Consider the following 115343-nt stretch of genomic DNA (forward strand, 5'->3'; position numbering starts at 1 on the left):
GTTATAAAATCGAAATTACTGATTTACCGGGTGCTTATTCTTTAAATGACTATACACTAGAAGAAAAAGTTACAAAAGAGTTTTTGGATAATTCTCCTTATGACATAATATTAAATGTATTAGACTCAACAAATCTAGAAAGAAATCTTTACTTAACATCAGAATTATTAGCATTAGATAAAAAAATGATTATTGCATTAAATATGATTGATGAAGCACAAAAAGAATCAATACAAATTGATGAGAAGCAATTAGGTAAAATTCTTGGAAAACCTTGTTTTAAAACTAGTGCTGCAAAGAATATTGGTATTAATGAACTAGTTGAAGCAATTGTAAAAAAGTTTGAAGATCAAAAACTTCCAACAAAATTAATATTTTCAGATGTAATTGAAGAAGAAATTGAAAATATTTCAAATTTATTTAAAGATACTGGATTTAAAACACATTGTACTTTTAGAGAACTAGCACTCAAACTTTTAAAAGAAGATAAGCAAACCTATAAAATGTTCCATGATGAACCAATATGGGTTAAGTTACAACCTATTTTAAATCATGCTTTTGAACATATGTATATTCACTATAATACTAAAAATATAGAAGATATATTTAATGATGAAAAATTTGCTTTTGCAAAAGGTGCAGTTACAGAAACAACTAAGCAAAAAATTTCAACTGCAAAAACACTAACTGAAAAAATTGATTCAATTTTAATTCATAAAATATTTGGTATTCCAATTTTTCTTTTCCTAATGTGGGGAATATTTCAATTAACTTTTGTACTTGGAAATATTCCTATGGATATGATTGACTCATTTTTTGCAAGTTTAATTGATGCAACAAAACAAGTCCTAGGAGATAATCAAATTTCATCCATGATTGCAGATGGTGCAATAGCAGGTGTAGGTGCAGTTATTTTATTTGTGCCAAATATTGTGATTTTATTCTTTGGTATTACCTTGCTTGAAACAACTGGATATATGAGTAGAGTAGCCTTTTTATTAGATGGATTTTTCCATAAATTTGGACTTCATGGAAAGTCATTTATTCCTTTAGTTACAGGTTTTGGATGTTCAGTTCCAGCTTACATGGCAGCACGTACTTTAAAAAATGAAAAAGATAGATTACTTACATTATTTATTATTGGATTTATGTCTTGTGGTGCAAGATTACCTATTTATGTACTTTTTACTGGTGCTTTTTTCTCACCTGAAAATGCTGGAAATATAATATTTCTAATATATATTTCTGGTGCAATTTTAGGATTAATTGCAGCTAAGGTATTAAAAATTGTAGTATTTAAAAGTGAAGATGAACCTTTTGTAATGGAAATGCCAAAATATAGAATGCCTTCAACAAAACTAATATGGCATACCGTTTCAAACCAAGCTTATATGTATTTAAAGAAAGCTGGAACATATATTTTAGCAGCTTCAATATTAATCTGGTTTGCTTCAAACTATCCTAAATATCCATTAATTGAAGATGAATATTCAGTAAAAATCGAGCAAGCTGTAAGTGAAGAAGAACAGCAATATTTATCAGATAAACTTGCTTTATATAATTTAGAGAATTCATATTTAGGTATTATTGGTAAATTTTCAGAGCCACTTTTTGCACCTTTAGGATATGATTGGAAAATGACGATAGCCTTAGAAACTGGTCTTGCTGCAAAAGAAATCGTTGTTTCTACGCTAGGTATCTTATATGGTTTAGGGGAAGAAAATGATGAAAATTCAAAAGGACTTATTGAGAAGATAAGAAATAATATACCTTTTGCATCAGCAGTATCATTTATAGTATTTGTAATGATTTACTTACCTTGTTTAGCTGCATCAATGGTATTTGCGAAAGAAGCTGGAGGATGGAAATATTTAGTTTATTTATTCGTATTTACAACTATAACAGCTTGGGTATTAGCATTTGTAGCATATAATATTACGAAGTTAATTGTATAAGATTTAATCTTATACAATTAATTATTTTAGTTCAAATTTAGATTCAAATACTTTTTCATTTTCAATAACTCTAAAAACCCAATCTCCAGAAAGTCTTCCATTTATATATCTAAAATCATAAATTGAACCATGTCCCGCAGGAACTATCATATTTCTACTTCTAGAAATATCCCCTTGTGGGTCAATCCATTGAACAACAATTTCTTGATCTACATTTATTCTATTTCTTTCAAATTTACAAATAATAGAATTCTCATCTTGTAAAATCAAACAATCAACAGAAGGTTCGATTTTAAGTTCATTTGAATAATCTATAGGTTCATTATCTATTAATTCATCATCTTGTGTATTAATATTTTCAGCATTAAGTATTGTTATTAAAAATAAAAAAGGAAACAAGTATTTAATCATTTTTATTCTCACTTTCATCTTCTTCTACATCCATATATTTAATTAATAGATGTTTTATTGGTGCGTAAAATGTTGTCATTGACACAATTGCTATAATTAATTGGGTTACTTTAAAAAGTCCACTCTTTTCATCTAATACTAGTAAAGCTCCATAATAACTCAATAAAAGAGATAGTATAGCACAAATAACAATACTTATGATTACTACAACATTATAATTCATATTTTTCCCAAATTGTTTCTTCATCTAAACTAGGTCTATTTACTAATACTTCAAAAGGTGTATATGCTTCTTTATATCCCATAGAATAATGATCTTTAATCCAATAACCTAAATAAATATAAGGAACATTCATCTCTTTTGCAATTTTAATTTGTGCCAAAATAGAAAACTTTCCTAATGATAAATCTGCATAATCATGGTCATAATAACAATAAATTGAAGAAATAGCATTAGGTAGCATATCAACTAATGCAACACCAATAAGTTTATTATCTCTCATATATAAAAACTCTTTTGCATACTCTTCTTTAGATTCAACATAAGATTTTGAATATTCATTAGGTTCAATAGGAGAATAAGGCCAATCTTTTTTTCTATTCATAAATTCATGATACTTATCATATAAATCCAAATGCTCCATAGTCATAGAAGGAGGTCTTATATAAAGTTTTGTATCTTTATTTTTATTAATTACCCTATTTTCAGATTTAGAGAATTTATAATTTTTTACATCAATTCGCATAGAAACACATTTTGTACATGTATTACATTCAGGTACAAAATGCATTCTTCCAAATCTTCTCCAACCACGTTCTAGCATAGCTTGATATGAATTTGGAGAGCATGAATACATATATTTATATCTAATATCTGATATATTATCTTCAAAATAAGAGCAAGATCTTTGCTCTTCAACAAATTCAATATCTTTATTTAAAATATGCATGATTATTCGTTTATTTTTTCTTTTATCTCTTTTGCAATTGCAGAGATTTTAGTAATTTTTTCATTATAAGATAAAGAATCATCAATTATATGTTTAACAAAAGTACTTCCAACAATTACTCCATCTACACCTTGTGATTTTTCTTTACATGTATTTTCATCCACACCAAAACCGATATATAAAGGTGTATTTGTATATTTTCTTACATTTGAAATAATAGTACTTAAATCTTCACTTTGTCCACTTCCTGTAATTCCTGCGTAAGCAACCATATAAATAAACTTTTTACTATCAGTAATAATTTCTTTTATACGTTCATCACTATCTGTTGGTGCTACAAATGATATATTTGCCTTATTATATTTTTCATATAAAGGTGTTAAACTGCCTGCCATTTCAAAAGGTAAATCAGGAATAATAGTTCCAGTAATCCCATATTCATCTGCTTTTTGTAAGAATTTTTCAATTCCATATCTATAAAAAGGATTCATATATCCCATCCATAAAGTATCCATATGTGGTGCTATTTTTGAAGAAACTTCAAAAAGGTCATTTAATTTAAACCCATTATTTAGTGCTAGTAAATTTGCTTTTTCAATCACAGGACCATCTGCAACTGGATCTGAAAATGGAATTCCCAATTCTAAGGAATCAACACCAGCTTCTTTCATACTTAATGCTAAATCAACTGTAAAGTTGTTTTCTGGGTATGAAGCTGTAATATATCCTACAAGTTTTTTATCAATATTTTCATTCATTTAACTATATCCTATTCAATTATTAACATATATATTATCTAAAATCAAGTTTATTCTCTCTTTAAAAAACTCTTGAAAGTTTTATTTATTTATTAGAAAGATTTTTTTGCTAAAATATCTATTATATTAATAAATGGGAAAATACAAAATGAGTATTATAAAAAATGATTTTGAAAAAATGAATATTACAAAAATTATAAATTATAAAAATAATAAAAAACTTACAATGATAACAGCATATGATGCACTATTTGCAAAACTTTTTGAAGAAATAGCAGATATGATTTTAGTAGGTGATAGTTTAAATATGAGTTTTGCAGGAAAACCTGATACTCTTTCAGCAACGTTAGAGCAAATGATTTATCATACAAATGCAGTATGTGCTGGTGCTTCTAAGGCTTTTGTCATTTTAGATATGCCTTTTGGAACATACATAAATGAAAATCAAGCTTTACAAAACGCTGTAAAAGTTTACCAACAAACTAACGCAAGCGCTGTTAAAATTGAAGGTGGCGAAGACAGAGCACATATAATTAAACACTTAACTTCAAATTCAATTGCAGTAATGGGACATATTGGCTTAATGCCACAATATGTAAGAAGTGAAGGTGGCTATAAAGTTAGAGGAAAAACAAAAGAAGATGAAGAACAACTAATAAAAGATGCTATTGCAATAGAAAAAGCAGGAGCTTTTTCTATTGTAGTTGAAGGTGTTCTAAGCCATGTTGCAAAAAAAATAACTGATGCTGTTTCTATTCCTGTAATTGGAATTGGAGCAGGAAATGTAACAGATGGACAAGTATTAGTTTGGTCTGATATGTTAGGCTTTTTTGAAGATTTTAAACCAAAGTTTGTAAGACATTATTTAGATGGAGCACAATTAGTAAAAAATTCCGTAAATCAGTATAGAAGTGATGTTCAAGATTCAACTTTCCCTTCTAAAGATGAAGAATACTAAGTATGGAAAGAATTGTAGAGGTTGAATCAGTATCTTTTGAAGAGGATAATAATGAAGTTAATTTAAGACCTTCTTCTTGGGATGATTATATTGGTCAAGAAAAAATAAAAAGAAATTTAAAAGTATTTATTGAAGCTTCAAGAAAAAGAAATGAAGCCTTAGATCATATACTTTTTTATGGACCTCCGGGACTTGGGAAAACAACAATCTCGTATTTAATTTCAAATGAAATGGATACAAATATAAAAATTACAGCAGGTCCAATGATTGAAAAATCAGGTGATTTAGCTGCGATTTTAACAAACCTTGAAGAAGGTGATATTTTATTTATTGATGAAATCCATAGACTCTCACCTGCTGTTGAAGAGATTTTATATCCAGCAATGGAAGATTATAGACTTGATATTATAATTGGCTCAGGACCTGCTGCACAAACTGTTAAAATTGATTTACCAAGATTTACACTAATTGGAGCGACAACAAGGGCAGGAATGCTTTCAAATCCTTTAAGAGAAAGATTTGGAATGCATTTTAGAATGCAATTTTATAATCATGAAGAATTAGCAAAAATTATTCAAATAGCCTCTACAAAATTAAATAAATATTGTCAAAATGATGCAGCAGAAGAAATTTCAAGAAGAAGTAGAGGAACTCCAAGAGTTGCTTTACGATTATTAAGACGTGTACGTGATTTTGCTGAAGTTGAAAATGAAGACGAGATACACCTAAAAAGATGTAAATATGCCTTAGATGAATTAGGTGTTAATGAAAGTGGTTTTGATGAAATGGATATTAATTTACTTGAATTATTAGTATCAAATAAAGGTAAACCAATGGGTCTTTCTACAATGGCCGCAGCACTTAGTGAAGATGAGGGTACAATTGAAGATGCAATTGAACCATATTTACTAGCAAACGGCTTTATAGAAAGAACAGCAAGAGGAAGAATTGCAAGTATAAAAACATATGAAATGTTTAGACTTTCATATCCTAATAGTGGCAAATTAGATGACGAAGGTAGTCTGTTTTGAAGCCCGTTTATTTCTTAATATTTATAGCTGCTATTACAATATTTTTTATGGTAGAGCTATTTAGTCCATTTTTAAAAGCATTATTTGTAGCCCTACTTCTAGCAGTTGCTACTAATTCTTTAACACTATACTTAGAAAATAGATTAAACAGTAGAGTTATAGCAACAGTTACGATGACTCTTACACTTGCTGGAATATTTTTTATTCCTGTAATGTATTGTATTTTTGCATTCGCTAATTACTTTAATGACCTTAATCAACAAACTTTAATAAAAGAGTTTTCAAATTTAAAATTTTGGGTACAAAACCTTTCAGATGACTTCTTATTTATAAAAGAACAACTAAGTTTTATTCTTACAAAAATAGATGTAGGTCAAATTGCACAAAAAACACTAGCAGTAGGTGGTTCTATTGGTAAAAACTCTGCAGGGTTTATGATGGATATGGTTTTGATTTTAATTTTCTATTTCTTCTTTACTTTATATTCAACAACTATATCTACTTTTGTAAAAGAGTTATTACCAATTAAAAAAGATGATTCAATTACACTTTTTTATGAATCCTCAAATGTAATGACAGTTGTTTTATATTCTGTAATAATTACAGCAATTTTTGAAGGGTTTTTATTTGGGTTTTTTCTAACATTTTATAGATATGACGGTTTATTATTAGGAGTTTTATATGGTTTTGCATCATTAATTCCCGTAATTGGAGGAGTTATTATGTGGCTTCCTTTGGTAATCTATGAAGCAATAACAGGTTCAATTACAAATGCAATTGTAATTGCAGTGTATTCAATTCTTATGATTTCAGTATTTGCTGATACTTTTGCTAAACCTGTAATTATAAAATATATAAATCAAAAAGTTGTAAAAACACCTACAAAAGTACATGAAATATTAATATTCTTTTCTATTGTAGCTGGACTTTCAACATTTGGTTTTTGGGGAATGATTATAGGACCTGCAATGGTTACATTCTTTATTTCAATAATGCATTTACTAAAAAAATATTCAGAAGAATCAAAAGAGGATGTATCCTAAAAAAAGGATACATCTTATAAATAAAGAGTCTTACTCTTCTCCACTTAGTGTTTCACCTTGGAATGAAGATATTCCATAATCTAAGTTAGCAACACTTTTATAGCCTAAATCAAGCATAATTCTTTGACAATAAGCTGATCTACTACCACTTAAACAATATACAACTACAGGAGTATTTTTTTGGTCATCAACTCTTTCAAGTGCTTGATAAAATGAAGTAGTTGGAACTAAATAATCTGTACCTTTAATTCTTCTTCCAACCCATTCCATCCATTCTCTTGTATCAATTAAATTAAATTTTACAAAACCTAATTCTCTAGCTTCAAGTAAAGATTCTAATTCACTTGAATTTACTTCTTCTTTTAAAAGTAAATCTGCACACTCTTCTTTAGTTAAACCTCTTGAATGAGTTGCAATAGCATCATGTAATTCTTCTTCTTTAGCACTTGTTTGTGCAAATTCTGGTGTACAGAAAATCCCACAGTGACAATTACCTTTTTGCGGAATCTCTTCTTTTAATGCAGGTTTACATGGACATAATCGGTTATCGGCAGCTTTTTGTTCTTCTTTTGTTTCACCAATAACCATAAAACAGGGACAATATCTTTTACCATAAATCATTTTATTTCGTGCAAGTCCCATTTGAATTGATTCATTCACTTCATCATTTGGATTATATGCAAATTTAAAGTTTTCAACTACTTTATCTGTGAATTGTTTAGTAAGTTCTAATTCTGTCTGAAACTCTTCACTATTTGTATCTATTTTTTTTATCATTATATAAAATTCCTCTCAATTTAAAAATGTATCTTAGTATAATATACTTTAGTTTTTACAATATTCTATGATTTAAACGTCTTAATATACAAGTTTTCGACCTTCGTTCTTGCCCATGGAGTTTTTCTTAAAAACTTTAAACTTGATTTAATTGAAGGGTTATTATAAAAACAATTAATTTTTATTCTTCTATCTAATTCTTCCCAACCAAATTCATCAACAAGTTCATTTAATATCATTTCTAATTTAATTCCATGTAATGGATTATTCTCATTATTCCCAGCCATTTTATTCCTTATCATTTTATATATTATAGCAGTTTAACTTTTTATTTTATTTAGGTTTTAATCCCTTTTTTTATATAATAATTACTTAAAGAATTATTATTTAAGAATAATATACAAATAAGAAAGGACAAAATGTTTAATCAAAAACAAACATATTTTACAATACTTTTTTTATTAGTCTTTTCTGGATGTTCAGCAATAAACCCTAGTAAAAATATTGAAGTTGAAGCTAAAAATATTGAGAAAGCAATTGTAAAAAATGAGATTAAAAAAGAAACAAAAAAAACTCCTATAAAAAAAGCTGTAATAAAAAAGAAAACTCAAAGTTATAAATATTGTAATAAACATAGAAAAATCATGGATCATGCTTCTTTATATATCAAAAAAGAGTTCAATAAAGGGTATTTTATTCAAAAAGATATACTTGGTGCAGAAGCTCAATTATTTTTAATAGAAAGTAATTCTCAAAGTATCTTTGCTAAAAATATAAATAATGCATTAAAATCTTATAATCGTGAATATACTATAGCAAAAAGAAATAGATGTAATCTAAGTAAATATAAGACTTCGCCAATAAACAAAGTGAAATTAGAAATTAAAAGATTAAAAAAAGAAGCAAAATGATACTAAAAAAAACAATTATAATATATTTATTATCTCTTACAACTTTTGCATTTGCACAGAATAAAGAAGTTAATAAATTATTAGAAAAAGTTAATCAAGCGCCAACAGCTGAAGTGAAAAAAGAACTAATTGAAGAATTAAAAGATAAATTAGCATCTGAAAATAAAAAAGCTCAACAAGAAGCAGATGCAATTATAAAAGCAAAGAAAAAAATTCCTCAAAAACTTTACAAGCAAAATACCTTATCAAAATGATTAAGCAAGCTAAAATCTTACTCTTAGAAGATGATGAAATACTAGCTCAAACAATGCTTCAAATTCTAAAAGATGAAAACTATGATGTAACACTTGTTAATGATGGAGAAGAAGTCCTTGAGTACACTTATGAAAATAAATATGATTTATATTTATTTGATATTAATGTTCCTTTATTATCAGGACTTGATACTTTAAAACTTTTAAGACAAGCTGATGATTTAACACCAACTTTTTTTATTACTGCAAAAAGAGATATAACAACTACACTAGAAGGTTTTGATTGTGGTTGTGATGATTATATAAAAAAACCATTTGATTTAGATGAATTACTTGCACGTGTTAAAGCTATTTTAAAAAGGAAAAACCCAATTATTAAATATTCTGATATAACTTTTGATTTACTTGAAAACAGAGTATTTAAGAATAATGAAGAAGTAGCCTTAGGCTTAGTAGAAAAAGAAATATTTTCACTCTTAATTAGAAATATAAATATGACTGTAAATAAATCAACATTTTTTGATTACATGAATAGACCAAGTGATAGTGCGCTTCGTGTTTTAATAAGTAAATTGAAAAAAGTACTAGATATTAATATCTCAAATACAAAAGGTATAGGATATAAACTTGAAGAATTATGAAAAAAAATCATTTTTTACAACCTTATATCTATTTTTTATTCCTTTATTATTACTTTCTTCTGTAGTTTTATATATGTATCACCAAGATAAAGTAAATGATATTGAGCAAAATATACTTTATCAAATGAAAGATTATACCTTTGATTTTAAGGGAGAAAAATTTACATTAGATATTATTGAAAATGATAAAAAAAAACAGTTATTTAAGATATATCATTGCAAAGAAGGTTTATGTGCATATTTCCAAACAGCATCAACTGGACCTTATTTATTAAAAGTTATATATGATAAAAATAAATATAAAAAAGTTTATAATGAATTCTTAACAGATATATTTAAATTTAGTTTTATTATATTGTTTTTACTTTTCTTACTCTCAATTGCATTTGCAATATATTCATTAAAACCTATGAAAGAAGCACTTTATCTCTTAGAAAACTTTTTAAAAGATATTATTCATGATTTAAATACTCCTGCAACCTCAATTTTATTAAATTCTAAACTATTAAGAAAACGTGGAGATTTTGATGAAATAGAAAGAATAGAATTAAGTGCTAAAAGTATTGCATCATTATATAAAAACTTAGAATATATGACACCTAATAGTATTAATAAAGATGAAAATATTTCCATAGAAGAAATAATCAATGAAAAAGTAGAAGTTCTACAAAAAATATATCCTAAGATAAAATTTATTAAAGACTTAAATCCATTAATAGTTCAAAGTAATAAAAATGGTATAGATAGAATTATAGACAATCTAATGACTAATGCATGTAAATATAATAAGAAAAATGGTCAAGTATCGATTAAAATACGTGAAAATCAAGTAATAATTGAAGATACAGGAATTGGAATAAAAGATACAAAAAAAGTATTTCAACGATACTATAAAGAAACTGATGCCGGACTAGGAATTGGAATGAGTATTGTAAAACAACTATGTGAGGTTTTAAATATAAATATTTATATAAAAAGTGAAATAAAAAAAGGAACACAAGTTATACTTGTATTCCCATAAATTTGACCTAATAAAATTAGAATTATTTTTTTAATTTTGTATCAATAATTTCTTTTGCTTGACTAAGATCTTTTTTATCAATAACAGAAAGTTCAATTTCTAACTTTTTCATTAAAACTTGTTTCTCTTTTGCATCACTTGTTTTGTTGATTTCTTCAACTAAAGCTGAAACATTACTAATTCCATTTGCGAATAGACTTGTACTTGCAGCGATTGCTATAGCTGCTATTAATTTTGTTACTTTCATTTTCATTCTCCTTAATTTGAATGTATGGAAGTATAAGATAAGAGTGTAAGTTAAGTGTTAGTTTTAAATAAGTTTAAAAAGTTTTACAATTATGAGAAGATTCTTTTACAAGATTTAAAAACTCTTTTCTAGCAATTGTTTTTGCACCTAAAGATTGTAAATGATTACTAGGTATCTGACAATCAATCATTTTAAAGTCATTTTCTTTAAGTCTTTGAACTAAATGAAAAAAAGCAACTTTAGAAGCATCTGTTTTTTTAGCAAACATAGATTCACCACAGAAGATATTACCAATATTTACACCATATCCTCCACCAACTAATTCACCTTCATAATAAGCTTCAAAAGAGTGTGCAAATCCTATTTCATGAAGTTTAGTATAGGCATCAATAATTTCATTTGAAATCCATGTACCTTTTTTATCTATTCCTTCGCGTATTTTTTTACATTCAATCATTATATTTCTAAAGTTTGTATCGAATTTAATTTCAAAAATATTTTTATTAATAGTCTTTTTTAAACTTTTAGATATTTTAAGTTCATCTAATTGCAGAATACATCTAGGATTTGGGCTCCACCAAAGAATTGGGTCAGATTCATTATACCAAGGGAAAATACCATTTAAGTAAGCAGTCATAATCCTATTAGGGTTTAAATCACCACCATAAGCTACGATACCTTTATCATTTGCATAATTTGGGTCTGGAAAGATATATGAGTTTTTATCCAAAGGATAGATATTCAAATATAAGCCTTATTTTTTAAGATTATATCTAAAAAGAAGTTTATATAAAGAAGGGATGTCCCTTCTTTATATTTAAAATATTATAAGTTAGAAATAAATCCAGCTAAAGCATCAATTTCAGCATCACTTTTAGTAGCTACTTGACCTTTCATTACGCCTTTCATAACTCCACCGTAAGAACCATCTTTATAACCATTTAATGCAGCAATTGTTTTAGCTTTATCCCAACCTTTAATAATTTGAGATTTACCTAATGCAGCTTTTTCACCATTTTGACCATGACAAGCAGCACACGCACCAAATAATGCTTTAGCATTAATAGAAGGTTTTGCATCTGCAACTTTTGCAACTGCTTCAGTTTTAACAGCTTCAACTTTTTCAGCTGTTGCTTCTTTTGTTGCAGTTGCAGCTGCAACTGTAGTTGAAACGGCACTTGAAACTTTTTCGCTAACTGCATTTGTAGCATCTGATGCTACAGCTTTAGCTTTTTCAACTGTTTGAGATACTGCAGTTGTTGCTGTATCACTAGCTTTTGTCATTGTTTCAGCAACAACTTCTTTTGCTGCATCTTTAGCAACAACTGCTTTTTCACTTACAGTTGCAACTGCAGTTGCTGCCATTTCTTTAGTATCAGTTGAACCATTAGCCATTGCTTCTTTAGCAGTATCTACAACATTTTGTGTTGTTTCTTTAACTACAGCAGTAGTATTATCAACAACTTTAGTTGTTGCATCTGTAACTGTAGTTTTTAATTCAGTTGCTGCTTTAGTAACAGTTTCTTTAACTTCTTTTGCTGCTTCACTAACAGTACTAGTTGCAGATTCAGTTGCTTTTGCTACTTCTGTAGTAACCTTTTTATCTTCACCACACCCTGTTAATAATAATACTGCTACAGCAGAACTAATTAAAATTTTTTTCATTTGCTTCGATCCTTTTAAAATAATTTTGAATTTTACTTTCTTTATCTTAAAGAAGTAATTAAATATGAATAATAATAAATTAAAATTGTATAAAAAATGTGTTTTACACAAGATATTCAAATACAAATTCATCTTTGTAATCAATATTTACAATTCCACCTTTTTTAAGTTTTCCAAATAAAATCTCATCTGTTAACACATCTTTGATTTTATCAGAAATAACTCTATTAAGTGGTCTTGCACCCATAGCTTTGTCATAACCAATACTTGCAAGTTCTTTTTTAGCTTTGCTAGTAATATTAATTTTGATATGCTTATCGCTTAATTGTTCTTCTAAATCAGTAATAAATTTAGCAACAACTTTACTTACAACATCGATTGATAAACTATCAAATGAAACAACACTATCAAGTCTATTTCTAAACTCAGGTGCAAAGAATTTACTAATAGCTTTGTTTTCATTTAAGTTATCATTTTTAGCAAATCCCATAACATTTGCTTCTGTTGCTCCTAAATTTGAAGTCATTACTAGTATTACATTTTGGAAATCAGCTTTATTTCCTGCATTATCTGTAAGTTCGGCATTATCCATAACTTGTAATAAAACTGACATTAAATCAGGATGTGCTTTTTCAATTTCATCAAGAAGTAATACTGTATGAGGATGCTTTCTAATAGCTTCTGTTAATAATCCACCTTGCTCAAAACCAACATAACCAGCAGGAGCTCCAATTAGTCTTGAAATTGTATGAGCTTCCATGTATTCACTCATATCAAATCTTTCAAAGTGAATACCTAATTGTAATGATAATTCTTTTGCAACTTCAGTTTTACCAACACCTGTAGGTCCTGTAAAAAGAAAAGAGCCAATTGGTTTTTTATCAAGACCTAATCCTGCTTTATTTCTTTTAATTGATTGAACAATTGTTGTAATTGCTTTATCTTGACCATAAACTCTTTTTTGCATATTCTTTTCTAAAGACTTTAATAAAGTCAAATCAGATTTTGTAGCAGATTTAGCAGGAATATGTGCCATTTTTGCAATTGTATTTTCAACATCAACTTGAGAAATAGTTACATTCTTCTTTGATTTTGTTTTAAGTGTAGATACTAAAGAAATCTTCTTCGAAGCTCCAACCTCATCAATAACATCAATTGCACAATCAGGTAGGAATCTATCAGTAATATATTTTTTACTTAACTCAACTGCGCTTCTAATTGCAGTTTTTGAATATTTAATTCCATGGAACTCTTCATATTTTGATTTTAAACCTTCTAAAATTAATATTGAATCTTCAATTGAAGGTTCTTCCACATCAACTTTTGCAAATCTTCTAGAAAGTGCTTTATCTTTTGAAAAATCATTTCTATACTCTGCAAATGTAGTTGCACCTATACATCTTAGTTTTCCATTTGAAAGCATTGGTTTTAAAATATTTGAAGCATCCATTGCTGAACCACCAACACTTCCTGCTCCTACAATTGTATGAATTTCATCAATAAATAAAATGGCATTTGGAACTTTTACTACTTCTTGTAAAAGTGATTTTAATTTTTTCTCAAAATCACCTCTATATTTTGTTCCTGCAATCATAGAACCCATGTCAAGTGAAAAAACTTTTGCATCATGTAAAAATTCAGGAACATTTTCTTGAGCAATTTCTAAGGCTAATCCTTCAGCAATTGCAGTTTTACCAACTCCTGGTTCTCCTACTAAAATTGGATTATTCTTTTTTCTTCTACTTAAAATCTCAATTACTCTTGAAATTTCTTTTTCTCTTCCAATTACAGGATCAATTTCACCTTTTTTTGCAACACTTACAAGTTCAGAAGAATTTTTATCTAAAACTTTATTAGATTTTTCTTCACCCTCTTCTTGCTGTGATGTTTCATCAACTTCTTTATGAGATATCTCTTCTAAAATATCAATTCTTTCAATTCCTAAAGATTTTAATAAATATAAAGCATAAGACTTTTCATCTTTTAAAATTGCAACAAACATATCTTCTACATTTGCATTTCCTCTACCACTTGTTTGTGTATGTGCAACCATATATTCAATTGTGGAAGTTAAAGAAATTGTTTCAATTGGTTCATCATCAATTCCTTCTGGTAACTTAGGTGTATTTTCTTCTATATATTTTTTTGTATCTTCAAATAATTTATTATTATCAACACCTAAATCTATAAACAAATTCTCAATTGATTCATCATGTAATAACATTAAAAAAATATGTTCAATAGTTAAATATTCATGATTACTAGTTTTTGCATAACTAACTGCTTGTGAAAAAATACTTCTTAATTCTTTACTTATCATTTTATTCTTCTTCCATGACAGCTTTTAAAGGAAAACCTTTTTCTCTTGCCATTGTTTTAACTTGCCCTACTTTAGTAGCAGCTATTTCATGTGTATAAACTCCACATACTTCACGTCCATTATTATGTATGTTTAACATAATATTTGATGATTCATCTAAACTTTTTCTAAATACTTTTACTAATACATCAATAACAAAATCCATTGTTGAATAATCGTCATTTAATAAAAAAACTTTATATTTTTTTGGTTCTTGTAAATCTAAATCATCTTCTAATTCTATTTCAATCTCGTTACTCACTTCAAACCTTTTTTATGATAAAATACCATTCTAATTTTTAAAAAAATATTATACCAAAAAAGAAATTATATGAATAAAGACATTAACTACTATAAAAATAAATCCATTTTCATTACTGCTACAAATACAGATGTAGGAAAAACTTATGCAAGTGAAAAGTTTTTAAGATACTTTTCAAGAAAAGGCTTAAAAGTAGGTTACTTCAAACCTTGTGAAACAGGTGTTATCACACAACCAATAGATGGTTCAAAGATGTTAAATCTAACAAAAGAGCTAAACAAAGATTTTAAAGCCAATATAAACGATGTAGTACCTTATCAATTTAAACTCCCAGCAGCACCTTATGTTGCAAAAGAAGATACAAGAATATCTTTAGAAGTATTAAAACAAAAGCAAGCTTATTTACAATCAATGTGTGATGTACTTATTATTGAAGGTGCGGGAGGATTAATGGTTCCACTTGAAGCTAATTTATTTATTATTGATTTAATAAAAGAGTTTGAGAGTCAAACGATTTTAATTACACCTTCTAAACTTGGATGTATAAATGATACCCTACTTTCAATTGAAGCACTTAAAAATAGAAATATTGATTTTGAATTTTTTATTAATTTATATCAAGATAAAGATAGCTTCAAAAAAGTTTCCGAACCATTTTTAAAAGACCATTTTAAAACACTTCAATTTTTAGATGATTTATAGAAATATTGTAAATTTGCAAAAGAATTTGTAAATTTGCAATATTTTATTCTTTATTATTCTTAAATTTACATCACTTTTCCTAGTGTTTTTGCATATTTTTCCCTTCTCTTTAAGTTTTCTTTCCCTTAGTCATGGTATTTGTTCTAGTTTTTTGAATTTAAACTTAAGTAAAAACACTATTTTTTTTTACATAAAAACAATTCATTTTAAATAATGTATAACTTTCACATCAGTTTTATTCTATATACTAATAGAGTTAAAAACAGTAAGAAAAGAAAATTCAACATACAAAGAAAGGTAGATAAAAAATGACTTCTGCAATAGATTTATCAAAATTAACAGCAAACGATGATTTGACACCAGTTTTAGGTGGATACTGGCCTGGTATTCAGATTTATTACCCACCAATTAAATTCAACCCACTTGATGGTACATATGAAAGTATGGAGCAAGCTAAATTAAGATTACAAAAACATGCTTATAAAACAAAAGCACATACTGTATTATTCGATTTAGAAGATGGTTGTAGACAAAAAGCTATGTCAAGAGAATTATTAATTCAAGAACTTCCAAAGTTCCCTGAAAGAAATTTCCAAATAGCTGTTAGAATTAACCCATTTAGAACAGATGAGTATGAAGAAGATTTAAAAATGTTAAAACAAATTCATCAATATATTGATGTAATTGTATTAGCAAAAGCTGGAGAAGTTTATGGATCTGCTGAAATTAGAGATTTATCTTCTTGGTTAGTATCTATTGGAAGTAATTTAACAATTCAACCAATTATTGAGCATCCAAAGTCACTTCAAATTGCTGATAGATTAATGGATCACTCAACAGTTAAACATGTTGTTTTTGGTATTCACGATTTCTCTAAAGCAATGGCTTATAAAATCACACCAGAAGGTTGGATTAATGAGTTAGAAACATTCTTTAATATGCTTACAATGGAAGCTAGAGTTAAAGGTGCTGGAGTTATTGGTGGAGTTGAAGTTATGCTTACACCACACTCACTACCTGATCACTGTGTTGAGAAAAAAGATATTAGAAGATGGTTAGATTTACATGGTGATGATGCATCTAGACATGTTTATGCACATGCACAAAGAGAAAATGCAATGGGATTAACTGGTAAACAAGTTATTACACCAAATCATATTAATGTTTGTAAAGTTGCATTTACACCAAGCCCAAAAGAGCTTGAGCATGATATTACTGTATTAAAACTAGCAATTGAGACTGATGCTTTATTAAGTGGAGCAATAAGATATAAAGGTGAAATGTTAGATCCACCAATGTTTGGTAAGGCTTTACAAAATATTTTAAGAGCATACGCACTTAGAAGTTTAAATAAAGAAGATGAGATATTTGCATTATCGGTATTAAATAGAATGCCTATACATACATTTAAAGAAAACTGGCCTTACGGTCAAATTTAATAAGGAGTTATAATAATGAGTTCAAATGTAACAATTGAAGTACCAGAATACTTAAATATTGGAGTTGCTTGTACATCTAAACATGTAGGAACAGCTAAAGAAAATAGTACTGCTATGATTATTGAAGATGATAAGCTTGGTACTGATGAAATAACATATAAAGATTTAGCTACTAAATCAGATCAAATTTGTAACTTCTTAACTGGATTAGGATTTGAGCCTAGAGATAGAGTTTTAGTTTGTTTAAAAAACTCACTTGCTTACCCTATTTCATTTTTTGGAGCTATTAAAGCAGGTATTATTGCAGTACCAACTTCAACACTTTTATCAGGTTCTGAAGTTAAATATTTAGCAGAAGATTCACAAGCAAGTGCTATTGTATTATCTGCAACAATGTATGATAATTTATTACCTTACTTAGAAAACCTTGATAACTTAAAAACAATTATCGTTGCAGGTGTTGATTCAACTGAAGGTTTAAATATTCCTAAGGGAATGAATGTTTACTCTTTTTCTGAGATTTTAAAAACTGCAGATAAAAAAGCAAATCACTATAAATCAAAATCAGGTGAGCCTGCTTATTTAGTATATACTTCAGGAACAACTGGTTATCCAAAAGGTGTATTACACTCACATAGATCACTTGTAGGAAGAACTCCTGCTACTGAATACTGGTTTGATTTTAAAGAAAATGACAGAATCATGCACTCTGGTAAATTTAACTGGACTTATGTTTTAGGTTCTGCACTTATGGATCCATTATTTAATGGTCATACAGTTATTGCTTACGAAGGTGGTAATGATGCTGGAACTTGGATTGAATTAATTAAAAAACATAAATGTACTATCTTTATTGGAGTACCTACAATTTATAGACAAATTATTCAAAAAACTGAATTTACAGCGGCTGATTGTCCATCTTTAAGATATTGTATGTCTGCTGGTGAGCATTTATCTGATGAAATGATTGGTTTATGGAGAGATAGATTCAAGCAAGATATTTTTGAAGCAATTGGAATGAGTGAGTGTTCTTACTATATTTCACATTCAAAAAACAATCCAATTAGACCTGGTTCTGCAGGATTTGTACAACCAGGACATACTGTAAAATTACTTGACCCTGATACACTAGAAGAAGTTCCAGATGGTGAAGAAGGTATGATTTCTATTGGTGAAGATGATCCAGGTTTATTCTTAGAGTACTGGCAATTAGAAGAAGAGACTAGAAAAGCTAAGCATAATGGTTACTTCTTTACAGGTGATTACGCTAAAAGAGATGAAGATGGTTACATCTGGTTCATTGGTAGAAAAGATGATATTATTAATACATTTGGATTTAGAGTATCTCCACACGAAATTGAAAGAGTTGTAAAAACTCATGATTTAGTAGCTGATTGTGTTGCTTTTGGTTTAGAAATTGGAAAAGATAAAGTAATTGTAGCAATTGCTGTAATTGGACATGAAGAATTAACAGCAGAACAAGAAGCAGAAGTATTAGCATTCTCACAAGCAAATCTTGCTAAATACAAAGCTCCTAAAACAATTTTTGGAATGAAAGATTATCCAAGAACTAAAAATGGAAAAGTATTAAGAAAGCAACTTGTTAAAAATTTACATGATGTTTATCATGCAAAAGAAACAGGTGAAGAGATTAAAGAATACAAAGCAAGAAGATCAATGTTATTTGTTCCTGCTTACAACAAACATAATGTTGAAAAAGCAAAAACAGTATTAGCTGATTCTGTAATCTTTGATTTAGAAGCAATTTTATCTGAGCAAAGAGAACCAGCTAGAGATACAATTAAATCAGTTTATAAAGAAAGTGGTTCAAAATTTGGTGAGTCTGAAAGAATTCTAAGAATTAACAACTTAGGAAGTGAAGATATTGCAAAAGATTTAGCTTTAGCAAAAGAAATTGAAATCGATGGTTTATTATTCTCAAAAATTGAAACAGCTGAACAAGTTTTAGAAGCTGTTAAACTAATTGAAGAAGTTAATCCAGATTTATCTTTAATGATTATGATTGAAACTCCATTATCAGTTTTAAATATCCAACAAATTTGTGCAGCATCACCTAGAGTTGAAGTTGTAGTTGTTGGTTCTAATAAACTTGCTAATAGACTTCAAATTGATATCAAAAAAGGTTCAAAAGCAATGTTTAACTATTTATCACAAATTGCACTTGCTGCAAAAGCATATGGTCAAACTGTTATTGATGGACCTCATTTTGATGTTCATGATGAATTTGCTTGTGAAGATTCAACAAAAGATGCATTTAACTTAGGATTTGATGGTAAGTCTTTAATCCATCCAATTCAAATTGAATACATAAATGATATCTTTACTCCAAAACAAACTGAAGTTGAAGATTATGAAGTTATGATTAATAAATATGACGCAGCTAAAAAAGAAGGTAAAGAAGTAATTTATCATAATGATAGATTAGTTGATGGTTCTAGAATTAAATGGGCTAAGAAAATGATTACATTATATGAAACATATAAATCATTAGGTCAAAACCTATTTAATAAATAAGGAGAAATAATTGTCTAAAATTAACAATAAAATCAATATGGGAAATTTCTTTGAAGATTTCTCTATTGGTCAAAAAATAATTCATCCCCTTCCTAGAACAATTAGTGAAGGTGACGTATCTTTATACATAGCATTTACGGGTTCTAGATTTGCATTACATTCATCAAATGAAGTAGCAAAGCAAATGGGTTATGATAAAAGACCTATTGATGATACTTTAATGTTCCACTTAACATTTGGAAAATCTGTTCAAGATGTATCTTTAAATGCTATTGCAAATTTAGGTTATGCAGAAATTGCCTTCCCTAATCCTGTTTATATTGGAGATACAGTTTCAATGACATCTGATGTTATTGGATTAAAAGAAAACTCAAATGGAAAATCTGGAGTTGTTTATGTTCACTCAATTGGTGTAAACCAAAATGGTGATGAAGTATTAAACTTCAAAAGATGGGTTATGGTTCATAAAAAAGATAAGGAAACTTCATCAGGTATTAATGAAGTTCCAACTTTTGCAAAAACTACTCCTATTTTAGATAAAATTAATCTTCCAGAAATCAAGTGTGTAGACACTGATTCTACTGGCGGAAAATTCTTCTTTGAAGACTATGAAGCAGGTGAAAGATTAAATCATCCAGATGGTATTACAGTTGATAATAGTGATCATACACTAGCAACTAAGTTGTACCAAAATAATGCAAAAGTTCACTTCAATGACCATATGATGAAAAGTTCACCAATGGGTCAAAGATTAATGTATGGTGGAATTGTTATTTCAATGGCAAGAACATTATCATTTAATGGTTTACAAAATGCGCAAAATATTTATTCTATAAACTCTGGAGCACATGCAAATCCTACTTATGCAGGAGATACAATTTATGCTTATACAGAAGTTTTAGAAACAATTGACCATAAAAGAGAAGACTTAGGATTATTAAGATTAAGAACGATTGCAGTTACAAACCAAAAATCTTCGGAAATTGAAAATCCAAAAGGTGAAGATGGAAAGTACTTAAAAAATGTAGTACTTGATTTAGATTACACAGTTGTTATTCCCAAGAAAAAGACAAAAAAGTAGAAAACAGCTAAGTAATAAACAAAAAATTAAATTTAATAAAAGGAAAATAATATGACACACCCTAATGAAGCACTATTCGGTTCTGGAGACAATTTACCAATTATCCCATCTTGTGAGCACTTTGCTGGTAGCGAAAAGCTAATCTTAAAAGGTTTTGAGATGCAAAAGAAACTTGGACCTGTTTTTGATATTACTTGTGATTGTGAAGATGGAGCTGAAACTGGTAAAGAAGTTGAGCATGCAGAAATGATTGTTAGAGTAGTTAACTCTGATGCTAACCCATATGCAATGGCTGGTACTAGAATTCATGATTTTGATCATCCAGATTGGAGACAAGATATTGATATTTTAGTACCTGGTGCTGGTGAAAAATTAGCATACATTACTATCCCAAAATCAACTTCATATGAAGATGCTAAAACTCAAGTTGAGTATATTCAAGAAGCAGCTAAAAAAGCTGGAATTTCTAGAGAGATTCCAATTCACGTTTTAATTGAAACACATGGTGCATTACAAGATGTAGAAAAAACTGCAACTTTACCATGGGTACAAGTTTTAGACTTTGGATTAATGGACTTTGTTTCTGGTTACCAAGGTGCAATTCCAGCTTCAAATATGAGAAGCCCTGGTCAATTTGATCATAGATTAATTGGTGCTGCTAAAGCAAAAGTTGTTCAAGCTGCTTTACAAAACCACATTATTCCTTGTCACAATGTTACACTTGATTTAAAAAACCCATACCAAACTTATAAAGATGCTGAAAAAGCAAGAAATGAGTTCGGATTCTTAAGAATGTGGTCAATTTATCCAACACAAGTTCAAGCAATTGTTGATGCAATGAAACCAGACTTTACAGAATTAGAAGCTGCGCAAAATATTTTAATTGCTGCACAAGATGCTGAGTGGGGACCAATCCAGTATGACGGTGAGTTACACGATAGAGCAACTTACAGATATTTCTGGGAATTAGTTCAAAGAGCAAACTTCTCTGGAACAAAATTACAAGATAGAGTTCAAGACAGATTCTTCTCTTAATCTTTATACAACTTAAGACTTTAGGTCTTAAGTTGACCTATTTAACCTATTCATAATCAATAATTCAAATTTCTTAAAACTATATCAAGAAGGTGTTAAAACACAACACTTTTAAAAATAAACTAAATGTAAACTAATAAAAAAGAATTTTTTCATTAGCGCATTGGTATAATAATAAAATTTCAAAAGCAAAAAGGAAAACAATGAGCGCAATAAAAGAACAAGATATTATAGATAGTATTGCTGATGCATGTCAATATATTTCATATTTTCACCCAGAAGATTTTGTAAAATCTATAGTTGAAGCTTATGAAAACGAACAATCTGAAGCTGCTAAAAATGCACTAGGACAAATTTTAATTAACTCTAAAATGTGTGCTTTAGGTCATAGACCTTTATGTCAAGATACAGGAAGTGTTAATATTTTTGTAAGAGTTGGATTAAAAGCTGACTTAGAAATCACTAAAGAACTAGTAGATGTATTAAATGAAGGTGTTGCAAAAGGTTATACTAATCCTGATAATACATTAAGATACTCTGTAGTTTCTGATCCAGCAGGTGCTAGAACTAATACTAAAGATAATACACCAGCTGTTATTCATGTAAGTGTTGATAACTCTGATGAAATAGATATTACTGTTGCTGCTAAAGGTGGTGGTTCTGAAAATAAATCTAAATTTGCAGTATTAAACCCATCTGATAGTGTTTATGATTGGGTTATGGCAAATGTAAGAGAAATGGGTGCTGGTTGGTGTCCTCCAGGAATTTTAGGTATTGGTATTGGTGGAAACCCAGAAAAATCAATGCTTCTTGCAAAAGAATCTTTAATGGGTCACGTTGATATTCATGAACTACAAGCAAGAGGTCCACAAAATGCTTTAGAAGAGTTAAGATTAAGACTTTATACTGATATTAATAAAATTGGTATTGGAGCACAAGGTCTTGGTGGTTTAACTACTGTTGTTGATGTTAAGATTTTAGATTACCCTTGTCATGCTGCATCTTTACCTGTTGCTATGATTCCTAACTGTGCAGCTACACGGCATATTCACTTTAAATTAAAAGGTGGAGAAGGTGCTGCTAAATTTGCTAAACCAGATTTAAGTATATGGCCAGATATTGAATTACCATTAGATTCTATTAAAAAAGTAAATATTGAAGATTTAACAAAAGAGAACTTATCTCAATTTAAATCAGGAGATACTTTATTATTAACAGGAAAAATTTTAACAGCAAGAGATGCTGCTCACAAAAAAATTGTTGAGTATAAAAATGCTGGTAAGCCACTTCCAAATGGAGTAGATTTAAAAGATAGATTTATTTACTATGTTGGACCAGTTGATCCTGTTAGAGATGAAAAAGTAGGACCTGCGGGACCAACAACATCTACTAGAATGGATAAATTTACTAAAGACATGATGGAAATTGGAATCATGGGTATGATTGGTAAAGCTGAGAGAAAGCAACCAACTATTGATTTAATTAAAGAATACAAATCTATGTATTTAATTGCAACAGGAGGAGCTGCTTATTTAATTTCTCAATCAATTAAAGATGCAAAAGTTCTTGCATTTGAAGAGATGGGAATGGAAGCTATTTATGAATTTGATGTAGTTGATATGCCTGTTACTGTTGCTGTTGATACAGAGGGTGTTTCTATACACACTACTGGTCCTGCTAAATGGAGAACAATTTAATACAATAAAATATAAAGACGCTACGTCTTTATATTTATTACCCTTGAAAAAACTAATCTCTACTAAATTACTTACTATAAAATACTCCTTAGAGTAAAAAACTATGTTTCATTTTTGACGTTAAGAAAAAATGATTAATGTTATATTTCATTATAAATAATAATACAGGAAAATTATAAATGTTATTAGAAGATTTAAAAGACTATTTATGTTTTGGAGTTGCAGGAAACTTTGCTAATCATTTAGGTGAAGCTGGAGAAGCTGATGAGTTTGCACAAATTAAAACAGACGAAAAAGATGCCCCTAAAGGAATGTTTCCTTTTTATATAAAAGGACATGATTCTTTTTTAGGAACATATCCAATATGTGACGAAATTATAAAGACACATGGAAGAGAAGCTGATAATATGCAAGTTGAAGCTGAAGTTGCTTTAATATGTGACTTTGTATATGAAAATGATAAGATAGTAGATATCACTCCTAAATATTTTTCAGCCTTTAACGACTGTTCACTTAGATTCCAAGATGGAAATAAACTAAGTACAAAAAAGAATTGGGGAACAAATACTAAAGGTATCTCTCAAGAAGTTATAGAGATTGATAACTTCACGGAAGAAGGTATTTTAAAAAGATATCATATTGCCTCATTTGTTAAAAGAGACGGTATAGTTCATGATTATGGAACAACATCTTCTGTAAAATCATATTCATACTTTTTTGGGCAATTAAAAGAGTGGATGATAGAAAAACTAAATTCTCAAGAAGATTGTGGTCCTTTAGAAGAATTAACACAATTTACTAAATATGCAAAAGATTCAAAAGGTATTTTAATAGCAGCAGGAGCTACAGCTTATGCTGAGTTCGGAAAGAATCACTTCTTACAAAAAGGCGATGAGATCTTTGTATATATTTATGACGCACATTTCCATTCATTTGATGATATGTACAATGATATGTGTGGAATGGATACTTTCTTAAGTAAATGTTCTAAACTTCATCAAATATTAGAATAAATAAAAAAATATATTTAATATTAATCTTATTATAAGACTTCTTAAATATAATCACAAAAATTATGTTTAAGGAACTTATATGTTAAAAGAATTCAAAGAATTTCTAATTAAAGGGAATATGGTTGATATGGCTGTTGGATTTATTTTTGGAGCAGCTTTTGCTACATTAATTAAATCACTTGTTGCAAATGTTATTATGCCACCTGTTGGAATGTTACTTGGAAATGTAGACTTCTCTCAATTATTTATTGCACTTGATGGTAAAACTTATGAAACAATGGCTAAATTAACAGAAGCAGGAGCACCTGCTATTAAAATTGGTTTATTTATGAATGACACAATTTCTTTTGTAATCTTAGGATTTGTGATGTTTATGTTTATTAAAACTTACAATAAAATGAAGAAAAAAGAAGAGGAAGTTGTAGAAGAACCAACTACAAAAACATGTAGTGAGTGTGCAATGGATATTCCAATTGCTGCTAAAAAATGTGCTCACTGTGGAAACACTGAAGTATAATAAAAATTAAAATTAAAAGGTCTAAACCTTTTAATTTTTTAATCTAAATCTACTAAAGCTTTAAATGTAGCTCCACATCTACCAATATTTTCAACATTTACATGTGACTTTTCATCTAATCTTCCCTCTTCCAAATATTGATGTTTAATCTCTAATATAATTGGCGTTGTAACACCTGGAATATCAACTGTAGAATAATATTCACATAGTAATGCACTTTGAGAAGAGCTTATCATTGGAGGAAAACTTTCCATAACTTCGTTAACATCAATTTCAAATTTTTGAATCTCACTATCTTCTTTTGGAAGTGGTATTGCACATTTTTTAACTTGGTTTGCATTATCTTTATTAACAAAACAAATAGTAGCTTTCTTATGCTTTAAAATATTTGCTAGTGTATCTTTTGGAACTCCATCTTCTTTTTCGCCAATTGCTACAATTACTAATGCAGGATTAGTAGAAATTGGAATAAAATAAGAAAAAGGGGCTGCATTTAATACACCCTCATCTTCTGTAACAATCCAAGCTATTGGTCTTGGAATTACTGTATCTGACATTATTTTATATCTGTTTAAATCGTTAATATCTTTATAGTCTAAAATCATTAATGTTCCTTACTTTATCTTTAAAATATAGCAAAATTATAGCAAAATTTATACACTTATAAAAGAATAAAAAATCATTTATTATATAAATTTAATTTATGTTTCTAAAAGTTAGTTTGAGGGAAAAACCAGAGGAAAAACTAGTTTGAAACATGCACCAAAATGAGTTTTATTTTCAATGTAAAATTTCTCATTTGATACAAAAATCTCACCCTTCATACTATTATTAATAATTTCTTTTGTCATATGAAGACCAATTCCAGTACCAATACTTTGATCCTTTGTTGAAAAGTATGGTTCAAAAATTTTATTTTCAATAGATTTAGGAATCCCTCCACCACTATCTTTTATAATTAAATAAGCATTCTTTTCATCTTGGAAAATATCTATAATAATGTATCTTTGTTTTTCCTCTTTTAATAATAAAATATCTTTTGCATTATTTATTATATTTATTGTAGCTTGTAAAAGTTCATTTTTAACACCATAAATTTTAACAGAAGAAAAATTCTGTATAACTTTTATATAGTTATTTTGTAAAGTAGAACCAACTAAGATTAAATTTTTGTCAATTAGTTCTCGTAAATCAAACTCTTCTATCTTTTTATTTTCCATAAAAAAGTTTCTAAAATCTTCAATTGTATCTGATAAGTGTTTTGTGCATTCTACAATTTTAGTAAAATCATTTTTCATATCATTGTTATTTATAAAGTCAAAATCAATCTTAACACAGTTACCACTAGCTATTGTAGAAATTGTACTTAAAGGTTGTCTCCATTGATGTGCAATATTACCTATCATTTCTCCCATTGAAGCCATCTTAGATTGTACTTGTAATAATTCATCTTTATGTCTGTTTTTTTGAACTTCTGAGTCAAATTTTTGTTTTAATTTATTATTTAATACTTCTAATTCTTTTGTTTTTTCCTCTACTTTTACTTCAAGGGTTGCATTGATATTTCTAAGTGCACTTTTTTGGTTTTCAATACTTTCTTTGTATTGATTTAACATATTAGTAATTTTAATAGAAATAAAATATGATAGAAAACTTGAAATAAAAATAAAAATTAATGCAGTTTTTATTGAATATTCAATAATTTCATTTCTTTTTGATTCATTTATTCCAATAATCCCTTCTATACTTTTATCGATATTTTTAATATTAATATTAATACCAATTAACCAATCCCAAGTATCTATATAACTAAAGACATCAAGAGTGTAATTATTCTTATCAATTTTATTCCAGAAATATTTATACTCATCTTCTATTAAATCAATTTTAGATAATTTTGCATAATCAAATAATGATGAAATCATATTTTTATTTGTTTGAATAGTTTCATAAGAAATATTTTTAAAATTATTTGAAGTGTCTTGTATCACATTTAGTTTATCATCAAGTGTAAAAATAAAACTATTTTTTTGTAGTTTCATCAAGTTTAATCTCTTCAAAATTTCTTTTTTAGTATCAACTTCAAAATCTTCTAAATACTCAGAATATCCTAATACTAAATTTAAAGATTCAAACTTCTTTAAATATGAAATTTTATTTAATTCTACAAGCTTTTTATCTCTTAATACAGTCTCTTTATTAAAAATAAAACTTGTATTCTTCTTATGTAATACTTCATCTATTTGAACATGAAAATCTTTATTTATATTATCTTTTAAAGATATATTTTTTGAATTAAAAGAATTACGATTTTTTGAATATCCATATAAAAAATACTTTCCCTTATCTTTCGAATTTAATTGACTAAGAGATGATAATATATTTATTTGAATTGCTTCTGAGGATTCAATTCCTATTGAGTTATTATATGATTCAGTAAGTATTGTATTTGCAAAATCTATTTTATCTTTTACTTTATCTTTTAATATATTTAATGAAGTTAATTTTTTATATTTAACATATGAATTTATTGAATCTAGAATAGTTACTAAACGTTCTTTTTCTTCATTTAAAAAAGTTTTTTCTAATTTTTTTGAGTCATTTTTAAATTTGCTATCTGCTTGTTTTATATGTATAAATGTAATAATTGATGCTGTTAGTATTATAAATAATATCGGAACAACAATTATTGTTTTTGATAAGTTTTCTTCTTTAAACATTTATATTTTAAATTCAGCTTCAACTTCTTTAGCAATAAGATTGCCTTTTAATGTGAGTAGACCATCTGTGATATATTCTTCAGTCTTTAACTTTTTTAAAAGTTTTTTTCCTTCTTTAAGTGAAAATAGTTGCGTATTTTCTAGAGTTACTACAATATCCATAAGTGTTTCATCATCTTTTTTCTTTAATATTGCTAACAATAATATTTTTTCGTTTATATCCATTTTAAAATCCTAGTATAGTAATAGGCAAATATAATAAATGCAAAGCCTAATAAGACAGTAATTATAGCAAGCGAAGTTAAACTTGCCATTAATCCAATAAATAGTGTAGTTATAATGCATGAAATCATGAAAAACATGTCATTATATGATATTACTCTACCTAAATATTTTTCCTCACATTTGTCTTGTAGTAATGCATAAGTTAGTGACCAAAGAACAGTTGTAAATAATCCTACGAAAAACATTGAAATAAGTGAGATATAAAAATTAAACTGTGTTAATCCCCAGATAATTATTGTAATTCCTTGAAAAATTAATAAATAATGTAAATTATCTTTATTAACATATTTTGAAATAAATATAGGTCCAATCATCAAAGCAACAGCTCTAGTTGCATTTGATATACCAATTGCAAGAGGAACTGAAATAACATATTTATACTCGCTTTTTGCAAGTAAAGTAATCAAGGTATCAAAAGATGTTAAACCTACACTAGCATGTAAAAGGATTAAGTGCATTATGATTTTATTTTCTTTTATATAAATAAATCCATCTTTTATTAATGTAAATATTTTATCTTGTACAACACTTGCCTTTACAACAAAATCAATTCTTACAAAAACAAAAAAAGCAGCTACAAAAAATAGTGAGTCAACAATAAAAGCAGCTTTAATTCCAATATAATTTACAATTAAAGCAGAAACTGCCATTCCAGCTGCATAACAAAAAGACCAAATAATTGAGTGTATTTCATTTGCTTTTTGTAAGGCTTCACCTTTTAAAAGTTTTGCGAGCAGGGACATTTCAGTTGAGAAAAAAATTGAAGCAGCAGACATTCTAATAAATATAAAAATCATTAAAAGCCATATTTGACTTTGATTTTCTATTGTTAAAAATAGCAATGTCATAATAAACTCTATTGCAAGTAAAGAAAGCATTAAAGGTTTTATTTTAAATCTATCTATAATTGCACCTGAAAAAGGTGCGATTAAAACAGCAGGTAAAAAGTGCATAGCTGTAACTGTTGCAATTGCTAATTCAGATGAACCAAAGTTAACAAGCATTGTATAAATAGCAACATTTGAAAACCATGCTCCAAAATATGCTATAAATTGAACAAGAGATAAATCTCTTATTATTTTATGTTCCCTAAAGAGTGCTAGATAATTCAATTTCTATTAATACTTCTTGAAACATAGCAGAAAAAGATTCTTCATCTTCTTTGTTAGGTGTTAAATAGTTTACTTTTTTATTTCCTGCATAAAAAAATGCACATTCACTTTTTATGTCTTCACTTAATTTAACTGTAAAATTAGCTTCTCCAAAAGATGAAGAAATTTTAACTGCATCATTATTTTTAAAACCACTTGATTCATTTAAGTAAACATGATTATCAATTGTAAATTGAGAATTCAATGAGTTTTTACTCTTTGCAGTTATTAAATAGAAATTTGTTGAATTCTTATGTTTATATAAAGGCTCAACATCTACTTCTTCAATAAATTCAAAAGTCTCAAACTCTTCATATTCAACAGTTTTATTTGTATAATAATCTAAGATTTCTTCTTCACTTTTTAAAGCTTCGAATCCAAATTTTTCAATTAAAACACTTGCTAATTTATATTCACTTATTGTGTTTTCTTTTGGGTTTTCAATAGCATTTGAAATAGCTTTATATTCATGTCCATAAGACAATCTTACATCAGCTTTTGATAAAAAAGAAGAAGCAGGAATTATTAAATCTGCATACTCACAAGTATCGTTGTATGTTGTTGTAAAACAAACTACAAAGCTATTTTTTAAACCTTCGATTACAGCTTTAGTATTTGGTGCAGAAACAACAGGATTAGCTCCTTGAATGAAAACTAAATCATAAGAAGAAAAATCAACTTGCGCAACTGATACTTTTTTATTTTTTATAGAGCTTTTAACTTTAAATTGATTTTCATATCCATGTGAAGAGTTACTTAAATACCAAACACCACCTGCTTGCTTTTTATGAACACCTAAGTATGCAGCTAGTGAGTCAATACATCTCATAATCTGTGCACCTTCAAAGTACTTTTGAACTCCAAGTCCTACAACAAATGATACTTTTTTGTTTTCAATTAATTCAAAAAACTGGTTTACTAAAGCTAAGGATACTCCTGTTGTTGCTTCATAAGAAACTACAGGTCTATTTCTAGTAATATCAAAAAACCACTCTGCGCCTTCGCTGTGTTCTTCTAAGAATTCTTCATCTTCAATATCTTGCATATTTGCAAAACGAGTTAATAAAAGTGCTAACTCGTAATCAGTTTTTGGATTAATCTGCATATGTATGTCAGATTTCTTTGCAATATCAGTTTTAATTGGATCAATTGTTATAAATGTTTTATCTTTTACAAGATTATACATATGAGATGAAGTAACAGAAAAGTTTCTTCCCCAAACAACAATCACATCAGAGTCAATAAGCTTTTGAATTGGAGGGTTTACTATACTTCCTCTTCCTTGTTCAATTCCTAAGCCACCTCCTCCATCACACAAACTTCCTTTTGTTAAAGTTGAACCATATTGTGTGAAAAAGTTTTTAACAGCAGCTTGCATTTTTCCTAAGTTACCACTTCCTTCATAAAAAAGTGTTTTAGATGCATCATTATCTTTTAATTTTGCACTTAAAACTTCAAGAGATTCTTCTAATGAAATATCTTCATTATTAAACTTAGGACTTTGATGATAATCTTCTTTTAATAGCTGTGCAAAGTTAACACATAACTTTGAATTAGTAGTAAAGTGTTCTTTTGAACCTTTGATATTCTCATCAATAATTTCAGCTTGACAGGCATCATAACAATCTAATGGACATGCTACTTTTTTATTTGAATTCAATTTTTACTAACCTTGAAAAAGTATCAATATTAGATACTAGTAATTGTATTTTATATGAAGAGATATGTTGTGAATCTGCAATAGTATAAATCTTATTTATTTTTACATCTGATTTTTTTCCATCAAGATAAATAGCTTTTTCTTTTAAGTTTTCAACTTCATTTATTGGAACATAAAATTCTAATTTTGCTTTTGATAAATCTTTTGATTCATATAATAAAGTTCCAGGAGTTACATAATCACCTTGTTTTACTGCTATATTTGAAATATAATTTGACTTTTCAATTAATTTTTTATTTTTAATTGTATCTTTTAAATTCTCTATTTGTATAGTCATATCAGCTTTTGAAGATTTCAAGTTTATAACTTTTAATTTTTGAGTATCTTTTTCAAAAGCAGACTTTGAAGAAACTTTATTTAATCTTTTATAATTATTATTTTCAATTGCAATCATATCATTTATGTATTTTAATTTATTTCTAGATTGAGATAAATCCATCTTATTAACTTTTGAATCAATTTCTATAATTACAGAATTATTTGCTTTTGAACCTTCAATTTTTGTATTTGAAAAAACAACTTTTCCTGAAACTGCAGATTTAACTGTGTAACTTTCAATTGGCTCTAATTTTGCATAATATTCACCTGCAATTAAACTATTAACTAATATAAAACAAAATATAAATATTTTCATGTACTTTTTCCTTATAATTTCAATTCTTTTAATTTTTTGATAATCTCTTTTTTAATTATCTTAATATCTTTTTGTTCTTCTAATTTAAAGATTAACTCATCTAAAGAAGAATTTATCTTTATATAAACTGCTAATATTTTTAATAATTCATCTTTGGTATTTGAGCTTTTTACTTTTTTTATTAAAGATGTTTCATTAGATTTATTTATTCGTTTATAATTTATAACATAGAAATATAAACCTAGTATTAACATTCCTACAATAATACCCAAAGTGAAGAAAATTATTCTATCTTTTTGTGAAGTTTTTTCTACTATTTTTATTACTTGTTTTTCTTTTACTTCTTTTTTAGCTTTTTGTAATAGTTCTACTTTTTTAATTTCATTATTTTTTTCTACTACAATATTTATTTCATCACTATATTTCGAAATAACTTGCTCTAAATCTTTATCAAAGTATTCTATTTTAATTTTAGGAATTGTTATAGAATCATTTGGAATAATTGAAAAAACTTTTGTATAAGTGCCTTTGTATTTACCATCTTCATATTTAGCTTTAATTTTGGGTTTATTATCATAAATTGTAGTATTTTTGATATTTAACTTTATATCTTTAATATCTTCAATATTACCATTTCCAGTAATTACTAACTTATATGATATAGCTTCACCTTGTTTTACTTTACTTTTATCAACACTAGCTTTTATATCAAACTTACCAATTAAATTTGTATTTGATGGTAATTTCTTTACATTAAACTCTAATTCATTAGAATATATTTTTATATTTGAGCTAGTATTTGAAAATAATGAATAGGAATTACTTGCATCAATTATTTGTGCATTAATTTTTAAAGGATTTACTTTTAAGATTCCTTCTTTTAAAGGAAATAACAAGAAGTTTAATTCTTGAACAATAAATCCATTCTCTTCATATTGTTTTGTGTTTGGTAATTGTTTGTACCAAAAATTATCAAAGTTTGGTTTTTCAAAAGATAAATCAACAATATTTGAATTCTTTTTATATTTAAAAACAACAGTTAAAACAAAGTTTTCACTTACATATAAATCTTTGTTATTTGTCTTTAAGCTCAAGTCAAATATTGGTGAAACAGTTTTTTGTGAATTTTTTAAAGTGATTTTTTGACTTTTAGTAAAAAATTCTTTTCCATCAATAATAAACTTTAAACTTGGAAATTCAAAATCTTTTGAAGGATATAATGAATATATTTTTCTAATACTTCTTGTAATTTTATTGTTAATTATATTCGTAGAAGTAGATGAAGATATCTCTTGAACACTATATGAATTTATAGTATCTAGTTTTGGCATTTTTATATCATTTGCACTTATTGTTAATGAAAAAACTAAAGGCTCACCTTTTATTACTTCTTTTGGCAAACTTAACTCAACATTAGAAAACAGTGAAATGATAAATATTGATGATAAAAACAAAAATCTAATTATTAACATGGCTAAAAGTCTAGTGTTCCTTCAATTGCAAAGTTAGCTTTTGAATCAAGTTCAGCATGAGATAATACTGTAATTTGTAAGCCAAATTTTTCATATATTTCGGAAATTCTTTTTCTTAATACTGGATCTACAACCATAGTAACTTTTGAGAAACCTTTTACTTCAATTTGGTCTACTAGTTCTTTTGTTTTAGTAACAAGATTATTAATTTCAGCAATTGAAAGTAAAAGTTGAGAAACTCCATGTTGTTCTTGTAATTTACCAATAAATTGCTGTTCAAGTTCTGGTTTTATAGTAATAATATGTAAAACTCCATCAGCATCTTTAAACTTATCTGTAATTAATCTAAACAGTTTTGATCTTACATGTTCTAGCAATACATCTGGTGCTTTTGTAAATTCTGCGATATCAGCAATTGCTTCAACAATTGTAAGCATATCAACAATTGGAATTTTCTCATGTAATAAGTCTTTACAAACTTTTAATAAAGCACCATAAGAAGTAACTTTCATAGCTTCTTCTATTACTATAGGGAAGTCTTTTTTAAGTCCATCTATAATATTAACGATATCTTGTCTTGTAATAATATCTTCAGCATGTTTTTTAATTATTTCAGAAATATGCGTTGAAATAATTGTAGGTGCATCAACAACTGTGAAACCTTTCATTAAAGCTTCTTCTTTTAAACTAGGACTAATCCATGTGGCTTCTAAATTAAATACAGGTTCTTTTACCTTTAAACCTTGTAATTTTTCATTTCCTAAACCACCCATTGCAAGAAGCTTTTCTATTTCAACTTTTCCACTTACAAGTGGTATTCTTTTTAAGAATAATCTATATTCATTTGGTGCTAGTGTTGCATCATCTGAAATTCTAATTTGTGGAATTACAAAACCTAACTCAGTAGCAATTGTTTTTCTAATTGCTTTAATTTTATCTAATAATTCTGAGTTACCTTGAACTAATTGTAAAAGCCTAATTCCAAGTTTTAATTCTAAAACTTCAAGTTTCATTATTGTTTCAATAGTTTGCTCTTCATTAGGAACAGCAGCTTTTTTCTTTCTATCTTTTAATACGTCAATATTATCATCAACTTTTGCTTTTGCATTTTCAGGTTTGAAAAATCTAGTTACAGCATTATCTTTTTCATTATTTATCATATCAATTGTGTACCCAATAAATACTAATAATAATCCCATAACAATCAAAATCCCAGAAGGAAAACCAGGTATTAATGAGAATAAAACCATTCCAATACCAACTAAAATTAAAGACTTACTATCTTTGATTAATTGATTAATTGATTGATTTGCAAACTTATCTTCATCCATATTTGAACGAGTAATAATAATAGCTGTTGCAGTTGAAAGAATAAGTGCAGGAATTTGAGCAACTAATCCATCACCAATTGTTAAAATTGTATAAATTTCACCACTTTGTGCAGCTGTCATATCATGTTGAAATAATCCAATTAGCAAACCACCAACAAGGTTTACTAAAGTAATTATAATACCAGCAACAGCATCACCTTTTACGAACTTAGAAGACCCATCCATAGCTCCATAAAAGTTAGCTTCAGAAATTAGCTCTTTTCTTCTTTGCTGTGCTTGTTTATCATCTATAAATCCTGCATTTAAATCAGCATCAATAGCCATTTGCTTACCAGGCATAGAATCAAGTGTAAATCTAGCAGTTACCTCAGCAACCCTTGTAGCACCTTTTGTAACAACCATAAAGTTAATAAGTACAAGAATAATAAAAATAATAACACCAATAACCATATTTCCACCAACAACAAAATCCCCAAAGGCCGAAATAATGGAACTAACTGCATCAGGACCATTATGCCCTTCGCTTAAAATGGACCTTGTAGTTGCAATATTTAAAGAAAGCCTAAATAACGCTAATATTAAAATAATGGTAGGAAAAGTAGTAAGGTCTGCAGGTTTTTGTATATATAAAGAAATAAGTAAAATTAACAATGATAAAGACAAAGAGATTATTAGAAAAAAATCTAATATTCCCTTTGATAAAGGAACAATAATAATTGTTAAAATTGCTACAAATAATGCAACAATGAATAAATCTTTACTTAAAAACTTTCTTAAATTCATATACTATTTTTGTCTAACTAGTTAAGAAAGTTTGTCAAAGATAATTCATTTGTTCTTTGTATTGTAGAATATAAAGATGTATATGTTAATTCTAAAGCAGCTGATTCAATAGCTAATTTAGTTAAATCAGCTGCTCCAACTTCTTGAGATAATATTGTATATTGTGTTAATTTAGAAGTAACTCTCTCAAGAGAAATTTCAAACATTTGATTTTTTGAACCAAGTTCTGAATGAGCAAGATTTAATGCATCATAAGATTCAGAAAATTTTTCTTGATTTTCAGATAATAAAGCATCTCTAGTATCATCATCAATTGCATTTCCATCTGAATCAACTTTGTTTAATGTATTTACTAAATCATCTATTAAATCAAAGATATTTGAACGTGCTTCAAATTTTGTTCCAGAATCAGAGCCTATATCATTTATAGTATAAGTAGGAGGAGTTAATCCATCATTACTATCTACTGCTTTTGAAGCAACTGAAGTATCAACAGTGCCATCTTTTTTCAACATTTCTATGTCAGTTTTAGCTGCATTTAACTTCCAAATATCACCATTTTCATCAATAATTGTATCTGCTTCTTTAAAATTTAAAGTTTCTCCAGATAGTGCTGTGCTTGAAGGATAAGTCATTACGTCATAGCCATTTACACCACGTTCTCTATATGAACCATCATCAACTGAAATTTTTCTTGCTATATTATTACCTTCATATGTAACATTACCATCAGAATCTTTTGTAAACGGAATCACTGATGAGTCTGAACCAGCAAATAAATATTCACCTTCAACTTGTGTATTAGCTAAATCAAAAAGATTTTCTTTTATACCAGCTAAATTTAGAGCAATCGCTTTTTTACCTTCATCACTTGTTGTATCAGTATTAGCTTTTATTATTTCTGTTTTAGCCAACTCAAAAAGTGCTTTCATTTCACCTATTGTTGAATCTGAAACATTATTTTGAGCAGTTGTTCTTTCTATTTGAGTTTGAATACCTTCGTATGTTCTAATTCTATCATCTATATATATTTCTCTAGAATATAAAGATGAATCTTCACTACCCTTGTCTATTACTTTTCCTGTAGACAGTTGATATGATATTCTAGTTTGTTCTGCGTTTAAATTAGATAATCTATATAGTGTTTGTTCTGTTTGATTAATCATTGTAAAACCTTTCTAAACATTGATACGATTTCATTAAAATCATATTTTTCATCAGTTCCCTGAATTAAAAATTCTCTTATTTGTTCTTTTTTAGCCATTGCATTATCAAGTTCAGGATCCATTCCCGCTTTATATGCTCCAACACGAACTAAAACTTCGTTTTCTTTTATTAACGATAATACTCTTTTTAACTTTAAAAAGTCATTATAATGCTCTTTATCAACTACTTTGTCCATTACTCTTGATGCAGATTTAAGTAAATTAATAGGAGGATAAAATCCTTGTTCTGTTAATTCTCTAGTTAATACAATGTGCCCATCAAGAATAGATCTACTTTGATCTGCAATTGGATCATTCATATCATCACCATCAACTAAAACAGTAAAAAATGCTGTAATTGAGCCTTTTTGATTATTCCCTGCTCTTTCCATTAATTGAGGTAATAAAGAAAATACTGAAGGTGGATAACCACGACTTACAGGAGGTTCACCAGTACTTAGTCCTATTTCTCTTTGAGCCATTGCAAATCTTGTAACTGAATCCATCATAAGTAATACATCATGACCTTTATCTCTAAAAAACTCTGCAACTGCCATAGCTGTAAAAGCTCCATATTTTCTCATTAATGCTGATTCATCAGAAGTTGCTGCAATTATTACAGTGTTTTCTAATTTATTGTCCAAGTTATAATGTATAAACTCAGGAATTTCTCTTCCTCTTTCCCCAATTAGTGCAACAACTTTTATTTGTGCCTCACAACCTTTTACAATCATTCCCATTAATGTAGATTTACCAACACCAGAACCTGCAAAAATACCAACTTTTTGACCTTTTCCAGAAGTTAGCATTGAATCAATTGATTTAACTCCTGTTGAAAATCTATCACCTATTATTCCACGTTCAAGGGGAGGCATTGATAGTTTATTAATTGCAGAAGTTTCTTCTAAATCTTTAATTTTCCCACCGTTATCAATAGGTTCACCTAAAGCATTTACAACCCTACCTAAAAGTCCATAACCACACTTAATAGATAGACCTTCTTTTTGTAAATACACTTTGTCATATATTCTAAACCCTTCAATAAAAGAAAAAGGAACAATAGTAAAATCATCATTAGAAATTGATGCCACCATTCCTAAAACTGTGTAAAGATGCTGAACAGATTCAATTTTTACAATATCACCAACAGCTACTTCTAATCCTGTTGCTGTAATTGTAGTTGTGGAAATATTTTTTATTCTTCCAAATGCAATTGAAAGATTTGTTGAATCAATATTATTAATTAAATTTTCAATATCCATTACATCTCATCACACATTTTTTTATAAAGACTTTCATTTGTATCTTTTACATCTTTACACTTAATAATATACTCATCTTGTTTTATTTTATTTCCTAATGCTTCGTATAATTTTAGAATATCATAATAAATTTTAACTTCATCATTTGGCTTTAATCTTCTTGTATTATCTTTACCTTCTAATAAATAATTAATCGATTCTTGTAATTGATTAGTATCTTTTGAAATTTTTGATAACTCCATTTCAACAAAAGGAGAATAAATATTTGCTTTTAATTCTTTTTGTTTTAAATATAATTTATTTAAAATTTCTTTTGCTTTATTTGTATCATCTTTCTTTAGTAAATATAAATAATAATCATAATAAAAATCTACAATTATTGGATTATTTTTATTTAATTCAATAAAATTTATGTTTCTATTTGCGTAAGAAAAGAACTTATCTAAAGATAAACCATCACCTTTTGATTTAAGTATTTGATATCTATATAAAAATTCTTTTGCTAAAACATCTTGATTATCAACCATTTCAACTTTTGCAGAATAATCAAGTGCTTCATCACTTAAACCTAAAGAATAAGCCATTCTTTCTAAATATAAGTATATATTTGGATCTCTACTTGTGTTAAAAGTATCTTTAACCTGTAAATATCCTCTTTCATAAGGTACTTCAATAAGACATTCAAAAAATTTATATTTTATAGTTTCATCTTCTATTAATTTTTCTAAAGTTTCATTTCTTGAAGTTTTTAATGCTTTATTTAATTCAAAACATTTCCCCGTATTTAAAAAATTTTTAATCATTTCAATATTTACTTCATCAAATATTGATTCAATTGATTTATACCCAAATCTTTTTGCTATTGTATTTGAAATTTTATTATAAACTTTTTTTGAACGCATTATAAGTTTATATTTTTTGTCTTCCTTATCATTTATAAGCTCTTGGAGTAATGCTTTTTGTTGCATAGCTTCAGATGATTTATATTTAGCCGCAATTACAGAAGGTTTAACTCTTCCTTGCCTCATAAGAATTTCATCAATAAACATTTTAGATCTTTTGGCATAAGCACCCTGTGCATAATCATTTATAATATCTTTATATAACTCTTTTGCTTTTTCCAAATAAAAATTTGTTCTATCATACATAAGCATATAAGTATTTGCTAACTTATATTTAAAGTCTTCAATAGATTCTTCTTTAGAAGTTTTATTTAATAACTCTTTTAAAATTTCAACTGCATGTTCTGGCATATCTGATTTTATTAATTTAGTGATTTTTTGGTTTGCTAAATATGAATCGTTAGCATAGTATTCAATATTGCTTTTTAAAACATTAGAAATCAAGTTATTTGCTTTCTCAAAATCTTTATTATCAATATAGACATCAAAAAGTTCATCTGCAACAATTGTAGCAATTAACTTATCATTAGTTTTTGCCAAAATAGAATATAATATTTTTATTGACCTATCATAAGCTCTTTGATATTTATATACTTTTGCTAATTGAATTTTTCCATAAGTCTTTGTAATTTCATCTTCAAAGTTATTTATAATTATTTGCGCAAAATATTTAGCATCTTTAGTTTTATTAATCTTTAATTTTAATTCAACTAAAAGCATATATGCTTTTGCTAAATCAAATTGATTTAATGAAGATGTGTTTATTGCATTTTCAAGCAGTTTTGAAGCTTCAAGTGAAAATCTTTTTGATTCTTTTTTTAATGACAATTCAGAATAAAGAATTATTAAGTCAGAACTTAAAACATTAATTTTATTTTTTTCTTTATAATCTTTTATAAGTGAATAAGCTTCATCAATTTTACCATCACGAGCAAGTAGTTTAGCATTTTCTATTATATCAAAGCCATCACTAATTGTTTGCTTTCTTTTTTCAGAAATTTGAGCACCAGAAGAATTTATAAAACTATAATAGAAATCTTTTTTGGCATAAAGAGTATTTAATAATATAAATAAAAGTATAAAAATTCTCAAACTCTACCTCTTCTTTTTTAATTCATACACATAAGAAAATATTTCAGCTAAAGCCTTATAAAATCCACTTGGTATTTCTTGTTCTAATTCTATTTGTTCATGTAATGCACGAGCAAGTGCTGGGTTTTCTATAATTGGTATATTATTTTCTTTTGCAATATCTTTTATTTTTACCGCAATAAAATCAATACCTTTTGCAATCATTTTAGGTGCAGAATCAACTTCATTATCATATTTTAAAGCAATTGCATAATGTGTTGGGTTAGTGATTACTACATCTGCATCAGGGACATCTGCCATCATTCTTTTACGTGACATTTCCATTTGTATTCTTCTAATACGACCTTTTACTTGAGGATCTCCATCCATATTTTTAAATTCATCTTTAATATCTTGCTTACTCATACGTAAAGATTTCATATAATAATGTCTTGTAAAATAAAAATCCATTATAGCAAAAATTATTATAATAAGTAGTATTGCTGCTAAAAAGAAAAATATTACCTCAATCATAGAAGCTATTGAAGCTGAAGTTTCTTGATCCATCATTGCAAGAAATTTTTTGTGTGTTAAAATAAATAATATAAACATTACAACAACAATAATTGTAAGTTTTGCGGTAAGTTTTAAAGCCTCAATTCCTTTTTTCAAACCAAAAATATTTCCAAAACCTTTTATTGGATCTAATTTCTGCAAATCAATTTTTAAAGGAGTAGTAATAAAACCAAACTGCATCCAATTTGTAGCAAAAACTAATACCATTATTAAAGCAAATAAGGGAAGTAATGCTGATAAAAAAGTCATTACTGTAGTATATGTAATTGCATAATATACGCTACCGTCCATATCTTGACCAATAAAGCTATAAGAGAACATCATCATTTTTTTAATTTCACTCATTGAATAAGAAGAGAAAAACAATAAATACATTGATCCTAAAGTTAAAATTGCAGCACCTGTAACTTCTGCAGATTTATTTACGTTACCTTCTTTTTTTGCATCTTCAATTTTCTTGTCGGTGGGTTCTTCGGTTTTTTCATCTTCATCAGCCATATTAAACCTCCCTACTCAAATTTTGTTATAAAGTAATTTGTAAAAGCTTCTGTAAAAACTTCCATACCAAGAATTAGAAAAACAAAAATCAATGCAAACTTCAATTGAAAAGTAATAACAAATGGAGAAAAAGAAGGCATTGATTTTGTTCCATAGCCATAATAGACATCCATAATAAAACCAATAAAAAATAATGGTAAAGCAAATGCAAATGCAAATGCAAACATTCTTTTTATTTCATCAATTGCTATTTGAATTCCATCATAGGAAAAGATATCAAAGGTTCCTAAATTAACCATAGAAAAACTTTTAATAAGTATTACTAAAGTAACTTCATACATTCCTGTTTGAAAGAACAATACTATAGCAATCCAATAAAGTAGTCTTGAGACTAATCCTTCCTGTGAACCAGTTGCTGGATCGAACATTGTAGCCATAGATAAAGCAGTTGCAAAACCAACAAACTCACCAATAATCCTAACAGACGCAAATATAATATTTACAAACATTGAAGCAACTAAACCTAAAGTAATTTCTGAAATCAAACCAAGAATAAATGTATCTTCTGTAATAGGAGTAGTGATTTCAACTAAAGGGAATACAAAAATAGTTATGTAAAAAGCAAAAGCTATTCTAATTCTTGTACTAACTGCTGTGTGTCCAAATACAGGCATAAAAGCCACAAAAGAGACAATACGAGCTAATAAAAGTAGAAATTGATATACAATATCTTCATTTAATAAAGATAAAAATGCTTCCATTACATATAGTCTAAGTTTCTATCTTCTGATTCTAAGTTTTTCTCTCTTGATTCTAAAATAGTTTGTGTATCAGATTCATTTGTAAATTGATTTTTAGAATCTTCTTGATTATTTGAATTATTATTATCTTGTTCGCTTGAATTAAAATCTAAATTAAATACTGTATTTTCATCAAATGTTTTATTTAAAGCACTTCTTAAACTATTTTGTCCATCAACAAAAGCATCTAAAGTTGCAGAGTTTGAAATATTTAAACTAATATTTATTCCATTATCTTTATCACTTTTCATAACAATTGCAATATTACCAAGTGCAGCTGGATTTAAATTTATTCTTAATGCAGTAACTGGTGGCTTGTAGTTTTCATACATTCTTCTTGCAATATCTGACATCATTGTTGACATTTGTTGTCTTGCTGCAATAATTCTTGTTTCAATATTTTGAGCTAAGGTAGCACTTACATTTACTGAAACCTCATTATCAGTATTTAGAGTATCATTGTTCAAAATAGCCTTACTAGCTTCTACTGAACTTGTTACTAAATTAGTCATTTCATTGTGTCTTGCATTATTATTTAATGCTAATTTATCTAAGCTATTTCTTCTATCTAATAAATTAAGACTATTATTGTTAATTTCATTTGTTTTAGTTTCTACCTTGATATCTTTAACATTTAATTCTAATTTATTGGCATTAACTTCTACTTCATCAATTGTTGTTGCATCTTTTACTGCATTTATTGCTTGAGATTTATTTGATAAAGCACTATTATTTATACTATTTTGTTGAGAGCTTAAATATATATTGCTTATTACGCTTTTTGAGTTAAATTCTTTGCTTGAAGTATCATTGTTTTTTAATATTGTTGTTTCATTTTCATCTAATGTAGTTTGATTCTTAATATTATTAGATTTTTCAATTAAACTGTCCATTAATGATTTTGGTTCATTTTTCTGTTTTAAAGGTAGTGATTCTATTTCATCTTTTGTAATGTTTATTTTCTCATTTTTAAGAGCATTACTACTTAATTCATTTAAATCTTTTGCTAATTTAGAGTTTTTATTCTCTACTTGCTCTTCACTAATAGAATTAGTATCTTTACTAGTTGTAACATTCTCAGACAACTTACTTCTATTTATTTCTTTGTCTGTATTATTTTGAATAGCTTGTAATTTTTCTGATACTTCATTTTTTACTGCGTTTGTGTCTTTATTTAAAAGTACAGATTGGTCAATATTTTCATCAATTAAATTAATAGTTTTTACTGTTTGAGTTGTTTCAATTTTTTCTGATATTTCTTTTTCTATACTACTATTTTTAGGCAAATCACTATTTAAACTAGAATCTATTTTTGTTTCAGTTTTAGTGTCTTTTACTTCTTTATTCTTATTATCTAAATCAATTACTTTTTCTACAGATTTTTCACTTATTTCATTTGTTTTTACTATTTCTGTAGTCTTAGCATTTTCTGATATTTCTTTTTCTACACTATTATTTTTAGGCAAATCACTATTTAAGCTAGAATCTATTTTTGATTCAATTTTATTATCTATTTTTGATTCAATTTTATTATCTATTTTTATTTCAGTTTTAGTGTCTTTTACTTCTTTATTCTTAGTATCTAAATCAATTACTTTTTCTACAGTTTTCTCTACAGATTTTTCACTTATTTCATTTGTTTTTACTATTTCTGTAGTTTTAGCATTTTCTGATATTTCTTTTTCTACACTATTATTTTGTGTGTTCTTTTTTGCTTCTAAGACTAATCTATCAAGTAAAGATGAACTATTACTACTTTTAGAAATATTTTTATCTAAAGGTTGATTATCAGACTTTTTTTCATCTTCTTTTGAAGATGTTAAATTAGAATCTAATTTTTTAGTATCTAAATCAATTACTTTTTCTACATTTTTTTCTACAGATTTTTCACTTATTTCATTTGTTTTTACTATTTCTGTAGTCTTAGCATTTTCTGATATTTCTTTTTCTACACTATTATTTTTAGGCAAATCACTATTTAAGCTAGAATCTATTTTTGATTCAATTTTATTATCTATTTTTATTTCAGTTTTAGTGTCTTTTACTTCTTTATTCTTAGTATCTAAATCAATTACTTTTTCTACAGTTTTCTCTACAGATTTTTCACTTATTTCATTTGTTTTTACTATTTCTGTAGTTTTAGCATTTTCTGATATTTCTTTTTCTACACTATTATTTTGTGTGTTCTTTTTTGCTTCTAAGACTAATCTATCAAGTAAAGATGAACTATTACTACTTTTAGAAATATTTTTATCTAAAGGTTGATTATCAGACTTTTTTTCATCTTCTTTTGAAGATGTTAAATTAGAATCTAATTTTTTAGTATCAGCAAAAGTTTTTTTGTTTTCAGTAAGTTTTTCATTTGAATCAATATTTTTATTATCAAGCTTTGGATTATTTGCTAATAATTTATCAAATAAAGAAGCTTCTTGTTTTACTTCTTTATTTCCACCAGATGTACTTTTTAAATTTTTAGCATCATTTGTATTAGTTAATAATATATCTACTTGCTTTGTCATAATCTATACCTCTAAGATACCTAATGTTTTAGAATCTATATTTTTATGAGTATTAAAAGCTGCAACATTAGCCTCATAAGATCTCATAGCCTCAATTAAATCTACCATTTCAACAACAGGATTAATATCTGGATAAGCTACATATCCTTCTTCATTTGCATCAGGATGATTTGGTTCAAATCTCAATACTGGACTTGCTTGTGAATCTAGTATTGATTTAACTCCAACTCCACGTAATTCATTTGCTGAATTTCTATTATTGTTAGTTTCAATATCATTATTATTTGTTTTGTTTGTTTGATTGACTAAAACATCTTCGAAAACAACTTGTTGTTTTTTATAAGGACCACCTTCATCAGTGTGCGTTGTTTTAGCATTTGCAATATTTGCACTTACAACATTTATTCGTGTTCTTTGTGCACTCATTCCTGAAGTAGATACGTTGTAACCATCAAAAAAACCCATAATTTATCCTTATATTTGCATATTCATAATTTCTTTATATGCACTAACTGCTTTGTTTTTAGTTTCAAGTGCAAGTTTCATAGAAAGCTCAGCTTCTTCAATTTGTTGAACAGCTTCTTGCAAGTTAGTAACCTTACCTGTAGCAATTCCTTCCATCGCTTTATAACCTTCTATTTGTTCATTATTCACTTCACCAATTGCATCATTTAGCATATTTTGAAATGACTTATTATCATTAATTTTTTGTTCACTGTTGTTTAAAGTAAGTGGACTTATTGAATTACTTATAGAAGATATATTCATACTTTATTCCTTAATTAGTGCTCTTAGTTTTTTTATTTGAAGCTAATACATCTTGAATATTTAACTCACTGAGCATTGCATCAATTTTTTCTTCGTTATATTTAAAATTTAATTCATTTTTTTTATTATCTAAACTAAAAAATGAAATAATCATCGAAAGCATAATATTAGATATGCCCTTTAGTATAATTGTTACTCCAATTATACCAAAAATCATTTCAATAGGTGTAAAAAAGTCAGCATTAACAACAAAGAATATTACTGTAGCAAAAAAACCAGAAGCAATAAATAAACGGAATATTCCACTATTTATTACATTTTGAGAAAAACGTTCAACAACCATGAATCTCAACTTTTAATAACAGTAATAAAGCATTAGTTACATAAAATGCCTGCACTTTAGCCATACCTTAATAAATATTTTTTAGTAAATAATTTATTACGTCCTGCAATTGTTTAGTTGAATCATCATCAAGAAACTCTTTAGTAAACAGCTTTCTTAACCTTCCGGTTGTAGAAATATTAGCAGACGTAGAAACGTTACCTATATATTCTACCATAAAATCTTGGTTTAGCCTATTTTTTTTTGCTAAATTAACTAAAGAGTTAGCTATTGTTTCTCCAATTTTATAATTTTTCGTATGATTAAAGCATAACATTAATTTATCTTTATCTATAGAGAGCATTTTTATTAAGGAGTAAACATCAGTTAAAGCACTAGGATCTGTAGTTGTAAGAGCAATAATATTATCAGAAATACTCAAAAATTCCTTTACAAAATCATTCAATCCAGCACCTGTATCAACTAATAAAATATCAAACTTATTCAAAGAAATAATATCTTCAACTACCCTTGTAAATACAAAAGAATTAGAGTGATTTGAATATTGATATCCACTTTTTCCAGCTAATAAAGAAATATTTTCATAAGAAGTTTGACTTATAACATCATTTATAGATTTATTACCATCTATGTAATCGAAAAATGTATATTTAGGCTTAATATCAAATAGAACTTGCATATTTGCCAAGCCTATATCTGCATCTAGTACTGCTATTTTTAAACCTCTTTGTGCTAATAAAAATGCGATATTTGCAGTAAATGTTGATTTTCCAACACCACCTTTTCCAGAGGTAATTGTAATTAGTTTTGTTTTAGAATCAACATTTCTTTTTCTACGTGTTGTGAGATTAATTAGCTTACTTGCTTGCGATGAAATACTATTAAACAATAATTATTTCCTAGTACATTTATTATTCATAAAGCAATCAATTAAAAAAGAAGAATCAGAAACAATCAAATCATCAGGTACATTTTGACCAATAGAAAAATATGTTATTGATTTTTTTGTTTTATGAGAAAAAGATATTAAATTTCCGAAACTTTTTGTCTCATCTAATTTTGTAAAAGTCAAATAATCAATATTTAATCTAGAATAATTTGCATAAATATCAATTAGATCACTTTGTTTTACATTTGCAGGAAGTACTAATATCTTTTCAATTGGCAACTCTTCTACTTTTTTCTGATATTCATTAATTAGCTCAATTTTATCAACATCGTATTGACTTGAACCTGCTGTATCTATAAATATATAATTACAATCTTTTAATCTAAAAAGAGCTTCAGCTAAATCTTCTGGTTTTTTCACTATTTCAAGAGGTAGTCTCATAATATTAGTATATGCTTGTAATTGCTCTATGGCTCCAACTCTAAATGAATCTAAAGTAACTATACCAACTTTATAGTTTTGTCCTAATTTATATGCATATCTTGCTGCAAGTTTTGAAATAGTAGTTGTTTTTCCAACTCCGGTTGGTCCCACCATCATAATAATTTTTCTTTGATGTTTTCGCAATGGAACTTCAAATTTAATTGGAATAATTCTTCTTAGAACTAATTTAAAGAAATCATTAATTTTTTGAGGATTAGACTTTAAAGAAACAGGCAATTGTTTAATTGTCTTTTTCATAATTGTATATGTCATTTCTTGATCAAATTCATTTTTTTCAAATAATGTATACATATCAATAAACTCATGAGGAATAGTCAAATCATATAATTGACTTTTAGGTTCCCAAATTGATTGCTTAACTTGCTCTAATGCTTTTTGCATTTTAAGAATTTCTTCTCTAAAATCATAAACATTAGCTTGTATTGGTTTGTTAGAAGTATTAGGTTTAGATATAGTTTGTTTTGTATGAGTAAGGCTATTTTTCTTTGTATCTTCTTCTATTGCTACAACAACTTCATACATATCTTGCCCACTATCATTTGCATTAGATATTTTTTTTGTTGAAATTACAATCGCTTCTTCACCACACTCTTCTTGAGCTAAACGTAAAGCAATTGTTGGCGTTTCTCCTAAAAAAGAGAGCATATTCATTTTAAACGTCCATCTTTGTATATTTTTTCTATCGTTCCGTCTTCTTTTTTTATACGAATAAACTCATCATTTTCAAAAACAATCTTTCCTTTTTTTTCAATCTCTAGTCCACCAAATTTAAAAACTACAGATTGTTTAGTATATGTTTTAACATCTTTTTGACAAATTATTGAATTTTTATTTATATAATGAGTTGTGATATATTTATTATTTTGAACTTGCTTTAATGTCAATGGTATACATGCTTTTTTTAATTCTGGTACACTCATTAATCTTAATTTTGAAGCTTTTAAAACTTGTTCAAAGCCAATTGATTGCTTTGAAACTAAAACACTTATTGAAAACGCATTAGTTGTAAGAAGAAAAAGAAATAAACTAAGCTTTAACATCAAAAATATTTCCTCCATTAGCTGCAGCAATATCATCAACTAATTCTTTATACATTTGCTGAACTGGTAATACAATTGATGCAAGTTTTTTATTTAATTCATAGAGTTCTTTTAATTCTTCTTCTAAAGAATCAACCTTTTGTCTATACATATTAACATCAACACCTTCTTCTATTTTCAAAATAAGTTCTTGATTTAATTTTGTTTTTAATTGAGTAATTTCATTAATTATATTATGTTTTTCATCATTTCTATTTAAAAGTGATTCATGCTTTGCTTTTTTTATATCAATGATATCAAGTTCTATAGAGCTTTGTAAACTCTTAACAAGTTCAGACATTCTTTGAATTATTTCATCTACCATAAGATTCCTTTTACTTATTATTTTTACTTAAAAACTCATACAACATATTACTAATACCAAAACTACCTGCTGAGTTATCAGCAATATTTTGTAAATACATACTTTTTATAATATCAGAACCAGGACCTTCTCCAGCAATGTTATTTGACTTTAATGAAACATCCATTATTTGATTTAAGAAAAATGATTCAAAAGAGTTTGCAACTTCTCTAAGTTCTTTATTTTCTAAATTTTCAGTATTTAAATTCTTAAAATCTTTATTTTGTAAAGTAGAGATATCTACTAAATTGTTACTATTTATTTCCATTATTCCAACCTATCAAAAAAACTTTCTTCATCTAATATATCATCTTGATTATCCTGAGCAAAAAATCTCATTTCAACTCTTCTATTATCAGCAGAATTATCACTTTTAGGATGATATGAACCATACGCTGATACTTTTAATACTGCTGGGTCAATTTTATTTTTTATTAACTCTTTAACAACTGATATTGAACGTAAAGCAGATATATCCCAAGCATCTCTAGGTATTGTAGTATTTTTAATTCTATTTGTGTCCGTATGTCCAATTATTTCTATATTAAAAGTTTGAGGCATTGTTCTAATTACTCTTGCTATTTTTGAAATAAACACTTTTGCAGCAGGATTACTTAGTTTATACTCTCCATCATCAAACATGATAGTTGAAGGTATATCAAGGGTAAATTCATTTTTACCTTTTTCAATACTAACTTCTTCGCTTTCATTTAAACTATTTGAGTTAACTTCTGCAATTAATTCTGATACTTCTTGAGCAGCTTCTTCAGCTGTAGTTTCAGCATCATCTTCGTCATCTGAATCTGAACTACTATCATCTGTTGAGTTTTTTTCTGTTTGTTCTTCTACTGAGGTATTTTTATCAAGAAAACCCATTGCTTTTCGCATAACTTCGAAATACTCTTCAACTTTCTTTTTATCCATAACGGCCATTGATAATAAAAGAATAAAAAATGTTAGAAGTAATGACATTAAATCACCAAATTGTACTAGCCAACCTGGTAAACATTTTTCACATTCTGGACACTTATCTTTTGCCATAATTAAGTACTTCTATTCTTCAACATCAGTTAAAATTGAATTTAACTGCATTTTAATATTACCTATAGATTCTTCTGCTGCAATCATAGATGCTCCTAAAATAATTACTTCACAAGCAACAATTTCTTTATCATTTTTTTGTGCTAATTTACTTTCAACAATTCCAGCAAATAAAGTACCTACTAAAGCTCCATACATTGTAGTTAATAAAGCAACAGCCATTGCAGGACCAACAGCAGCTGGATCAGAAAGGTTTGCAAGCATTGCAACAAGACCTACAAGAGTACCAATCATACCCATAGCTCCTGCTGTTCCACCAATATTTCCAAACATAGCAATCATTCTTCCATGTCTTTTACCCATATGTTCAAGTTTTGTTTCAAGTAAAGGAGTTAGTGTTTCTGCTTTTGTTCCATCAACTAAAAGTTGAAAAGCTTCTTTGAAGAAAGGATTAGTTTCAGCCATTACCTTTTGTTCAATTTGCATCACACCATGTTTTTTGATTTCAGTAGCATAAAAGGTAATCTTTTCGACTAGTTCAGGTAAAGGTTCAACCTTTACCTCATTAAAGGCTACTTTTAATGCAGGAGTAAATCTTTTTAAATCAGAAGCTTCAAATTGTCCTGCTGTAACTGCTGTTGTACCACCAACAACAATAATAACAGAAGGAATATCAATATATGGTCCAAAACCAACACCACCTAAAATAATAGCTAGGGCAACTAGTCCCCAACCTGCTCCCAATCCACCTGCTGTACTCTTATCCATAAATTATAATCCTACTTGGTTTAATTTAAATTTCTCATTACCGATACTTTTAATTTTAAGACCGAACTTACCTTCAACAATAACAGCTTCGCCTTCACCTATTTTAATTCCATTTACTAAGATTTCTAAAGGTTCATTAACCATTTGTTCTAATTCAATTATTTCACCAACATCCCATCTTAAAATATCTTTTAATAGAACTATTTTAGTTCCTAACCTAACACTAAGTTTTAATTTCACATTATATAAAAGTTCTAAGTTTTTTGGTGTTTGAACGCTTGCTGTATTATTTGAAATTGAAGAAGAAGGTTCAACATGTGCTGGTGTTAAAGAGTTGTTAGTATTTTGAACAACTTCTTTTCCTGTAATTGAAGAGATAAAAGGTAATATTATCTCATCAAAACATATAATAACAGGTAGTTTATCTTCATCTAATGAAACAGTAAATTCAAATAAATTACTTTTAGAAGATAATATTTCACCTTCTAAAATTGTAGAACTTTTAACTTCAGATTTAATTGATGAAACATCAGGAAAACCTTGTGCATTTACAGATGTACAAAAACTACCACTAATATTAGAAACTATTTCATTAACCGCATCAGTAATTTCATCATCAATATGTTCTTTAAGATCACCCAAACCTCCAAGCATCAAATATTCAAATTTTGTTGCACTAATAGTTGGAATATAAAAAATCCAAGTTGATGAAATATCTTTAAAGTCAAATGCTACAGTTGCTTCAATTACTTGTGAAGAAATATAGTTTTCGACATTAAGACTGTTTACTGTTTCAACCTGAGAGCTTTTTGATAATAGTTGCTCTAATGTATTAGATAACTCATCTTTAAAGATGTTAGATAAATCTGATGCCAATTACTTAAACCTTAATTTCTATTTTCTAATTCTTGTAAAATGAATGCTTTTACCTTCATCATATCCTCTGTTGGATATTTATATTCAGCTTCAGCTCTTGTAATTTTCACAAAAAAATCTTTTGAGTTTTTATTGTAACCAAAACGTACGTTATCCAAAATAACTTCATTTTTATCTACAATTTGCTCTTTTCCTAATGTTTTTTTATATTCATCATCAGCTACTATTTTGTTCTTATCATCAACATTGTTGATTTTTTGAACTTTCTCAATATTATTTGTTTGAGCATTATCAATGTCTGCTACTCTACTTATTTCCATAATATCTCCTTTTAGAAAAGTCACTATTTACATATATTATAGCACAAAATAAATAAATATTTAAAGAGATTCTAGATATTGGTCAAAACCTACAAGTTTAAAATCAATTAATGAATCTAAATAAGGTTCTTTAAGATATTGTTTTGCTGTTGATATTTTTAGTTCCTGAATTAACTGAACAGCTGTTAAGAAATCAGCTCCATCATCATTTAAAATAGCTCTTATTAATGATATTTGAACAGAAGCATCATTGTATCGACCTGCTTCTAATAAAGCTGCCACCATTAGATACATAGAGTACTTATCTTCTAAATTATATTCTAAACGAAGATAATCTAATATTTTAATTGTCTCATCCGAAGCATTAAAGTGTAAATCAGTTAAAGCTTTTGTTCTTAAATAAGAAGGTGAATGTTTAGTTGGCATTCTAAAATCTGCTTTTTTAAATAACCCTAAAGCTTTTAAAATATCTACATAATATTTTGTTACTATTAAAGGACCTTCTAAAAAGTTATTATTTAAAGTTAAGGGAATATTATCTTGAAGACGAGAATAATACGAAAGATCATTTTCATTTTTATCTCTTTGAACTAATCGAATTAAATATATTAAAGGATCTTTTCCATACTCTTTTAATAAAGGCTCAGATGATATATCTTTACCATCATTTAATTTTTGTAAAAAACTTATGGCTTTAAAGAAAATAGTATTTGAGTAAGAAAGTAATTCGTACGATGTTTTATATTCTGGGTTTATAAATAGCTTATAAATTTCTTTCCCAAAATAATTATATAAACCACCATCAGCTTTTATTATTTTTTCAACATATTCTTTATCTTTTATTTTAATTTTTAAAGTTTTTGCTGTAATTAAACTCATACTAGCATACAATTTATTACCAGGATTTAGCTTGAACGCTTTTTCAAAGTATTTGTAAGCATTGTGAAAATCATTAATCTGAGCATATGATAAACCTAAATTATAGTATACATAAGATTTAGTATCTTTATTTAAAAGTTTTTTTAATTTCACTACACGTAAAATTGGGTCTTCTTTTACTATATCCAAGAACTTTGCATTATATTCTACCATTTTGCTCAAGGAGTTAATATTTTCATCTGAATTAAAAATAAACCCTTTAGTTGAATCATAAATAACTTCTTTTGTATCTGAAAAAATAAATGGTGCGAAGTAAAATACAAATTCTTCTTTTCGATCACTCTTAAAATTCACAACTGAACTTAAGTATTCAGCAGGAGTATATTTGTTTTGATTAAAATATATTTCTAATGGAAATTCTAAATTAGCCTTAAAATTATTTCTTTTTTCATTTATCAATTCAAGATCGTCTTTTAATTGTTCTAATTTATTTGACTTTAAATTCGTAAAAACACTAAACCATAAAACTTTATTTAATCTATTAGGGTTTACAGTTAGATCTTTTGCTTTTGATAAAAGGATTGAAGCTTTATTATAGTTTTTTAGTTTCAAATATAATAATGCTTTTTTTAAATCTAAGGCATAGTCCATAGATTCTAAAACTTTTAATGACTTTTCATACTCTTTTAAAATTATATAAGTATCAGCTAGCATTCTTTTTGAATGCTCAGAAAGGTTCTTAAACTTTTTTGTTACTTTGATAATTATGTCTAAATATTTATTATCTTTTGATATTTGATATAAATAATAACATGAAGAAATATAAGAAAAAGTATGATCATTTGCATTAATCTCATTTTCATATATTTTATTTAAATATACAATTGCATTATCAATTGAATTTAATTTATAATAAGCAATTCCAATATTCAAAAAAGATGGAACTTCTAGTATTTTTGCAGTTTCTTTAAAAATTTCTATTGATTTTTCGTATTCATTTTTACTTAAAAGCAAAACTGCTTTATTAAAATCAACTTGTAATTTTAAGTTTTCTTGTGATTTTTTTAATTTATCAAATTGAAATATTATTTCAGGTTGAGATTCAATTAAATCTTTTTTAGCATATAAAGTACTATATAAAAAAACTAAAGCTAATATTATTTTATATACTAAACTACTTTTCAATTTAATTTTCCTAAACCATTGTATTTACTTGAGCGTAAAGTTCTTCATTTCTTTTTTCTAATTCTTCAATTTGATGTTTTTGATTCATATTTTCAAGTCTTAACTCTTGTAAATCATCTCTTGCTACTTGTAGATTATCATGATTAGTTTTTAATGTACTAGCACCTGTTTTTACTTGTTTTTCATATTTAGAAATAATACTTTCTAATTTTGTTAATTCTAATTCTAGTAAGTTTTTTTCTTCATTTACTTTTTTGTAAAGAGACTTATAAACATTTGCACTTGAAAAGAAGTAAAGTAATAAAACACCAATAATTATCAATAATAAAAAATTTTCCAAATCTATCCTATTTTTATATTAAATAAAGTAAGATAATTCTTACTTTATTTATGTTTAATTTCTATCTTTTAAGACCAATTAGCGTTGTTAATATTTCATCAGCAGTTGTAATTGATTTTGCATTTGCTTCAAAAGCTCTTTGGAATACCATAAGATTTACTAAACTTTCACTTAAATCAGCAGTACTAAGCTCTAATGTTTGACCTTCAACAGTAGCTGCTTTGTCATTATTTAAGTTATAAATTGGATCACCTGAATCTGTAGTTTTTGCAAGTAAATTATCACCTCTTGCTTCTAATCCAATATTGTTATTAAATAATGCAATTGATGCTTGTCCAATTGCAAATTCTGCTCCATCTTGAGTCATAGTAATTAGTCCTGAACTATCTACAGAAAACTCTCCAAAGGCTGAATCTGAAATACCTAAAGTATCAAGTCTTAATTGAAGTGAATCTTGAGATGAAGTTTGATTAACTGTATTAACCATTTCTATAAACTCAGCACCTGCTCCTGCTCTTCCACTTAAGTCATTATCTTTTTCAAGAGGATCTGTACCTATTTTTAAACTTGTACTAAAATCTACTTCATAATTTGCATCTTTAGTTCTAATTACTAATGAATCATTTATATTAACTGCTTCTAAGTAATCAGTTAAAGGAGGAGTTAATGGTGTACCAGTCGCAGTACCATCATCTGTACCGAAATTAAAACCTTCAATAAATTCGTCAATAGTACTTGCCACAATAGTGATAGGATCAGCTGTTTTAATTGCAGTCCCAGTATATGGAATTGGTATTGTATCTCCTATCTCTTTATCAAATATTGAAAAATCTAAAGTATAAGTTTTCGATGTCCCATCCATCTCTAAGTTAGTTTCTTTATAAACATCTTGTTGCTTACCAGTAATTAACTTAGCTAATGCATCTCTTGAAGACTCTAAAGCACCAGTTCCACTACCAGCACTTGCTGTTACACTAGTTCTTTTATCACCTTGAATAGTTGAATTTCCTGATATTTCACCAACTTCTGAAATCGTAAATTCTTCACCAGGTATTAAAGCTTTAATTTGAATCATACCTTTATACATATCTTCAACTTCTGTAGATAAAGAATAACTATCTGTTTCTTCTAAAGAATCATTTGTTATTCCTCCTGATTCTTTTGCCATATAAGCAACTAACCCAGGAATTTCAGATATTTTGTCTGCTAGAGCTTTATACGTAGCAATTTTACTTGCTTGTTTATCATATAATGCTGTTTGAGTTTCAGTTAGTGTTCCGGAAGAAGGGTCTCCATAAATAGCTTGATCAGCTGTACTTAATGCATTATCATATAAATCTTGTTGAAATGTTAAATCAGATGCTGTAGATATATAATTTTGAGATATTTTATTTCCATCTATATATACATAGATTTGATCACCTTCTTTGCTAATAATAGATTCAGCGTCAGATGTTTTAAAATTAATTTCAGACATTTGAGTTACTGATGAAGCTGATGACCCATCGGGTGTTTCTTTTAACTTTTGTAACCAGTTTGAATAATCAGATATTGCAGCTTCTACATCAGAAATTTTGGCAGATTTAGTCTTTAATCCTGCTCCTGAAAATACTGATTCAGAATCAGACATTGCAGATGCTGCATAATCTGTTGCTTTTGCTGTAATTGTTTCTACATAAGTTGAATGCTCAACTATTTTTGAAGTTAAAAGTTTTGTATAATCATTTGTAAAAATACTTACATTTGGATTTGTTGAAGTTACATCATTATCAGAATCAATTGCTGACATTGGCCAACCTTGAACTTCATTTCCTGCTGCATCTTGTAATGTTCCATTATCTCCCATCCTGAAGTTACCAGCCCGAGTATAATAGTTTTCAGATGTTCCACTAGCACTCTTATCAGCAACAGTAAAAAAACCATCACCACTAAGTGCCATATCATAATCTACACCTGTTAAATTTAAGTTACCTTGAGTATATAATTTTTCTGCATCTAATACAGTAGAACCTTTACCAATACTATCTTGGTACATTTGATCTGCGAATGAAATTCTAGATGCTTTATAACCTACTGTATTTACGTTTGCAATATTATTTGACTCATTGTCTAAAGCTGTTTGTTGTGACGATAATCCTGAGATTCCTGTCCAAAGTGCTCCAATCATGATTTATCCTTTTTGAATAAAATAGTGAACTTAATGTTCACATATTAATATTTGAATCCAAATACTAATATGTAAACACAGCTATTTAACTAAATCCATAGCTGTACTTAACATTTCATCTGAAGTTGTAATTGATTTTGAATTAGCTTCATATGCTCTTTGATAGACCAATAAACTAGTAAGTGAAGTACTAACACTTGCATTACTTAATTCTAAAGAACTAGATACTAATTCATTCATGTTTCCAGCATAAATAGCATCTCCTGAATCTTCAGAAGATTTATATAAATTATCTCCTTGAGCGATTAAACCTTGTTCATTACTAAAAGCAGCTGTTTCAAGTTTTCCAACTAAAAAACTATTATTCCCATCTTTTAAATATATATTTCCATCTTCAATAACAGTTGTACCAAAAGAGTTTTCAACTAAATTTAAGTTACCTAATTGCATTTGTATTTCATTAACATTTAATGCATTTTCATCAATTAAAGAAATAGTACTAGTTATATCAATTAATTTTGCATCTGCTGCTTCAAGCGCAGCTTGTAAAGCAGTCCGTGAACTATCAACTAAGCCTTGACCAGAACCTGTACTTGCTATTTGAGTATCAGTAATTGAAGTATAATTGTCATTTACAGAAGCATCTGCTAAGGAAATACTTTTCCCTGGTATTAAAGATGTAATCTCAAGAATACCACTTGTAGTATCAATAGTAGAAGTTAAGCCTTTAATATTTGATATTTGATCTGAAAAGTTATTTAATGTAGTCTCAATATTTGTATCAAACTGCTGTGATATTTTTGAATTATTAACAAAAATACTGATTGAATCGTTTTCATCTACTAAATTTGATGTTAAAGCAGAATAATCAACATTAGATATTTGTGAAGTAGAACTTATAGACGTAGCATAAGGTGATAATGAATAAGTTGACAAACTTTCACTATAATTGCTTATTAATGCGTCAATATCAGAAACCTTTGCATCTGCACTTTTATATCCACTTCCTGAAATACCACTAGATGTTGCGCTTTCTAAATAATTTGTAGCTTTTGCATTAATTGATTTAGTAAAAGCATCAGTACTTACTGATTGACTAGCAATAAAGTTATTGTAATCACTTGTAAAAACTTGTTCATTAATATCAGAGCTTATAACAGTATTTGTTTGAGGAGTTAATCCTAAAACTTTTTCTCCATTTGCTGTTTGTAATAATCCATCAGAAGCCATTTGAAAATTACCAGCTCTTGTATATGATATATCACCATCAGTTCTATTGGCTACGATAAAGTAACCTTTACCATCAATTCCAATATCATAATTATTTCCAGTTAAATTTAATGAACCTTGTGTAACATTCTTATCAACTGTTTGAACACTTGAACCTTTTCCATAACCTTGTTGATACATTAAATCTTCAAATTTTATATCATCAGATTTATAAGCAACTGTATTAACATTTGTAATATTATTAGATTCTACATTTAATGCTTTTTCAAAAGAGCTTAATCCTGATAATCCATTCCAAAGTCCACCAATCATTTTAAATCCTAAAAAATCTTAGTTATTTGAGAAAAAGGTATATCTGTAAATTCATCAGAATACACTGTAGAACTAAGTCCTGCTAATGCATAATTATGATCAGAAACTATCTCATTACTCGAATCTAAAATAACCAATGAATCATCTTGAACAATTGGATCACCAGGGCTATTTAAAGCAACTTTATAACCAGTTTTATCACCATTTGCATCAATGATTTCACCACTTGTATTGTAATCTAGTAAAATATCATTACTACTATCATCTGGGTCAGTTAACTTAATTTTGCTTTCAAGATAAAGTATTTCTTGAGCTCTAACTTGAACAACTCCATCAACACTTTCAACTGATGTTACTGTATAAGCCTTATTAATACCAGTGTCACTAATATTACCATCTTCAATATTTTTACCAATTACATTAGATGCATTAGTAAGTGCAGTTTGAGAGAAAGATTGTTGTAATGATTGCATAGCTGTAACCATTTCTTGGTTAGTACTAATAGTTGACATTTGCATTTGTGTTTGAAGCATTTGTGCTGAATCAGTTGGAGATGTTGGATCTTGTAACTTTAATTCTGTAATCATTAATGTTAAAAAATCATCATTTGTTAATTCATCATTACTTACTGAAGTAGTATATGAATTACCATCTAATCCTGTACTTGAACTTACTGCTATATCTGTAGCCATTTTAAACTCCTATTTCATATTTTCTTCGAAGAAATATCTTACAACATTATCTGAATCCATTGCATCTTGAACTCTTACTGCAAGTTTATCTTCAATTACAATTATGTCGCCAGTTCCTACAATTCGTGAGTTTACATATATATCTCCACCAGAACCAGCAGTTTTACTCAAAGAAATTATATCACCAGTACTTAGTTTTAAAAACTCAGCTATACTGATATCTGAATTACCTAACATCACGTCAACAACAATTTCTGTGTCAACTAATATATCATAATCTCTTTCGCTAATTTCCATACTTTACACTTTTAAATAAATTATTTTAATATAGTATATCATAATTGTGAAGGAATTGTATTTCTTTATGTAAGATAATATAGTTATTTTTTAAATAACTATATCAAGAGTTTCAAGCATCGAAGCAACTTTTGCTTCTATATTTCCATCAAAATTTCCTAAATCACTTGCAATTACAACTCCACCTGCAGAAACATTTGCATCTTGACGAAGTTCAATAAATTTCTCTAAATTTAGCTGATCTTTTAATATTTCATAATCTTTAGGATTTAAATGAATTTGAACTTTTGATGCAGTTTTTATTTTTTCTAATAAATGTGTAATTGTTTGTTTTGCCATATTAGCAGAGTTTTCACCAACTTCAATACTAATTATTTTTTGAGCAATTGAAATAGATGTTTTTAAAAGCTTAGCTTCCATTTGAAAAGTTGCTTGCTCAAAAAAAGCAGCATAATGTTTTAAATCTTTTATAGCTTGAACAACTTGAGCATCAATATCTTTTCCTGATATTCCATCATTTTCAATATTTGTAACTTTATTTGTAAGTACTGATAGTTGATTACTTAAATTTCTTACTTCAGTAAGTAAAGGGTCTACTTTTCCATTTATTTCTCTATCATCTAAAACAGCATTTGAATTTGATAGTTGATTATTAGAAGTATTATTATTTATAAATGTACCTAATTCATATTTTTCAACTTTATCATTAGTATTATTATTTACAACTTTTGCATTTGAATATACATTATTACTAGCCATTATTCATCCATATCTCTATCAATTACACCGTCTTCAATCATTTTCTGTGCAACATCAAGCATTTTTCTTTGTGAGTTTTCTATATCTTTTATTTTAACTTTATTAAGCATCTCAAATTCCTCTAAGAATCTATCTCTTGCTCTTTGAGACATTGCACCAGTAATTTTTTCTAAATCTTCTTCTGGTGCATTTTTCATTGCTATTGCAACATCACCAGTATCAACATTTTGTAAAATCTTCATTACATATTCAGCATCAAGATTTAATAAATCTTCAAATACGAACATATTTTCTTTTATCTTAGTTGCTAAAGTAGTATCAATACCATTAATGTTTTTTAGAATATCTTGAGATTTTGGTCCTAGTTTATTCAACATATCTGCAACAACTTTTACTCCACCTACATCAACAATTGAAGAAAGAAGTGATTCAAGTTTCTTCTCTAAAACAACAGAAATAGTTCTTACAACATCTGGCGATACATCTTTTATTGTAGCCATTTGCATTGTAACTTTTACTCTTGTTTCTTCTTCTAATTGCATTAAAACATCAGCTGATTTAGAAGAATCCATATGAGATAAGATAACTGCAATCGTATGAGGAGATTCATCTTTTATAAAATCTGATAATTGCTTAGGATTAATTGCATCTAAATAAGAAAAAGATTGTGAAGCTAATTTCATTCGAGAAAGTTTTGCTAGTACTTCATCTGCCTCACCTTTACCTAAAGATTTATATAAAATATCTCTAGCAAAATCATAACCACCAGAACTAATAAAACTTTTTGATCTAGTATATAAATGGAATTCTTCTAAAATTGCTAAAGATATATCTTTATCAATTGATGAAATTTGAGTTATTGCTGTAGAAATTTCTTCTACCATTTCTTTTGGTAAATGTTGGAAAATTTTAACAGTTGATTCTTCACCAATTAAAACAAAAAATCTGGCTACTTTTCCCATCATTGACATACCTTTTAGTAAATCATTCTCTTCAGCCATTGTCTATTTTCCTTTCTTGAAATTCTGATCACCTTCAGAAAGAAGTAATTCAATCATTCTAGCAATTTCTTCAGGGTTGTTATTAATCTCTTTATCTAATTCTTCTATAAACACCTCATATTTTGCGGCTAGTTCTTCATCCAAACCATCAATATTATTTATGATTTGACTTTTAACTTTTGACTTTAATCTACCTTGTGCAGAGTCTAAATCAAAGTTGTCATCATAATCATCAAGGCTATCACTTTTTTCATTACTTTTATCCGCTATATTTGAATCACCTAAAACTACAACTTCATGATTTACAATAAATTTTTTATAAAATACAAATAATAAAATAGCTGCAATTAAATATTGTATATATTCGCTAAATTCTCTTAGCAGTGATTTAACCATTGCTATAGTATCAACTGGACTATTTGAATCTACACTAATTACGTTACCGTTTTCATCTAATTGTTGGGTAGTTTCATCTAAAGCTTTAACTCCAATAAATTTAAAGTCTTTTACAGTAATTTTATCGCCTCTTTTTAATTCATAGCCAATTGTATCTTCAACTATTGATGTAATAGATGCTAGAAATTCTTCTTTGTTTTCCTCATCTTTTAAAACACTAGAATCAAAAGTAACAGCAGCACTGATTCTATTTATTTTTGAATAGTTATTATCTTTTTGTTTAATTATCTTTTTTGATATTTCATAATTTGTAACTGTGTTAGTACCTTCACTAGCAGAATTACTAGCTCCACCGCCACCAGCTCCACCTGGTTCTTGAATATTATTATCAACTCCAGCTGTTCCACCAGTATTTCCAACTGTACCTTGAGAACTTGAAGTGTTTTCTATTACTTGCTGTGCTCTAATTGTTCCTTCTGGATCATATATTTCTTCTTCAATATTCTTTTTAATAAAATCTAAATCAACATTAACTCTTGCAACTACTCTTCCAAGACCAACAAAAGGTTCTAGTAATGCCACAATCTTTTTTTCGTAATCTTTTTCAATTTTATCTTTATATTTATTTTGATTTAATGATTTAATATTATCCATATCATCTGAGGATTTTTGTAATAAAGAACCATCTTGATCAATTAATTTTATATTTTCTTGTTTTAAGTTTGTAACAGCGGAAGCTATAAAATTTTTGATTCCATCAATCTGTTTTTGTGTTAAAAAAACTCCAGGTTTTAATGACAAAACAGCAGAAGCAGTTGTATCAGCTTTTCTTTCAGTAAATATCGTATCTTTTGGAATTGCAATTTTTACACTTGCACGCAAAACAGCTGATAAAGATTCTAAAGAACGAGAAAGTTCACCTTCTAAAGCTCTTAAATATTTAACTTTATTTTCAAAATTTGTAGTGCCTAAAGAAGATTTCTCAAATATTTCCCAACCAACGTGTTTTGAAGTTGAAGCTTCACTTGTTACAAGTTTTATTTTTGCAATATTTATAAACTCTTTTGACGTTTTTAAAGTAAGGTTATTTCCACTTCCAATTACTGAAAATTCAATTCCAGAAGCTTCAAGTTCATCACTTGCTAGCATAACTTGTGATTTTGTTAGGTTTGAAGCAATTGTATAATTTAATTTTTTATCTTCTGCTTTTATGTTTGAATAAACTAATAATCCAATTAAAAGAACAAATAATAATGAAAATCCTCCAATTATTACAGCTCTTTGTGCAGCATTTAAATTATTTACAAATTTTAAGAGTTGATCCATATATTACTTATCCTAATTAGTTTTTAGCAGATGATTCAATTACTGATCTAAATAATGAAGAATCTTTTTTAATTGCTGTTTGCACTGCATCAAACAGTACTTTATTTTTCGACATTTCGCTCATCTGAGCATCTAAATTTACATTATTACCGTCATTTTGTTCTTCTAAACCTTGAACTTCAATTAAAGAAGGTTTAGATACATTTAAATTAGAATTAATACTTGAAAGGTGGTTTCCATTAGTTTGAGCTAATTTTAAAATTGGTTGTTGAGCTTTTTTTAATTCATTTTCAAATGTTACATCTTTTGTTTTATAATCTGGAGTATTAATATTTGCAATATTACTTGAAATTACATTTTGTCTTTGCGCTCTAAAATTTAGATTATTAAAAAGTGTACTTGTAATATTACTAGCTTCCATTATTTAGTATTACTCCCTATTTTTTCAATTACAGTTCCATTAATTTCATCAATTGTTTTAATTGCTTTTTGAGATTGATCAAACCTTCTATGTGCATCTATTAATTCAACCATAGCAGTTACTGAGTTTACATTTGATTTTTCAATTGCACCTTCAATTATTAAACCGTCATTATTATCAAAAAGAGCAATTTCATTTTCATCTTTTAGCTTAAAACTGTTATTCCCAACTTTTTCCAAATTAGAAAAAGGAATTTGAGTTACCCCGATTTGAGCTCTTACATCGTCATCAATTTCAATAGGTGCATTGTCTGTATTAAGTATATTATTTCCATTAGAATCAACAAGAAAACCATCTGAATTTTTAAATGCTCCATCTCTTGTATAAACTATATCACCATTGCTATCTTGTAATTTAAAAAATGTATCAGCTTGTTCTAGAGCAAAATCTAGTTTATTTCCAGTAGTTGCAATTGGTCCAACTTCACCATCAATAAATTTTGCATCAATTTTTGGTATATTATTAGTAACTGTATTTATTTTACTTGGAGTAAAACCTTCATTTTGAGCTCTTTGTAAATAATGATTAAAGGTAGTCTCAGTTAATCCATCTTGTTTAAAACCATTTGTATTAACATTTGCTAAATTATTACTTATTTGATCCAAACGATTAAATTGATTAATCATTGATGCAGCTAATGGATATGTACCTTGATTCATAACTTACCTTTTATTTTTTAAATTCATCTATTAATTTATCTAAATCATCACCAATTAAATCATGATCTTTATCACCATGAATATGCTTTGCAACAGAAATTTCTTGTGAAGTACCATCATCTTCAAAAAGATTATTTAAGTATGAAGAGAGTTTTCTAATTACAGACATTACTCTTTCAATCTTTTGTCTATTTATATCATTAAACTGCATTAATTCCATAGCTTCAAAGATTTTCATATCTTCAGAGTTAACAATATTTGATATTTCACTGATATCTTTTTTCATTAAATTAGATAACTCTTTTTGCGTGTTAAATATTTCAATATTCGGAAATTTTGCACTTAATGAATTTAGCAATTCTAATTCAGAATTAATATATTTATCAAAACCTTCAATCTTATTTCTAATTTCAGTATTATTATCTAAAGTTAAACTTAAAACATCAAATATTTGAGATACTTTTTCTTCAGAATCATTTGCAACTTGAGTTAATTGATTAACTACTTTTGTATTACTATCAGCAGGTAAAGGGAAGACACCTTCATTAATTTTAGAATCAGCCCAGTCTTTACCGATTTCATCTTTATTATCATTTTCTTGAATTTTGTCATCACTTATTTTACTTGTAGATTCAACTATTCCTTCTTCATCAGCAGAAATATCATCAAAACTATCAGTTGTAATATCATTGTTAACAATTGGGTCTAAATCCATATCATCTAAAGGATCAATTTTACTCTCAACTTCATCAGTATCTTCTTTTTCAAGTTCAAGATCTTTTATTAAAGTATCAACATCATCACTACTTACAACTTCATTGGATGAAGGCTCTTCAATTTCTTCAATAACTTCTTTATCATTTTCATCAGCTGCACTAACTTCATCATTTTGTGAAATTAATTCTTCGATTTCATCAGTATTAACACTTACATTTTCCTCTTTAGAAGGAACATCATCTTTAGCACTTGAAGCATCATCATCAACTATATCTAGACCGTTCATTAAAGCTTCAATTTCTTCTTGACTCATACTCATAATAAAACCTTATGTTATTTTTTTAATACTCCATCAAGCTTTTCTTTTAAAATTTCTGCATTAAAAGGCTTAACTATATAGTTATTAACACCTGCTTTAAGCGCTGTTATAACTTCCCCTTTACCACCTTCAGTAGTAATCATAATAATTGGTGTTTTCATATGAGCACCACCAGCTCTTGTTTTTTGAACAAGTTCTAAACCATTCATATTTGGCATATTCCAATCTGTCAAAATTACATCATATTGAGATTCTTCAAGAAGTTTCCAAGCTTTTACACCATCTTCTGCTTCATCAAATTCTTCTTTTTTAAAACCTAATTGCATGACTACATTTCCGATTATTCTTCTCATTGTAGAACTGTCATCAACTATAAGAATTTTCATTTCTTAACCCTTTATTATTTAATATAATTTTAAAATATCATCTATTATATATGATTTGTTTTAAATTTTCACTTAATAAGATGAAAAATAACTTTTCTAATTTATCTAATTTTAATTGTTGTTAAAATATAATAATATAATATATAATACTCTTAAGGAAAAACTATGATTAGAGGACTTTACACAGCAGCAACTGGTATGAATTCTATGCAACACCAAATTGATGTAACATCAAATAATATTGCGAATGTAAACACTACAGGTTTTAAACAAGATAGAGCAGAATTCCAAGACTTAATGTATGAGACACTAAACTACACAGCAGGTCAAACTTCACTTACAACAAGAAACCCTACAGGTATTGATACTGGTTTAGGAGTAAGAATTTCGGGAATTCAGAAAAACTTTACAGAAGGAGATTTGAAACTTACTTCAAATACTCTTGATTTAGCAATTGAAGGAAATGGATTCTTTCAAATAACACTTCCAAGTGGGGAAACAGGTTATACAAGAAATGGTGCATTTAAATTAAATTCAGAAGGAACAATTGTTAATGGTAATGGATACGAATTATCTCCACAAATAGTTGTCCCTGAAACAGTAACAGATGTAACAATTGGAACAGATGGAATTGTTTCAGCTACAAATTCAACAACTGGTTTATCTGAAGAATTAGGTCAAATTGAAATTGCTGACTTTATTAATCCATCGGGCCTATCTCCACAAGGCGAATCAATATATATGGAGACAGATGCTTCAGGTGCAGTACAAACTGGAAACCCAACAACAGATCAACTTGGTAGTTTAAGACAAGGAATGATTGAGTTATCGAATGTTGCATTAGTAAACGAAATGGTAGATTTAATTACAGCACAAAGAGCTTACGAAGCTAATTCAAAAGCAATAACTACTACAGATAGTATGTTGGATACTGTAAATAGATTAAAAAGTTAGGTAAATAACTAGTTAAATGGATTTAGAAGAATTAAAAAAAATTCGAGCAAAAAATTTTATAGCACATAAAAAAAAGAAAAAAGAATATTATTTAAAAAATAAAGTTGCGAAGAAAGCTCCAAGAAAAGAAATTAATTATGAAGAAGAGCTAAATAATAAAAACTTTTCAAGTAAAATAAAAGAAATTGCAAAAGCTCAAAAAGCTCACATAGATGATAGAAAAGAATTAATTGTAAAGAAAATTAATGAATATAAAAAAAAGAAAAAAGAATATTATTCTGAAAATAAGAAACAACGATTAGAATATGATAAAGAGTATAGAGAAAAGAAAAAAGAAGAACTTAAACAATATAGAAGAGACTATTACAAAAAAAATAAAGAAAAAATATTAGCAAAACAAAAAGAAAAAAGAAAATCCTAAAAAAAGAGTAAATCATGGCAGAAGAACAAAATAAAGAAGAACTTGAAAAAGAGACATCAAACAATCAAGATGTAGAAAATGATTCTCCTGATGAAACAGAAACTCAAGAAGTTCAAAATGATGATAACTCGAAAAAAGAATCTACAAAACAAAAACAAGTACCTATTCTAAATAAAATTCTATTTTCAGTAGTTGGATTTTTAGTTTTAATATTACTTGCAGGAGTAGTGCTATATTTTATTGGCTTTTTTGATCCAGAAGAAGAAATGAAAGAAAAGAAAGATGAAGTAGTTAAAGAAAAAATAATTGAAGAAAAGAATACCTTTAATATAAAAGATATAAACTCAAAAAAACTAAATAGACAACTCCTTCAATTGACTAATAAGAATTTAGTTGAAGAGGAAGAGAATAATAGAAGAGAGAAAGAACTAGAAGAAAAAAAGATTAAAGAAGCAGAAGAAAAGAAAAAACAAGAAGCTTTACTTCTTGAAGAAGAAAATCTTTCAAAAGAAAAAGAATTATTAGAGAATAAAAAACTTGAATTAGAGAAACAAAAAGCCGAGCTTGAATTATTAAAAAATGAAGCTATTGCCTTACGAAAAGAGATGATAGAAAACAAAGAAACTATGGAGAGAGAAAAAGAATTAATTGTTCAAGAAGAAGCTATTAAAGATGAAGAGATAATTCAAAAACCTATAATAGAAGAAATCAAATTTGTTTCACTAATTAATGTTGCAAAAATAAAAGGTGAGTTATTAAAATCATATTTAGATAAAGTTACATCAATTTACAGTGATATAAAGCTTTGTAGAGATGATTTAAATAGAATTGAGATTTACTATGGTCCTTTTACAGATAGTAATTATAGAAATGAAATTTATAAAAGATTACAAGAAAATGGAATAGTTAATTCTTATGAGGTAGAATTAACAAAAGAAGAGTTTGATAAAAGATGTAATTATTAGGAAAACTCTATGAGTTTTCTAAAATTGCATAAGCGTCTTTAACTTTAATTTCTTTTTTATCAATATCAACACTTAAAATATATTGTTCAAATAAATGTGGTAATAAGAAAGTTTTAGGCAATTCTTTTTCAATTAACAAAGAAGATGTAGTTATTTCAAGATAATCGCTAATAGGATATCTATGAATATCTTTTACTTGCCCTAGTAGTAAATCATTTTCATAAACTTTACAATCAATTAAATCAAACCAAAAGAATTCATTCTTATTTAAATCACAATTTTCTCTAGTTTGTTGTGTTGATGCAAAAAGTTCTTGGTTTATAAGTTTTTTAGCTAAATCTATATCTTCATAGTTTTCAAATAAAACAGTTTCTCTATTAGAGTTGTATTCTACAACTTTTAATTGTATTTTTCTATTTGTTATAAAGATTGCATTTTTTTTAAATTGTTCAGGAAAATCTGAGTCTATATGAAGCTTTAAATGCCCCTTTAGTCCTACAGTTTTCCCTAGTTTTGCTACGTATACATCATTATTCATTTATTTACTTTGCAACCACTTGAATCTTATAAGATACACCATCTTTTGCTTTACAACCATTTGCCATAGTTTTTAAAGCATTAATCATGTTACCATTTTTACCAATAAGCTTACCAATATCAGAGCTATTTGCTTCAACTGTAATTTCAGCAAAAGTATCATCAATCGACTCAATAGTAACATTTACATCTTCAGGTACACTTACAATTAGTTTTGCATAGTTTTCAATAAATTCTGTAATCATAGCAGTTAATCAACTAATTATTTTGCAGCTAATTTAGCTACTTTTTCAGAAGGTTTAGCACCAACGCTTAACCAGTAATCATATCTTTCTTGGTCAATTTTTAATACTTTTGGTTCTGCTACTGGGTTAAAGTAACCAATTGATTCAATCCAACCTGAATCTCTTCTTTTTCTTGAGTCTGTTACAACGATTCTATAAAATGGTTTCTTGTTTCTTCCCATTCTTGTTAATCTAATTACTGTCATGTTTTTTTCCTTTTGTTTTATACTTTTTTTATAGTATTGAGATCTAAACTCTTATAAAAATAAAGTTCACAGCTCAACACTATTTGTTTTTATCTATCTTGGTAAGTTAGGCATTCCACCAGGTCCCATTTGAGACATCATGTTTTGTAGGCCTTTCATACCACCTTTAGATGATAATTTCTTTGCCATTTTTGAAGCATTTTTAAATTGCTTTAAAATTTTATTAATTTGAACTTCAGATAATCCAGAACCTTTTGCAATTCTTTTCTTTCTACTTGGATTTATTAAAGATGGTTGAAGTCTTTCTTTTTCTGTCATAGAACCAATTAAAGCTTTTATTCTTTTAATCTCATCAGAGTTTTCAAAATCCATATCTTTTAAAGGTCCAGCCATTTGTGAAAGACCAGGAATCATTCCAATAATTGATTTCATTGAACCTAATTTACTCATCATTGCTAATTGATCTAAGAAATCATTAAAGTTGAATTCACCTTTTTTAATCTTCTTAGCAACAGCTTTTGCTTTTTTTTCATCAATTACAGCAGATGTTTTTTCAGCAAGTCCTTCAATATCACCAAGACCTAATAATCTAGAAACAATTCTATCAGGAATAAATACTTCAAGGTCTGGCATTTTCTCACCAATACCAATAAATCTTAAAGGAACACCAACTTGAGAAGCAATAGATAAAGCAACTCCACCTTTAGTATCTCCATCGTATTTTGAAAGAATAACACCATCAATACCAATTTGTTCTTTAAACGAACTTGCTGTTTTAGTAGCATCGTGACCTGTTAATGAATCTGCAACATAGAAAATCTCATCTACTTTAATTGCGTCCCTAACATTTTTTAATTGAGTCATTAATTCTTCATCAATTGCTAAACGACCAGCAGTATCAACTAATAAAACATCATAGTGTTCTTTTATAGCTTTTTCTTGAGCTGCTTTTGCAATTGCTATTGGATCTGTTTGATTGTCATCAAAATAAATATCAACTTCAACTTGAGCTGCAATTTGTTTTAATTGCTCAACGGCTGCAAGTCTTTGTAAATCGCCAGCTGCAACTAATACTTTTTTATTTCTTTGTTTTAAATAGTTAGCTAATTTACCAGTAGTTGTAGTTTTACCAGAACCTTGTAGTCCTGTCATTAAAATCGTTGTAGGAGGTGTATTTGAATAAACAAAACCTTGATTACCTTCAGTAGTTAATACTTTAGTTAATTCAAGTTTTAATGCATTGATAAATGAATCTTGTCCAATACCAACTCTTTTTGTTTCAAGTTCAATTGCAGTTATTAATTCTTTTGTAGTTTTATGATGAACATCTGCTTTTAATAAAGATTTTTTTAATTCAACAATTGCTTTTTTTAATGAAGCAACATCATCTTTATGTCTTATTTTATTAACAGCATTTTTTATCGAACCGGTTATTGAATCAAACAAAGCAAAAACTCCTAGATTTTTTTAAATTTTGAGGATTATACTTTTTTTATACTTCAGAAGAGTTTAAATATGTAATATTTAAGATTTATTTTAGTTTATAATGTTTTTTAGTTTTTCAAGAAGCCCTAATTATAGGAATTCTTGAAATTAAACAATTAGTTTTTAGCTTAAATTTTAATTAAACTCATATACTTTGAATTCTCTTGGTTCTTTTGCTTCAAATTCATAATCGAATATTCTTGTAATTTTTGAATGTAATAAAACTCTAGTAACATTTGAAGCAGTTCTTCCATAAATTCCATCACCAATAATTGGTAATCCAACAGAATTTAAATGTACTCTAATTTGATGTGTTCGCCCAGATTCAATAACAATCTTAATTTTAGATTTGTTACCTTCTACTAGCATTGGGTAAACAGTTGATTTAGCTGGTTTACCTTTTTTAGCATCAATTTTAGATTTAGCACTTCCTCTATCTTTTGTTGTAAGAATTGGTTTATCAATTTCAATTTCATCAATTACTTTACCTTCAACAATTGCAACATATTCTTTGTAAACTTTATTTTGTTTAAACTCTTTAATTGCTTTTTTCTGGAAGTCTTCATTTTTTGCAAACATCATAACACCACTTGTTTCTTTATCAAGTCTGTTAAGTAATATTGCATCTGGATATTTTTTTGCAACTTCATCTGCTGTTAAAAATGCAGGTTTATCAACAACTAAAATATCATTGTCTTGGAAAATTACTTTTATTGGAGCAATATCTTTTACTACAAAATTAGTATCTGCACTAATTTCTCCACGTGCAATCATTACTTTTTTTCCACCAACTCTTACAAGTCCTTTATCTATTAACTCTTTTGCTTTAGAATTAGAAATTCCTTCTTGCATTGCTAATAGTTTATACGCTTTATCTCGTGCTGCCATTTATTTCCTTTATTATGGGATCAATTGAACCAACTTTTTTTAAAATTGGTTTTTTCAAATTATCTATATTATTTAAATAATCACCTAATTGTTCATTTTCTATTAAGTAGTAATTTTCTATACATTCAAAAAGTGGCTTTTGATTAAATATATTTTTACCACTAATTATTTTACAATTAAAAAAAGCAGGTTCAATTGGATTATGTCCCCCTATTTTTTCAAATGCTCCACCTAAAATCACAAGATCTGAAATTGCAAATATATTATTTAGTATACCCATTTTATCTACTAGAATTATATCAGAATCAAAGTTGTCTTGTTGTGAATACTTATGATATGTTAAAGCATTATTTTTCACATACTCTTTTATTAATAAATCAACTTCTAAAAATCTTTCAGGATGTCTTGGAACTATTACTAATTTTCCGTAACTTCTTTTATATGAATTTAAAATTAATTCTTCTTCATTTTTATGTGTACTTGCTGCTGTTATTAAAACATCATCAGTTTTTTCTAAAACTTTTGTAACTTTTGGAGTTTGCGCTAGTTTTATATTTCCAACTACTTGTACATTTCTTGCACCAAGTTCTTCTAATCTTTTTTTATCTAAATTACTTTGTGCAAATACTTTATCAATATTTTTAAATATTCTTTTGTAAAGAAAAGAAAATCTTTTATATGAATTATATGATTTATCAGAAATTCTTGCATTTATTAAAAAAGTCTTTGCACCTTTTTTCTTAGCTATTAAAAAAAGCATAAACCATAATTCAGCTTCCATTACAACTAAAACTTTTTGCTTGTTAATCCAAAATGGTAAAAAAATCTCAAAAGGCAAATACCTAACATTTGATGAACTTTTTAAAGCTTCTTCATATCCTGTATTTGTAATAACAGATACATTTGCCTCATCCTTATAATAATCTATTAAAGGTTTTATAGCTTTTGTTTCACCCATAGAACACGAATGGAACCAAATACCATTTTCTTTAAATGAAGGATTATTTTTTAGAAAAAACTTTGAGGGAATTGCATTTTTGTATTTTGGATTTCTAGATTTAAAAATTAAATAAGGTATTGCTAGTATATATACAAAACTTAAAAGTAAGTAATAAAATATACTAAAAAGGCTCAAAATTAAGCCTCTTCAGTTTCATCTTCTTTATAAAGGATTCTTCCACAATGTGGACAGTTTATAATCTCTTCTGATTTAATAACTTCAGCATAAGTTTTGTCATTAATTTTCATATAACAACCATAACAAGCTTGTTTTTTTACAGGAACAACAGCAGAATCTTTTGCCCATCTTTTAATTTTTTCATAGAAAGTTAAAATTTTATTATCAAATTTTTCTAATAATTCACTTCTATCTTGATATACAACATTTCTTTCTTTGTTAATTTCTTCAATAGTATTATCAACTGCAACTTGAATTTCTTTAATAGATTCTTCTTCTTCAGTTAATTTATCTTGTAACTCTTTTAATGATTCTTCTTTAGTTTCAGCTAAAGTATCTAATCTATTGATCTCTTCATTTGCAAATGCAATTTGTTCTTTAGCAATTTCTTCTTCTAATTGTAAAGCTTTTAATTCTTTTTCTGTTTGAACACTATCATTTTTCTTAGATATATCTTCTAACTTCGATTTTAATTCACTTAAGTGAATATTGTTTTTAGTTCTTTTTGATTTAATATCATCAATTTCTAAATATAAAGCATTAATTGATGCTTTAATCTCTTCTGCTGTTTCAACAAATGTTGCTAATTTTGCCTTCTCATTTTCGATTTTTGGTTCGAACATGCTAATTGCTGTATCAAATTTTGACAATTTGATTAAATCCTGTAAATACTTATTCAATCGTTTCTCCTTCTATAAAAAACTCAAATGGATTTTTTGAAGCTGTTATTATAGCTTTTAATTCATTTTTTTTCAAATATTCTGAAAGAAGTCCCTCTAGCAAGTTGCTGAAGAATCTTTCACTCTCATAATGTCTTATATCAATTAATGAAATACCTCTAGCTTTTGCTTCCATTGCATCATGATATTTTATATCACCTGTTAGGAAACAATCAGCTTGTACTTCTGTAATTAAAGACATTCCTGAACCTGTAACAATTGCTACTTTTTTAATAAACTCATTACACTTTACTGCTTTTGTAGTTTTTAAATCTAACTTTTTAGATACATATTTTACTAAATCATTAAAACTCATATTTACATTTGCATAAGATATAAACTCATCTGTGTTTTCTATTTTAAAACCAAGGATGTTTTCAACTACATATTTATTTAGATGAGTTTTATCTATATTTGTATGCATTGAAATTAAACATATATCTTTTTTGATTAATTTTTGTAATAACTTTGTACTATAAGAGTCATAATTAACTCTTTTTAATCCTGAAAAAATTAAAGGATGATGGGTAATAATTAAAGAGTTTTCTTCAATTTCATCAATTAATTCTTCATCTAAATCAATGCTAATATATATTTTTTTTATTTCATCATCAAAAGATCCTACAAGTAAACCTGCATTATCCCATTTTTCTTGAAGAGAAAAAGGTGATAAATCATCTAAAAAATCATATATATTTTGTACTAACATTTTGTTTTATCTACCTATTCTTTTTAATCGTTCAGGTTCTTGTTCTTTGTATAAAACAGCACAACCTTGAGATAATTCTCGCACCTTCAAGATGTAGTTTTGTCGCTCTGTTACTGAAATTGCTTTTCTTGCATCTAAAGTATTAAAAGCATGAGAAGCTATCATACATTGATCATAAGCAGGTAAAGGAAGACCATTTTCTAAACATACTTTACACTCGTTAAAAGCATCATCAAAATGTCTAAATAACATTTCTGTGTTTGCTACTTCAAAGTTGTATTTAGAAAATTCATATTCACTTTCTTTATGAACATCTGCATAAGTTGTAATACCATGTTTGTTTTCATTCCACACAATATCAAATACAGAATCAACACCTTGTAAATACATAGCAAGTCTTTCTGTTCCATAAGTAATTTCAACAGCAACAGGATCACAAGGAAGTCCTCCAACTTGTTGAAAGTAAGTAAACTGAGTTACTTCCATACCATCAAGCCAAACTTCCCATCCAAGTCCCCATGCACCTAGTGTTGGAGACTCCCAATTATCCTCTACAAATCTAATATCATGTTTAGATAAATCTAAACCTAGATATTCTAAAGATTGAAGATATAAGTCTTGAATATTATCAGGACTTGGTTTGATTAGTGTTTGAAACTGATAATAAGCTCCTAATCTATTTGGATTCTCTCCATATCTTCCATCAGTTGGTCTTCTACTTGGCGCAACATAAGCAGTTGACCAAGGAGTTGAATCTAAACTTCTTAAAAGAGTTGCTGGATGAAAAGTTCCAGCACCTGCAGGAATATCGTAAGGTTGTACGATATTACATCCTTCATTAGCCCAAAACTCTTGTAATTTTAATAGAATTTGTGAAAAAGTAAGCATCTATTTAATTCCTATTTTTGATTTGTTTTTATCAAAATAAATTCAAGTATTTTCTATAAAATAGAAAAAACTTGAATTTATACTGAAATAATATATTTTAAAGTATCTGATTTTTTAATAAAAAAGTAGAAGCAGTACTATAAATAGTACTGCTTAATATTATAAAATTACTTCTATTTCTTTTGAATCAGTTTCAACTTTTTTAGCTTGAACGATTCTGTCTTCTTTTAATTTAACAGCTAATTCACTGTCTGAAATCGCAAGGATTTGCATTGCAAGGTAGGCTGCATTAATTGCACCTGATCTTCCAAGTGCTACAGTTCCAACAGGCATTCCTGCAGGCATTTGTACAGTTGAAAGCATTGCATCCATACCATCCATTGCTCCACCTTTCATTGGTACTCCAAGAACTGGTTTAGTTGTAGTTGCTGCTAATGCACCTGCTAAATGTGCTGCCATTCCAGCAGCTGCTATGAATACTTTAGCACCTTTTTCTTCAGCTTCTTTGATATAATTTTTAGTTCTAACTGGAGACCTATGAGCTGAAGAGATTATAATCTCGTAATTTACATTAAACTTTTCGAAAGTATCTGCACAATGCTTCATAATTTCATAGTCAGATTTACTACCCATAATAATTGATACAAAATTCATTTTAATTCCTTTAATTTTTTATAAAAGCACGATTATATCAAAAAGATTCTAATAGTTTTATAATCTTAGAAATTTTAACTTTTTCCCATGCTTTATTTTTATATAAAGTCAAAGAATCATTATCGTAAATAAATTTTGATAAGGACTTAGATTTGTCTTTAATTTTGATTACTTTTGTATTATTATAATATTTTATTTTTCTATCTATATTTTCATCTGTTGACAATACAACTGTAGGAATCATAAAAGCATCACTTATATGAAAGGTAGATGTATCTGTTGTTATAACCTTATCCATATTAGAAATAATATAGATAAAATCATTTATAGTTTTAGATTCTCTAGCAAGATTAACAAATCTATCATCCGAAAATTTTGAGTCAATATTTAATGTTGAAACAATTGTACAATCATCCATTTGAGATACCATATTTTTTAATATTGATGATGCAATATTTTGAGGAATAGTTTTTTTAATATTTGCAGAAAAAGGATGAAATAAAACAACTTTTCCTTTTGTCTTTAATGTTGCAATTTTTTCTTTCAATTTATCAGAAACTACAATTTTTTTAATATCTATTTCATTATGCTTACTAAAGTCAGAAACTTTTTCATAATCAATTCCAAATTTATATAACCATGCATCAACAATATTTAAAGCTTCAAAATTTACAGATTTTTCAAGTATAGAGCTATTATCAATAAAATAATCATAAGTACAAAGTTTTTTGCTAGTAACACTTAAAGGTAAAACATTATTTATAAATTCTTGTTTTAAATATATTTGCTTATCTCTTGAATAAAAACTATTATTTGAAGCATCAATACATAAATCTATTTTAACACTTTTGTATACTTGACTTAATTTTTCATGTAATATTCTCAAAGCAGTTGAAGAACTTATCATTTGTCCAATACTTTTTCCAAGACCACCTATAATTATAATTGTTACTTCATCTTTTTTATTTGCTTTTAACTGTTTAAAAATATCAACTTTTGATGATTGCTCAAACATATTTAATATCTTTGGTGAAATTGTCTGAGAATTTTTTGTAGTATTTTCAAGCTCAAGAGATTTCAAGTATTCATTTTTATTACTGATACCTAATTCAATTGGAAAGTTTTCTAAAGCTCTAACTTTATCCTCTTTTAAAAGTCTTGTTTTATATTTATCTTTATCAACATTTTCAAAAACTTTTTTTAAATCATCAAAATCTTTTTCCGTAGTAATATAGACTGTGTCGTTTTCTAAATTTGATGGCATTTTAAATTTATTATATAAAATTAAAGTACCATCTGTAGTCTTAATGTTGATATTCTGTGTAACCCTAAAAAAAATCATTTGTTACCAAACAATTATATTTCAGTGTTTTCAGTTCTTAACATTGTTAAGTAAGGTAATGTTCCTGGTAATTGGATTTTATTTGTATTTCCACTATGAACTGATTCCATTTCCTTATTTGTTTCTGTTAAGATTTTTTTGAAATTAATATAATAAACACCATCTTCATTCTTGAAAATTTTACCTATTTCATTATCACATTCAACAATATTGCTATTTCTTGGAGGGAAGATTTCAATATCTTGATTTGGGTAAACTTTGTACTTACACATAAAATGCTTTTCATCTTCAGTTATAAGCCCTGTTACTTCATAAGAGCCTTTTGAAATTGCATATTCATGATTTTGTGAATCAGTTTTTTCAAATGGTCTATGCACTAAATAAGCATCAGTAAAACCTCTATTTTTTGTTGTATGAAGTTCTCTTTGATATTTATCAGCATCAAATGTATCTGCATAATAATCATCAATAGCTTCTCTATATGCATTTGCAGTTACAGCAGCGTAATATGGAGATTTTGTTCTTCCTTCAATTTTTAATGAATCAACTGCACCAGAATCCATAATTTCTTTAATATGTGAAGCTAAATTCATATCTTTTGAATTAAAAATATAAGTTCCGACACCTGGATCTTCTTCAAGTCTAAATAGTGTATTTTGATTTTCACTTTCAGCATAAAGTGTATAATCAAATCTACAATCATTTGCACATGAACCTCTATTTGGAACACGCCCACTTTGTACTGCTGAAATCAAACATCTTCCAGAATATGCAAAACACATAGAACCATGTACAAAAATTTCAATTTCCATATCAGGTAAATGCTTTTTAATTTGCTGTACATCTTTTAATGAAATTTCACGTGCAACAACAATTCTTTTTACACCTAAATCCCAAAATACTTGTGCATCTAAATAGTTAAGTACATTTGCTTGTGTTGATAAATGTACATCAATATCAGGTGCGATTTCTCTACATAATTTAACAACACCAGGGGCTGCTACAATAAAGCCATCAGGTTTTACCTCAGCCATTTTTTCAATGTGTTTTTTTAGTAAATCAATCTGTGAGTTAAAAGGAAAACCATTAATTGTTGCATATACTTTTTTACCACGTGCATGTGCGTAATCAATTCCTTCTTTAAAAGTCTCAAAAGTAAATTCTTTTCCTGCTCTAATTCTTAAAGAGAAGTGGCTAACTCCTGCATAAACTGCGTCTGCACCATAGTTTATAGCGATTTTTAGCTTCTCTAAGTTTCCTGCTGGTGATAATAATTCTACTTTGTTATTATTCATAATTTGTCCTTGGTAAATAAGTTATAATCTGTTAGTATTTTTAAAAACGCAATTATACCCAAATTTTATATAAATTTAATATAGACTATTTTAGTCATATTTAAAATAAAATATATATAATTATTATAAAGGATTAAAATGAAAAAGATTATATTATCAAGCATACTAACAAGCGCACTATTATGTGCTACTGATTTACAGTCAATTGGTGTTGATGTATCTTATACAGATTCAAATGATGAAGATAAAAACATTACAATAATCAGAAAAACTCCAGATAATTGTAAAACTGTAAAGTTTGACCCAAAAACTATTTTAGGTGGTAATTTAGTTGATGCTTCAGTTCCTGCTGAATGTAAGAAAACATTTATTACATATTTAGGAAAAGTATCTCCAATAAAATACTCAGATAAAGTAGAAACATATGGGGAAGTTGAAGTTCTAGAATTTATTGACAAAGCAAAAGATGATGAGAATATGCTTTTAGTTGATTCAAGAACTACTGATTGGTATTTAAACCAAACAATTCCATCAGCTATAAATGTTCCTTTTATTTATTTAAATAAAGGTCAATACCCTGATGATTTTTTAGATGCAATTGATACTTTAGGTGTGGAAGTTACAAAAGATGGATATGATTTTACAAATGCTAAAGAATTACTGTTATTTTGTAATGGAGTTTGGTGTGGTCAATCACCTCTATCTATGAAAAACTTAATCTCAATTGGTTACCCAGAAGAAAAACTAAAATGGTATAGAGGTGGTATTCAATCGTGGTTAAGTTTAGGATTTCCTACAATCAAACCAAATTAAAAGAAAGCTTCTTTTTAGAAGCTTTCCCATTCATCATCATCTTTAGATGGTTTTGATTCAATTACTTTATTTTTAACTTCTTGTGTTCTCTTAACTGAAGAAGAAGTAGAAGATGACGCTTTAGGTAAAGTTACAGTTTTTGGCTCTGTAATCATTTTATTTTCTACATTTACATTAATAACATTATCTCTTTTTATTTGATCAAGAGAAGCAAAAACTTTTTGTGTAGCTTTATCTAAATCACTTGAAAAGCTATTTAATTTTTCACTACTTGAATCACTCTTACAATTTTCATCAATATAATCTTGAACATTAGAATGAACTAATTCATGACTTTCTTTTAAATTTTTCCAGTTTGTAGTTTGTGTAAACTCTTTAGAGTTTTGTTCTTGCTCAATAATCCATTTTCCTAAATCACACTCTGTTGGTTTAGTAACAGACCAAGCGTTTGTCGTTGTTCCTATTTTTTCGAAATTAATATTTTTAAATTTAATATGGTCATTTTTTAATTTAGAAATTTTAAATACTAAATCAATATCTGAAATTTCATTTACACTTGACTCATTAAATTTTGCCCTATCTGCAATTTTTAATAAATTCTCAGATAAACCAGAAACTTCATTTGCTAAAGAACTAATAGTTGTAGCAGAACTTGCATTTACTTGTGTTGCTTGGTCAAGTGCATTTATTGCATCATTTATTTGAACAATACCACTTTCTTCTTCAACACTTGCAGTTGAAACATCTTCTATTAATTCAATTGTTTGATTTATTTTTTCATTAAGACTTGTATATCCACCAATCATATCATTGGCAATTACTTTTCCTTCATTTGCTTTTGAAGTTGCAGCTTCAACAATTCCTTTAATCTCTTTTGCAGCTTCTGCTGATCTATTTGCAAGATTTCTCACTTCTTGTGCAACAACAGCAAAACCTTTTCCAGCTTCACCTGCAGTTGCTGCTTCAACAGCTGCATTTAAAGATAAAATATTTGTTTGGAATGCAATTTGATCAATTACTGTAATTGCATCATTAATTGAATTAACTTGTGTATCAATATCTTCCATAGCCTGTGTAGTTTTAGATGCTAAACTTTGACCTTCAGAAGAAGAACTTTGTAAGTCATTTGCTAAAGAAGACATTTGTTGAACTTTTTGAACATTTGATTTAACGATTGATGTTACTTCTTCTAGTGCAGCTGCTGTTTCTTCTAAGGAAGCAGCTTGTTCATTTGCAGAACTAGATAATTTTTCAGCAGATGTTGATAAAACATTTGTATCATCATTTAGTTTTTTACCACTTGATACAATCATAGATAAGAATTCAGAAACAGCAATTCCAATTAATTTTGTACTTGAGTTAATAGAAGAAACAATTCCACTAACTTCATTTGCATTCGTAGTGTTGTCAACTGTAAAATCAGAACTACCATATCTTAAAAGTGTATTATTTAGTACCGTTAAACTTTCATTTGTTTTATCAATCATTGTATTAATTGATTCTTTCAATTCTTGTATTTGCGGGTTATTTGAATTTTTTTCTACTTTATAAACATAGAATCCATTATTAACTTTTGAAATTACTTCATCTACTTCATCAATTACAATAGCATCAGCAGCAACACCATCTTTTAGTTTTCGAACATAGCCATTAAAACTATCAACTAGTTTTCCTACCTCATCATTAGATTTTTTCTCTATTTCATCAGTATTTGAATCTGGATTGCTCATTTCTTTTATAGCCATATTTAAATTAAGCAATGGTTTTATTATTGATTTATTAATAAAGAATGAATATATGATATAAACTAGTAATATTGCAATTAAAGAGAAAATAATAATACTCATAATAATTGCATTTATTTCATCATTAGTATTTTTTTTCATTAATGAAATATCAGCTTCAATATCATCTACATAAACTCCTGTACCAATTATCCAATCCCAAGCAGCGAATCTTTGTACATAAGAAAATTTCTTAACAGGATTTTCAAACCCTGGTTTTGGCCACATATAAGTAACTAAACCACCTTTTGGTTCTTTATTTGTAACAACAGAAAATTCTTTAAATAGATATTTTCCGGCTTTGTCTTGTATATTTGACAAGTCTTTTCCATCTAAACTAGGTTTAATTGCATGCATAATCATTTTAGGATGAGAATCATTAATCCAGAAATATCCATCTTTACCATATCTCATTTTACTAATAGTAAGTAAGGCTTCTTTTTTAATTTTTGCTGATACATCAGATACGTATTCACCTGTTCCAATTACCCAATTATAAGGCTTAAATAATTTTACAAATGAAACTTTTGCTTGTGGCTTTTCAAAATTTGGTTTAGGCCATACATAATCAACAAAACCCTCACCTTTTGATTTTGCTACATTTGCAAACTCATTAAATATTTTTTTTCCACCTTTATCTTTATAATCAATAAGATCTTTGCCATTTAATTGAGGCTTAATAGGATGCATTACAATTACTGCATTTGTATCATTTATCCAAAAATATCCAGTATTACCATATCTACTCTCTTCAACTAAGGTTTTTAATCTAAACTTTAGAGCATCTTCGGATAATACATCTTTTAACTTTTCATATTCGGCTTCTAAAATCGAAAATAAAAAATTTGTTTGAGTTCTTAAATCATCTTGAACTTCAATTTTTATTTTTTCTATTTCTGTTCTTTTGTGATAAGCATCAACTGTCTTCATAGCTAAAGAGATATAGTTTTGTAACTCTTTTTCTTTTTTGGTGTAGGATTCTTCTTTATATCTTTCAATATTTTCATTTGAAAATTTATTAATTGAATATATTGAAGCAATTGCAATAGACAAAGATACAAAAACTATTGTAATAAGTGCTAAAACTAAAAGTTTTACTTTGATAGAGATATTTGAAAACATGACACTCTCCGTTTTTTATTATTAAATTATCTATATGATAACTATTTTATCTTTAATTTAGCAAGCTGTTTTAATTATTAATTTATTTTTAAAATTTTCTTTTAATAGTTTTCATTATGCATAAAGTATATCAAGGACTATATATTCAAGAATATCTTATCAATATCCTCAATTATAGAAATATCTAGTTTTTTATTATTTGCTTCATCTTTTAATATTAAGATAGCTTCATTATGAGTATGAATACTTCTATAATTTTTATTACTACATAAAGATGAATATTTATTTAAAGTTGACAATAGTCTATCTTTAAAACTTAAATCTTTAGCTCCAAGTTTAAATGGATAACCACTACTATCTAAGCATTCTTGGACCTTACTTGAACATAATGCCATATCGTTAAACCCCATTATATTTGTTAATATTTTTTTATTAAAATATGGATAAGATTTGATTTCTTCATATTCATATATACTTAAATTCTCATCTTTTTCTAAAATACTTGTAGGTATTAAAAGTTTTCCAATGTTACATAATGAAGCAGTAATCATAAAAATATATTTATCTTTATGGTCAAATTCATAAAAATCGCACATTTTTTCACTGTTTTTAACTATTTTAGACTTATTGTCTACAATATTACAAAAGCTTTGTGTTATATTTAGAACTTCTTCAAAGTCTAATGCAGTAGTGAAATCATGTAAATTATTAAAAATAAAATATACAATATCATTTTCATTTTGGATATCAATCCAAAAATCAATACTTGAACTTATCTCAATGAATAAATTTACTATTTTTTCATCAAATAAGATGTTAGAATTGTTCTTTACAAAAGTAATAATTTCATTTCTATTTTCAATACTTTTATTTGAAAAATCATATTTTTCATCTATAAATTGAGTGAAGAAAAGTATTTGTGAAAAAAGTGGGATAGCATTTTCTTTTAATTCATAAATTCCTGAACCATCAAACTTCTCTCCTTGATATTTTAAAATATTAGATTTCTTTGATAAAAAAGGAAAATCTTTAATCTTTTCTTCACTTAATTCATAATAATCTTTATTTTTAATTTTTTGTTCATTTAAAGCAATATCATGACATAAAGAATAAGCACATAAATCAAACATTTCTTCTGGGTTAAATCCTAATCTTTGTCCCATTTTTAAAGATAAAAAAGCAACTCTTTTTGAATGATTTTGAGAAGTGTTATTGTGTTGTAATTCAATATTATCTAATAAGTGAGATGTTGATAATAAAAAGTTGTTTAAATTAAAAGCTAATTGTTTTTTCTTGTCCATTGATATTCCTATTTTTTTACTAAAATTTTATTTGAAGAGTTTTTACTCTTCAAATAATGATGAAATTGCTTCTATACTTTTATCAGTCATATCTAAATCAATATGTCCTGCATCTTTAACTTCAACTAGCTGTACATCAAGTCCTTGTGCTTTCATTTTTTTATAAAAATCTTTTGTAACACTTGGTTTTGATATCTCATCTTTTGTTCCATAAATCATAATAAATTTTGATTCTTTATTCATTTTAGTTAAGACGTCATTTGCAAGAAGATGTTTTTCATTTGCATAATCAGGTCTTTCATATCTACCTGCTACTAATACAACATTTTTTAAAAGTTCAGGATTTAAACCAGCTAAAGATCCACTCATCATAGCTCCAGCTGAATGACCAACAATAGTGATTTCTTTACTTTCATATTTATCTTTTAAAGCAATTACTAATTTTTCTAAGAATTGAACATACTCTTTTGTAGCTGCTTGATGATTATACTCTTTACTTCCAATTGATTTTAATTTATTTAAAGAAGAATCTGAATAACCTGGAAGTGCTACAGCAATTGTACTAATATCACTTGACATATTTAAATTCTCAGCAAAAGGTGCATATCTACCTAATACATTACTTCCTTCATCCCATGTTCCATGAACAATTACGATTAACTTATCATTATCATCACCTTCAAACATTGCATAATTTATACATTCATTTCCAGCATAAATAAAACCTTCACCTTTTTGCTCACAATCTTGTTTACTTACATTTTTTGCAAATGAAAAAGAAGCTGTAACAACTAACAATAAAAATAAAACTTTTTTAAACATTTTGATTCCTTTAATATGTATTTTAAATAATTCCTTTATAATAAAATATTATAACTTAAGGAGAGGTTTTGATAAAAAATAAATATGTAAAAACAATTGTACTTGGACTATTTGTTCTATTAAGTAATCTTAACGCATTAGATATTGCAAAAATGCAAGAAGAAGCAATAAAAGAAGTAAAAGTAATTTCAACACAGGATTTAGTTAAACTTTTAGAAAAAAAACCAAATACTAAAATAATCGACGTTAGATCTAGAGCTGAAATCAATAATCAAGGTGGTTATATTAAAGCTAATAAAGTAAGTAATATACAAAGAGGAGATTTAGAGTTTTTAATTTCTCAAGAAGTGAAAATTGATGATACATTTGTTGTTCATTGTTTTAATGGAAACAAATCACTTTTTGCAGCTAAAAGATTAAAAGATTTAGGATATAAAAATGTTCTGTATTACAAAGATAGTTTTAAAGTTTGGAAAGAAAAGAAACTTCCAATTTCATCTTTAGATAAATACCCACAATCACTTTTATATAATAAAATACAAGAAGTAGCAAAAGATGTTTATACTTCAATTGGAATTACAGCACCCTATGAGTACGAATCAACTGCACATAATAATAACTTAGGTTTTATTGTAGGAGAAGATTCTGTATTAGTATGGAATGCAAGTTCTTCTTATCTTTTAGCACAATCATTTCATAAAGAAATCAAAAAAATTACAAATAAGCCAGTTAAATATGTTGTCTTAGAAAACTCTCAAGGACATGCAATTTTAGGTTCAAATTATTGGAAAGAACAAGGTGCAAAAATTATTGCTCATGAAATTGTTGAAGATGAAATTGCAATAAAAGGGCAAAGAATTTTTTCACGAATGCAAAGAGTTTTAAAAGATAAATTTGAAGGAACAAAAGTTGTAGAACCTGACGAATATTTTAAAGATAGTATGACTTTTGATTTAGGAAATAAAATTGTAGAAGCTAAATATCTAGGATATGCACATGAACACAGTGATATAATACTATGGCTTCCAAAAGAAAAAATTACATTCGCAGGTGATATTGCATTTAATAATAGATTATTACCAATATTTGAAATTACAGAAACTAAAAAATGGCTAGAAGCATGGGATAAATTTACAGCATTAAATGCTAAAATAGTTGTACCAGGTCATGGTGAAGTTACAAATATGCAAACAGTAACAAAATATACAAAAGATTACCTAGTTTATTTAAGAGAAAAAGTTGAAGAAATTTTAGATGATGATGGTGGATTAAATGATGCCTATAATATTGATATGTCTGCATTTGAGCATTTAGACACATATAAAGAACTTGGCAAACAAAACATTGCTAGAGTTTTTAAACAAATGGAATTTGAAGAGTAAAACCTCTTCAAATTTTAATAAGCATTAACTCCAATATATCCATCAATTTGTTTTTCTACAAACTCAACAATTCCTGCTTGAACATATTCTAAATCATCAATAAAATCATCTTCTGTCCATTTCATACTTTCCATAGTATTTTTACAAGCAAAAAACTCTACATCATATTCCATAAGCGAACTTATTCTCGCTAATGTTGCTTTATCAAAATCTTTTTTTAAAGCTCTCATTCCATTTCCATAAGCTACAACAGCAACTTTTAGAGATTCTTCAGGATACTCTTTTAAAATATTATAGATTGTTCCTAAATTATGATTTACTTTATCAAGTTCAGAATCATATATTTGGAAAACAACTTTTCTTGGCTCATCAAAAGAAGGCTGAGGGTTAGAAAAAGTTGATTCTCCATAAACAAAAACTGTAAAAAATAAAACTATTAATAAATTTTTCATTCTTATTCCTTTATATAAACTTCATTTTCTTTTTTTATTATACCACTGCTAAGTATTTTACAATATAAACCTCTATGATCTTTTACTAAACTTGGTAATTCTTTTCCAAAAACGCTCAAGTGGTTACAAATAGTACAATTTTGAGTAATTTCTAATTTAACACTTCCTATTACAAAAACTGTACCAATTTTATATTCATGAGGATTAAAATCGAATAATATATTTTCTCCTAAACTTCCTAATTGTAAATCAATCTTATTTTCTTCTGCAATATTATATGCAACTGAACCTACAACCATCACAGACTTATCTTCATCTTTTCCTGCAAATTTGTCATCTTTAATTCCAAAACCATTAATAATGTCAAGCTCATTTACTTTAGGTCTAGGTAGTCCTGATGAGTCTTTTTTTGCACTAAATATTTCAATTACTTTCCCAATTTTTTTCATTTATTTATTGTTTTCCTTTAATATTAATAAAAAATCTTTTTTATTCCATGAACCGGGATATTTGTTTTTTAATTTACCATTATTTTCTAAAGCAAAAAAAGTGGGTGTCATACCTCTATATCCTTTTGCAAGGTTAAAAGGCAATTTAACATCTTCAATATCAATTTTTAAAAAGAGATAATCTTCATCTATTTTATTTTTTACTTCATTTAAAGACAAAACTTCTTTGTCCATCTTTTTACAAAAATGGCAAGTTTTAGATGTAGCATAAACTAGTATTTTTTTATTTTCTTTTTTTGCATCATTTAATAATTCAGCTTCATTATAATTTTTAGATAACACTCTAATCTCTTTTTTTGTATTCTTTAATCTTTCTTTTTTATAATTCATAAAATATATAGCTAAAGATGATAAATCTTCATCATTTAAATTATAATTATTTGAAAGTTTTTTATCATAATACTTTATAATTGAAGGTTCACAAATACTATTATTTAAATCAGGATTTGTAAGATAACTCTTTAAATATTCTTCTATCTCAATTTGTTGCATTTCTAAATCATTATTATCACCTATATGCTTTGGACTATCAATTATTGCATAAGCAAGCATATTCTCAGTTGGATATTTTAGATTTAAAAGTTTATTTTCTTTTTCAAAAAAGTTTGTTTTTAATGTTTTCATATCAATAAATTTTCCATGACATGAAGAGCATTTTTGTAAAAATATTTTTTCACCATCTTTAAAGTTTGCGTTTAAAGATGAAATAAATGTTATAAAAATTAGTAGTAAAGCTTTTTTAAGCAATTAGTATTCCTTTTTTCAATTTAATAAATGGTTTTTATAACCACTTATTAAATTGAAAGAAGTATAAAGATTTAATCTTTATACTTTTTCATTTTGAATACTATATAACAATTCCTGGGTTATTTTTAACACCAATGATATCTGGAGTATCAACTCTTAAGTTTGCAATATGTTTTACATTTCCTAAGTAAGTTTCAACTGTTTCCCAAACTGGTTCACCTGGTGATTTAGCACCAACAGTTGACCAACCTGCTACTTTATAAGATTTACTAGCTTCAAGTTTTTTACCATTTTTAGTAAGTTGGATATCAGAAATTCTTTCACCCATCTTAGCTTTTGGATCAATTTTATAAGATATTCCACCAGTTCTTACCATATCACCACCTTGTTGGTAGAATGGATCTGCATTAAATAAGTTATCAGCAACATCTTCAAGAATATCTTTAATTCCTTGCCCTGTTATATCTCTTGCATAAGTTTCAGGATAAGTCATAGCTGTCTGTGTCATTAAATCATCAAATGTGATATCTTGACCTGGCATAACTGTTGTTCCCCATCTAAATCCTGGAGAAAGAGAAATATCTGCACCTTTTACATCAATTAATGCATCACAAATAATTTGATCCCATGAACCATTAAAGTTACCACGTCTAAATAATGTTTCTTCAGTTGTAGCAACAGTTCTATTTAAATCTTTAATATATGGTAATCGCACTTTTTCAATATAAGCTTTCATTTCTTTATCTTCAGGAACTAAATCAGAGAAGATTGGAAGAAGTGTAAATTTAAAGTCTTTGATTTTTCCATTTTGAATATCTAAATCAAGAACATTTAAGAACTTACCATTAGAACCAGCATTACAAACATATGTAGTACCATTTTCATTCTTAACAGGAACAGCTTCTGGAACACCATCATGAGTATGTCCACCCATAATAAAGTCAATACCAGTACATACTTCTGCCATTTTTTGATCAACATCAAAACCATTATGAGATAAAACAATAACAGCGTCAGGTTTTTCTTCTTCTCTTACTTGATCAACCAACTCTTGCATTCCATCATCATTAATACCAAATGTCCAATCTGGAATAAATCTTTGAGGATTTGCAATAGTAGTATAAGGGAAAGCTTGACCAATAATTGCAACTCTTGCATTACCCATTTTTTTAATTGTGTACGGTTTAAACGCGTGACCTGTATCTTCGTCATAAGCTTGCATCGCAACTTCAGTTTCTTCCATTAAGGCGTCTTCTTTTACCATAACATTTTGAGCTAAGAATTCAGCATCAAGTAATTTAACATTTTCTAAAACTTCTTCAGCTTTATATGTAAATTCCCAATGCCCAACAGCAACATCAACGCCAAGTAAGTTCATAGCACCAACCATATCTTTACCACGAGTGTAAAGAGCTGTTGCACTACCTTGCCAAGTGTCACCACCATCCATCATAAGAGTTTTTTCAGCTCCAAAATTATTTGTTAAATGATCAATTACTGTTTTAAGTTGAGCAAATCCACCTACTCTACCCATAACTTTTGCATGCTTTTCAAAGTTTACACAAGAATATGCATATTCTAATCTCTTATTACCTTTTATACCATAGTAATCTAATAGTTTATCACCAACAATATGAGGTGGTTTTCCATAATTACCATGGAAACCTAAGTTGACACTTGGTTCTCTAAAGTATACTGGTAATAATTGAGCATGAGAATCTGTCATGTGAAGAAGTCTTACATTACCAAAATTCTGTAGCTTATAGTAATCTTCTAATTTATTTGTCTCAACTGATCTAGTATGAGAGTTTGCAAACACTGGTGCAGCACCAAGTACTGACATCATATATACAAATTCTCTTCTACTTAATTTACTCATATTTTTTTCCTATTCTTTAATATAATATTATTCCCCAGATCCTACAACAGTAAAACCTAATGAAGTCCAAGCTTGCATACCACCTCTGTAGTATTTAATCTTTTCAACTGGATACCCCATTTTTAATAATGCAAATTCAGCGTTTTTAACCATACCTGGAGTTTGTCCACACCAGTAACCATTACAATATAATGCTAAAGTTTTTGCTTTTGAAAAATCTAAAGTACCATCGTCATTTTGAACAACACCCATTTCATCTTCCATCATTTCAATAGCAGTATCTTTTTCATCAAAATTTGTAAAAGGAACATTAACTGCTCCTGGAATTCTTAACTTTGCAAACCAACCTGGCTTTCTTGAATCAATAATTGCAATATTTTCATCAGTTTGAGCTTTTTTCATATACTCAATAAACTCTAATTCACCTAATGTTTCTAAACCATCAGCTAAAGAAATTGGTTGAGGAGCACCTCTAAAAGTTGTTTCATATAATGGAGAAATTTTATTAGTTTTTGATTGATTTCTCATAATTGTAAATTTTTCATCATTTAATTCCATATCAATAGATTTAACACCTTTTGAAATTGGAACATAATTATATGTAGCTTCTGCACTAAAAGCTGAACTTACTAGTAATCCAGAAAATGCAGATGCAATAAGTAATTTATTTAAAAGTTTCATTTTATTCCTTTTATTTAGTAAAAAAAAAGCCAAGAAAAAACTCTTGACTTTTTTATGTTTTTATTTAATAAATACTAAAACTAGTATTTATATCCATCTCCAGGTATTGCTAATCTCCAAGTAGATTTTGCTTCTTCAGCTTGTTGTAATGCTCTAATCGCAAATTTACAAGATCTGTGAGCTGCAAAATTAGTTTCTAATTTAGTTTTTGAAGCTTTACCTTTAAAAGTTTTTGGATTAACCATTTTAGCTTTAGTTTTAATTGCTTCTTCAACAGATGCAATTAAACCAGAGTTATTAACAGTTAATCTTCTAAATTCTAAACCTTTTTTAATAGCAATGTCATTGTATTGTTTTGCAGTTGCAATAACTTTTTCAATTCCATTAGTTTTAACGTTACAAACTTTTTCTACATCAATTTTTGAATACTTATCTTTTTCTCCATGATGATCTGCATTAGCATTAACAAATCCAAAAGATAAAAGTGCAACTGATGTAATAACTTTTAATGTAATTTTTTTCATAATTTTCACCCTTTACTTTCTGATATCTGGACCATCAACTGGTAAACCATTTGATAAGTATGACATGAAATATAATAATTCTTTCATAGTTTCTGAAGTATTTTTAGGAGGAACTTGTCCTTGATCTTTAATACATCCAGACATTCTTCTCTCTAAAGTACCTAAACCATCATTAGCTGCATTTCCAGCTGCCCATTTTAATCTATAAACTGGGAAATGCGTAGTTTGACCTAAACCTTGTGATAAAGATTCATTTCTAACTCTTTGACCTGCACCTTGAATATGACAAGTAGCACAAGAAAGGTTTAAATATCCTCTTTGAGTAAAGTAATATTCTTTTCCTCTTTCATAGGCTTCAGCAGCTTCTTTACTTTCAATTTTAATATCAACTCTTTTTTCTGCGTCTGCAGTTTCTTGAGCTAAAAATGCTTGTAAGTGAGCCATTTTACCTTTTTTCTCATTCCATTTCTTTTCACTATTAGATACTAAACACTCATTAACAGCTTGAGTTAAAGAAACAAGTTTTTTTGATTCTTGATCAAAGAATGGGTACGAACCTGCGATTGTAGTATCTGGAAAACAGTTTTTAAATGATTTTCCATTTGCAAAAGGTTCATTAAAAAGTTCTTCACCTTTTTCTACAAATTCTTCAGTTGGCGGAAATTCTTTAATTTCATCATAAGATAATCTACCATTTTTAGAAAATGCGTAACCACCTTTTGAGAATTCATCACCTTTAATTCCTTTAATAAAATTATTCTTTAACTCTTCAGTTGTAGAATATGGGAAAAAAGTACTTCTATTTTTTTCTGGATCAGAAAATTTAGCTTCAAAATATTTAGTAATATTTTCTTTATCAATTTCTGCTTGAGCATTGAAGTCTGCAGCAATAGCTGCAGTAGTAAATAAAGCAGCTAAAGTTGTAGCTTTTACAATTTTAAATAACATAATCTCTCCTTAGTTTTTCAATTACAATTTTGTAATTATTTGATTTTTGCAGAACTTACTTGAGTTTCGCCTTTTAAATCAGTCCATGTAATTACAACTTTGTCACCTTTTTCAGCGCCCTTAAATTGAAATTTTAAGTATGGATTCTTTGATAAGAATTGACTTGTTGATACTTCAAAAACAATTTTATCATTAACTGTTGCAGTTAAATATGTAATAAAGTTTACTTCTTTTTTTGCTCTTTCAGCTTCTTGATAACTTAACATTGCATGTGAAGCTAATGCTTTAACAGTTACAATACCTTTTTTTAATTTTGCTTTAATTCTAGTTTTTTTTGCCATAATATTTTTCCTTTTATTTTCTATTCATATTTTATTTATATTTTATAAGTGATTGAATTAAATCAACCTCCACATCCACCAATAGTAACTTTTACAAGTTTAGATGTAGAAACTAATTTTCCATCAACATCAGCAACAACTGTAACAGTACCTGTTTTAGCCATTTTAATTCTTACTGAATAGTCAATAATTCCATTTTCAGGAACTGTAAATACTGCAACTGCAGTTTCAGGATTAGCATCTTGGAAAATTGCTACTGTTTTTGCATTTAATTTTGTAGAAACAGTAACAGGAATAACAGCACCATTTTCTGCAATATCTGGAGCTTTTAATTTGATTTTACCTTCAGTAACTGTTGAAGTACCAAAAACTTCTTTTATAGCTTCATCTACTTTTGTTGCAGTCCATGCTTTTGGTTTTGTTTCTCTAAAGTTAATAGCACTTAAAGTTGATGGTGCCATTGAAACTGCTAATGCACCTAATCCTAAGCTTAAAAAATTTCTTCTGTTCATTTTATTTCCTTTTTATATTATTTAATTGTTTTTAAATAAGCAACTACTGCTTTAATTTGTGAATCACTTAACCAACCATTTTTACCAAAGGCAGGCATTGCTGAAATTGGATTAGTTGTATATGGGTCATATATTTTTTGATATAATAAATCATCTGGCCAATATTGTAAAGCTTGTAAAGCTGGTCCCATACTTCCTGGTCCATCTACATTTTTACCATTTGCTGAATGACAAGCTAAACAGTTACCAAGATTCTTACTCATAAAAATCTTTTCACCTTGTTTAACTAAATCTCCATTTGCAAAACTACTTGTTGCGATTAAACCACTAATAGCTGATGCTATTAGTAAACTTTTTGCTAATTTCATTAGTTCTCCTATTTTATTTACTTGAGTTAATCATGTAATCAACTACTTCTTTTAACTCTTGCTCTGTAATATCAGCTCCACCTTTAGGAGGCATCGCATTTATTCCATTTAATGCATTTGCATAAACAGTATCAATTCCTTTTGAAACAACTTCAGCCCAAGCTTCTTTGTCTCCAAGAACTGGTGCTCCAATTGCAGCATTTGCATGACAAGCACTACAACTAGCTTCATAAATTTTTGCACTCTTTGATACTTTAGCAGTTTCTTTAACTTTTGGCAAATCTTTTACTGTACTAATTACAGGATCAAAACCTACATCGATTTCAGCAGCAATACTTACAGGTTTTGGTTGCTTACAATCTTTCATACATCTAACACCTTGAGCTAAAGGACCTCTTTGTTCCTTAAGATCATTTCTGTCTGGATGAACTGGATAAAAACCATCTGGGTTATTCATTTTAACTGTATTGAAATTTTCTTTACTTAAAACGAACTCATCATCAATTAGTTCCCCACCAGCTTTGATATTATTTACAGATAATAAATAAGCAGTTAATGCATAAACTTCATTATCAGTTAAAGATTTAGGATGCGGGAATGGCATAGCAGTTTTTATGTACCAAAAAAGTGTACTTGCATAAGGCCAATAAGAACCAATAGTTTTTCTAGGACCTTCTGTTCCTTCTAAACCTAATTGATTTTTTAAACTTCCTTGACCACCTGCAAGTGTAGGATAACCACCTACTCCACCTGCACCAAAGTCACCATGACACATTGCACATTGTGATTCGTATAATTCATCACCATCTTCAACAGAACCTTCACCAACAGGTAAACCATGGCCATCTGGCATTACATCTGTATCCCAAGCTTTAATTTCATTAGCAGTTGGTGTTCTACCGTATGAACTAAAACCTTTTTTATTTTGTTCGCTTACAGCATAATCTGTATACATTCCATCTTTAACAGGATATATAACAGCACCATCGATATTCATTTTTTTATCTGCAGCAGTTGCGTTTGTTACTAAAAGTGCAGATACTACACCAATGGCTAATAATGATTTTTTAAGATCTAACATGAACATTATTTACAACTCCTTTTGATGTTACTTCCCAACCTACGATTGGATTTCTATGATAAATACCTTCTACTCCAACATTTTCAATTAATTTATCAATTGAAGGTTGAATGTGTCCTGTATCATCAATTGCTCTTGATAAAAGAACTTTTTTCTTTCCATCCCATTTAATAATATATGAGAATCTTGTCCAAGATTTTGGTAATACTAGACCTTTTAATTCGGCTTCTACCCAATTTTTACCACCATCTAAAGAGATATCAACTGTTTTAATTGTTCCTCTTCCTGACCATGCAATTCCAGATATTTCTACCATATCACCTTTTTTAAGATCAGTCCATGGAACTTCAGGACATGGTGAAGTAATAATTGAGTTTACTTCCATTGGCCAGAAGAAATTAATCGCCTTACCACTTGGTTGTAACATTGTATATTTTGAAGTTTCTTCTTTTGCATGCCATGGTTTATCAGAAAACTCTATTCTTTTAACCCATTTAACATTTAAGTTACCTTCCCAACCTGGAACTAATAATCTTACAGGATAACCTTGTTCTGGTCTTAATGGTTCACCATTTTGTCCCCAAACAAGCATTGCATCATCTAAGATTTTTTCAATTGGAAGAGTTCTACCCATTTCTGAGTTATCACTACCTTCAACTAAAGCCCATTGTGCTTCAGGTTTAAGGCCTAAGTCTTCTAAAAGAACAGAAAGTTTAACACCAGTCCATTCAGCAGAACTCATCATTCCTTTTACAAATTGTAAGTTATTAAATTGTGGTCCTCTCCATCCAGTAGATCCATTTGCAGGACACTCAATAAAGTGAATTCTAGACTCAGATGGATATCTTTTTAATTGCTCTAATGTTAAAACAATTGGTTTTTTTACTAAACCGTGAATCATAAGTCTAAATTTATTAGGATCAATTTGAGCTGTACCACCATGATTTCTTGTAAAGAATAAACCATTAGGTGTAATAATTCCCTCTTGCTGATGCAATGGAGACATTGATACAGTTGCATATCTATCACCTGAAGATAATAAATCATGAACTCTTCTTACATTATTATGTTCATAAGCAGAAGGCACACCATATGGGTACTTATCAACTTTATCACCTAACTTTGTTCCCCAATCAACATGATTAACAATATTTTCATCATCAGCTTTTAATTTTATAGGTGCTAAAACTGTAGCGGCAGTTAAAGCACTAGCTGAATAAATAGCTGTTTTTTTAAAAAAGTCTCTTCTACTAGATTTTTCTACAGAATCTACTTTTAAACTCTTTTTAGAATTTTTACTAATTTTCGTCATTTCCCCTCCTCATTTAATCTGGTATATTTAAAATACCAACTAAAACATACAATTATAGTTTTAATATCTTAATAATAAATAAATTTCTAGTATTAAAAAAACTTATTTCTAATTTATTTTTGATTTAATTTTTTATAATTAAAACTAATATTAGCTATTCTTATTTTAAAGTTATGATTATCTTATGCAAGAAATAGATATCTTATTAAATATACGATTTTAAGGGATTATTTAAATAAAATAATTTTATGTATTGATAAAAATTAATTTGGTAAAATATTCTTTACCAAATTAATTTATTTTTTTATTAAAAGGTTTTTTGCAAATTTTATTGCATCTGTAGTAATTTTTTCGCCGCTAATCATTCTAGCTATTTCATTGATTCTTTCTTCTTTTTTTAGAAGTTTTATTGTAGATATTCCATCATTTTTATCAACTAAAAAATGTTGAGAAGATACTGATGTTAATTGTGGTTGATGGGATATTGCAAAAATTTGATAAGATTTAGATAGTGTAGATAAAACATTAGCAATGGCATCACTTTCTTTTCCACTTAAATTAGCATCAATTTCATCTAAAAATAAAACACCATTATCAATAATGTCAAATTCACTCATTGATGTTAGAAGTGCCAATCTTAATCTATTATATTCCCCTGAACTAATAGTATTTAAACTAACTCCATTTAACTCAAAACTTACTTCATCAATACCATGTGAATCTAATTTTTTATTCTTAAGATTAATTTTTGCATTTGATAAGTATAAAAACTTTAGATACTTATTTATTTTTTCTTCAAGTACTACTAAACTCTTCTTTCTATAAGTAGATATTTCTTCTGCTAAATCATTTATTTCTAAAGTAATAATAGAAATTTTCTTTTCTAATATAGATTTTTCAAATGTTATATTCTCATAAGAATCTAATTCTTTTTTCTTTTCTTCTTTATATTCTAAAGCTTCAGCTATTGAACCAAATCTTTTTTGTAAAGAAGAAAGTTTTTCAATTCTTGTAAGAACAGTTTCTATATCGATATCTTCTAATTCATATAATGAATCATTAAATTTTTCAAATATATTATTAAGTTCATTCATTGTTTCATCAAAAAAACTAGAATCTTCTTCCAAAAGCTCTAAACTATTAGAAACACTTTGCCTAAAATTTAAGATTTCTGATGCACTTTTGATTGCATCTTCAATTTTTTCTTTTTTTGATAGTTTTCTTTTTAATAAATTTAATTCTTCATACTCATCAATACTAGGGTTTATTGCTTCAATTTTTTCAATTTCAAACTTGCTAAACTCTTTTAAATCTTCAATTTTTAATTCATCTTCAATAATTTTATTTAAATCTTTTTGAAGCTTACTAGCTTCTTTGAATAATAAATCAAATTTTTCTTTTTTCGAAGAAAAATCTTTATAATCTTTGTAACACACTTTATCAAGGAAGTTTAATAGTTTTACACTTTCAAAATCAGAAGTATCTCTTAAATTTAAATGCTTAATTAATTTAGAAGAGAAAGTATTTAGGTTTTTTTTAGAAATAGTTTGATTATTGATAAAAAATCTTACTTTTTCTTTTTTTATAGTTTTAATTACAATATCATCATTACTTTGTAAATCATATAATTCATCGCTAATTTTTGAATCACTGATTAAAACTTCACCTAAACTGGCTTTCACATCACTAAGAGCAAATAAAGATAAAATTGCCTGCATTAATATAGATTTACCTGCACCACTTGGACCGGTAAATACATTTAAACCTGTATTAAATTCTAAATCTATTTCTTTAAAAGACAAACAATCTTTTATATAAATTCTATTAATCATAAAATTAATTTCCCCATCTTAATTTTTCACTTAATACATCAAAATAGTTTCTTTCACATCTGTGAATCATTTTTGCATTTTGTTTTGCTATTTTAATTTTTATTGAATCGTTTTCCTCTAATTCATATATATCTTGACCATCTGCAATTACTACAGCACCTTGAGAATCTGTAATTGTAAACTCTATCTCAAAATCTGCAGGCATTACTAATGGTCTTTGTGTTAGAGAATGAGGGGCAACAGGAGTTACCAGAAAAGCCTCTGTTAAAGGATATAAGATAGGACCTCCAACTGATAAATTATACGCAGTAGAACCTGTAGGCGTAGATATAATTATCCCATCACCATAATATGAGTTAAAATGTTTATCATCGATTTTTGCATCAATTTTTATCATAGAAGAAATAGATTTTCTTGTAATTACAATATCATTAAATGCAACAAAACTATTTAAATTTAATGTACCTTCTATTAACATTCGACTATCTATTCTATAATTTTTATTAGTAAAATTTTTTAAAAAGTTTTCAATTTCATTCATAGAAATATCTGTTAAAAAACCTAATGTACCTAGATTTATACCTAATACAGGTTTTTTATAATTATAAGATTTTCGTACCACTGATAATAAAGTACCATCTCCACCCACAGAAACTAAAAAATCAATTTTTTCGCATAATTCATCTAATTGAAGACCTTTTTTATTAATCATTTTTGCAGAATTATTTTCTAAAAAAACTTCTATATTATATTTTTCAAATATTGATTTTATATTCTCATATATTGGTTTTAATTCTGGACTTGAAGGTCTTAGTATTATTCCTGCTTTTGAAAAAGAAGTGAGTAGTTCATTGCTTTTATTTAATCTCAAGTTTACCTCTATATATATGTATTTATACAATAGTATATAATAAGTTCTTTTAAGATTAATGTATATATTACAATTTGTTATATTTTAATTAAAAATTGAACAAAAAAAAAGCTTTGCCAAAAGGCAAAGCTTTTTAGAGATTTGAATATTACAGTTGTTTTATTCAGACCTTTGTCGTTCAATTACGAAATCAAAGATTTCTATTGAACAAGACAAAGCTCGTTTATTTAACGCTATTAACCATTTCTCTTTTTAATAATTTCATCAGAAACATTTTTAGGAACGTCCATGTAGTTATCAAAAATCATTGAGTAAGTTGCTCTACCTTGAGACATAGATCTTAAGTCTGTAGAGTAACCGAACATTTCAGCTAATGGAATCATTGCTACAACTAGTTTAACACCAGCTCTGTCATCCATAGATTGAACTTGTCCTCTTCTTTTGTTAACGTCACCAATAACGTCACCCATATAATCTTCAGGAGTTTCAATCTCAACTTTCATAATTGGTTCAAGAATTACAGGTTGTGCAGCAGCACTTCTACATCCTTGTTTGAATCCCATTGAAGCAGCTAATTTAAACGCCATTTCAGATGAATCAACATCATGGTAAGAACCATCATATAAATCAACTGAAATATTAACTAATGGATAACCAGCTAAGATACCACCAGCCATAGCTTCTTGACAACCTTTATCAACAGCAGGAACGTATTCTTTTGGAACAGATCCACCTTTGATAGATGATGTAAAGATATAGTTCTCTTCAGAGTCAGCAGGCATTGGAGTAATTGTTAAGTATACGTGACCGTATTGACCTTTACCACCAGATTGTTTAGCGTATTTGTACTCTTGTTTAACTGCATTTTTAATAGTTTCTCTATATGCAACTTGAGGAGCACCAACTTCAGCTTCAACTGCGAATTCTCTTTTCATTCTATCAACAAGAATTTCAAGGTGTAATTCACCCATTCCTGAAATAATAGTTTGTCCAGATTCTTCATCAGTAGCAACTCTGAATGATGGATCTTCTTGAGCTAATTTTCCTAATGCAATACCCATTTTTTCTTGGTCAGCTTTAGTTTTTGGCTCAACTGCAACAGAAATAACTGGTTCTGGGAAATCCATTCTTTCTAAGATAACTGGATCTACATCAGAAGCTAATGTATCACCTGTAATTGTCGATTTTAAACCAACAACTGCACCGATTTCACCAGCATATAATTCAGTAACTTCTTCTCTTTTGATAGCATGCATTTTTAAAAGTCTACCAATTCTTTCTTTTTTCATCTTAGTTGAGTTCATTACATAAGTACCAGACTTAAGAACACCTCTATAGATTCTTGTGAAAGTTAATTGTCCAACAAATGGATCTGTCATAATTTTAAATGCAAGTCCTGCAACTTCACCGTTATCAGTAGAAGGTACAATTACAGCTTCACCATCTTGAGTTTCACCTTTAATGTCTTCAACTTCTAATGGAGATGGTAAATACATAGCAACTGCGTCAAGTAAAGTTTGAACACCTTTGTTTTTAAATGCAGTACCACAAGTCATTGGAGTAACTGTCATATTAAGACAACCTTTTTTAAGACCTCCAACAATTTCATCTTCAGTTAATTCTTCACCCTCAAGATATTTTTCCATTAATGCATCGTCAGCTTCAGCAGCTGCTTCAACCATTTTTTCTCTATATTCTTCAGCTTTTTCTTGTAATTCAGCAGGAATATCTTCAACGTGGTAATTAGAACCCATTGCAGCATCTTGATCCCAAACAATAGCTTTCATTTGTACTAAATCAACAACACCTTGGAAGTTTTCTTCAGCACCAATAGGAATTTGAATTGGAATAGCATTAGATTTTAATCTTTCATTAACTTGAGATTCAACGTTAAAGAAATCTGCACCAGTTCTATCCATTTTGTTAACAAAAATCATTCTTGGAACTCTATATTTGTTTGCTTGTCTCCAAACAGTTTCAGATTGTGGTTGAACCCCACCAACTGAACAGAATACAGCAACAGCACCATCAAGTACTCTCATAGATCTTTCAACTTCAATAGTAAAGTCAACGTGACCTGGAGTATCAATAATGTTAATCATTAATTCTTCGTTAGTCTTTGGGTGAGTCCAGTTACAAGTAGTAGCAGCAGAAGTAATTGTAATACCTCTTTCTTGCTCTTGCTCCATCCAGTCCATAGTTGCAGCTCCATCATGAACCTCACCAATTTTGTGCTCAACACCTGTATAAAATAAAATTCTTTCAGTTGTTGTAGTTTTACCTGCATCAATGTGTGCAGCAATACCGATGTTTCTAAGTCTGTTAAGTGGTGTTTTTCTTGCCATTTTAATTCCCTACCATCTGTAGTGAGCAAATGCTTTATTAGCTTCTGCCATTCTATGCATATCTTCTTTCTTCTTGAATGATGCACCTCTATCATTAGCACATTCGAATAATTCGTTTGCTAATCTTTCTACCATAGTTCTTTCATTTCTTTTTCTAGCAGCGTCAACTAACCATCTAAGAGCTAAAGTTTGTCTTCTTACAGGTCTAACTTCAACAGGAACTTGATATGTTGCTCCACCAACTCTTCTAGATTTAACTTCTAAAAGTGGCTTAACATTTTCGATAGCTTTTTCAAATACTTCAATACCAGATTCTTCACCTCTAGCATCTAAGTTTGCAATTGCACCATACATAATTTTTTGTGCAGTAGATTTTCTACCGTCTAACATTACTGTATTAATAAATTTTGTGATCACTTTACTATTGTAGATAGGATCAGCCATTACTTCTCTAACTGGAGCTTTTCTTCTTCTCATTTTATTATCCTTCTACTTATTTCTTTGGTTTCTTAGTACCATACTTAGATCTTGCAACAGTTCTGTTTGCAACACCAGCTGTATCTAAGGCACCTCTAACAACGTGATACTTAACACCAGGTAAATCTTTAACTCTACCCCCTCTTACTAACACAATCGAGTGTTCTTGAAGGTTGTGACCCTCTCCACCGATGTATGAAATAACTTCAAAACCAGTAGTTAATCTAACTTTTGCAACTTTTCTTAAAGCCGAGTTTGGTTTCTTTGGTGTAGTAGTATATACTCTTGTACATACTCCTCTTCTTTGTGGACATTTGTCAAGTGCAGGTGATTTTGATTTCTTAATCACTCTTTTTCGCTCTTTTCTAACAAGTTGATTGATAGTTGGCATTCTTTCCCTTTGTATGTTGTAGAGTAATCTATAATATAATTTATGTAAGACTCTCTATTAAATTTGGTTAGAGCAATTAAAGCAATGCTCATGCTTCTCGTTTGACTTCAACATGCAGTTGAAACGATACTTCCATTCTAGAGAAACAATTAGGTTTTCTAAAAAGTTACGGATTATACTGAAGTAATTCTTAATATTTGGTTAGAAGAGATATTTACAATATCTCTTGAACACGTCCAACATCACCAGTAGTTGTTCTTACTTTTATTCCATGAGGGTGAGTTGGAGAATTAGTTAAAATATTTTTTACAATACCTTCTGTTAATTTTCCAGATCTTTGGTCTTGTTTTAAAACTATTTTAACTTTAAGACCTTGTTTAACGTTTATTCTTTTTTTTCCATCCATCTTGTATTCCTAAGCTTTGTAAGTTAATGCTTCTTTTGCAAACTCAATATTATAAAAATAAACTATTTTAAACATTAAATCAATTTTTGTATTTTTAGCTTCACTTGAATCAAGAATATTAAAATTAAACCCATGTCCATCTTTTTCATCATTTGAAGAAATTGAAATAGTAACTGGTTTTAAAGCTCTCATCATATTCATAGTTGCCTTATAATCTTTTGGGTTTAAACCATTAATAATATCACCATCTTTTTCTTCTTTTCTCATTGCAGAGAATAAAGTTGTTAATGTATCTTTAAAAATTGATTTACCCCAAGTAATCTTTCCTTTTTTATAATGGAAAGCTGCACTTTTATTTAATAATGAACTTGGTTTTTCAGCTCTAATATCTTCAATCATTTGAAGAAAAAAGTTCATTCCTCCAATACTATTTGCTTTATTAGTTAATTCATCATGTAATGATTTTTTTGTTTCTAAATCTAATTCACTAAATCTCATATTACTCCAATTGTTTTTATATGTGGAAGTATATCTAATAAATACTATTTTAACTATCGGTAAGAAGACTTTGAGTTTTTTATATCAACATTATAAAAACCATTTTGAGATAAAAATATTTTTACTTCTTCATCAATAAATTTATTTTTAGGTCCTTTTATTATTTCAACAATTGAATTCATATTTTTTGTATTTTCATTTATATCTAATTCAAAATATGGAATTAGATTCCCACAAACTGAGCGAAACTTCATATCTGAGATATTATCTTTAAATATATATTTCTCATTTTCTTTATCATCAATTATAATTGGATTGTGAATTAACCTTACTTCTTGTTCTTCTTTAAAAAGTTCATTTTTTGATCTTGCTGATAAGTTGTTGATTTCTATAATTATATTTGAGCATGTCTCTTTGAAATGTTGTGAGTTAATATCTACTTTAGCATCTAAATCATCTAAGGGTTGTAAAATTAAATCAATTGTTTTTTCTTGTTCTATTTCATCATATAAAACTTCTGAAGGATGAATCAATTTATTATTTTTAAAATAATCTTCATTAAAGCCAATTGCAACTCCAAAACCATCATTTGCATATGCTCTCCATTGACTTAATAAATCAGAACCTTTGGAAAAAGAACCTATGTAAACATTTGGTAGTTGCTTAAAGTATAACTCTTCAAAAGCTTTGTAGATTGAAAAATTGTTTTTAGTGATTGAATTTTGAAGTTTTTTTGCTAATTTATCTTTAATCCAATGTATTTCTTTATAGTCATTTAAATTATAAACAGAACTTAACCATAGAATTTTATCTTCAATAATTGCTTTAAACGACTCAACATTACAATAATGATAGATGATATTTCCCAAATTAAACTCCTATATATCTTTAGATAAATTTGCTAACTTTATAGTAAATTCAGCGCCTGTATATTCAATTCCTTCATATTCAAAAGTTTCATTTTTTACTTCAATTGATCCATTTAAATGTGCTCTTACAATCTCTTCACTCATATATAAACCAATACCTGTACCTTTTGATTTATGTTTTGTTGTAAAGTATGGTTCAAATACCCTATCAATTATGTCTAAAGGAATACCTTTTGCATTATCTTTTATTTTAATTACTACATTGTTTTCATCTGTAGATACATTTATAAATACATATCTTTTTTGTTCACTAGTATTTAATAATGCATCTCTTGAGTTATTAAATATATTAATTAGGACTTGAATTAATTCATTTTCAATTGATATAGTTTCAATATCTTCAATATCTTTAATAACCATAATTTCATTTGCTTTAAATTGAGCAGTAAGTAAGGTAAGTGTTTTATCTATTGTATTTAAAATTTTAAATTCTGCAATTTTATTATTAGTAGGATTAAAGAAACTTCTGAAGTCTTCAATAGTATGAGACAAGTATTGCGCTGAAGAGTTAATAGTATCTAAAGAAGAGTACAATTGTTCATCACTTAAAGAATCCAATTCTTTTTGCAATTTACTTCCTGTTGCACACGTAGTTATTGTTGATAAAGGTTGTCTCCATTGATGCGCAATATTTCCAAGCATTTCACCCATTGCAGCCATTTTACTTTGATTATAAATAATCTTTTCTTGCTCTTGAATTGATAATAATGTTTCTTTTCTAATTGTAATATCTTGAACCGTTCCAAGTGTTCCAATATGTATGTTATTATGATCATAAGAGTGTTCTGCTCTTTCTATTACATATTTAATTCGTCCATCATTAAAAAGTAGCCTATGCTCAAAATAGTACTCTTCTTTATTTTGAACACTATTTTGAAATTTAGATTGTAATTCTTCTCTATCATCTGGATGAACGATGCTAAGAAAATCATCAAATGATAAATCATGATCCAAACTAACTTCAAAGATATGATAAACTTCATTTGACCAAACTAAACTATCATTGTTATTGCTTTGTTCCCAACTTCCAATTTTTGCTTGTGCTTGTGCTTTATTTAGAATCTTATTTTGTCTACTTAATGTTTCTTTATAATTATTAAATAAACCTTCAAAATATCTTGAAATAAAATGTGAAATAATAAGTAGTAAAATTGTAATAATCAGAGAACTAATAAATATTGTTTTGAGATTTTCGGCAAATTTATTTTCTAAATTTTGAATTCTTTTATCAATAGATACTTTTGCACTTTCTAAATCAAAAGACAATCCTATAAGAAAATTTAGAGTATCAACCTTTTTTAAATAAGTGTATTCTATATTTCCATCTTTTTGTTTTTTATTTATAAAATTATCATCTTTATTTGATGTTATAAATTCATTTAAATCATCTATTTTCTTTGATTTATATTCTTTAGATTTACTATATTTAGTATTATAGCTTACTAGTACATTTTCATCATAATCTATAACAAAAGCTGCAGAATCATTATGATAATTTAAAATACTAATATGTGTTAATATTTTATCTTTTGTTATACTAATAAAATCTTCTACATACTCACCAGTTCCAACAAACCAATCATATGGCTCAAACTTTTTTATAAAACCAATTTTTTCATATTCTTTAATATCATTTTTTACTTTATTAAAATACCAATTTTGAAAACCTTCTTTATTTTGACTTTTTGCAATATCAATAGATTCTTGTACTATATATGTGCCATTTATATCTTGTGCATTAAAGAAATTTTTTCCTTCTCTTTGTGATTGTATTGGATGAAAAATATTAGTTCCATCTAATTCATATATAAAGAAATATCCCCTATTTTGATTAAAACGTATGTCTTTTAAAGCACTTTTAATTAAATCTTTTATTTCATTTTTTGTTTTTGTATTTTTATATGTTTTATAAATAGAACTCATAATATCATGAGCATTGTATACTTGAGTTTGAATAGTTTTTTTTAATTCATTTTTCGATAATGAAAGTTCTTTTTTAATATATTCATTTATAGAATTAATATTTGATTCAACAATTATTCTATTTTCTTCAATATATTTTTCTTGTATAGATTTTCTATCATCTTGTAGGTTGTCATAATGATTTATTGACATAAAATATGTTAGCAGTATTGACAATATTATAATTAATGTTAAAGGTAAAAACCTAATTAAGAATAATATTAATCGTTCTCTTTGAAGTTCCAAAAACACTCCTTTATATCTTATGTATTAATATACTAGCATAAAACAAATAAAGATTAAATAAGAGTGTTCTTTTAATTTTACTATTAAGCCTTTGGCATTATTTTAATTGGTACTATTTGAATCTCTTCCATATTCCAAACACCACCTTTTACATATGGCTCATTTTCTAACCACTCATTTAATTCATCTTCATTTTCAAAATTAGTAAGCACTGTAGATCCAACCATTGCATCTTCTTCAATCATTGCACAAGCACTTTCAATCTTTCCTTCACTCATTAACTTTTGAGTAGCTTCAACATGTGCAGGTCTTGCTTCCATTCTTTTTTCTAATACTCCATCATAATCATATGCTATTACTAAATATTGCATTTTTGTCCTTTAATATCATTTTGAGTATTAAGCCTGATTTTTTCTAAGAGATAATTTAAATGAAGAGTATAAGTTTATTAAATTAAACCAACTGCAAAAATAAATGATACTGGATAAATAAGAACATTCATATATCTAAATAATGGTGTCATATTAACATTAAAAGTAATAATTTCAGAAATATCTAATCCAGAAGATAGTTTTTTCATCAAGTTTAATTTAAATGAGATATCTAAAAACTTTATGATTAGTATTGAACTCATCCATAAACCAAAGTTGTTTAAATATAAAGATACAAATATTGTAAAAATAAATGTAGGATGCAGTATGAAATAAAGGAATATATTTTTCTTATAAATATGAAAATTATTAAGAACTAATCCATGTAATGTAGGTGATTTTTGCCATGTAGATTCAAACAGCTCTAAAACTATAAATATAAAAAGAAGTGTTATGAAATCCATTTTGAGAGTATAAATAATAAGAGGGTTACCTCTTATTATTTTAGTGTTTTAGTGTTCAGAAAATTTAATTTTTTGGTCTTTATATAAACCAGTTCCAACAGGAATAGTTCTACCAATAACAACATTTTCTTTTAAGTCTTCTAACATATCCATTTTAGCCGAAATTGCAGCTTCTGTTAATACTTTAGTAGTCTCTTGGAAAGATGCAGCTGAGATAATAGAATCAGATGTAACAGCAGCTCTTGTAATACCTAATAATAAAGGTTCAGCAATAGCAGGTTCTCCACCTAATTTAATAATTCTTTCATTCTCAATTTTAAATCTTTTCTTAGAAATCATATCACCAATAATAAACTTAGTATCACCACCATCAAGGATTGATACTTGTCTTAACATTTGAGATGTAATAACCTCAATATGTTTATCAGCAATATTTACCCCTTGAGATCTATATACTTGTTGTACTTCAGAAACAATAAAGTAGTGAAGAGCTTTATCACCTAAGATTCTTAATACATCATGAGGAGATGTTTGACCATCTGTTAATGCTTCACCAGCATGAACAAACTCACCTTCATGTACTAGAATTTGCTTAGATTTCTCAGCTAAATACTCTGCTTTATTACCAACTTCATCAGTAACAATAATTCTTTGTTTATTTCTTAATGGTTTACCAAAAGAAACAATACCATCAAATGAAGATAAAAGAGCAATTGATTTTGGTCGTCTTGCTTCAAATAACTCAGATACTCTTGGAAGACCACCAGTAATATCTTTTGATTTTTGTGTTGCTTTTGGTGTTTTACCAATAATATCAGCAATTTGAACTTTTTGACCTTCAGAAATATTTAAAGATGTTTTAGGATCTAAAGAATATCTAATAATTTCATCATTTTCAGTTGCTAATACAACAGTTGGTTTATATCCACTTGGAATATACTCATTAACAACTAACTTAGAAGTACCAGTTAATTCATCAAATTGTTCTGCAACAGTAATCCCTGGAATAATATCTTCAAAAGAAATTGTACCAGCTTTTTCAGCAATAGTAGGATTCGCATATGGATCCCATTCTGCAATCACAACTTGCTCTGCATTTTCTGGAACTGCAATAACTGAATCTTTTTCAACTTCAACATTATCATTAAGTTCAACAATAGAACCTCTTGCAATATAATGTCTTAAAGCTTCTCTACCTTCACCATCAACAATAACAGAGAATAAACCTTTATCACTAACTTTATCTCCAGATTTGATATCATCTCTTCTTTCTAAGTAATCACCAGTTAATTTATAGTATTTAACGAAACCTTTTGCTCCAGATGTAATCTTAGATGTAATTGGTGCTCCATCTTCAACTCTTAATTCAGATGCGAAAGGAATTCTGTTTGGAACATTCCAACCATCTTTAATCATTTCAACAATTGATTCGTTTTCTTCTACTTCTTCACCATCTTTATAAGGTAAGTATAGTTTACCTTCAATTTTACCAGAAACACCTGCTAATTCATTTGCTTTAGCAACATCATTTTTTCTTAGGTAGAATTCTTTTTTATCTTTACCATTAGTAATAGTTAAGATTGTATCTTCATGTAAAGTTTCAACTGTAACTTTACCTTTGAATGGTGCATTAATTTTAGGTTCAACAAGTAATATACCTGCATTTCTTCTATTTGCAACAATCGATTGACCTGATGAATTAGTGTACTTTTTGATATTGTAATATCTAATGAACCCTTCTTTATCAGCTTTTAATTCTCTTTCAGTTTGAGTTGCACTTGCAGTTCCCCCAACGTGGAAAGTTCTAAGTGTAAGTTGTGTTCCTGGCTCACCAATAGATTGAGCAGCAACAACACCAACAGCTTCACCTGGAGTTGCTTTTCTTTGCTCACCTAAGTTAAGACCATAACATTTAGAACATAAACCATGTTCAACTTTACAAGTTAATGGAGTTCTAATAGTAACAGCTTTTACTTCAGCTTCAGCAACAACTTTTGCATCTTCTTCAGTAATTAATGTACCCTCAGTAAATAAAATTTCATTTGAAATTGGGTCAATAATATCTTCAGCAATAACTCTACCAGTAATTCTCTCTTCAAGTGCTTCAATTAATTCATTACCAGAAGTAATATCAGTAATTTCAATACCTTCGTGAGTTCCACAATCTTCAATTGTAATTCTTACATTTTGAGATACATCAATTAATTTTCTTGTTAAATAACCAGCATTCGCAGTTTTTAAGGCTGTATCCGCAAGTCCTTTTCTAGCACCGTGAGTAGAAATAAAGTACTCAAGTACATTTAAACCTTCACGGAAGTTTGAAATAATTGGTGTTTCAATAATAGTCCCATCTGGTTTAGCCATAAGACCCCTCATACCTGCTAGCTGTCTAATTTGAGCAGCAGAACCTCTAGCCCCTGAATCAGCCATCATATAAATAGAATTAAATCCATCTTTATCAGCTTCAACTAAGTTCATCATTTCTGAACCAAGTTTATTATTTACTTCAGTCCAGATATCAATAATCTTATTATATCTTTCTTGCTCAGTTAATAAACCTTGAGAGAATTGTTTTTGAACTTCAATAACTTCTTTCTTAGATTTTGTAACGTGACCAACTTTTGATTCAGGTACATTAATATCATCAATAGAAATTGAAATACCAGCACTTGTAGCATATTTAAAACCTAAGTTTTTAAGATTATCTAAGAACTTCGGAGTTACTTCATATCCACCATGTTTGTAGATATAATCAACTAAAATACCAATATCTTTTTTCTTTAAAATTTTATTCCATAAATTAACTGGAACAAAATCAGGTAAGATATCATGAATAATTAATCTACCAACAGTAGTGTGAATAACTTTTCCATCAATTTGTGTTCTAATTTTCGCATGTAAATCTACTTGTTTCATATCTAAAGCAATTGAAGCTTCATCAACACCTGTAAATAATTTATGCTCACCTTTAACACCATCTTTTTCTAATGATAGGTAGTAAATCCCTAAAATCATATCCTGAGAAGGTACGGCAATTGCACGACCTGATGCAGGTAAAAGAATATTCATAGAAGACATCATAAGAATTTTTGCTTCCGCAACTGCTTCTTGTGATAATGGAACGTGAACTGCCATTTGATCTCCATCAAAATCGGCATTAAATGCAGCACACACTAATGGATGTAATCTAATAGCTTTACCATCAATTAAAACAGGGTGAAATGCTTGAATAGATAATTTATGTAATGTTGGTGCTCTATTTAATAAAATAGGATATTCATCAACAATTTCATTTAAACATTCCCAAACTTCATTAGTCTCAGACTCAATTAATCTTTTTGCAGATTTTAAAGTAGTTGCGTAACCTTTTTCTTCTAATTTAGCCATTAAGTGTGGTTTAAATAACTCTAAAGCCATTTTCTTAGGAATACCACATTGGTCCATATTTAATGTAGGTCCAACAACAATTACAGATCTACCAGAGAAGTCAACTCTTTTTCCAAGTAAGTTTTGTCTAAATCGACCTTGCTTACCTTTAATAATTTCAGATAAAGATTTTAAAGGTCTTTTATTAGCACCTTTAACTGCATTTGCAGTTTTACCATTATCAAATAAAGCATCAACTGCTTCTTGAAGCATTCTCATTTCATTTCTGATAATGATTTCAGGTGCGTCAAGTTCTGTTAATCTTTTAAGTCTGTTATTTCTGTTGATAACTCTTCTATATAAATCATTAACATCTGAAACAGCAAATTTTCCTCCATCAAGTGATACAAGAGGTCTTAAATCAGGTGGAAGAACTGGAAGTTGAGTTAACATCATCCATTCTGGTCTATTACCAGAGTTAATAAAGTTTTCTACAACTTTTAATCTTTTGATTAAAGTTTTTCTTTTTGCTTCTGATTTAGTAGCACTCATATCTTCTTTAAGTTTTGCAAGTAATTCAAAAAGATCCATAGTTTCTAATAAATCTCTTACAACTTGTCCACCCATATTTGCATGGAAACCTGTATGTTCAAATAAATCAGAAATAGTTCTATATTGTTCTTCATTTAAAATATCATATTTTAAAACTTTTTTAGTTTTTTCATTATCATAGTAAGCATCACCAGCATCAGATACGATGTATGCTTCATAATATAAAACTCTTTCTAAGTCTTTTAATTTAACACCTAATAAAGTACCAATTCTAGTTGGAAGTGATGATACCATCCAAATGTGTGCAACAGGAGAAACTAAGTCAATATGACCCATTCTGTGACGTCTAACTTTCGAAGAAGTTACTTCAACACCACATTTTTCACATACAACACCTTTGTATCTCATCTTTTTGTATTTACCACAAAGACATTCGTAATCTTTTACAGGTCCAAAAATTTTAGCACAAAATAAACCATCTCTTTCAGGTTTAAGTGTTCTATAGTTAATAGTTTCAGGTTTTTTAACTTCACCAGATGACCATGAAAGAATCTTTTCAGGACTTGCAAGTCTTAATTGAAAGGCCGAAAAGTCTGTCGGTCTTTCTAATTCTTTAATTTCAATAGGTTGTAATATTTTTTCAGTTTTACTCATTAGTTTCTACCTCTTCAAAGATCTCTACATCAAGTCCAAGAGCTTTAAGCTCTTTAGTTAATACAAAGAATGTTTCTGGAACACCAGAAGCTGGAACGTTTTCACCATTAGCAATTGCTCTATATGCTTTTGTTCTACCTTCGATATCATCAGATTTTGTTGTTAACATCTCTTTAAGTACATTAGTTGCACCATATGCTTCTAAAGCCCATACTTCCATTTCCCCAAATCTCTGACCACCAAATAGTGCTTTACCACCAACTGGTTGTTGAGTTACAAGTGAGTAAGGTCCAGTAGATCTTGCATGCACTTTTTCATCAACAAGGTGATGAAGTTTAAGCATATACATATATCCAACGTTAACTCTTTCTTTCATAACTTCACCAGTTGTACCATCTGTTAATGTAGTTTTACCATCTAAATCAACTTTTGCTAATTCAAATAATTTTACAAACTCATCTTCTTTTACACCATCAAATACTTGAGTTGCAAATCTAACACCTTTAGTCCAATCTTGACCATATTTAACTAATTCTTCATCAGATAAAGAATCCATAAATTCTTTTCCATTCATTAGTTTTGCAACTTGTGCAATATCAGTCATCTTAGCTCTAAGTTCTTTAATGAAATCAACTTTCTTAGCATCAAAAATATCTTGGATTTGTGCTCCAAGTCTTTTTCCTACTAAACCTAAGTGAACTTCTAGAATCTGCCCGATGTTCATTCTTGAAGGTACTCCAAGTGGGTTAAGAATAACATCAACAGTAGAACCATCTTCTAAGTAAGGCATATCAACTTGAGGAACAATATTAGAAACAATACCTTTGTTTCCGTGACGTCCTGCCATTTTATCCCCAACTTTAATTTTTCTCTTAGTTGCTACATAAACTTTTACTTGTTTAATAACACCTGAAGGTAAAATATCATCATGCTCTAATACTTGAAGTTTTTCTTCATGATCATCTCTTAATTGAGATTTTTGCTTAATAAAGTGTTCTTTAATGTCATTATATGTTTTTTCAATATCAGAACCAAAAGAAGCAACTACTTTTTTCATTGCAAATCTATTAACAGATTCTAATACTTCTAAAGGAATATTTGCACCTTTATCATATTTAACATCGTCTAATTCAACAGCTTTTGATAAAACAGCTTTTGATAATAAATCATTAATTTTTAAGATCTCTTCTCTATCTAGCATTAATAATTTATCATGATGCTTAACATCTAATTCTGCTTTTTCTGCTTCAATTTCTGCAACTGCTCTTTCGTCTTTTTCATATCCTTTTTTAGTGAATACTTTAACGTCAACAACAGTTCCTTCCATTGAAGTTGGAGTTACTAATGATTTATTAATAACGTGACCTGCTTTTTCACCAAAGATAGCTCTTAATAGTCTTTCTTCTGGAGTTGGTTTAATTTCACCTTTTGGTGTAACTTTACCTACTAAAATCATTCCAGGTTTAACATAAGTTCCAACCTTAACAATTCCAGAATTATCTAAGTGACCAATAGATTCTTCTTTAACACCTGGTAAATCTCTAGTAATTTCTTCATTACCATGCTTAAGCTCTCTACATTCAACATCTTTTTCATAAATATGAATAGAAGTAAATGCATCTTCTTTAATTAATCTTTGAGAAAGAACAATCGCATCTTCATAGTTATAACCATTCCAAGGCATAAATGCAACCATAGCATTAACACCAACAGCTAATTCACCATTATCCATTGAAGGACCATCAGCAATTACTTGACCAGCTTCAACAATTGAACCTTCTTTAGTTCCAATTCTTTGACCAAATGAAGTATTATTATTTGTTCTAACATTTTTTGCAACATTATAATGATCAATGAAAGCACCGTTATCATCTTCACCTCTGATGTAAATATTTTTAGCATCAGCTTTTTCAATAACACCAGATCTTTTTGCTTTAATAGCTTCCCATGCATCTCTTGCAACTGTTTTTTCTAAACCAGTTCCAACTACAGGAGCATTAGGACTTAATAATGGAACAGCTTGTCTCATCATATTCGATCCCATTAAGGCTCTATTGGCATCATCATGTTCTAAGAATGGAATTAATGAAGCTGCAACACCCATAACCATTTGTGATGAAATATCAATTAATTGAATTTTATTTTTATCAACTAATAAAATCTCTCCATCTTGTCTAGCTTCAGTTAAGGCTTCAACAATTTTACCATTTTCATCAACTTTAGTAGAACCAGGAGCAATTACTAAACCTTCTTCTTGAGTTGCAGTATAGTATTTAATTTCATCAGTTACAATACCATCTTTAACAGTTTTGTATGGAGCTTCAATAAATCCTAAATCATTAACTTTTGAGAAAGTTGATAATGTATTAATAAGACCAATATTTTGACCCTCTGGAGTTTCAACTGGACAAATTCTTCCATAGTGAGTTGCATGAACATCTCTTACTTCAAATCCAGCTCTTTCTTTAACAAGTCCACCTTCACCAAGTGCAGAAAGTCTTCTTTTATGTGTAACTTCTGATAATGGGTTAGTTTGATCCATAAATTGAGATAACTGACCAGATGTAAAGAATTCAGTAATTGTTGATGTAATCATTTTTGAATTAACTAAATCATGAGGCATAATATCTTCTAAAGTACCAGATAAAGTAGTCATTTTATCTTTGATAGCTTTTTGCATTTTTATTAAACCAGAATGTAATTCATTTGATAATAATTCACCAATTGCTCTAATTCTTCTGTTTCCTAAGTGATCTCTATCATCAATATGACCATGTCCTGCTTTAACTTTTACAAGGTATTGAACTGTTTTAATAACATCTTCATAAGTAAGAACTGTTACATACTCAGGAACATTTACACCAAGTTTGTGGTTCATTTTCATTCTACCAACTTTTGTTAAATCATATCTTTCTGGATCGAAGAATAATTTCTTAACAAACTCTTTAGCAGCTTCTTTAGTAACAGGCTCACCTGGTCTCATTACTTTATAAATTCTAATAGCTGATAAATCATTTTCATCATCTAATTGTTCTGTTTGCTTTAATAATTTTAAAGATTCAGCATCAGCTTTAAAAGCATTGATAATAGAATCATCAACACCAGTAGCTAAATCATTTGCAATATCAAAAGAATCAAAACCTAAATCTAAAAGTTTTTTTAATTTTAATTCATCTAAGTTAGTTAATGCATCAAATAATACTTCACCAGATTCTGGATCAAAGATAGTATTTGCTGTATATCTTTCCATTAATAATTCAATAGGATATTCAACTAATTCTAGACCACCTTCAACTAAAGCTTTAGCTTTTCTTGCAGTAAGTCTTTTTCCTGCAGCAACAATTAAGTTACCTTTTTCATCTTTAACATCAAATTCAATTCTTCCTGTAAAATCATCAGGATTAAATTCAGTTAAGAATTTATTATTCTTAATTTTAACATTTAAAATTGGGTAGAATAATTTAATAATATCTTCTTTAGAGTAACCAAGTGCTCTGAATAAAATAGTAACAGGTACTTTTCTTCTTTTATTAATTCTTACATAAAGAATATCTTTAGCATCGTATTCAAAGTATAACCATGAACCACGATCTGGAATAATTTGACCAGTGTAAATTAATTTATTATCAGCAGTATTAGATTCATCTTCTTTAAAAATAACACCTGGAGATCTGTGAAGTTGGTTAACAACAACTCTTTCAACACCATTTACAATAAATGAAGTTCTATCAGTCATTAAAGGAATTTCTCTAATAAATAAAGCTTGTTCCTTCATATCTTTAACACCGATTTTTTCACCAGTTTTTTCGTCTAAATCCCATAAAGTTAATCTAATATTAATTTTTAAAGGGATTGAATAAGTAAGACCTCTTACCATTGACTCACGTACATCATATTTAGGTTTACCAACATCACTACCTAAGTAATCTAAAGTAATTCTGTTTTGGGCATCGTGTATTGGGAAAATTGACTTGAAAACTTTCTCTATTCCAGCAGCAGTACGGTCATCTTGACCAATCATTAAAAAAGTATCATATGAGTTTTGCTGTAATTGTAATAAGTTTGGAATTTCGATTTGTTGAGGATTTTTTGCAAAATCAACTCTAAGTCTATTACCAGATTTTAAAGAGTTTAACATTATCGGCCTTGTAGTAAAATTTGATTTAGTTTAAGCTTTATAGCATATAAAGCACAAAAGCATCCGTAAAGGATAGGGTTAAAATTTCATTAAATTCTAACCTTAGCCTTCAAAGATGCTATTCTTTATACAAGGCAATTAAGCCTTGTATAACAAGTTTTTAATAAATTACAAGTGTAATTATTTAACTTCTACAGTAGCTCCAGCGCCTTCTAATTCAGCTTTTGCAGCTTCTGCATCTTCTTTAGAAACACCTTCTTTAATTACTGCACCAGCTTCTTCAGCAGCAGCTTTTGCTTCTTTTAATCCTAAACCAGTTAACGCTCTAATTACTTTAATAACGTTAATTTTTTTAGCACCAGCATCTTTGATGATTACATCAAATTCAGTTTTTTCTTCAGCAGCGTCAGCAGCAGCAACAGCTCCACCAGCTACAGCAACAGGTTGTGCAGATACACCAAATTTTTCTTCAAATTCTTTAACTAATTCTGATAATTCAAGTACAGATAATCCTGAGATATATTCTAATACGTCTTCTTTTGAAATTGCCATTTCATATTCCTTATTTTTTATATTTTTATTTATTTTTTATAATAGCTTAAAATTAAGCTGCTTCTTCTTCTTTTTTCTTTCTAAGAGCATCAAGTCCAATAGTAAAGTTAGTAAGAGGAGCCATCCATGTAGCTGCAAGCATACCAAGAAGTTCATCTCTAGATGGTAACTTAGCGAATGCATTAACAGTTGCAAGATCAGCAATCTCACCTTCAATAATACCTGATTTGATTTCAAATTTATCTTTGTTAGCAGATGCAAATTTATCCGCAACTTTACAAGCAGAAATTTGATCTTCAGACCATAAGAAAATATTTGTACCAGTTAAGGCAACATCTCCTAACTCAGCATTTTTAACTGCTACAGTTACAAGAGTATTTTTAGCAACCTGAACTTTAGTTCCATTAGCTCTAGCATCGATTCTTAATGATTCTAACTCTTTATGAGTTACTCCATTATATCCACATACTACGATAGCTTGAGAATCTTTAAATTCAGATGTTAAATTTTCAATTATTTCAAGTTTTTGTTGTTTATTCATTATTTCTCCCTTCAAAACATCGACTTCGGTAGGACTTATTAAAAACGGGAAGTTTTTAACCCACTGTCTTCAGTTTTTATTTCAGTGCTTTGAACACTCAAAAATATCGACCTATGATCAACACTATTGAATGTTTTATTAAATAAGGAAAATTCCTTATTTAATATCCATTAATTCTGATGCATCAACATTAATTGATGGTGACATAGTTAATGAAACTGCTGCATTAGTATAAAATCTACCTTTTGCAGAAGCTGGTTTTTGCTTGTTAACAGCTGCAATAAATGCTTCAATATTTTCTTTGATTGCTTCAGTTGAGAATGAAATCTTTCCAACTGCTGCTTGCATATTACCTTTTTTATCAACTCTATATGCTACTTGACCACCTTTAGCATCATTAACTGCTTTAGTAACGTCCATAGTAACTGTTCCAACTTTAGGATTAGGCATTAAACCTTTTGGTCCTAAAACTCTACCTAATTTTCCAACTAGTCCCATACAATCAGGAGTAGCAATTAAAACATCAAAATCAATGTTTCCAGCCATAACTGTTTCAACTAAATCGTCGTTACCAACAATATCAGCACCTGCTGCTTTTGCTTCATCAACTTTAACACCTTTTGCAAAAACTGCAACTCTAACAGTTTTACCAGTTCCATTAGGAAGTACAACTGCACCTCTAATCATTTGGTCAGCATGTCTTGGATCAACATTTAAGTTAAGTGCAACTTCAACACTTTCATCAAATTTAGTTGATTTTAATTCTTTTAATAATTCACATGACTCAGCAAGAGAGTAATCTCTTTGTTCAATTTTTTCTTTTAATGATTTATATCTTTTTGCCATTTTAATTCTCCGCAATATTTTATTTGTTTGCTACCAGCGTTTACGAAGTCTGCTGGTAAGACTTGTTTCAGTTTATAGCGAATACTATAATTCTGCGTCAATTCCCATAGATCTTGCAGAACCAGCAACGATTTTTGCAGCTTGTTCTTTATCATCAGTATTTAAATCAGCGATTTTCATATCAACGATTTCCATAATTTGATCTTTAGTTAATTTACCAATTTTATTTTTTAAAGGATTATCAGAACCTTTTTTGATTCCAGATACTTTTTTAATTAAATCAGTCATTGGTGGTTGCTTTAACTCAAATGTAAAACTTTTGTCAGCATATACTGTAATTTCTACAGGAATGTTAAATCCAGCTTTATCTTTAGTCTTTTCATTGAATGCTTTACAGAATTCCATGATATTGATACCTCTTTGACCTAATGCAGGTCCTACAGGTGGTGATGGGTTTGCTGCACCAGCAGGTATTTGTAATTTAAGTTTACCTTCTACTTTCTTAGCCATA

115 protein-coding genes (1 of these 115 running past the window's edge) are annotated in these 115343 nt (G+C 27.9%); 21 read left to right on the plus strand and 94 right to left on the minus strand.

The window, feature by feature from the left end:
- Nucleotides 1-1955 carry the 3' portion of a ferrous iron transport protein B gene (feoB, locus tag LPB137_RS11055; RefSeq protein ID WP_076088008.1) on the plus strand. It extends 151 nt beyond the left edge of the window, so the window shows 1955 of its 2106 coding nt (coding positions 152-2106); the start codon falls outside the window, past its left edge; the stop codon is at nt 1953-1955.
- 21 nt (nt 1956-1976) lie between these two features.
- Here feoB and LPB137_RS11060 read toward each other — a convergent pair whose 3' ends face one another.
- From LPB137_RS11060 to trpA, 4 genes are read right to left on the minus strand one after another with little or no spacing between them, the layout of a single operon-like run.
- The gene (locus tag LPB137_RS11060) at nt 1977-2366 is read right to left on the minus strand and encodes a hypothetical protein (RefSeq protein WP_076089357.1); all 390 of its coding nucleotides are present in this window, start codon (nt 2364-2366) and stop codon (nt 1977-1979) included.
- Nucleotides 2359-2589, minus strand: coding sequence for a hypothetical protein (locus LPB137_RS11065; protein WP_076088010.1), 231 nt, complete (start codon nt 2587-2589; stop codon nt 2359-2361). The genes LPB137_RS11060 and LPB137_RS11065 overlap by 8 nt, the downstream gene beginning before the upstream one ends.
- A complete protein-coding gene (locus LPB137_RS11070) occupies nt 2579-3316 on the minus strand; it encodes an arginyltransferase (RefSeq protein ID WP_076088012.1) in 738 nt (245 codons plus the stop codon). Before LPB137_RS11070 ends, LPB137_RS11065 begins: the two co-directional genes overlap by 11 nt.
- A 2-nt stretch (nt 3317-3318) precedes the next feature.
- Nucleotides 3319-4074, minus strand: a complete 756-nt coding sequence (gene trpA, locus LPB137_RS11075) for a tryptophan synthase subunit alpha (RefSeq protein WP_076088017.1) — start codon at nt 4072-4074, stop codon at nt 3319-3321.
- A 148-nt stretch (nt 4075-4222) separates the two neighbouring features.
- Between trpA and panB the strand changes: the two genes are divergently transcribed.
- The 3 genes from panB to LPB137_RS11090 are packed head-to-tail and all read left to right on the plus strand — an operon-like array spanning nt 4223 to nt 7106.
- Nucleotides 4223-5032, plus strand: a complete 810-nt coding sequence (panB, locus tag LPB137_RS11080) for a 3-methyl-2-oxobutanoate hydroxymethyltransferase (RefSeq protein WP_076089359.1) — start codon at nt 4223-4225, stop codon at nt 5030-5032.
- Nucleotides 5033-5034: 2 nt separating this feature from the next.
- Nucleotides 5035-6063: a Holliday junction branch migration DNA helicase RuvB gene (ruvB, locus tag LPB137_RS11085; RefSeq protein WP_076088019.1), complete on the plus strand. Its 1029-nt coding sequence runs from the start codon at nt 5035-5037 to the stop codon at nt 6061-6063.
- Nucleotides 6060-7106, plus strand: a complete 1047-nt coding sequence (locus LPB137_RS11090; protein WP_076088021.1) for an AI-2E family transporter — start codon at nt 6060-6062, stop codon at nt 7104-7106. Before ruvB ends, LPB137_RS11090 begins: the two co-directional genes overlap by 4 nt.
- Nucleotides 7107-7136: 30 nt before the next feature.
- Here the strand turns inward: LPB137_RS11090 and LPB137_RS11095 are convergent, their stop codons facing one another.
- A complete protein-coding gene (locus LPB137_RS11095; protein WP_076088034.1) occupies nt 7137-7883 on the minus strand; it encodes a ferredoxin-thioredoxin reductase catalytic domain-containing protein in 747 nt (248 codons plus the stop codon).
- Between the two features lie 65 nt (nt 7884-7948).
- Nucleotides 7949-8170, minus strand: a complete 222-nt coding sequence (locus LPB137_RS11100; protein WP_076088036.1) for a VF530 family protein — start codon at nt 8168-8170, stop codon at nt 7949-7951.
- A 132-nt stretch (nt 8171-8302) separates the two neighbouring features.
- On the opposite strand from LPB137_RS11100, the gene LPB137_RS11105 reads away from it, so the two are divergent.
- The 4 genes from LPB137_RS11105 to LPB137_RS11120 are packed head-to-tail and all read left to right on the plus strand — an operon-like array spanning nt 8303 to nt 10710.
- A complete protein-coding gene (locus LPB137_RS11105) occupies nt 8303-8794 on the plus strand; it encodes a hypothetical protein (RefSeq protein WP_076088038.1) in 492 nt (163 codons plus the stop codon).
- The gene (locus LPB137_RS11110; protein ID WP_076088040.1) at nt 8791-9048 is read left to right on the plus strand and encodes a hypothetical protein; all 258 of its coding nucleotides are present in this window, start codon (nt 8791-8793) and stop codon (nt 9046-9048) included. Before LPB137_RS11105 ends, LPB137_RS11110 begins: the two co-directional genes overlap by 4 nt.
- Nucleotides 9045-9689, plus strand: a complete 645-nt coding sequence (locus tag LPB137_RS11115; protein ID WP_076088043.1) for a response regulator transcription factor — start codon at nt 9045-9047, stop codon at nt 9687-9689. The genes LPB137_RS11110 and LPB137_RS11115 overlap by 4 nt, the downstream gene beginning before the upstream one ends.
- Nucleotides 9676-10710 carry a sensor histidine kinase gene (locus tag LPB137_RS11120; RefSeq protein WP_076088045.1) on the plus strand — a complete coding sequence of 345 codons (1035 nt, stop codon included), beginning with the start codon at nt 9676-9678 and terminating at the stop codon, nt 10708-10710. Before LPB137_RS11115 ends, LPB137_RS11120 begins: the two co-directional genes overlap by 14 nt.
- 22 nt (nt 10711-10732) lie before the next feature.
- Here LPB137_RS11120 and LPB137_RS11125 read toward each other — a convergent pair whose 3' ends face one another.
- The 5 genes from LPB137_RS11125 to LPB137_RS11145 all read right to left on the minus strand — a co-directional run bounded on the left by LPB137_RS11125 (nt 10733) and on the right by LPB137_RS11145 (nt 15243).
- Nucleotides 10733-10957 carry a restriction endonuclease gene (locus LPB137_RS11125; RefSeq protein ID WP_076088047.1) on the minus strand — a complete coding sequence of 75 codons (225 nt, stop codon included), beginning with the start codon at nt 10955-10957 and terminating at the stop codon, nt 10733-10735.
- Between the two features lie 73 nt (nt 10958-11030).
- Nucleotides 11031-11702, minus strand: coding sequence for a leucyl/phenylalanyl-tRNA--protein transferase (aat, locus tag LPB137_RS11130; RefSeq protein ID WP_076088049.1), 672 nt, complete (start codon nt 11700-11702; stop codon nt 11031-11033).
- 80 nt (nt 11703-11782) lie between these two features.
- The gene (locus LPB137_RS14780) at nt 11783-12622 is read right to left on the minus strand and encodes a c-type cytochrome (RefSeq protein WP_322898827.1); all 840 of its coding nucleotides are present in this window, start codon (nt 12620-12622) and stop codon (nt 11783-11785) included.
- A gap of 103 nt (nt 12623-12725) precedes the next feature.
- Nucleotides 12726-14942, minus strand: a complete 2217-nt coding sequence (clpA, locus tag LPB137_RS11140) for an ATP-dependent Clp protease ATP-binding subunit ClpA (RefSeq protein WP_076088051.1) — start codon at nt 14940-14942, stop codon at nt 12726-12728.
- A gap of 1 nt (nt 14943) precedes the next feature.
- Entirely contained in the window at nt 14944-15243 is a 300-nt protein-coding gene (locus tag LPB137_RS11145; RefSeq protein WP_076088053.1) for an ATP-dependent Clp protease adaptor ClpS, read from the minus strand.
- Between the two features lie 69 nt (nt 15244-15312).
- Here LPB137_RS11145 and bioD point away from each other — a divergent pair, with 69 nt between their 5' ends.
- From bioD to mscL, 8 genes are all read left to right on the plus strand, one after another.
- Entirely contained in the window at nt 15313-15945 is a 633-nt protein-coding gene (gene bioD, locus LPB137_RS11150) for a dethiobiotin synthase (protein WP_076088055.1), read from the plus strand.
- 308 nt (nt 15946-16253) lie between these two features.
- Nucleotides 16254-17384: an HpcH/HpaI aldolase/citrate lyase family protein gene (locus tag LPB137_RS11155; RefSeq protein WP_076088057.1), complete on the plus strand. Its 1131-nt coding sequence runs from the start codon at nt 16254-16256 to the stop codon at nt 17382-17384.
- 15 nt (nt 17385-17399) lie between these two features.
- The gene (locus LPB137_RS11160) at nt 17400-19919 is read left to right on the plus strand and encodes an aldolase/citrate lyase family protein (protein WP_076088060.1); all 2520 of its coding nucleotides are present in this window, start codon (nt 17400-17402) and stop codon (nt 19917-19919) included.
- Between the two features lie 10 nt (nt 19920-19929).
- Nucleotides 19930-21000: a MaoC family dehydratase gene (locus tag LPB137_RS11165; RefSeq protein ID WP_228144667.1), complete on the plus strand. Its 1071-nt coding sequence runs from the start codon at nt 19930-19932 to the stop codon at nt 20998-21000.
- Nucleotides 21001-21051: 51 nt separating this feature from the next.
- Nucleotides 21052-22035, plus strand: coding sequence for an HpcH/HpaI aldolase/citrate lyase family protein (locus tag LPB137_RS11170; RefSeq protein ID WP_076088062.1), 984 nt, complete (start codon nt 21052-21054; stop codon nt 22033-22035).
- Nucleotides 22036-22238: 203 nt separating this feature from the next.
- Nucleotides 22239-23732, plus strand: a complete 1494-nt coding sequence (locus LPB137_RS11175) for a fumarate hydratase (protein WP_076088064.1) — start codon at nt 22239-22241, stop codon at nt 23730-23732.
- Nucleotides 23733-23911: 179 nt separating this feature from the next.
- The gene (locus LPB137_RS11180; RefSeq protein WP_076088066.1) at nt 23912-24745 is read left to right on the plus strand and encodes a DUF5718 family protein; all 834 of its coding nucleotides are present in this window, start codon (nt 23912-23914) and stop codon (nt 24743-24745) included.
- A 79-nt stretch (nt 24746-24824) separates the two neighbouring features.
- Nucleotides 24825-25262 carry a large conductance mechanosensitive channel protein MscL gene (gene mscL, locus LPB137_RS11185; protein WP_076088068.1) on the plus strand — a complete coding sequence of 146 codons (438 nt, stop codon included), beginning with the start codon at nt 24825-24827 and terminating at the stop codon, nt 25260-25262.
- A 38-nt stretch (nt 25263-25300) separates the two neighbouring features.
- Here the strand turns inward: mscL and LPB137_RS11190 are convergent, their stop codons facing one another.
- The 39 genes from LPB137_RS11190 to LPB137_RS11380 form a co-directional block, all read right to left on the minus strand.
- A complete protein-coding gene (locus LPB137_RS11190; RefSeq protein ID WP_076088070.1) occupies nt 25301-25867 on the minus strand; it encodes a flavin reductase family protein in 567 nt (188 codons plus the stop codon).
- Between the two features lie 111 nt (nt 25868-25978).
- Nucleotides 25979-27982: a sensor histidine kinase gene (locus LPB137_RS11195; RefSeq protein ID WP_076088072.1), complete on the minus strand. Its 2004-nt coding sequence runs from the start codon at nt 27980-27982 to the stop codon at nt 25979-25981.
- On the minus strand, nt 27983-28207 hold the full coding sequence (locus tag LPB137_RS11200; RefSeq protein WP_076088074.1) for a hypothetical protein: 225 nt from the start codon (nt 28205-28207) through the stop codon (nt 27983-27985). It lies immediately after the preceding gene.
- Complete coding sequence (locus LPB137_RS11205) at nt 28198-29379, minus strand: MFS transporter (protein WP_076088077.1); 1182 nt, start codon at nt 29377-29379, stop codon at nt 28198-28200. The genes LPB137_RS11200 and LPB137_RS11205 overlap by 10 nt, the downstream gene beginning before the upstream one ends.
- On the minus strand, nt 29357-31078 hold the full coding sequence (locus LPB137_RS11210; RefSeq protein ID WP_076088079.1) for a molybdopterin-dependent oxidoreductase: 1722 nt from the start codon (nt 31076-31078) through the stop codon (nt 29357-29359). Before LPB137_RS11210 ends, LPB137_RS11205 begins: the two co-directional genes overlap by 23 nt.
- A complete protein-coding gene (locus tag LPB137_RS11215; RefSeq protein WP_076088081.1) occupies nt 31065-31772 on the minus strand; it encodes an efflux RND transporter periplasmic adaptor subunit in 708 nt (235 codons plus the stop codon). The genes LPB137_RS11210 and LPB137_RS11215 overlap by 14 nt, the downstream gene beginning before the upstream one ends.
- Before the next feature lie 11 nt (nt 31773-31783).
- Nucleotides 31784-33244 carry a BatD family protein gene (locus tag LPB137_RS11220; RefSeq protein ID WP_076088082.1) on the minus strand — a complete coding sequence of 487 codons (1461 nt, stop codon included), beginning with the start codon at nt 33242-33244 and terminating at the stop codon, nt 31784-31786.
- Nucleotides 33245-33246: 2 nt separating this feature from the next.
- The gene (flhA, locus tag LPB137_RS11225; RefSeq protein WP_076088084.1) at nt 33247-35358 is read right to left on the minus strand and encodes a flagellar biosynthesis protein FlhA; all 2112 of its coding nucleotides are present in this window, start codon (nt 35356-35358) and stop codon (nt 33247-33249) included.
- Between the two features lie 17 nt (nt 35359-35375).
- The gene (locus LPB137_RS11230; protein WP_076088086.1) at nt 35376-36524 is read right to left on the minus strand and encodes a flagellin N-terminal helical domain-containing protein; all 1149 of its coding nucleotides are present in this window, start codon (nt 36522-36524) and stop codon (nt 35376-35378) included.
- A complete protein-coding gene (gene fliI, locus LPB137_RS11235) occupies nt 36521-37825 on the minus strand; it encodes a flagellar protein export ATPase FliI (RefSeq protein ID WP_076088088.1) in 1305 nt (434 codons plus the stop codon). Before fliI ends, LPB137_RS11230 begins: the two co-directional genes overlap by 4 nt.
- Nucleotides 37825-39819, minus strand: a complete 1995-nt coding sequence (locus tag LPB137_RS11240) for a tetratricopeptide repeat protein (protein ID WP_076088090.1) — start codon at nt 39817-39819, stop codon at nt 37825-37827. The genes fliI and LPB137_RS11240 overlap by 1 nt, the downstream gene beginning before the upstream one ends.
- Nucleotides 39820-39822: 3 nt before the next feature.
- Complete coding sequence (flhB, locus tag LPB137_RS11245; protein ID WP_076088092.1) at nt 39823-40872, minus strand: flagellar biosynthesis protein FlhB; 1050 nt, start codon at nt 40870-40872, stop codon at nt 39823-39825.
- A gap of 11 nt (nt 40873-40883) precedes the next feature.
- Nucleotides 40884-41633 carry a flagellar biosynthetic protein FliR gene (locus tag LPB137_RS11250; RefSeq protein WP_076088094.1) on the minus strand — a complete coding sequence of 250 codons (750 nt, stop codon included), beginning with the start codon at nt 41631-41633 and terminating at the stop codon, nt 40884-40886.
- On the minus strand, nt 41633-44191 hold the full coding sequence (locus LPB137_RS11255) for a flagellar hook-length control protein FliK (RefSeq protein ID WP_076088096.1): 2559 nt from the start codon (nt 44189-44191) through the stop codon (nt 41633-41635). The genes LPB137_RS11250 and LPB137_RS11255 overlap by 1 nt, the downstream gene beginning before the upstream one ends.
- Nucleotides 44192-44194: 3 nt before the next feature.
- Nucleotides 44195-44656 carry a flagellar basal body rod protein FlgC gene (gene flgC / locus LPB137_RS11260; protein WP_076088098.1) on the minus strand — a complete coding sequence of 154 codons (462 nt, stop codon included), beginning with the start codon at nt 44654-44656 and terminating at the stop codon, nt 44195-44197.
- A 9-nt stretch (nt 44657-44665) separates the two neighbouring features.
- Nucleotides 44666-44959, minus strand: coding sequence for a flagellar hook-basal body complex protein FliE (gene fliE / locus LPB137_RS11265; RefSeq protein WP_076088100.1), 294 nt, complete (start codon nt 44957-44959; stop codon nt 44666-44668).
- A 10-nt stretch (nt 44960-44969) separates the two neighbouring features.
- Nucleotides 44970-45302, minus strand: coding sequence for a hypothetical protein (locus LPB137_RS11270; RefSeq protein ID WP_076088102.1), 333 nt, complete (start codon nt 45300-45302; stop codon nt 44970-44972).
- 67 nt (nt 45303-45369) lie between these two features.
- Entirely contained in the window at nt 45370-46191 is an 822-nt protein-coding gene (locus tag LPB137_RS11275; RefSeq protein ID WP_076088104.1) for a P-loop NTPase, read from the minus strand.
- Nucleotides 46192-46194: 3 nt separating this feature from the next.
- Nucleotides 46195-47346, minus strand: coding sequence for a flagellar biosynthesis GTPase FlhF (gene flhF, locus LPB137_RS11280; protein ID WP_076088107.1), 1152 nt, complete (start codon nt 47344-47346; stop codon nt 46195-46197).
- Nucleotides 47343-47735 carry a hypothetical protein gene (locus tag LPB137_RS11285; protein WP_172802484.1) on the minus strand — a complete coding sequence of 131 codons (393 nt, stop codon included), beginning with the start codon at nt 47733-47735 and terminating at the stop codon, nt 47343-47345. The genes flhF and LPB137_RS11285 overlap by 4 nt, the downstream gene beginning before the upstream one ends.
- Nucleotides 47722-48099 carry a hypothetical protein gene (locus tag LPB137_RS11290; protein WP_076088112.1) on the minus strand — a complete coding sequence of 126 codons (378 nt, stop codon included), beginning with the start codon at nt 48097-48099 and terminating at the stop codon, nt 47722-47724. The genes LPB137_RS11285 and LPB137_RS11290 overlap by 14 nt, the downstream gene beginning before the upstream one ends.
- A gap of 10 nt (nt 48100-48109) precedes the next feature.
- A complete protein-coding gene (locus LPB137_RS11295) occupies nt 48110-48406 on the minus strand; it encodes a rod-binding protein (RefSeq protein WP_076088114.1) in 297 nt (98 codons plus the stop codon).
- On the minus strand, nt 48406-49179 hold the full coding sequence (locus tag LPB137_RS11300; protein ID WP_076088116.1) for an OmpA/MotB family protein: 774 nt from the start codon (nt 49177-49179) through the stop codon (nt 48406-48408). Before LPB137_RS11300 ends, LPB137_RS11295 begins: the two co-directional genes overlap by 1 nt.
- Before the next feature lie 12 nt (nt 49180-49191).
- Nucleotides 49192-49947: a motility protein A gene (locus LPB137_RS11305; protein ID WP_076088119.1), complete on the minus strand. Its 756-nt coding sequence runs from the start codon at nt 49945-49947 to the stop codon at nt 49192-49194.
- Between the two features lie 3 nt (nt 49948-49950).
- Nucleotides 49951-50823, minus strand: a complete 873-nt coding sequence (locus tag LPB137_RS11310; protein ID WP_076088122.1) for a FliM/FliN family flagellar motor switch protein — start codon at nt 50821-50823, stop codon at nt 49951-49953.
- Nucleotides 50824-50834: 11 nt separating this feature from the next.
- A complete protein-coding gene (locus LPB137_RS11315; protein WP_076088124.1) occupies nt 50835-51143 on the minus strand; it encodes a flagellin in 309 nt (102 codons plus the stop codon).
- Nucleotides 51144-51203: 60 nt separating this feature from the next.
- Nucleotides 51204-53207 (minus strand): tetratricopeptide repeat protein, encoded by a 2004-nt coding sequence (locus LPB137_RS11320; RefSeq protein WP_228144668.1) that lies wholly within the window; start codon nt 53205-53207, stop codon nt 51204-51206.
- A gap of 10 nt (nt 53208-53217) precedes the next feature.
- Nucleotides 53218-53547, minus strand: coding sequence for a hypothetical protein (locus LPB137_RS11325; RefSeq protein WP_076088128.1), 330 nt, complete (start codon nt 53545-53547; stop codon nt 53218-53220).
- 61 nt (nt 53548-53608) lie between these two features.
- Complete coding sequence (locus LPB137_RS11330) at nt 53609-55714, minus strand: flagellar hook-basal body complex protein (RefSeq protein ID WP_076088130.1); 2106 nt, start codon at nt 55712-55714, stop codon at nt 53609-53611.
- An 81-nt stretch (nt 55715-55795) separates the two neighbouring features.
- Nucleotides 55796-57256 carry a flagellar hook-basal body complex protein gene (locus LPB137_RS11335; RefSeq protein ID WP_076088132.1) on the minus strand — a complete coding sequence of 487 codons (1461 nt, stop codon included), beginning with the start codon at nt 57254-57256 and terminating at the stop codon, nt 55796-55798.
- Between the two features lie 8 nt (nt 57257-57264).
- Complete coding sequence (locus LPB137_RS11340; protein WP_076088134.1) at nt 57265-57948, minus strand: flagellar hook capping FlgD N-terminal domain-containing protein; 684 nt, start codon at nt 57946-57948, stop codon at nt 57265-57267.
- A 9-nt stretch (nt 57949-57957) separates the two neighbouring features.
- Entirely contained in the window at nt 57958-58245 is a 288-nt protein-coding gene (locus tag LPB137_RS11345; RefSeq protein WP_076088136.1) for a FliM/FliN family flagellar motor switch protein, read from the minus strand.
- Between the two features lie 90 nt (nt 58246-58335).
- A complete protein-coding gene (locus LPB137_RS11350) occupies nt 58336-59004 on the minus strand; it encodes a FliH/SctL family protein (protein ID WP_076088138.1) in 669 nt (222 codons plus the stop codon).
- Entirely contained in the window at nt 59004-60005 is a 1002-nt protein-coding gene (gene fliG, locus LPB137_RS11355; RefSeq protein WP_076088140.1) for a flagellar motor switch protein FliG, read from the minus strand. The genes LPB137_RS11350 and fliG overlap by 1 nt, the downstream gene beginning before the upstream one ends.
- Before the next feature lie 3 nt (nt 60006-60008).
- Nucleotides 60009-61727, minus strand: coding sequence for a flagellar basal-body MS-ring/collar protein FliF (fliF, locus tag LPB137_RS11360; RefSeq protein WP_076088143.1), 1719 nt, complete (start codon nt 61725-61727; stop codon nt 60009-60011).
- 16 nt (nt 61728-61743) lie between these two features.
- Nucleotides 61744-62148 (minus strand): flagellar basal body rod protein FlgB, encoded by a 405-nt coding sequence (flgB, locus tag LPB137_RS11365; protein WP_076088146.1) that lies wholly within the window; start codon nt 62146-62148, stop codon nt 61744-61746.
- Nucleotides 62148-62867 (minus strand): flagellar hook-basal body protein, encoded by a 720-nt coding sequence (locus LPB137_RS11370; RefSeq protein WP_076088148.1) that lies wholly within the window; start codon nt 62865-62867, stop codon nt 62148-62150. Before LPB137_RS11370 ends, flgB begins: the two co-directional genes overlap by 1 nt.
- 10 nt (nt 62868-62877) lie before the next feature.
- A complete protein-coding gene (locus LPB137_RS11375) occupies nt 62878-63903 on the minus strand; it encodes a hypothetical protein (protein ID WP_076088150.1) in 1026 nt (341 codons plus the stop codon).
- Between the two features lie 14 nt (nt 63904-63917).
- Complete coding sequence (locus LPB137_RS11380; protein WP_076088152.1) at nt 63918-64289, minus strand: response regulator; 372 nt, start codon at nt 64287-64289, stop codon at nt 63918-63920.
- 165 nt (nt 64290-64454) lie between these two features.
- Between LPB137_RS11380 and flgG the strand changes: the two genes are divergently transcribed.
- Genes flgG through LPB137_RS11395 form a run of 3 tightly spaced genes read left to right on the plus strand, consistent with a single transcriptional unit; the run spans nt 64455 to nt 66629 of the window.
- Entirely contained in the window at nt 64455-65243 is a 789-nt protein-coding gene (flgG, locus tag LPB137_RS11385) for a flagellar basal-body rod protein FlgG (protein ID WP_076088154.1), read from the plus strand.
- Between the two features lie 16 nt (nt 65244-65259).
- Complete coding sequence (locus LPB137_RS11390) at nt 65260-65664, plus strand: hypothetical protein (protein ID WP_076088155.1); 405 nt, start codon at nt 65260-65262, stop codon at nt 65662-65664.
- Between the two features lie 14 nt (nt 65665-65678).
- Entirely contained in the window at nt 65679-66629 is a 951-nt protein-coding gene (locus LPB137_RS11395) for a hypothetical protein (RefSeq protein WP_076088157.1), read from the plus strand.
- Nucleotides 66630-66636: 7 nt separating this feature from the next.
- Here the strand turns inward: LPB137_RS11395 and rimM are convergent, their stop codons facing one another.
- From rimM to LPB137_RS11455, 12 genes are all read right to left on the minus strand, one after another.
- A complete protein-coding gene (gene rimM / locus LPB137_RS11400; protein WP_076088159.1) occupies nt 66637-67167 on the minus strand; it encodes a ribosome maturation factor RimM in 531 nt (176 codons plus the stop codon).
- Between the two features lie 4 nt (nt 67168-67171).
- Nucleotides 67172-67411 (minus strand): KH domain-containing protein, encoded by a 240-nt coding sequence (locus LPB137_RS11405; RefSeq protein WP_076088161.1) that lies wholly within the window; start codon nt 67409-67411, stop codon nt 67172-67174.
- Nucleotides 67412-67428: 17 nt separating this feature from the next.
- On the minus strand, nt 67429-67656 hold the full coding sequence (gene rpsP / locus LPB137_RS11410) for a 30S ribosomal protein S16 (RefSeq protein ID WP_076088164.1): 228 nt from the start codon (nt 67654-67656) through the stop codon (nt 67429-67431).
- A gap of 93 nt (nt 67657-67749) precedes the next feature.
- On the minus strand, nt 67750-69102 hold the full coding sequence (locus LPB137_RS11415; RefSeq protein WP_076088167.1) for a signal recognition particle protein: 1353 nt from the start codon (nt 69100-69102) through the stop codon (nt 67750-67752).
- Nucleotides 69103-69276: 174 nt separating this feature from the next.
- Complete coding sequence (locus tag LPB137_RS11420; protein WP_076088170.1) at nt 69277-70029, minus strand: pseudouridine synthase family protein; 753 nt, start codon at nt 70027-70029, stop codon at nt 69277-69279.
- Nucleotides 70013-71164 (minus strand): lipid IV(A) 3-deoxy-D-manno-octulosonic acid transferase, encoded by a 1152-nt coding sequence (gene waaA / locus LPB137_RS11425; protein ID WP_076088172.1) that lies wholly within the window; start codon nt 71162-71164, stop codon nt 70013-70015. Before waaA ends, LPB137_RS11420 begins: the two co-directional genes overlap by 17 nt.
- Nucleotides 71165-71166: 2 nt before the next feature.
- Nucleotides 71167-71886, minus strand: a complete 720-nt coding sequence (locus LPB137_RS11430; protein WP_076088176.1) for a zinc ribbon domain-containing protein — start codon at nt 71884-71886, stop codon at nt 71167-71169.
- Complete coding sequence (locus LPB137_RS11435) at nt 71879-72634, minus strand: Nif3-like dinuclear metal center hexameric protein (RefSeq protein ID WP_076088178.1); 756 nt, start codon at nt 72632-72634, stop codon at nt 71879-71881. Before LPB137_RS11435 ends, LPB137_RS11430 begins: the two co-directional genes overlap by 8 nt.
- 6 nt (nt 72635-72640) lie before the next feature.
- Complete coding sequence (gene glyQ, locus LPB137_RS11440; RefSeq protein ID WP_076088181.1) at nt 72641-73522, minus strand: glycine--tRNA ligase subunit alpha; 882 nt, start codon at nt 73520-73522, stop codon at nt 72641-72643.
- 159 nt (nt 73523-73681) lie between these two features.
- On the minus strand, nt 73682-74176 hold the full coding sequence (gene purE / locus LPB137_RS11445; RefSeq protein ID WP_076088183.1) for a 5-(carboxyamino)imidazole ribonucleotide mutase: 495 nt from the start codon (nt 74174-74176) through the stop codon (nt 73682-73684).
- A 37-nt stretch (nt 74177-74213) separates the two neighbouring features.
- Entirely contained in the window at nt 74214-75518 is a 1305-nt protein-coding gene (locus LPB137_RS11450) for a glycosyltransferase family 9 protein (RefSeq protein WP_076088185.1), read from the minus strand.
- 14 nt (nt 75519-75532) lie between these two features.
- Entirely contained in the window at nt 75533-76813 is a 1281-nt protein-coding gene (locus LPB137_RS11455; protein WP_076088187.1) for a peptidase U32 family protein, read from the minus strand.
- 138 nt (nt 76814-76951) lie between these two features.
- On the opposite strand from LPB137_RS11455, the gene LPB137_RS11460 reads away from it, so the two are divergent.
- Entirely contained in the window at nt 76952-77626 is a 675-nt protein-coding gene (locus tag LPB137_RS11460; RefSeq protein ID WP_076088189.1) for a rhodanese-like domain-containing protein, read from the plus strand.
- A gap of 14 nt (nt 77627-77640) precedes the next feature.
- On the opposite strand, the gene LPB137_RS11465 is transcribed toward LPB137_RS11460, so the two are convergent.
- The 3 genes from LPB137_RS11465 to LPB137_RS11475 form a co-directional block, all read right to left on the minus strand.
- A complete protein-coding gene (locus tag LPB137_RS11465) occupies nt 77641-80532 on the minus strand; it encodes a methyl-accepting chemotaxis protein (protein WP_076088191.1) in 2892 nt (963 codons plus the stop codon).
- 137 nt (nt 80533-80669) lie between these two features.
- Entirely contained in the window at nt 80670-81833 is a 1164-nt protein-coding gene (locus LPB137_RS11470) for an HD-GYP domain-containing protein (RefSeq protein ID WP_076088193.1), read from the minus strand.
- 42 nt (nt 81834-81875) lie between these two features.
- Nucleotides 81876-82655, minus strand: a complete 780-nt coding sequence (locus LPB137_RS11475) for an alpha/beta hydrolase (protein ID WP_076088195.1) — start codon at nt 82653-82655, stop codon at nt 81876-81878.
- Nucleotides 82656-82723: 68 nt separating this feature from the next.
- Between LPB137_RS11475 and LPB137_RS11480 the strand changes: the two genes are divergently transcribed.
- Complete coding sequence (locus LPB137_RS11480; protein WP_083657251.1) at nt 82724-84037, plus strand: MBL fold metallo-hydrolase; 1314 nt, start codon at nt 82724-82726, stop codon at nt 84035-84037.
- A gap of 14 nt (nt 84038-84051) precedes the next feature.
- Here LPB137_RS11480 and LPB137_RS11485 read toward each other — a convergent pair whose 3' ends face one another.
- The 29 genes from LPB137_RS11485 to rplK all read right to left on the minus strand — a co-directional run bounded on the left by LPB137_RS11485 (nt 84052) and on the right by rplK (nt 115342).
- Nucleotides 84052-84489 (minus strand): DsrE family protein, encoded by a 438-nt coding sequence (locus LPB137_RS11485; RefSeq protein ID WP_076088197.1) that lies wholly within the window; start codon nt 84487-84489, stop codon nt 84052-84054.
- A 2-nt stretch (nt 84490-84491) separates the two neighbouring features.
- Nucleotides 84492-84938 carry an MOSC domain-containing protein gene (locus tag LPB137_RS11490; RefSeq protein ID WP_076088199.1) on the minus strand — a complete coding sequence of 149 codons (447 nt, stop codon included), beginning with the start codon at nt 84936-84938 and terminating at the stop codon, nt 84492-84494.
- Nucleotides 84939-85745 carry a thioredoxin family protein gene (locus LPB137_RS11495; protein WP_076088201.1) on the minus strand — a complete coding sequence of 269 codons (807 nt, stop codon included), beginning with the start codon at nt 85743-85745 and terminating at the stop codon, nt 84939-84941.
- Nucleotides 85746-85845: 100 nt separating this feature from the next.
- Nucleotides 85846-87624 carry a thiosulfohydrolase SoxB gene (soxB, locus tag LPB137_RS11500; RefSeq protein WP_076088203.1) on the minus strand — a complete coding sequence of 593 codons (1779 nt, stop codon included), beginning with the start codon at nt 87622-87624 and terminating at the stop codon, nt 85846-85848.
- A 27-nt stretch (nt 87625-87651) separates the two neighbouring features.
- Nucleotides 87652-88305 carry a rhodanese-like domain-containing protein gene (locus LPB137_RS11505; RefSeq protein ID WP_076088205.1) on the minus strand — a complete coding sequence of 218 codons (654 nt, stop codon included), beginning with the start codon at nt 88303-88305 and terminating at the stop codon, nt 87652-87654.
- Between the two features lie 80 nt (nt 88306-88385).
- On the minus strand, nt 88386-88829 hold the full coding sequence (locus LPB137_RS11510; protein WP_076088208.1) for a hypothetical protein: 444 nt from the start codon (nt 88827-88829) through the stop codon (nt 88386-88388).
- 12 nt (nt 88830-88841) lie between these two features.
- Nucleotides 88842-89777: a sulfur oxidation c-type cytochrome SoxA gene (gene soxA, locus LPB137_RS11515; protein WP_076088211.1), complete on the minus strand. Its 936-nt coding sequence runs from the start codon at nt 89775-89777 to the stop codon at nt 88842-88844.
- A gap of 35 nt (nt 89778-89812) precedes the next feature.
- A complete protein-coding gene (gene soxZ, locus LPB137_RS11520; RefSeq protein WP_076088213.1) occupies nt 89813-90118 on the minus strand; it encodes a thiosulfate oxidation carrier complex protein SoxZ in 306 nt (101 codons plus the stop codon).
- Nucleotides 90119-90180: 62 nt separating this feature from the next.
- Nucleotides 90181-90630: a thiosulfate oxidation carrier protein SoxY gene (gene soxY / locus LPB137_RS11525; RefSeq protein WP_076088216.1), complete on the minus strand. Its 450-nt coding sequence runs from the start codon at nt 90628-90630 to the stop codon at nt 90181-90183.
- Nucleotides 90631-90647: 17 nt separating this feature from the next.
- Nucleotides 90648-90998, minus strand: a complete 351-nt coding sequence (gene soxX, locus LPB137_RS11530; protein WP_076088218.1) for a sulfur oxidation c-type cytochrome SoxX — start codon at nt 90996-90998, stop codon at nt 90648-90650.
- Between the two features lie 13 nt (nt 90999-91011).
- The gene (locus LPB137_RS11535) at nt 91012-92085 is read right to left on the minus strand and encodes a c-type cytochrome (protein ID WP_076088220.1); all 1074 of its coding nucleotides are present in this window, start codon (nt 92083-92085) and stop codon (nt 91012-91014) included.
- Nucleotides 92066-93391 (minus strand): sulfite dehydrogenase, encoded by a 1326-nt coding sequence (gene soxC, locus LPB137_RS11540; RefSeq protein WP_076088222.1) that lies wholly within the window; start codon nt 93389-93391, stop codon nt 92066-92068. The genes LPB137_RS11535 and soxC overlap by 20 nt, the downstream gene beginning before the upstream one ends.
- 296 nt (nt 93392-93687) lie before the next feature.
- Nucleotides 93688-95223 (minus strand): AAA family ATPase, encoded by a 1536-nt coding sequence (locus LPB137_RS11545; RefSeq protein ID WP_076088224.1) that lies wholly within the window; start codon nt 95221-95223, stop codon nt 93688-93690.
- Nucleotides 95224-95227: 4 nt separating this feature from the next.
- Nucleotides 95228-96094 carry an NAD(+)/NADH kinase gene (locus LPB137_RS11550; protein WP_076088226.1) on the minus strand — a complete coding sequence of 289 codons (867 nt, stop codon included), beginning with the start codon at nt 96092-96094 and terminating at the stop codon, nt 95228-95230.
- A 236-nt stretch (nt 96095-96330) separates the two neighbouring features.
- On the minus strand, nt 96331-98439 hold the full coding sequence (gene fusA, locus LPB137_RS11555) for an elongation factor G (RefSeq protein ID WP_076088228.1): 2109 nt from the start codon (nt 98437-98439) through the stop codon (nt 96331-96333).
- Nucleotides 98440-98448: 9 nt separating this feature from the next.
- The gene (rpsG, locus tag LPB137_RS11560) at nt 98449-98916 is read right to left on the minus strand and encodes a 30S ribosomal protein S7 (RefSeq protein ID WP_076088230.1); all 468 of its coding nucleotides are present in this window, start codon (nt 98914-98916) and stop codon (nt 98449-98451) included.
- 16 nt (nt 98917-98932) lie between these two features.
- Entirely contained in the window at nt 98933-99307 is a 375-nt protein-coding gene (gene rpsL, locus LPB137_RS11565; protein ID WP_076088232.1) for a 30S ribosomal protein S12, read from the minus strand.
- Nucleotides 99308-99521: 214 nt separating this feature from the next.
- Nucleotides 99522-99713: a YwbE family protein gene (locus LPB137_RS11570; protein ID WP_076088234.1), complete on the minus strand. Its 192-nt coding sequence runs from the start codon at nt 99711-99713 to the stop codon at nt 99522-99524.
- 9 nt (nt 99714-99722) lie between these two features.
- Complete coding sequence (locus LPB137_RS11575; protein WP_076088236.1) at nt 99723-100211, minus strand: hypothetical protein; 489 nt, start codon at nt 100209-100211, stop codon at nt 99723-99725.
- A 53-nt stretch (nt 100212-100264) separates the two neighbouring features.
- On the minus strand, nt 100265-101080 hold the full coding sequence (locus LPB137_RS11580; protein WP_076088238.1) for a DUF2971 domain-containing protein: 816 nt from the start codon (nt 101078-101080) through the stop codon (nt 100265-100267).
- Between the two features lie 9 nt (nt 101081-101089).
- The gene (locus LPB137_RS11585) at nt 101090-103348 is read right to left on the minus strand and encodes a cache domain-containing protein (RefSeq protein WP_076088240.1); all 2259 of its coding nucleotides are present in this window, start codon (nt 103346-103348) and stop codon (nt 101090-101092) included.
- A gap of 83 nt (nt 103349-103431) precedes the next feature.
- Nucleotides 103432-103719 carry a YciI family protein gene (locus LPB137_RS11590; protein ID WP_076088242.1) on the minus strand — a complete coding sequence of 96 codons (288 nt, stop codon included), beginning with the start codon at nt 103717-103719 and terminating at the stop codon, nt 103432-103434.
- Nucleotides 103720-103796: 77 nt separating this feature from the next.
- Nucleotides 103797-103982, minus strand: coding sequence for a hypothetical protein (locus LPB137_RS14665; protein ID WP_228144669.1), 186 nt, complete (start codon nt 103980-103982; stop codon nt 103797-103799).
- Between the two features lie 249 nt (nt 103983-104231).
- Nucleotides 104232-108755 (minus strand): DNA-directed RNA polymerase subunit beta', encoded by a 4524-nt coding sequence (gene rpoC, locus LPB137_RS11600; protein WP_076088246.1) that lies wholly within the window; start codon nt 108753-108755, stop codon nt 104232-104234.
- Nucleotides 108748-112893: a DNA-directed RNA polymerase subunit beta gene (gene rpoB, locus LPB137_RS11605; protein ID WP_076088248.1), complete on the minus strand. Its 4146-nt coding sequence runs from the start codon at nt 112891-112893 to the stop codon at nt 108748-108750. Before rpoB ends, rpoC begins: the two co-directional genes overlap by 8 nt.
- A gap of 180 nt (nt 112894-113073) precedes the next feature.
- Entirely contained in the window at nt 113074-113445 is a 372-nt protein-coding gene (rplL, locus tag LPB137_RS11610; protein ID WP_076088250.1) for a 50S ribosomal protein L7/L12, read from the minus strand.
- Between the two features lie 52 nt (nt 113446-113497).
- On the minus strand, nt 113498-113986 hold the full coding sequence (gene rplJ, locus LPB137_RS11615) for a 50S ribosomal protein L10 (protein ID WP_076088252.1): 489 nt from the start codon (nt 113984-113986) through the stop codon (nt 113498-113500).
- Between the two features lie 156 nt (nt 113987-114142).
- The gene (gene rplA, locus LPB137_RS11620; RefSeq protein ID WP_076088254.1) at nt 114143-114832 is read right to left on the minus strand and encodes a 50S ribosomal protein L1; all 690 of its coding nucleotides are present in this window, start codon (nt 114830-114832) and stop codon (nt 114143-114145) included.
- Nucleotides 114833-114916: 84 nt separating this feature from the next.
- Nucleotides 114917-115342, minus strand: coding sequence for a 50S ribosomal protein L11 (rplK, locus tag LPB137_RS11625; protein WP_076088256.1), 426 nt, complete (start codon nt 115340-115342; stop codon nt 114917-114919).
- Nucleotide 115343: the final 1 nt, after the last annotated feature.

Origin of the sequence: Poseidonibacter parvus, assembly GCF_001956695.1 — a bacterium.
Classification (GTDB): domain Bacteria; phylum Campylobacterota; class Campylobacteria; order Campylobacterales; family Arcobacteraceae; genus Poseidonibacter; species Poseidonibacter parvus.

What these genes read in the sequence shown, in the direction of transcription:
- LPB137_RS11060 (WP_076089357.1), bottom strand. Translation starts at nt 2,366, where the DNA reads ATGATTAAATACTTGTTTCCTTTTTTATTTTTAATAACAATACTTAAT.
- LPB137_RS11065 (WP_076088010.1), bottom strand. Translation starts at nt 2,589, where the DNA reads ATGAATTATAATGTTGTAGTAATCATAAGTATTGTTATTTGTGCTATA.
- LPB137_RS11070 (WP_076088012.1), bottom strand. Translation starts at nt 3,316, where the DNA reads ATGCATATTTTAAATAAAGATATTGAATTTGTTGAAGAGCAAAGATCT.
- trpA (WP_076088017.1), bottom strand. Translation starts at nt 4,074, where the DNA reads ATGAATGAAAATATTGATAAAAAACTTGTAGGATATATTACAGCTTCA.
- panB (WP_076089359.1), top strand. Translation starts at nt 4,223, where the DNA reads ATGAGTATTATAAAAAATGATTTTGAAAAAATGAATATTACAAAAATT.
- ruvB (WP_076088019.1), top strand. Translation starts at nt 5,035, where the DNA reads ATGGAAAGAATTGTAGAGGTTGAATCAGTATCTTTTGAAGAGGATAAT.
- LPB137_RS11095 (WP_076088034.1), bottom strand. Translation starts at nt 7,883, where the DNA reads ATGATAAAAAAAATAGATACAAATAGTGAAGAGTTTCAGACAGAATTA.
- LPB137_RS11100 (WP_076088036.1), bottom strand. Translation starts at nt 8,170, where the DNA reads ATGGCTGGGAATAATGAGAATAATCCATTACATGGAATTAAATTAGAA.
- LPB137_RS11105 (WP_076088038.1), top strand. Translation starts at nt 8,303, where the DNA reads ATGTTTAATCAAAAACAAACATATTTTACAATACTTTTTTTATTAGTC.
- LPB137_RS11110 (WP_076088040.1), top strand. Translation starts at nt 8,791, where the DNA reads ATGATACTAAAAAAAACAATTATAATATATTTATTATCTCTTACAACT.
- LPB137_RS11115 (WP_076088043.1), top strand. Translation starts at nt 9,045, where the DNA reads ATGATTAAGCAAGCTAAAATCTTACTCTTAGAAGATGATGAAATACTA.
- LPB137_RS11125 (WP_076088047.1), bottom strand. Translation starts at nt 10,957, where the DNA reads ATGAAAGTAACAAAATTAATAGCAGCTATAGCAATCGCTGCAAGTACA.
- LPB137_RS14780 (WP_322898827.1), bottom strand. Translation starts at nt 12,622, where the DNA reads ATGAAAAAAATTTTAATTAGTTCTGCTGTAGCAGTATTATTATTAACA.
- clpA (WP_076088051.1), bottom strand. Translation starts at nt 14,942, where the DNA reads ATGATAAGTAAAGAATTAAGAAGTATTTTTTCACAAGCAGTTAGTTAT.
- bioD (WP_076088055.1), top strand. Translation starts at nt 15,313, where the DNA reads ATGAATAAAGACATTAACTACTATAAAAATAAATCCATTTTCATTACT.
- LPB137_RS11155 (WP_076088057.1), top strand. Translation starts at nt 16,254, where the DNA reads ATGACTTCTGCAATAGATTTATCAAAATTAACAGCAAACGATGATTTG.
- LPB137_RS11160 (WP_076088060.1), top strand. Translation starts at nt 17,400, where the DNA reads ATGAGTTCAAATGTAACAATTGAAGTACCAGAATACTTAAATATTGGA.
- LPB137_RS11170 (WP_076088062.1), top strand. Translation starts at nt 21,052, where the DNA reads ATGACACACCCTAATGAAGCACTATTCGGTTCTGGAGACAATTTACCA.
- LPB137_RS11175 (WP_076088064.1), top strand. Translation starts at nt 22,239, where the DNA reads ATGAGCGCAATAAAAGAACAAGATATTATAGATAGTATTGCTGATGCA.
- LPB137_RS11180 (WP_076088066.1), top strand. Translation starts at nt 23,912, where the DNA reads ATGTTATTAGAAGATTTAAAAGACTATTTATGTTTTGGAGTTGCAGGA.
- mscL (WP_076088068.1), top strand. Translation starts at nt 24,825, where the DNA reads ATGTTAAAAGAATTCAAAGAATTTCTAATTAAAGGGAATATGGTTGAT.
- LPB137_RS11190 (WP_076088070.1), bottom strand. Translation starts at nt 25,867, where the DNA reads ATGATTTTAGACTATAAAGATATTAACGATTTAAACAGATATAAAATA.
- LPB137_RS11195 (WP_076088072.1), bottom strand. Translation starts at nt 27,982, where the DNA reads ATGTTTAAAGAAGAAAACTTATCAAAAACAATAATTGTTGTTCCGATA.
- LPB137_RS11200 (WP_076088074.1), bottom strand. Translation starts at nt 28,207, where the DNA reads ATGGATATAAACGAAAAAATATTATTGTTAGCAATATTAAAGAAAAAA.
- LPB137_RS11215 (WP_076088081.1), bottom strand. Translation starts at nt 31,772, where the DNA reads ATGAAAATATTTATATTTTGTTTTATATTAGTTAATAGTTTAATTGCA.
- LPB137_RS11220 (WP_076088082.1), bottom strand. Translation starts at nt 33,244, where the DNA reads ATGTTAATAATTAGATTTTTGTTTTTATCATCAATATTTATCATTTCA.
- flhA (WP_076088084.1), bottom strand. Translation starts at nt 35,358, where the DNA reads ATGAATTTAAGAAAGTTTTTAAGTAAAGATTTATTCATTGTTGCATTA.
- LPB137_RS11230 (WP_076088086.1), bottom strand. Translation starts at nt 36,524, where the DNA reads ATGATTAATCAAACAGAACAAACACTATATAGATTATCTAATTTAAAC.
- fliI (WP_076088088.1), bottom strand. Translation starts at nt 37,825, where the DNA reads ATGGATATTGAAAATTTAATTAATAATATTGATTCAACAAATCTTTCA.
- flhB (WP_076088092.1), bottom strand. Translation starts at nt 40,872, where the DNA reads ATGGCTGATGAAGATGAAAAAACCGAAGAACCCACCGACAAGAAAATT.
- LPB137_RS11250 (WP_076088094.1), bottom strand. Translation starts at nt 41,633, where the DNA reads ATGGAAGCATTTTTATCTTTATTAAATGAAGATATTGTATATCAATTT.
- LPB137_RS11255 (WP_076088096.1), bottom strand. Translation starts at nt 44,191, where the DNA reads ATGACAAAGCAAGTAGATATATTATTAACTAATACAAATGATGCTAAA.
- flgC (WP_076088098.1), bottom strand. Translation starts at nt 44,656, where the DNA reads ATGGGTTTTTTTGATGGTTACAACGTATCTACTTCAGGAATGAGTGCA.
- fliE (WP_076088100.1), bottom strand. Translation starts at nt 44,959, where the DNA reads ATGAATATATCTTCTATAAGTAATTCAATAAGTCCACTTACTTTAAAC.
- LPB137_RS11270 (WP_076088102.1), bottom strand. Translation starts at nt 45,302, where the DNA reads ATGGTTGTTGAACGTTTTTCTCAAAATGTAATAAATAGTGGAATATTC.
- flhF (WP_076088107.1), bottom strand. Translation starts at nt 47,346, where the DNA reads ATGAATATGCTCTCTTTTTTAGGAGAAACGCCAACAATTGCTTTACGT.
- LPB137_RS11285 (WP_172802484.1), bottom strand. Translation starts at nt 47,735, where the DNA reads ATGTTAAAGCTTAGTTTATTTCTTTTTCTTCTTACAACTAATGCGTTT.
- LPB137_RS11290 (WP_076088112.1), bottom strand. Translation starts at nt 48,099, where the DNA reads ATGGTAGATGAAATAATTCAAAGAATGTCTGAACTTGTTAAGAGTTTA.
- LPB137_RS11295 (WP_076088114.1), bottom strand. Translation starts at nt 48,406, where the DNA reads ATGGAAATAAATAGTAACAATTTAGTAGATATCTCTACTTTACAAAAT.
- LPB137_RS11300 (WP_076088116.1), bottom strand. Translation starts at nt 49,179, where the DNA reads ATGGCAAAAGATAAGTGTCCAGAATGTGAAAAATGTTTACCAGGTTGG.
- LPB137_RS11305 (WP_076088119.1), bottom strand. Translation starts at nt 49,947, where the DNA reads ATGGATAAGAGTACAGCAGGTGGATTGGGAGCAGGTTGGGGACTAGTT.
- LPB137_RS11315 (WP_076088124.1), bottom strand. Translation starts at nt 51,143, where the DNA reads ATGGAAATAAGTAGAGTAGCAGACATTGATAATGCTCAAACAAATAAT.
- LPB137_RS11330 (WP_076088130.1), bottom strand. Translation starts at nt 55,714, where the DNA reads ATGATTGGAGCACTTTGGACAGGAATCTCAGGATTATCGTCACAACAA.
- LPB137_RS11335 (WP_076088132.1), bottom strand. Translation starts at nt 57,256, where the DNA reads ATGATTGGTGGACTTTGGAATGGATTATCAGGATTAAGCTCTTTTGAA.
- LPB137_RS11340 (WP_076088134.1), bottom strand. Translation starts at nt 57,948, where the DNA reads ATGGCTACAGATATAGCAGTAAGTTCAAGTACAGGATTAGATGGTAAT.
- LPB137_RS11345 (WP_076088136.1), bottom strand. Translation starts at nt 58,245, where the DNA reads ATGGAAATTAGCGAAAGAGATTATGATATATTAGTTGACACAGAAATT.
- LPB137_RS11350 (WP_076088138.1), bottom strand. Translation starts at nt 59,004, where the DNA reads ATGGCTAGTAATAATGTATATTCAAATGCAAAAGTTGTAAATAATAAT.
- fliG (WP_076088140.1), bottom strand. Translation starts at nt 60,005, where the DNA reads ATGGCTGAAGAGAATGATTTACTAAAAGGTATGTCAATGATGGGAAAA.
- fliF (WP_076088143.1), bottom strand. Translation starts at nt 61,727, where the DNA reads ATGGATCAACTCTTAAAATTTGTAAATAATTTAAATGCTGCACAAAGA.
- flgB (WP_076088146.1), bottom strand. Translation starts at nt 62,148, where the DNA reads ATGGAAGCTAGTAATATTACAAGTACACTTTTTAATAATCTAAATTTT.
- LPB137_RS11370 (WP_076088148.1), bottom strand. Translation starts at nt 62,867, where the DNA reads ATGAATCAAGGTACATATCCATTAGCTGCATCAATGATTAATCAATTT.
- LPB137_RS11375 (WP_076088150.1), bottom strand. Translation starts at nt 63,903, where the DNA reads ATGAGTATGAGTCAAGAAGAAATTGAAGCTTTAATGAACGGTCTAGAT.
- LPB137_RS11380 (WP_076088152.1), bottom strand. Translation starts at nt 64,289, where the DNA reads ATGAAAATTCTTATAGTTGATGACAGTTCTACAATGAGAAGAATAATC.
- flgG (WP_076088154.1), top strand. Translation starts at nt 64,455, where the DNA reads ATGATTAGAGGACTTTACACAGCAGCAACTGGTATGAATTCTATGCAA.
- LPB137_RS11390 (WP_076088155.1), top strand. Translation starts at nt 65,260, where the DNA reads ATGGATTTAGAAGAATTAAAAAAAATTCGAGCAAAAAATTTTATAGCA.
- LPB137_RS11395 (WP_076088157.1), top strand. Translation starts at nt 65,679, where the DNA reads ATGGCAGAAGAACAAAATAAAGAAGAACTTGAAAAAGAGACATCAAAC.
- rimM (WP_076088159.1), bottom strand. Translation starts at nt 67,167, where the DNA reads ATGAATAATGATGTATACGTAGCAAAACTAGGGAAAACTGTAGGACTA.
- LPB137_RS11405 (WP_076088161.1), bottom strand. Translation starts at nt 67,411, where the DNA reads ATGATTACAGAATTTATTGAAAACTATGCAAAACTAATTGTAAGTGTA.
- rpsP (WP_076088164.1), bottom strand. Translation starts at nt 67,656, where the DNA reads ATGACAGTAATTAGATTAACAAGAATGGGAAGAAACAAGAAACCATTT.
- LPB137_RS11420 (WP_076088170.1), bottom strand. Translation starts at nt 70,029, where the DNA reads ATGGCAGCACGAGATAAAGCGTATAAACTATTAGCAATGCAAGAAGGA.
- LPB137_RS11435 (WP_076088178.1), bottom strand. Translation starts at nt 72,634, where the DNA reads ATGTTAGTACAAAATATATATGATTTTTTAGATGATTTATCACCTTTT.
- glyQ (WP_076088181.1), bottom strand. Translation starts at nt 73,522, where the DNA reads ATGCTTACTTTTTCACAAATTCTATTAAAATTACAAGAGTTTTGGGCT.
- purE (WP_076088183.1), bottom strand. Translation starts at nt 74,176, where the DNA reads ATGAATTTTGTATCAATTATTATGGGTAGTAAATCTGACTATGAAATT.
- LPB137_RS11450 (WP_076088185.1), bottom strand. Translation starts at nt 75,518, where the DNA reads ATGATTTTTTTTAGGGTTACACAGAATATCAACATTAAGACTACAGAT.
- LPB137_RS11455 (WP_076088187.1), bottom strand. Translation starts at nt 76,813, where the DNA reads ATGAATAATAACAAAGTAGAATTATTATCACCAGCAGGAAACTTAGAG.
- LPB137_RS11460 (WP_076088189.1), top strand. Translation starts at nt 76,952, where the DNA reads ATGAAAAAGATTATATTATCAAGCATACTAACAAGCGCACTATTATGT.
- LPB137_RS11465 (WP_076088191.1), bottom strand. Translation starts at nt 80,532, where the DNA reads ATGTTTTCAAATATCTCTATCAAAGTAAAACTTTTAGTTTTAGCACTT.
- LPB137_RS11470 (WP_076088193.1), bottom strand. Translation starts at nt 81,833, where the DNA reads ATGGACAAGAAAAAACAATTAGCTTTTAATTTAAACAACTTTTTATTA.
- LPB137_RS11475 (WP_076088195.1), bottom strand. Translation starts at nt 82,655, where the DNA reads ATGTTTAAAAAAGTTTTATTTTTATTGTTAGTTGTTACAGCTTCTTTT.
- LPB137_RS11485 (WP_076088197.1), bottom strand. Translation starts at nt 84,489, where the DNA reads ATGAAAAATTTATTAATAGTTTTATTTTTTACAGTTTTTGTTTATGGA.
- LPB137_RS11490 (WP_076088199.1), bottom strand. Translation starts at nt 84,938, where the DNA reads ATGAAAAAAATTGGGAAAGTAATTGAAATATTTAGTGCAAAAAAAGAC.
- soxB (WP_076088203.1), bottom strand. Translation starts at nt 87,624, where the DNA reads ATGAGTAAATTAAGTAGAAGAGAATTTGTATATATGATGTCAGTACTT.
- LPB137_RS11505 (WP_076088205.1), bottom strand. Translation starts at nt 88,305, where the DNA reads ATGAAACTTTTAAATAAATTACTTATTGCATCTGCATTTTCTGGATTA.
- LPB137_RS11510 (WP_076088208.1), bottom strand. Translation starts at nt 88,829, where the DNA reads ATGAAAAAAATTACATTAAAAGTTATTACATCAGTTGCACTTTTATCT.
- soxA (WP_076088211.1), bottom strand. Translation starts at nt 89,777, where the DNA reads ATGTTATTTAAAATTGTAAAAGCTACAACTTTAGCTGCTTTATTTACT.
- soxZ (WP_076088213.1), bottom strand. Translation starts at nt 90,118, where the DNA reads ATGGCAAAAAAAACTAGAATTAAAGCAAAATTAAAAAAAGGTATTGTA.
- soxY (WP_076088216.1), bottom strand. Translation starts at nt 90,630, where the DNA reads ATGAACAGAAGAAATTTTTTAAGCTTAGGATTAGGTGCATTAGCAGTT.
- soxX (WP_076088218.1), bottom strand. Translation starts at nt 90,998, where the DNA reads ATGAAATTAGCAAAAAGTTTACTAATAGCATCAGCTATTAGTGGTTTA.
- LPB137_RS11535 (WP_076088220.1), bottom strand. Translation starts at nt 92,085, where the DNA reads ATGTTCATGTTAGATCTTAAAAAATCATTATTAGCCATTGGTGTAGTA.
- soxC (WP_076088222.1), bottom strand. Translation starts at nt 93,391, where the DNA reads ATGACGAAAATTAGTAAAAATTCTAAAAAGAGTTTAAAAGTAGATTCT.
- LPB137_RS11545 (WP_076088224.1), bottom strand. Translation starts at nt 95,223, where the DNA reads ATGATTAATAGAATTTATATAAAAGATTGTTTGTCTTTTAAAGAAATA.
- fusA (WP_076088228.1), bottom strand. Translation starts at nt 98,439, where the DNA reads ATGGCAAGAAAAACACCACTTAACAGACTTAGAAACATCGGTATTGCT.
- rpsG (WP_076088230.1), bottom strand. Translation starts at nt 98,916, where the DNA reads ATGAGAAGAAGAAAAGCTCCAGTTAGAGAAGTAATGGCTGATCCTATC.
- rpsL (WP_076088232.1), bottom strand. Translation starts at nt 99,307, where the DNA reads ATGCCAACTATCAATCAACTTGTTAGAAAAGAGCGAAAAAGAGTGATT.
- LPB137_RS11570 (WP_076088234.1), bottom strand. Translation starts at nt 99,713, where the DNA reads ATGGATGGAAAAAAAAGAATAAACGTTAAACAAGGTCTTAAAGTTAAA.
- LPB137_RS11575 (WP_076088236.1), bottom strand. Translation starts at nt 100,211, where the DNA reads ATGAGATTTAGTGAATTAGATTTAGAAACAAAAAAATCATTACATGAT.
- LPB137_RS11590 (WP_076088242.1), bottom strand. Translation starts at nt 103,719, where the DNA reads ATGCAATATTTAGTAATAGCATATGATTATGATGGAGTATTAGAAAAA.
- LPB137_RS14665 (WP_228144669.1), bottom strand. Translation starts at nt 103,982, where the DNA reads ATGAGTTCAATACTAATCATAAAGTTTTTAGATATCTCATTTAAATTA.
- rpoC (WP_076088246.1), bottom strand. Translation starts at nt 108,755, where the DNA reads ATGAGTAAAACTGAAAAAATATTACAACCTATTGAAATTAAAGAATTA.
- rpoB (WP_076088248.1), bottom strand. Translation starts at nt 112,893, where the DNA reads ATGTTAAACTCTTTAAAATCTGGTAATAGACTTAGAGTTGATTTTGCA.
- rplL (WP_076088250.1), bottom strand. Translation starts at nt 113,445, where the DNA reads ATGGCAATTTCAAAAGAAGACGTATTAGAATATATCTCAGGATTATCT.
- rplJ (WP_076088252.1), bottom strand. Translation starts at nt 113,986, where the DNA reads ATGAATAAACAACAAAAACTTGAAATAATTGAAAATTTAACATCTGAA.
- rplA (WP_076088254.1), bottom strand. Translation starts at nt 114,832, where the DNA reads ATGGCAAAAAGATATAAATCATTAAAAGAAAAAATTGAACAAAGAGAT.
- rplK (WP_076088256.1), bottom strand. Translation starts at nt 115,342, where the DNA reads ATGGCTAAGAAAGTAGAAGGTAAACTTAAATTACAAATACCTGCTGGT.